This window comes from Haloarcula pelagica (assembly GCF_030127105.1).
Taxonomy (GTDB): Archaea; Halobacteriota; Halobacteria; order Halobacteriales; family Haloarculaceae; genus Haloarcula; species Haloarcula pelagica.
The window spans coordinates 55,715-170,210 of record NZ_CP126161.1 but is presented as its reverse complement, the minus strand read 5'-3'; the positions used below and the strand labels follow the sequence as shown (position 1 = coordinate 170,210).

At 66.2% G+C, this 114,496-nt stretch carries 106 protein-coding genes, 2 tRNA genes and 2 pseudogenes (2 of these 110 cut by a window edge); 57 read left to right on the top strand and 53 right to left on the bottom strand.

All coding sequences use genetic code 11. The features are described from left to right. Together ppc and P1L40_RS00855 are read left to right on the top strand one after the other, a co-directional pair. Positions 1–2,181: the 3' portion of a phosphoenolpyruvate carboxylase gene (gene ppc / locus P1L40_RS00860; RefSeq protein WP_284009415.1), read on the top strand. The gene continues 516 nt to the left of window position 1, outside the view; the window shows 2,181 of its 2,697 coding nt (coding positions 517–2,697); its start codon lies off the left edge, out of view; it ends in the stop codon at positions 2,179–2,181. Positions 2,182–2,283: 102 nt separating this feature from the next. Then, entirely contained in the window at positions 2,284–2,736 is a 453-nt protein-coding gene (locus P1L40_RS00855; RefSeq protein WP_284009414.1) for a universal stress protein, read from the top strand. A 45-nt stretch (positions 2,737–2,781) separates the two neighbouring features. On the opposite strand, the gene P1L40_RS00850 is transcribed toward P1L40_RS00855, so the two are convergent. The 3 genes from P1L40_RS00850 to glpA are packed head-to-tail and all read right to left on the bottom strand — an operon-like array spanning position 2,782 to position 7,143. Continuing rightward, a complete protein-coding gene (locus P1L40_RS00850) occupies positions 2,782–4,152 on the bottom strand; it encodes an anaerobic glycerol-3-phosphate dehydrogenase subunit C (protein ID WP_284009412.1) in 1,371 nt (456 codons plus the stop codon). Further along, entirely contained in the window at positions 4,149–5,423 is a 1,275-nt protein-coding gene (gene glpB / locus P1L40_RS00845; RefSeq protein ID WP_284009410.1) for a glycerol-3-phosphate dehydrogenase subunit GlpB, read from the bottom strand. Before glpB ends, P1L40_RS00850 begins: the two co-directional genes overlap by 4 nt. Then, positions 5,413–7,143 carry an anaerobic glycerol-3-phosphate dehydrogenase subunit GlpA gene (gene glpA / locus P1L40_RS00840; protein ID WP_284009408.1) on the bottom strand — a complete coding sequence of 577 codons (1,731 nt, stop codon included), beginning with the start codon at positions 7,141–7,143 and terminating at the stop codon, positions 5,413–5,415. The genes glpB and glpA overlap by 11 nt, the downstream gene beginning before the upstream one ends. Before the next feature lie 637 nt (positions 7,144–7,780). On the opposite strand from glpA, the gene glpK reads away from it, so the two are divergent. From glpK to P1L40_RS00825, 3 genes are read left to right on the top strand one after another with little or no spacing between them, the layout of a single operon-like run. Further along, positions 7,781–9,313: a glycerol kinase GlpK gene (gene glpK, locus P1L40_RS00835; protein WP_284009407.1), complete on the top strand. Its 1,533-nt coding sequence runs from the start codon at positions 7,781–7,783 to the stop codon at positions 9,311–9,313. Positions 9,314–9,319: 6 nt separating this feature from the next. Further along, complete coding sequence (locus tag P1L40_RS00830; RefSeq protein WP_284009405.1) at positions 9,320–10,447, top strand: DUF7973 family transport facilitator; 1,128 nt, start codon at positions 9,320–9,322, stop codon at positions 10,445–10,447. Positions 10,448–10,499: 52 nt separating this feature from the next. Then, positions 10,500–11,675 carry a Cdc6/Cdc18 family protein gene (locus tag P1L40_RS00825; protein ID WP_284009404.1) on the top strand — a complete coding sequence of 392 codons (1,176 nt, stop codon included), beginning with the start codon at positions 10,500–10,502 and terminating at the stop codon, positions 11,673–11,675. 139 nt (positions 11,676–11,814) lie between these two features. Here P1L40_RS00825 and P1L40_RS00820 read toward each other — a convergent pair whose 3' ends face one another. The 3 genes from P1L40_RS00820 to kdgK1 form a co-directional block, all read right to left on the bottom strand. Continuing rightward, complete coding sequence (locus tag P1L40_RS00820; protein WP_284009403.1) at positions 11,815–12,786, bottom strand: ROK family protein; 972 nt, start codon at positions 12,784–12,786, stop codon at positions 11,815–11,817. A 51-nt stretch (positions 12,787–12,837) separates the two neighbouring features. Next, positions 12,838–14,601, bottom strand: a complete 1,764-nt coding sequence (gene pyk / locus P1L40_RS00815; RefSeq protein ID WP_284009402.1) for a pyruvate kinase — start codon at positions 14,599–14,601, stop codon at positions 12,838–12,840. A 118-nt stretch (positions 14,602–14,719) separates the two neighbouring features. Continuing rightward, positions 14,720–15,676 (bottom strand): bifunctional 2-dehydro-3-deoxygluconokinase/2-dehydro-3-deoxygalactonokinase, encoded by a 957-nt coding sequence (gene kdgK1, locus P1L40_RS00810; protein ID WP_284009400.1) that lies wholly within the window; start codon positions 15,674–15,676, stop codon positions 14,720–14,722. 176 nt (positions 15,677–15,852) lie between these two features. On the opposite strand from kdgK1, the gene P1L40_RS00805 reads away from it, so the two are divergent. Further along, positions 15,853–17,205 (top strand): ABC transporter substrate-binding protein, encoded by a 1,353-nt coding sequence (locus P1L40_RS00805; RefSeq protein WP_284009398.1) that lies wholly within the window; start codon positions 15,853–15,855, stop codon positions 17,203–17,205. 2 nt (positions 17,206–17,207) lie between these two features. Next, positions 17,208–19,127, top strand: coding sequence for a PDC sensor domain-containing protein (locus tag P1L40_RS00800; RefSeq protein ID WP_284009396.1), 1,920 nt, complete (start codon positions 17,208–17,210; stop codon positions 19,125–19,127). A gap of 91 nt (positions 19,128–19,218) precedes the next feature. Here P1L40_RS00800 and P1L40_RS00795 read toward each other — a convergent pair whose 3' ends face one another. The 5 genes from P1L40_RS00795 to phnD are packed head-to-tail and all read right to left on the bottom strand — an operon-like array spanning position 19,219 to position 23,417. After that, complete coding sequence (locus tag P1L40_RS00795; protein ID WP_284009394.1) at positions 19,219–19,968, bottom strand: HAD family hydrolase; 750 nt, start codon at positions 19,966–19,968, stop codon at positions 19,219–19,221. Further along, complete coding sequence (phnE, locus tag P1L40_RS00790) at positions 19,965–20,759, bottom strand: phosphonate ABC transporter, permease protein PhnE (RefSeq protein ID WP_284009393.1); 795 nt, start codon at positions 20,757–20,759, stop codon at positions 19,965–19,967. The genes P1L40_RS00795 and phnE (P1L40_RS00790) overlap by 4 nt, the downstream gene beginning before the upstream one ends. Beyond that, positions 20,759–21,559 (bottom strand): phosphonate ABC transporter, permease protein PhnE, encoded by an 801-nt coding sequence (gene phnE, locus P1L40_RS00785; RefSeq protein ID WP_284009391.1) that lies wholly within the window; start codon positions 21,557–21,559, stop codon positions 20,759–20,761. Before phnE (P1L40_RS00785) ends, phnE (P1L40_RS00790) begins: the two co-directional genes overlap by 1 nt. A 1-nt stretch (position 21,560) precedes the next feature. Beyond that, positions 21,561–22,394, bottom strand: coding sequence for a phosphonate ABC transporter ATP-binding protein (phnC, locus tag P1L40_RS00780; RefSeq protein ID WP_284009389.1), 834 nt, complete (start codon positions 22,392–22,394; stop codon positions 21,561–21,563). Then, a complete protein-coding gene (phnD, locus tag P1L40_RS00775) occupies positions 22,395–23,417 on the bottom strand; it encodes a phosphate/phosphite/phosphonate ABC transporter substrate-binding protein (RefSeq protein WP_419181205.1) in 1,023 nt (340 codons plus the stop codon). 361 nt (positions 23,418–23,778) lie between these two features. Here phnD and P1L40_RS00770 point away from each other — a divergent pair, with 361 nt between their 5' ends. Next, positions 23,779–24,573: a DUF8054 domain-containing protein gene (locus tag P1L40_RS00770; RefSeq protein WP_473092371.1), complete on the top strand. Its 795-nt coding sequence runs from the start codon at positions 23,779–23,781 to the stop codon at positions 24,571–24,573. A 277-nt stretch (positions 24,574–24,850) separates the two neighbouring features. On the opposite strand, the gene P1L40_RS00765 is transcribed toward P1L40_RS00770, so the two are convergent. The 3 genes from P1L40_RS00765 to P1L40_RS00755 all read right to left on the bottom strand — a co-directional run bounded on the left by P1L40_RS00765 (position 24,851) and on the right by P1L40_RS00755 (position 26,631). After that, positions 24,851–24,973 carry a hypothetical protein gene (locus P1L40_RS00765; protein WP_284009384.1) on the bottom strand — a complete coding sequence of 41 codons (123 nt, stop codon included), beginning with the start codon at positions 24,971–24,973 and terminating at the stop codon, positions 24,851–24,853. Positions 24,974–25,121: 148 nt separating this feature from the next. Next, positions 25,122–25,958, bottom strand: coding sequence for a CPBP family glutamic-type intramembrane protease (locus tag P1L40_RS00760; protein WP_284009383.1), 837 nt, complete (start codon positions 25,956–25,958; stop codon positions 25,122–25,124). Beyond that, on the bottom strand, positions 25,945–26,631 hold the full coding sequence (locus tag P1L40_RS00755) for a cupin domain-containing protein (RefSeq protein WP_284009382.1): 687 nt from the start codon (positions 26,629–26,631) through the stop codon (positions 25,945–25,947). Before P1L40_RS00755 ends, P1L40_RS00760 begins: the two co-directional genes overlap by 14 nt. A gap of 163 nt (positions 26,632–26,794) precedes the next feature. Between P1L40_RS00755 and P1L40_RS00750 the strand changes: the two genes are divergently transcribed. The 4 genes from P1L40_RS00750 (at position 26,795) to P1L40_RS00735 (ending at position 30,481) form a co-directional block, all read left to right on the top strand. After that, positions 26,795–27,469: a helix-turn-helix domain-containing protein gene (locus P1L40_RS00750; protein WP_284009381.1), complete on the top strand. Its 675-nt coding sequence runs from the start codon at positions 26,795–26,797 to the stop codon at positions 27,467–27,469. Between the two features lie 506 nt (positions 27,470–27,975). Then, positions 27,976–28,392 carry a DUF5805 domain-containing protein gene (locus P1L40_RS00745; RefSeq protein ID WP_284009380.1) on the top strand — a complete coding sequence of 139 codons (417 nt, stop codon included), beginning with the start codon at positions 27,976–27,978 and terminating at the stop codon, positions 28,390–28,392. Further along, entirely contained in the window at positions 28,389–29,423 is a 1,035-nt protein-coding gene (locus P1L40_RS00740; protein WP_284009379.1) for a tyrosine-type recombinase/integrase, read from the top strand. Before P1L40_RS00745 ends, P1L40_RS00740 begins: the two co-directional genes overlap by 4 nt. A gap of 194 nt (positions 29,424–29,617) precedes the next feature. Then, the gene (locus tag P1L40_RS00735) at positions 29,618–30,481 is read left to right on the top strand and encodes a DUF2250 domain-containing protein (RefSeq protein ID WP_284009378.1); all 864 of its coding nucleotides are present in this window, start codon (positions 29,618–29,620) and stop codon (positions 30,479–30,481) included. Between the two features lies 1 nt (position 30,482). Here P1L40_RS00735 and P1L40_RS00730 read toward each other — a convergent pair whose 3' ends face one another. The 8 genes from P1L40_RS00730 to P1L40_RS00695 form a co-directional block, all read right to left on the bottom strand. After that, positions 30,483–31,733, bottom strand: coding sequence for an AI-2E family transporter (locus tag P1L40_RS00730; protein ID WP_284009377.1), 1,251 nt, complete (start codon positions 31,731–31,733; stop codon positions 30,483–30,485). A 201-nt stretch (positions 31,734–31,934) separates the two neighbouring features. After that, entirely contained in the window at positions 31,935–32,792 is an 858-nt protein-coding gene (locus P1L40_RS00725; RefSeq protein ID WP_284009376.1) for a DUF58 domain-containing protein, read from the bottom strand. Then, positions 32,789–33,742 carry an AAA family ATPase gene (locus P1L40_RS00720; protein ID WP_284009375.1) on the bottom strand — a complete coding sequence of 318 codons (954 nt, stop codon included), beginning with the start codon at positions 33,740–33,742 and terminating at the stop codon, positions 32,789–32,791. Before P1L40_RS00720 ends, P1L40_RS00725 begins: the two co-directional genes overlap by 4 nt. Continuing rightward, positions 33,735–34,583 carry a DUF7502 family protein gene (locus tag P1L40_RS00715; RefSeq protein WP_284009374.1) on the bottom strand — a complete coding sequence of 283 codons (849 nt, stop codon included), beginning with the start codon at positions 34,581–34,583 and terminating at the stop codon, positions 33,735–33,737. Before P1L40_RS00715 ends, P1L40_RS00720 begins: the two co-directional genes overlap by 8 nt. Then, entirely contained in the window at positions 34,573–35,208 is a 636-nt protein-coding gene (locus P1L40_RS00710; RefSeq protein WP_284009373.1) for a hypothetical protein, read from the bottom strand. The genes P1L40_RS00715 and P1L40_RS00710 overlap by 11 nt, the downstream gene beginning before the upstream one ends. Beyond that, entirely contained in the window at positions 35,205–37,556 is a 2,352-nt protein-coding gene (locus P1L40_RS00705; protein ID WP_284009372.1) for a VWA domain-containing protein, read from the bottom strand. Before P1L40_RS00705 ends, P1L40_RS00710 begins: the two co-directional genes overlap by 4 nt. Then, entirely contained in the window at positions 37,556–39,355 is a 1,800-nt protein-coding gene (locus tag P1L40_RS00700) for a DUF7408 domain-containing protein (RefSeq protein ID WP_284009371.1), read from the bottom strand. Before P1L40_RS00700 ends, P1L40_RS00705 begins: the two co-directional genes overlap by 1 nt. Positions 39,356–39,449: 94 nt before the next feature. After that, the gene (locus tag P1L40_RS00695; RefSeq protein ID WP_284009370.1) at positions 39,450–39,776 is read right to left on the bottom strand and encodes a ribbon-helix-helix protein; all 327 of its coding nucleotides are present in this window, start codon (positions 39,774–39,776) and stop codon (positions 39,450–39,452) included. Positions 39,777–39,910: 134 nt separating this feature from the next. Between P1L40_RS00695 and P1L40_RS00690 the strand changes: the two genes are divergently transcribed. The 11 genes from P1L40_RS00690 (at position 39,911) to P1L40_RS00640 (ending at position 52,806) form a co-directional block, all read left to right on the top strand. Then, entirely contained in the window at positions 39,911–41,791 is a 1,881-nt protein-coding gene (locus P1L40_RS00690) for a HAMP domain-containing sensor histidine kinase (RefSeq protein WP_284009369.1), read from the top strand. Between the two features lie 39 nt (positions 41,792–41,830). After that, positions 41,831–42,754, top strand: a complete 924-nt coding sequence (locus P1L40_RS00685) for an HhH-GPD family protein (protein WP_284009368.1) — start codon at positions 41,831–41,833, stop codon at positions 42,752–42,754. 301 nt (positions 42,755–43,055) lie between these two features. Then, positions 43,056–44,159 carry a hypothetical protein gene (locus tag P1L40_RS00680; protein WP_284009367.1) on the top strand — a complete coding sequence of 368 codons (1,104 nt, stop codon included), beginning with the start codon at positions 43,056–43,058 and terminating at the stop codon, positions 44,157–44,159. A gap of 169 nt (positions 44,160–44,328) precedes the next feature. Then, positions 44,329–44,907: an NADPH-dependent FMN reductase gene (locus tag P1L40_RS00675; protein WP_284009366.1), complete on the top strand. Its 579-nt coding sequence runs from the start codon at positions 44,329–44,331 to the stop codon at positions 44,905–44,907. Positions 44,908–44,959: 52 nt separating this feature from the next. Further along, positions 44,960–45,577 (top strand): YIP1 family protein, encoded by a 618-nt coding sequence (locus P1L40_RS00670; protein ID WP_284009365.1) that lies wholly within the window; start codon positions 44,960–44,962, stop codon positions 45,575–45,577. A 39-nt stretch (positions 45,578–45,616) separates the two neighbouring features. Next, positions 45,617–45,880 carry a hypothetical protein gene (locus tag P1L40_RS00665; RefSeq protein ID WP_284009364.1) on the top strand — a complete coding sequence of 88 codons (264 nt, stop codon included), beginning with the start codon at positions 45,617–45,619 and terminating at the stop codon, positions 45,878–45,880. Between the two features lie 65 nt (positions 45,881–45,945). Beyond that, entirely contained in the window at positions 45,946–48,156 is a 2,211-nt protein-coding gene (locus tag P1L40_RS00660) for an OB-fold nucleic acid binding domain-containing protein (RefSeq protein ID WP_284009363.1), read from the top strand. A 36-nt stretch (positions 48,157–48,192) separates the two neighbouring features. Then, positions 48,193–48,681, top strand: a complete 489-nt coding sequence (locus P1L40_RS00655) for a cupin domain-containing protein (RefSeq protein ID WP_284009362.1) — start codon at positions 48,193–48,195, stop codon at positions 48,679–48,681. A 159-nt stretch (positions 48,682–48,840) separates the two neighbouring features. Further along, positions 48,841–49,785 (top strand): COG1361 family protein, encoded by a 945-nt coding sequence (locus P1L40_RS00650; protein WP_284009360.1) that lies wholly within the window; start codon positions 48,841–48,843, stop codon positions 49,783–49,785. 102 nt (positions 49,786–49,887) lie between these two features. Further along, the gene (locus P1L40_RS00645) at positions 49,888–51,078 is read left to right on the top strand and encodes a carboxypeptidase regulatory-like domain-containing protein (RefSeq protein WP_284009358.1); all 1,191 of its coding nucleotides are present in this window, start codon (positions 49,888–49,890) and stop codon (positions 51,076–51,078) included. Positions 51,079–51,141: 63 nt separating this feature from the next. Beyond that, the gene (locus tag P1L40_RS00640) at positions 51,142–52,806 is read left to right on the top strand and encodes a tRNA uridine(34) 5-carboxymethylaminomethyl modification radical SAM/GNAT enzyme Elp3 (protein WP_284009357.1); all 1,665 of its coding nucleotides are present in this window, start codon (positions 51,142–51,144) and stop codon (positions 52,804–52,806) included. Positions 52,807–52,809: 3 nt separating this feature from the next. Here the strand turns inward: P1L40_RS00640 and P1L40_RS00635 are convergent, their stop codons facing one another. Together P1L40_RS00635 and P1L40_RS00630 are read right to left on the bottom strand one after the other, a co-directional pair. Continuing rightward, complete coding sequence (locus tag P1L40_RS00635) at positions 52,810–53,172, bottom strand: hypothetical protein (RefSeq protein WP_284009356.1); 363 nt, start codon at positions 53,170–53,172, stop codon at positions 52,810–52,812. Positions 53,173–53,226: 54 nt separating this feature from the next. Then, positions 53,227–53,619: a spore germination protein GerW family protein gene (locus P1L40_RS00630; protein ID WP_284009354.1), complete on the bottom strand. Its 393-nt coding sequence runs from the start codon at positions 53,617–53,619 to the stop codon at positions 53,227–53,229. Between the two features lie 123 nt (positions 53,620–53,742). Here P1L40_RS00630 and P1L40_RS00625 point away from each other — a divergent pair, with 123 nt between their 5' ends. Next, positions 53,743–54,453, top strand: a complete 711-nt coding sequence (locus tag P1L40_RS00625) for an MBL fold metallo-hydrolase (RefSeq protein ID WP_284009352.1) — start codon at positions 53,743–53,745, stop codon at positions 54,451–54,453. A 46-nt stretch (positions 54,454–54,499) separates the two neighbouring features. After that, complete coding sequence (locus tag P1L40_RS00620; RefSeq protein ID WP_284009350.1) at positions 54,500–55,534, top strand: NAD(P)/FAD-dependent oxidoreductase; 1,035 nt, start codon at positions 54,500–54,502, stop codon at positions 55,532–55,534. A 43-nt stretch (positions 55,535–55,577) separates the two neighbouring features. Here P1L40_RS00620 and P1L40_RS00615 read toward each other — a convergent pair whose 3' ends face one another. Further along, the gene (locus P1L40_RS00615) at positions 55,578–56,579 is read right to left on the bottom strand and encodes a hypothetical protein (protein ID WP_284009349.1); all 1,002 of its coding nucleotides are present in this window, start codon (positions 56,577–56,579) and stop codon (positions 55,578–55,580) included. A gap of 85 nt (positions 56,580–56,664) precedes the next feature. On the opposite strand from P1L40_RS00615, the gene rqcH reads away from it, so the two are divergent. The 5 genes from rqcH to P1L40_RS00590 all read left to right on the top strand — a co-directional run bounded on the left by rqcH (position 56,665) and on the right by P1L40_RS00590 (position 62,856). Further along, positions 56,665–58,776: a ribosome rescue protein RqcH gene (gene rqcH / locus P1L40_RS00610; RefSeq protein WP_284009348.1), complete on the top strand. Its 2,112-nt coding sequence runs from the start codon at positions 56,665–56,667 to the stop codon at positions 58,774–58,776. A gap of 153 nt (positions 58,777–58,929) precedes the next feature. After that, entirely contained in the window at positions 58,930–59,631 is a 702-nt protein-coding gene (locus P1L40_RS00605; protein ID WP_284009346.1) for a DUF4013 domain-containing protein, read from the top strand. A 134-nt stretch (positions 59,632–59,765) separates the two neighbouring features. Then, positions 59,766–60,491 (top strand): DUF4013 domain-containing protein, encoded by a 726-nt coding sequence (locus P1L40_RS00600; protein WP_284009345.1) that lies wholly within the window; start codon positions 59,766–59,768, stop codon positions 60,489–60,491. Between the two features lie 39 nt (positions 60,492–60,530). Then, positions 60,531–61,598 (top strand): mRNA surveillance protein pelota, encoded by a 1,068-nt coding sequence (locus P1L40_RS00595; protein WP_284009343.1) that lies wholly within the window; start codon positions 60,531–60,533, stop codon positions 61,596–61,598. A gap of 100 nt (positions 61,599–61,698) precedes the next feature. Further along, complete coding sequence (locus P1L40_RS00590) at positions 61,699–62,856, top strand: sensor histidine kinase (RefSeq protein ID WP_284009342.1); 1,158 nt, start codon at positions 61,699–61,701, stop codon at positions 62,854–62,856. Here the strand turns inward: P1L40_RS00590 and P1L40_RS00585 are convergent. Then, positions 62,853–63,611, bottom strand: a complete 759-nt coding sequence (locus P1L40_RS00585) for an MBL fold metallo-hydrolase (RefSeq protein ID WP_284009341.1) — start codon at positions 63,609–63,611, stop codon at positions 62,853–62,855. The genes P1L40_RS00590 and P1L40_RS00585 overlap by 4 nt on opposite strands. A gap of 296 nt (positions 63,612–63,907) precedes the next feature. Continuing rightward, positions 63,908–64,786, bottom strand: coding sequence for a helix-turn-helix domain-containing protein (locus P1L40_RS00580; RefSeq protein ID WP_284009339.1), 879 nt, complete (start codon positions 64,784–64,786; stop codon positions 63,908–63,910). A 235-nt stretch (positions 64,787–65,021) separates the two neighbouring features. On the opposite strand from P1L40_RS00580, the gene P1L40_RS00575 reads away from it, so the two are divergent. Next, positions 65,022–65,222, top strand: a complete 201-nt coding sequence (locus P1L40_RS00575; RefSeq protein ID WP_284009337.1) for a hypothetical protein — start codon at positions 65,022–65,024, stop codon at positions 65,220–65,222. 43 nt (positions 65,223–65,265) lie between these two features. Next, entirely contained in the window at positions 65,266–68,016 is a 2,751-nt protein-coding gene (locus P1L40_RS00570) for an ATP-dependent helicase (protein ID WP_284009335.1), read from the top strand. 35 nt (positions 68,017–68,051) lie between these two features. Here the strand turns inward: P1L40_RS00570 and P1L40_RS00565 are convergent, their stop codons facing one another. After that, positions 68,052–69,134 (bottom strand): hypothetical protein, encoded by a 1,083-nt coding sequence (locus P1L40_RS00565; RefSeq protein WP_284009333.1) that lies wholly within the window; start codon positions 69,132–69,134, stop codon positions 68,052–68,054. Positions 69,135–69,283: 149 nt separating this feature from the next. Between P1L40_RS00565 and P1L40_RS00560 the strand changes: the two genes are divergently transcribed. Both P1L40_RS00560 and P1L40_RS00555 read left to right on the top strand, forming a co-directional pair. Beyond that, a complete protein-coding gene (locus P1L40_RS00560; protein ID WP_284009331.1) occupies positions 69,284–69,745 on the top strand; it encodes a PH domain-containing protein in 462 nt (153 codons plus the stop codon). Further along, positions 69,742–71,385 carry a PH domain-containing protein gene (locus P1L40_RS00555; protein WP_284009329.1) on the top strand — a complete coding sequence of 548 codons (1,644 nt, stop codon included), beginning with the start codon at positions 69,742–69,744 and terminating at the stop codon, positions 71,383–71,385. Before P1L40_RS00560 ends, P1L40_RS00555 begins: the two co-directional genes overlap by 4 nt. Here the strand turns inward: P1L40_RS00555 and P1L40_RS00550 are convergent. Together P1L40_RS00550 and coxB are read right to left on the bottom strand one after the other, a co-directional pair. Then, positions 71,371–72,591: a lactate racemase domain-containing protein gene (locus P1L40_RS00550; protein ID WP_419181204.1), complete on the bottom strand. Its 1,221-nt coding sequence runs from the start codon at positions 72,589–72,591 to the stop codon at positions 71,371–71,373. The genes P1L40_RS00555 and P1L40_RS00550 overlap by 15 nt on opposite strands. Before the next feature lie 48 nt (positions 72,592–72,639). Then, positions 72,640–73,362: a cytochrome c oxidase subunit II gene (coxB, locus tag P1L40_RS00545; protein WP_284009326.1), complete on the bottom strand. Its 723-nt coding sequence runs from the start codon at positions 73,360–73,362 to the stop codon at positions 72,640–72,642. 170 nt (positions 73,363–73,532) lie between these two features. On the opposite strand from coxB, the gene P1L40_RS00540 reads away from it, so the two are divergent. Together P1L40_RS00540 and P1L40_RS00535 are read left to right on the top strand one after the other, a co-directional pair. Continuing rightward, the gene (locus P1L40_RS00540) at positions 73,533–75,806 is read left to right on the top strand and encodes a DUF6789 family protein (RefSeq protein ID WP_284009325.1); all 2,274 of its coding nucleotides are present in this window, start codon (positions 73,533–73,535) and stop codon (positions 75,804–75,806) included. A 3-nt stretch (positions 75,807–75,809) separates the two neighbouring features. Continuing rightward, the gene (locus tag P1L40_RS00535; RefSeq protein WP_284009324.1) at positions 75,810–76,328 is read left to right on the top strand and encodes a DUF7979 domain-containing protein; all 519 of its coding nucleotides are present in this window, start codon (positions 75,810–75,812) and stop codon (positions 76,326–76,328) included. 2 nt (positions 76,329–76,330) lie between these two features. Here P1L40_RS00535 and P1L40_RS00530 read toward each other — a convergent pair whose 3' ends face one another. The 9 genes and pseudogenes from P1L40_RS00530 to P1L40_RS00495 all read right to left on the bottom strand — a co-directional run bounded on the left by P1L40_RS00530 (position 76,331) and on the right by P1L40_RS00495 (position 88,171). Then, positions 76,331–77,155 carry a cytochrome c oxidase subunit 3 gene (locus P1L40_RS00530; protein WP_284009321.1) on the bottom strand — a complete coding sequence of 275 codons (825 nt, stop codon included), beginning with the start codon at positions 77,153–77,155 and terminating at the stop codon, positions 76,331–76,333. Positions 77,156–77,216: 61 nt separating this feature from the next. Next, complete coding sequence (locus P1L40_RS00525; protein ID WP_284009320.1) at positions 77,217–78,887, bottom strand: Ig-like domain-containing protein; 1,671 nt, start codon at positions 78,885–78,887, stop codon at positions 77,217–77,219. Beyond that, positions 78,833–79,249, bottom strand: coding sequence for a hypothetical protein (locus tag P1L40_RS23465; protein ID WP_419181203.1), 417 nt, complete (start codon positions 79,247–79,249; stop codon positions 78,833–78,835). Before P1L40_RS23465 ends, P1L40_RS00525 begins: the two co-directional genes overlap by 55 nt. Before the next feature lie 88 nt (positions 79,250–79,337). After that, positions 79,338–80,795 (bottom strand): type II secretion system F family protein, encoded by a 1,458-nt coding sequence (locus P1L40_RS00520; RefSeq protein ID WP_284011093.1) that lies wholly within the window; start codon positions 80,793–80,795, stop codon positions 79,338–79,340. Next, positions 80,729–81,298, bottom strand: a complete 570-nt coding sequence (locus P1L40_RS00515; RefSeq protein ID WP_284009319.1) for a hypothetical protein — start codon at positions 81,296–81,298, stop codon at positions 80,729–80,731. The genes P1L40_RS00520 and P1L40_RS00515 overlap by 67 nt, the downstream gene beginning before the upstream one ends. Positions 81,299–81,300: 2 nt before the next feature. Then, on the bottom strand, positions 81,301–83,058 hold the full coding sequence (locus tag P1L40_RS00510) for a type II/IV secretion system ATPase subunit (RefSeq protein WP_284009317.1): 1,758 nt from the start codon (positions 83,056–83,058) through the stop codon (positions 81,301–81,303). Between the two features lie 91 nt (positions 83,059–83,149). Further along, a pseudogene (locus P1L40_RS00505) lies at positions 83,150–85,893 on the bottom strand (AAA domain-containing protein). Then, the gene (locus tag P1L40_RS00500) at positions 85,814–87,640 is read right to left on the bottom strand and encodes a methyl-accepting chemotaxis protein (RefSeq protein ID WP_284009316.1); all 1,827 of its coding nucleotides are present in this window, start codon (positions 87,638–87,640) and stop codon (positions 85,814–85,816) included. Before P1L40_RS00500 ends, P1L40_RS00505 begins: the two are co-directional and overlap by 80 nt. A gap of 153 nt (positions 87,641–87,793) precedes the next feature. Next, on the bottom strand, positions 87,794–88,171 hold the full coding sequence (locus tag P1L40_RS00495) for a DUF2237 family protein (RefSeq protein ID WP_284009243.1): 378 nt from the start codon (positions 88,169–88,171) through the stop codon (positions 87,794–87,796). A 106-nt stretch (positions 88,172–88,277) separates the two neighbouring features. Between P1L40_RS00495 and P1L40_RS00490 the strand changes: the two genes are divergently transcribed. Beyond that, positions 88,278–88,823, top strand: a complete 546-nt coding sequence (locus tag P1L40_RS00490; RefSeq protein WP_284009241.1) for a hypothetical protein — start codon at positions 88,278–88,280, stop codon at positions 88,821–88,823. Between the two features lie 25 nt (positions 88,824–88,848). After that, entirely contained in the window at positions 88,849–89,196 is a 348-nt protein-coding gene (locus P1L40_RS00485; RefSeq protein ID WP_284009315.1) for a hypothetical protein, read from the top strand. Here P1L40_RS00485 and P1L40_RS00480 read toward each other — a convergent pair whose 3' ends face one another. The 4 genes from P1L40_RS00480 to P1L40_RS00465 all read right to left on the bottom strand — a co-directional run bounded on the left by P1L40_RS00480 (position 89,197) and on the right by P1L40_RS00465 (position 93,276). Continuing rightward, a complete protein-coding gene (locus P1L40_RS00480; protein WP_284009313.1) occupies positions 89,197–91,233 on the bottom strand; it encodes a beta-propeller domain-containing protein in 2,037 nt (678 codons plus the stop codon). A gap of 98 nt (positions 91,234–91,331) precedes the next feature. Then, complete coding sequence (locus P1L40_RS00475; protein ID WP_284009311.1) at positions 91,332–91,973, bottom strand: DUF3267 domain-containing protein; 642 nt, start codon at positions 91,971–91,973, stop codon at positions 91,332–91,334. Positions 91,974–92,042: 69 nt separating this feature from the next. Beyond that, on the bottom strand, positions 92,043–92,993 hold the full coding sequence (locus P1L40_RS00470) for a zinc-dependent metalloprotease (protein ID WP_284009310.1): 951 nt from the start codon (positions 92,991–92,993) through the stop codon (positions 92,043–92,045). A gap of 46 nt (positions 92,994–93,039) precedes the next feature. Continuing rightward, positions 93,040–93,276 (bottom strand): hypothetical protein, encoded by a 237-nt coding sequence (locus tag P1L40_RS00465; RefSeq protein ID WP_284009234.1) that lies wholly within the window; start codon positions 93,274–93,276, stop codon positions 93,040–93,042. Between the two features lie 76 nt (positions 93,277–93,352). On the opposite strand from P1L40_RS00465, the gene P1L40_RS00460 reads away from it, so the two are divergent. The 5 genes from P1L40_RS00460 to P1L40_RS00440 all read left to right on the top strand — a co-directional run bounded on the left by P1L40_RS00460 (position 93,353) and on the right by P1L40_RS00440 (position 96,960). After that, a complete protein-coding gene (locus P1L40_RS00460) occupies positions 93,353–94,414 on the top strand; it encodes a M20/M25/M40 family metallo-hydrolase (RefSeq protein WP_284009232.1) in 1,062 nt (353 codons plus the stop codon). Between the two features lie 50 nt (positions 94,415–94,464). After that, positions 94,465–94,647, top strand: coding sequence for an LSM domain-containing protein (locus P1L40_RS00455; RefSeq protein ID WP_276221253.1), 183 nt, complete (start codon positions 94,465–94,467; stop codon positions 94,645–94,647). Then, positions 94,644–94,817: a 50S ribosomal protein L37e gene (locus P1L40_RS00450; RefSeq protein ID WP_284009229.1), complete on the top strand. Its 174-nt coding sequence runs from the start codon at positions 94,644–94,646 to the stop codon at positions 94,815–94,817. The genes P1L40_RS00455 and P1L40_RS00450 overlap by 4 nt, the downstream gene beginning before the upstream one ends. A gap of 12 nt (positions 94,818–94,829) precedes the next feature. Continuing rightward, positions 94,830–96,272, top strand: a complete 1,443-nt coding sequence (purF, locus tag P1L40_RS00445; RefSeq protein ID WP_284009309.1) for an amidophosphoribosyltransferase — start codon at positions 94,830–94,832, stop codon at positions 96,270–96,272. 121 nt (positions 96,273–96,393) lie between these two features. Then, positions 96,394–96,960 (top strand): GNAT family N-acetyltransferase, encoded by a 567-nt coding sequence (locus tag P1L40_RS00440; protein WP_284009225.1) that lies wholly within the window; start codon positions 96,394–96,396, stop codon positions 96,958–96,960. Here P1L40_RS00440 and P1L40_RS00435 read toward each other — a convergent pair whose 3' ends face one another. From P1L40_RS00435 to P1L40_RS00415, 5 genes are all read right to left on the bottom strand, one after another. Further along, the gene (locus P1L40_RS00435) at positions 96,961–97,521 is read right to left on the bottom strand and encodes a DUF420 domain-containing protein (RefSeq protein ID WP_284009223.1); all 561 of its coding nucleotides are present in this window, start codon (positions 97,519–97,521) and stop codon (positions 96,961–96,963) included. A 149-nt stretch (positions 97,522–97,670) separates the two neighbouring features. Further along, a complete protein-coding gene (locus tag P1L40_RS00430; RefSeq protein ID WP_284009308.1) occupies positions 97,671–99,938 on the bottom strand; it encodes a CDC48 family AAA ATPase in 2,268 nt (755 codons plus the stop codon). Next, entirely contained in the window at positions 99,938–100,183 is a 246-nt protein-coding gene (locus tag P1L40_RS00425) for a DUF7127 family protein (RefSeq protein ID WP_284009221.1), read from the bottom strand. The genes P1L40_RS00430 and P1L40_RS00425 overlap by 1 nt, the downstream gene beginning before the upstream one ends. A 168-nt stretch (positions 100,184–100,351) precedes the next feature. After that, entirely contained in the window at positions 100,352–101,038 is a 687-nt protein-coding gene (locus P1L40_RS00420; RefSeq protein ID WP_284009306.1) for a protein sorting system archaetidylserine synthase, read from the bottom strand. A 46-nt stretch (positions 101,039–101,084) separates the two neighbouring features. After that, a complete protein-coding gene (locus tag P1L40_RS00415; RefSeq protein WP_336402177.1) occupies positions 101,085–101,489 on the bottom strand; it encodes a hypothetical protein in 405 nt (134 codons plus the stop codon). Positions 101,490–102,009: 520 nt separating this feature from the next. Here P1L40_RS00415 and P1L40_RS00410 point away from each other — a divergent pair. Next, positions 102,010–102,468, top strand: coding sequence for a DUF7504 family protein (locus tag P1L40_RS00410; protein ID WP_284009304.1), 459 nt, complete (start codon positions 102,010–102,012; stop codon positions 102,466–102,468). Between the two features lie 9 nt (positions 102,469–102,477). On the opposite strand, the gene P1L40_RS00405 is transcribed toward P1L40_RS00410, so the two are convergent. Next, positions 102,478–102,912, bottom strand: a complete 435-nt coding sequence (locus tag P1L40_RS00405; protein ID WP_284009216.1) for an SRPBCC family protein — start codon at positions 102,910–102,912, stop codon at positions 102,478–102,480. A gap of 88 nt (positions 102,913–103,000) precedes the next feature. Between P1L40_RS00405 and P1L40_RS00400 the strand changes: the two genes are divergently transcribed. Beyond that, the gene (locus P1L40_RS00400; RefSeq protein ID WP_284009214.1) at positions 103,001–103,432 is read left to right on the top strand and encodes a DCC1-like thiol-disulfide oxidoreductase family protein; all 432 of its coding nucleotides are present in this window, start codon (positions 103,001–103,003) and stop codon (positions 103,430–103,432) included. Between the two features lie 88 nt (positions 103,433–103,520). Continuing rightward, positions 103,521–103,826, top strand: coding sequence for a PRC-barrel domain-containing protein (locus P1L40_RS00395; protein WP_284009213.1), 306 nt, complete (start codon positions 103,521–103,523; stop codon positions 103,824–103,826). Here the strand turns inward: P1L40_RS00395 and P1L40_RS00390 are convergent. After that, positions 103,823–105,289, bottom strand: a complete 1,467-nt coding sequence (locus P1L40_RS00390; protein ID WP_284009303.1) for a DHH family phosphoesterase — start codon at positions 105,287–105,289, stop codon at positions 103,823–103,825. The genes P1L40_RS00395 and P1L40_RS00390 overlap by 4 nt on opposite strands. Before the next feature lie 144 nt (positions 105,290–105,433). Between P1L40_RS00390 and P1L40_RS00385 the strand changes: the two genes are divergently transcribed. Further along, positions 105,434–105,507 (top strand) — tRNA-Lys (locus P1L40_RS00385). A 330-nt stretch (positions 105,508–105,837) separates the two neighbouring features. Continuing rightward, positions 105,838–106,080: a hypothetical protein gene (locus P1L40_RS00380; protein WP_284009209.1), complete on the top strand. Its 243-nt coding sequence runs from the start codon at positions 105,838–105,840 to the stop codon at positions 106,078–106,080. A gap of 1 nt (position 106,081) precedes the next feature. Here the strand turns inward: P1L40_RS00380 and P1L40_RS00375 are convergent, their stop codons facing one another. Next, positions 106,082–106,519: a GNAT family N-acetyltransferase gene (locus P1L40_RS00375; RefSeq protein ID WP_284009208.1), complete on the bottom strand. Its 438-nt coding sequence runs from the start codon at positions 106,517–106,519 to the stop codon at positions 106,082–106,084. 86 nt (positions 106,520–106,605) lie between these two features. Here P1L40_RS00375 and P1L40_RS00370 point away from each other — a divergent pair, with 86 nt between their 5' ends. Further along, the gene (locus tag P1L40_RS00370; RefSeq protein WP_284009207.1) at positions 106,606–106,731 is read left to right on the top strand and encodes a hypothetical protein; all 126 of its coding nucleotides are present in this window, start codon (positions 106,606–106,608) and stop codon (positions 106,729–106,731) included. A gap of 52 nt (positions 106,732–106,783) precedes the next feature. Here the strand turns inward: P1L40_RS00370 and guaB are convergent, their stop codons facing one another. After that, positions 106,784–108,268 (bottom strand): IMP dehydrogenase, encoded by a 1,485-nt coding sequence (guaB, locus tag P1L40_RS00365; protein WP_284009301.1) that lies wholly within the window; start codon positions 108,266–108,268, stop codon positions 106,784–106,786. A 363-nt stretch (positions 108,269–108,631) separates the two neighbouring features. On the opposite strand from guaB, the gene P1L40_RS00360 reads away from it, so the two are divergent. From P1L40_RS00360 to P1L40_RS00345, 4 genes are all read left to right on the top strand, one after another. Further along, entirely contained in the window at positions 108,632–109,519 is an 888-nt protein-coding gene (locus tag P1L40_RS00360; RefSeq protein WP_284009299.1) for a DUF5794 domain-containing protein, read from the top strand. A 39-nt stretch (positions 109,520–109,558) separates the two neighbouring features. Then, the gene (locus P1L40_RS00355) at positions 109,559–109,786 is read left to right on the top strand and encodes a DUF5795 family protein (RefSeq protein ID WP_284009297.1); all 228 of its coding nucleotides are present in this window, start codon (positions 109,559–109,561) and stop codon (positions 109,784–109,786) included. Positions 109,787–109,840: 54 nt separating this feature from the next. Beyond that, positions 109,841–110,021, top strand: a tRNA-Trp gene (locus P1L40_RS00350). Positions 110,022–110,620: 599 nt separating this feature from the next. Continuing rightward, positions 110,621–112,258 carry a DUF8148 domain-containing protein gene (locus P1L40_RS00345; protein WP_284009296.1) on the top strand — a complete coding sequence of 546 codons (1,638 nt, stop codon included), beginning with the start codon at positions 110,621–110,623 and terminating at the stop codon, positions 112,256–112,258. A gap of 89 nt (positions 112,259–112,347) precedes the next feature. Here P1L40_RS00345 and P1L40_RS00340 read toward each other — a convergent pair whose 3' ends face one another. Next, positions 112,348–112,911: a hypothetical protein gene (locus P1L40_RS00340; protein ID WP_284009295.1), complete on the bottom strand. Its 564-nt coding sequence runs from the start codon at positions 112,909–112,911 to the stop codon at positions 112,348–112,350. 294 nt (positions 112,912–113,205) lie between these two features. Between P1L40_RS00340 and P1L40_RS00335 the strand changes: the two genes are divergently transcribed. The 4 genes and pseudogenes from P1L40_RS00335 to P1L40_RS00315 form a co-directional block, all read left to right on the top strand. Continuing rightward, positions 113,206–113,469: a hypothetical protein gene (locus P1L40_RS00335; protein ID WP_284009293.1), complete on the top strand. Its 264-nt coding sequence runs from the start codon at positions 113,206–113,208 to the stop codon at positions 113,467–113,469. 2 nt (positions 113,470–113,471) lie between these two features. Beyond that, positions 113,472–113,863: pseudogene (locus P1L40_RS00330) on the top strand (DUF8023 family protein). Positions 113,864–113,874: 11 nt separating this feature from the next. Further along, positions 113,875–114,174 carry a hypothetical protein gene (locus P1L40_RS00320; RefSeq protein ID WP_284009288.1) on the top strand — a complete coding sequence of 100 codons (300 nt, stop codon included), beginning with the start codon at positions 113,875–113,877 and terminating at the stop codon, positions 114,172–114,174. Beyond that, positions 114,171–114,496, top strand: partial view of an Env/VP5 family phage fusion protein gene (locus P1L40_RS00315; protein ID WP_284009286.1) — the beginning only. Its footprint extends 1,537 nt past the window's final position; 326 of the gene's 1,863 nt are visible here — the first part of the coding sequence; the start codon lies at positions 114,171–114,173; its stop codon lies beyond the right edge, outside the window. The genes P1L40_RS00320 and P1L40_RS00315 overlap by 4 nt, the downstream gene beginning before the upstream one ends.

The following is a 114,496-nucleotide window of genomic DNA, read 5'->3' as shown; positions in this document are numbered from 1 at the left end:
GAGGATGTCGTCCGACGGGACGTTCGCTCGGAAGTCACGAGCCTCTGGCAGACCCCCCAGGTCCGTGACCGCCGCCCGGAGGTCACCGACGAGGCGCTGAACATCCAGTGGTACCTCGAAAACGTCCTCTTCGATGTCATCGACGAGGTGTACGACGAACTGGAACACGCGATCGACGAGGAGTACGACGAGGAGATCGATGTCCCGAAGCTCTACGAGTTCCGCTCGTGGGCCGGCTCCGATCGGGACGGGAACCCCTTCGTCACGCCCGAGGTCACCGAGGAGACCCTGGAGCGCCAGCGCGAGACGGTGCTGCCGCTGTACCGTGATCGGCTGAAGGCGCTCTCCGGTGTCCTGAGCCAGGACGCCTCCAACATCACGACCGACAGCCGCTTCGACGAGCGCCTGACCGAACACAAGGAGCGCCTCCCCGGCGTCGCCGCCGAGGCCGAGGAGCGCTACCCGGACGAGCCCTACCGCCAGAAACTCAAGCTGATGCGCGAGTCGGTGCTACGCGTCGACGACGTGCGCCAGGGCGGCTACGACAGCCCGGAAGACCTGCTGAAGGACCTCCACACGATCGCCGCCAGCCTCCGTGACAACGACGCGGCGGTCATCGCCGAGTCCCACGTCGACCCCCTCATCCGGAAGGTCGACACGTTCGGGTTCACTCTGGCGAGCCTGGACCTCCGCGACCACCGCAAGATGCACACCGACGCCATCGCGGAGGCGGTCGACCGCCAGGGCATCGACTACGAGTCGATGTCCGAGGACGAGCGCGTCGAGTTCCTGACCGAGGCGATCCTCCAGGACGGCCCGGTCGTCGACATGGAGGACACCGACGGGCTCTCAGAGGACTCGATCCGCGTCCTCCGGCGGTTCCGCAAGACCGCCGACTGGCAAAACGAGTTCGGCGTCGACGCCATCGACACCTACGCGATCAGCTGGTGTGAGGAGCCCAGCCACGTGCTGGAAGTCCTCTTCCTGGCCGACCAGGTCGGGATCGTCGACCTCCCCGGCTACTGTGGGCTCGACATCGTCCCGCTGCTGGAATCGGAGTACGCCCTCTCGGGCGCCCGGCGGATCATGGGGACGCTGTTCGAGAACGAGGCCTACTCGCAGGCGCTTGAGGCCCGCAACACCGTTCAGGAGATCCTGCTCGGGTATTCGGACTCCAACAAGGAGAACGGCTACCTCGCGGCGAACTGGTCGCTGTACAACAACCAGCGGCGCCTGGCCAACATCACCGACGACTTCGACGTGGAGATGCGCCTGTTCCACGGCCGCGGCGGGTCGATTTCCCGCGGTGGAGGCCCGATGAACGACGCCATGCTGGCGCTGCCAAACGAGACGGTGACCGGCCAGATCAAGTTCACCGAACAGGGCGAGGCCATCGCCGAGAAGTACGCCAACCACGACATCGCGGAGCGGAACCTCGAACAGATGCTCAACGCCCAGATCCGGGCGCGCCACAACGCGATGGAAGAGCCGGTCGAGGAAGTCCCCGAAACGTGGGTCGAGGCAATGGAGACCGCCTCCGACGCCGCCCGCGACGAGTACCAGTCGCTGCTTGAGACCGACGGCTTCGTCGACTACTTCGAGCAGGCGACCCCGATCACGGTCATCGAGAACCTCAACATGGGCTCGCGCCCGGCCTCGCGCAGCGAGGACCGCAGCGTCGAGGACCTGCGTGCGATTCCGTGGGTGTTCTCCTGGACGCAGGCCCGCTGTATCATCCCCGGCTGGTACTCCATCGCCACCGGGCTGAACGCCTACCTCGACGACGGCGGCGACATCGAGACGCTCCAGGAGATGTACCAAGAGTGGCCCTTCTTCAAGACGAAACTCGACAACGCTTCCCTGGCGCTCGCTCGCACCGAGATGGGTATCGCCGAGGAGTACGCCGACCTCGCAGACGACGACCTCCGCGAGCGCATCTTCCCGCGGATCAGAGAGGAGTACGAGGAGACCGTCGATCTGGTCACGCAGATCACCCAGCGCGAGGGACTGCTCTCGCGTGAGTGGCTCGAAGAGAACCTCGAACGGCGTAATCCGTACGTCGACCCGCTGAACCTGCTGCAGGTCCGACTGCTGGCTCAGTCCCACCTCACCGAGGAGGAAAAGCGGACGCTGCGCCTGACCGTCCAGGGGATCGCCGCCGGCATGAAAAACACCGGATAACCCGGCTCACTGCCCATCCGCCGCGGCGAACCCGATCGCCTGAGTTACTACACCTGTGGTACCTACCGAAGGATTTACGCCCGCCCCGACTGCATGGCCCCTATGGCACTCGAGACGATCCTGCTTGCCGTCGGCCCGAACGACAAAGACCGAATCGAAGAACTTGCCAGCGCCGTCACGGACATCGCCGGTCCCGCCGGTGCCGAGGTCATCGTCGCCCACGTCTTCACGGACGACGAGTACGAGAACGTCGTCGACCGACTCGAGTTCGAGTCCGTCGGCGAGGCCGACCCGGACCAGGTAGCCGACCGCCACACCACGGTCAGGGAACTGCTCAAGCGACTCGACGAGGCAGACATCGAGACATCCGTCCGCGGCGCCGTCGGTAACCACGGCGAACAGATCGTCGATCTCGCCGAGGATGTCAGTGCGGACCTCGTCGTCGTCGGTGGCCGGAAGCGCTCGCCGACGGGCAAGGCCGTCTTCGGGTCGACCGCTCAGGAAGTCATGCTGAGCGCTCCCTGTCCGGTCACGTTCGTCCGCGGCGAAGACTAAGCGCGGCGACGCTTCCAGTAGCCGGGGGCTCACCCGGCGGCTCGCTCACTCGACCAGGGCCGCCTCTAGCAGTTCCAGCGGGTGACGGATGTCGTAGCCCGTTCCGTGTTCCATCTGCATCGCACACGTCGGACACTCCGTCATCCCGGTGTCGCCGCTGGCGTCGTCCATGTGGTCGAACATCTCGTCGCCGATCTTCATCGACTTCTCGTACTTCTCGGCCTTCCAGCCGTAGGTCCCGGAGATGCCAGAACAGGACTCGCCCACGTCTTCGATGCCGACGCCCTCCAGATCGCGGAACAGTTCGACGGACTGACGTTCGAGCCCCTGGTTGCGCGCGTGACACGGCGCGTGGTAGGCGAACTCCCGTGCGAGATCGCCCTCCACGTCGGCCGCCCGGAGATCGCCTTTCAGGTCCTCGTGGATACGCAGGTACTCGACGGACTCGAAGGTGTTCGCGGCCACCTCGTCGATGCCGTCGATGTCGAACAGCTCGGGGTACTCCTGGCGCAGGGCCATCGAACAGGACGTACAGGACGCGATGGCGTCGTAGCCCTGTTCGATCAGATCGGCCATCGAGGAGACGTTGACCTCGGCGCCCCGGCGGGCGTCGTCTAGCATGCCGTTGGCGAACATCGGCGTCCCGGAACAGCGCTGTTCGGGGACGACGACCTCGTAGCCGTACTCCTCGAACACCCGGACCATCGCCTTGCCGACTTCGGGCGTGTTGTAGTTGGAGTAACAGCCGTGGAAGTACGCGACCTTCTTGTCGGCGTCGCGGTCCTGCCCGCGGCGTTCGCGGGCCTGTTGGGCGTTCTCTTTCGAGGCGGCCGCGCCGCCGCGACTCGACCACCACTCGCGGAAGGTCTGCTTCGCGAACGCGGGGAACTCGCGCTCGCTGGTGACACCGAGGGTCTTCTCCATGACCCAGCGGGCCGGCCCGAAGTTCATCGCGAAGTTCGCCAGCCGCGGGACCTTGCTGGCGATTGTCGCAGAGGTACGGTAGTTCGCCAGAATCCGATTGCGGACGTACTCGACGGAGAGCTTGTCCATCTGCTCGCTGACGTACTCCCCGCGTGCGGTGTTGTGCATCTGTGAGAGGGGGACGCCGGACGGGCAGGCGTTGTCACATCGCATGCAGTTCGAGCAGTCCGTGATCGAGTCGTCGATCGTGTAGTCGTCCTCGTTCTGTTTCAGGCGCCACTGCTCTGGCCCCTGGAACTTCGGGCCGGGGAACTCGTCGTCGACCTCCGCGACCGGGCAGTTCGTGTCACAGGTCGAGCACTTGTAACACGAGTCCGCGCCGGGGCGCAGGTCGAAGTCGTCACTGTCGGGGAAGACATCGACCGGTTCGAAGTCCTCGCCCGTGTTCGGTGCTGTCGGGTCGAACTCTGTTGGGGATTCGGCGTCGCTCATCGTGCCTCCTGTGCGGCGTTCGTGCCAGCCGCGTGGCCCGTCGCGATCGACACCCCGCTGCCGGACTTCTCGGCCGCGAAGTCGTAGCCGCCCAGGATACCCCCGGCGGCGCGCAGGTTGTCGAACTCGACGCTGTCGGTCGCTGTCAGTGGGCGCAACTGCTCGTCTGTCGGCAGGCCGAAGCGGGCGAACGGGTGGTCCCCGAACACGTCCAGATCGAACCAGTCGTAGCGGTCCTCGGCGTGGGGGACGTGGCAGTCGAAGATCGGTTCGTAGACGCCCTCACGGTCTGACTCGACGCCTTTCCCGACCAGCCCACCCGTCGCGAGGACGTACTGGTCGCCGCTGACCGGGATCCTCGCACCGTTTTTCTCGATGTACACTTCCTCGATGTGGCCGTCCTCGGCGGCGTAGTCGACGACGGGATTACCCGTCTCGAAGTTCCCGCCGGCCTCGTCTACCGCCTCGAAGAGCGCGTCTTCGAGGCGGAGACCGGGAAGCGACGGTGGCCCCATCGGGACCTCGAAGACATCGACGCTCAGCGCGTCACCGAGCGCGGCGCGCACCGCGTCCGGGTGGTCGTCGCCGAGGATCGCCGGCAGACCGACCCGCGCCTCGCCGTCGAGGTGTGGCTCGATCGCGTCCGCGAGCGCGTCCCGAGCGCCGACCATCCGGCCGCCGACCGCGACTTCGCCGTTCGTGTCCAACAGTTTGGCGTAGCGGGTTACCTTCGCGTCGGCCCGGAGGTCGCCGGGGAACTCGATGCTGACGCCGCGGGCCTCGAACGGGACACCGGCGGCTTCGAGGTGGGCAGCGACGTGGGGCGCGTCGAAGTCGACCATCGACCCCAGTCCGACCAGCAACACGTCGCGGTCGTCGCTGGCCAGGCCGGCGGCGGCGCCACGGGGATAGCGGGCAGTGGGTTTGACCGTCCCGCCGTGGGTCGGGAGGAGGGCGTTGGTGTCCGTGTGGTCACCTCGGTAGTCGGTCACGTCGTCGAACATCGCCATGGCCTCGCGGACGCCGTCGACGCCGACCGTCCGGTAGGGGTGGCTAGACGGGAGTTCCGGGATCGCCTCGTAGGGGTCGGTCAACGGCCCGTCTCCGTCGTGGGTATACCCGAGGATGTCGACCAGCCCCGAGGCGTTCCGGAGGGTACTCTGCTTGTACGACAGGAGTCGCACGTCGGCGCCCTCGCGGGCGGCCGCGAGCGCGCTGGAGAGGCCGGCGAGGCCGCCGCCGATGACGAGTACCTCGGACTCAATCGCCATCCGTGCGCCCTCCGTCGGCGGCCACGTCGGTCCCGGTCGCGCCACCGGGCTGTGTGGCCCCCGTGTCGAAGGCGGCGAAGTCGACCGGCTCGCCGTCGGCCGGGTCCCTGTCCCGGTTCTGTGTCGTCGCGTGCAGGGCGTAGTTCAACATCGCTTGGGAGAGCTGTTGGCCCCACAGCGCGTGGCGCTGGCCCTTCCAGCGCTCCTGGAGCAGTTCGTCCCAGGCCTGGCGGGCGACGCTCTCGTCGTATTCCCCGTGGAGTTCGCTCGCCATCCGGTGGGTACAGAAGCCGCCCTGGCAGTTGCCCATCGATGCACGGGTACGGATGCGGACGGCGTTGAGGTCCGACCCGGACTGGGAGATGGCGTCCTGGATCTCCGCGCGGGTGACGCCCTCGCACTCACACACCGTCGGGTTCGGCCCGTCGGTCTTCAGCACCTCGTCGGCCCGCGAGCCCAGCCGTTCGACGCTGCGCCGGCCGATCGGCGAGCGCAGGCCGAACTCGTCCATGTAGTCCCGCAGGACGGTGAAGTCGTCGCTGCCCGGCAGCGGTACGTCCGCGGTCCGGCAGTCCGCGTCGATGCCGAACTGGTTGCAGACGTGGTCGGAGATCTGTTCGCCCATCATTCGGTAGGTGGTGAACTTCCCGCCGACGATGCTGGTCATCCCGTCCAGATCGTCCCGCTCCTCGTGGTCCAGCAGGAAGAAGTCCCGGGTGATGTCGGTCGGGTCGTCGCTGCCCACGTCCGGCGGTTCGTACAGCGGCCGGACGCCCCAGAACGACCGGATCGTCCGGGCGTCGGCGAGCATCGGGACCAGTTCCGAGAGCGTCTCGATCATCAGGTCCACTTCCCACTGCTCTTCGGGGTAGTCCTCGGGGTCTTCGACCTCCTCGTCGGTCGTCCCCAGGATGCAGGTGGTCTCGTGGGGGACGATGATGTCGGCGTCGCCCTTGGGCCGACAGCGGTTGATGACGGTGTCGACCTGGCGGGAGTTCATGATGGTCATGACGCCCTTCGAGGGGCGAACCTCGATGTCGACGCCGGCCATGTCGCCGATGCGGCCCGCCCACGCGCCCGTCGCGTTGACGATGTAGTCCGCGCGGATCTCCTCGGTGCCGCCCTCGGTGCCGTGGACGCGCTTGCCGGGGCCGGCGCTGTGGTCGACCTCGACGCCGACGACTTCGTCGTTCTCGACGACGAGGTTCGTCACCTTCGAGTGTGTCTCGATGCGCGCGCCATGTTCCTGGGCGCTGGCCGCGTTGGCGACGACCAGCCGGAACGGGTCGATCGCGCCGTCCGGGACCGAGATCGCCTTGTCGATGTCCTTCGCGAGGTGTGGCTCGATCTTGCGGGCCTCCTCGCGGGAGACGACCTCCGCCGGAATGCCACACTCCTCACACCCCGAGAGCTTCTTCTCGAAGTACTCCTCGGTGTCTTCGGGGCGCTTGACGAACAGGCCGCCGGTCATCTCGACGCAGTGTGACGCGATATCACGGAGGACGCGGTTCTCCTCGATACATTCGGTCGCGCTCGCCTGGTCGGAGACGGCGTACCGGCCGCCGCTGTGGAGCAATCCGTGCATCCGGCCGGTCGTCCCGTGTGTGAGGTTCCCCTGTTCGAGGAGCGTGACATCCAACCCGCGCATCGCGAGGTCGCGGGTGATGCCCGCTCCGGTGGAACCGCCGCCGATGACGACGATGTGTGGTGCTGAAGCCATCTATCTTACCGAGGCTTTGGAGCCCATCTACTTTATTTTACCGTCGAACGCGCTTCCCTGGTAAATTTTATGAGTAATCATGAACGTATACGGTTTGTCCTGTCTGAGCGTCACGTTCGGGGCCGAAAAGACGACTGGAAGTGAACAGTCGTAAACGCACGTGTGAACGCCAGTGCGGTAGAAACTGTCCATTACCGATACGGAACGGTCGTGCTGAGAGCGTCGTGACGTGATCTCTACGGAGACTCCGGTGTCTGTCGACGGCGCCGTCCAACCGCGGGCGTCGTGTCGAGGCTGGGAGCGAACGACCGGCGTTTTCGCGCTCGATCGGCGGCGAACACCGTGTTTTTTGTCGCGGACGCGCGAGTAGACTGCCGCTAGATGTGCCACAGCGACCGGGGTGGGAGTCTCCGTGGGTGGCGGCTCGGCGCCGATGCCGGTGTCGGTCACACCGGTGAGCGTCCCACGCACCGCCGCTACCCCGGGTCTGCCGGATGCAACTGGCAACTGTCCGAAGAGACATTTCGTTTTTTATTGAGGCACGGCCAATGGGAGTAATCTTTATAATGATTCACTATATTGTTTACTAACAGCGCGGCATGGTTCATAAACAATGCCGCCAACGGAGTACACACCAATGGCAGACACATACGTCGGCTCGATCGACCAGGGGACGACAGGCACCCGCTTCATGGTATTCGACCACAGCGGACAGGTCGTCGCCAACGCGTACGAGAAACACGAACAGATCTACCCGGAGCCCGGGTGGGTGGAACACGACCCGATAGAGATCTGGGAGAACACCCAGCAGGTCGTCACCGACGGGCTCGAAGAAGCAGGACTGGACGCCAGTCAACTGGAGGCACTGGGGATCACGAACCAGCGCGAGACCACGATCGTGTGGGACAAAGAGACCGGCAAGCCCGTCCACAACGCGCTCGTCTGGCAGGACCGCCGGACGACCGACCGCGTCGAGGAGATCCAGGAAGCGGGGAAAGTCGAGGAGATCCGTGAGAAGACCGGCCTGGAGTGTGACGCGTACTTCTCGGCCACCAAGACCGAGTGGATCCTCGACAACGCCGAGCCGCTGAAGATGCAGGCCTCACGGGGTGCGGACCTCCGGGACCGCGCGGAGGACGGCGAACTCCTCATGGGGACCATCGACACCTGGCTCATCTACAACCTCACCGGGAACCACATCACCGATGTCTCGAACGCCTCCCGGACGATGCTGTACAACATCCGGGACCTCGAATGGGACGACGACCTCCTGGCGGAGTTCGGCGTCCCCGAATCGATGGTGCCAGAAGTGCGGCCGTCCTCGGACGAGGACTACTACGGTCACACCGATCCCGACGGCTTCCTGGGGGAGGAAGTTCCCGTCGCTGGGGCGCTGGGTGACCAGCAGGCGGCCCTGTTCGGCCAGACCTGCTTCGACGAGGGTGACGCGAAGAACACGTACGGCACCGGTTCGTTCTACCTGATGAACACCGGCGAGGAGGCAGTTGCCTCCGACCACGGCCTCCTGACGACGATCGGCTTCCAGATGTCGGGCGAGCCTGTCCAGTACGCACTGGAAGGCTCGATCTTCATTACGGGCGCCGCTATCGAGTGGCTCGAAGACGTGGACCTGATCAACAACGCCGCACAGACGGCGGAACTGGCCCGTTCGGTCGAGTCGACCGACGGCGTCTACATGGTCCCAGCGTTCACCGGGCTTGGCGCGCCCCACTGGGACGGCCGCGCACGCGGGACCATCGTCGGGATGACCCGCGGGACCCGGAAAGCACACATCGTCCGGGCGACCCTGGAGTCCATCGCCTACCAGACCCGCGACGTGGCCGAAGCCATGGAAGCGGACTCGGGCATCGAGACGACCTCGCTGCGTGTCGACGGCGGTGCGGTCAAGAACAACTTCCTCTGTCAGCTCCAGTCCGACATCATCCAGACGGACATCGCGCGGCCGGAAGTCGACGAGACGACCGCGCTGGGCAGCGCCTACGCGGCCGGCCTCGCCGTCGGCTACTGGGACACCGTCGACGAACTGCGGGACAACTGGCAGGTCGACCGCGAGTTCAGCCCCGAGAAGGGGAGCGAGGAAGTCGACAAGCTCTACAGCCGCTGGGATGACGCCGTCGAGCGCTCGCTCGACTGGGCCCGGGAGGAGTGATCACGGATGTACGACATGCTACTCCAGATCCCGGTGATCGGGATGAGCGTGCCGGACTTCCTCATCCTGGTGATCGCGGCCTTCGCTGGCGGCGCCTTCGGTGCCGCGCTCGGCGCACTGCCCGCGTTCTGTTTCACGGGCTTCATGGTCATCGGCGGAGAGGCGGTGAACATCGCCGGCTTCGAGAACGCCCCCGAGGGGCTCGGCATCACGTCGGCGCTCACGGGGACCATCGGTTTCGGTGCCGTCTTCGGCCCTCACGTGGCCTTCGCCGGCGGTGCGGCAGCCGCCGCGTACGCGGCCAAACAGGACGGCGTCATGCCGGAACCGGGCGACGGTGACTACCACCCGGCCAAGGACATCGCCTACGCGCTGGGTACCCGCCCCGACGTGCTCGCTGTCGGCGGGATCTTCGGCATCGTCGGCGCCGTCGGGACGGCTATCTCCGGCGGCCTCGCACTGCCGTGGGACCCCATCGCGATCATGGTCGTCGTCTCCGCGGCGCTGCACCGCCTGGTCTTTGGTTACCCGCTGATCGGTGGCGGTGACCGGAACCTGCTCGACATGACGCCCTTCGAGAAGGGTGAGAAACGTGTCGCCGCCGACGGGGGCGAGGCGATGACCGACGGTGGCAAAGCGATGACCGACGGCGGCATGGCCGAAGCCAAGCGCCTCGCGGTCGAACCGTGGCTGCCCCACCAGTACAAGTGGGCCAACGTCGCGATGATCGGCCTCGTCACCGGGATCCTCGGTGGGTTCATCGCGGTCGAGACCGGCAGCGCGTTCCTCGGGTTCGGGATCTCGGCCGCCACGCTGACCTTCCTCAACCTTGGCGTCGAGAAGATCCCCGTCACCCACCACATGACGCTGCCCGCCAGCACGGCGGCGCTCGCGATCTTCGGTGGCGTGCCGACCGGGATGAACGCCGTCATCGCCGTCGTCGTCGCCGGCGTCTTCGGCGTCTACGGCGCACTCGCTGGGGAAGTCGTCCAGCGGATCTTCTACGCACACTCCGACACCCACTTCGACCCGCCTGCCGCGGCAATCGTCATCGCCACGCTGACGATCGCTATCCTGGCGATCCTCGGTGTCTTCGGCGGCAGCTCGTGGGTCCCGGCACTGGGACTGGCGTGAGTGCGTAAGCTGTAATCTCTCTGTGGGCCTACCGCCCACTACTCGCTAAACGATGGATATCGAAGCGCGAATCAAACGACGCCAACGCCGCGACGGAGAGCACCGGCTCGTTCTGGACTACGAGGCGCTCTCACCGGTGTATCACACCGACGAACCGACCGACCGCGGCCCGGTCTTCGAGCGGTTACTGGATCATCTCGATCCCGTCTTCGACGGGAAGCTCCCACCCAACGCCTACGTGTACGGCCCCGCTGGCGCAGGGAAGTCCGCTGTCGTCACGGCGCTGTTTGGGCACCTCAAACAGCTCCCGACGGACGCCAAAGCCGTCATCCACACGACGACACGCGCACAGACGCCCACGTCACCCGCATTCGTCTACGTCGACACGCGGACGACGACCAGCGAGTTCGCGTTCTACCACGCGATCCTGGACAGTCTCATCGAGGAGTCGGTCCCGGAACACGGGATCGGAACCGAGACGCTCCAGTCCCGACTCCACGAGACGCTCTCGGGGCGCCACTCGGGGGTGGTGGTCGGTGTCGACCACATCGACGACCCGAGTGGGACCGACCCCGACGACCTCGTCGATCTGTTCGCGGGGCTCCCGAGCAAAGCCAGTTGGCTGGCGATCGGTGAACTCGACCCAGCACAGACCGAGATCACCGAGTACACCGCCAGATCGATCCGTGTCGACCGGTATCGCCGACAGATGCTCGTCGACGTGTTGATGACGCGGGCCTCCGACGGCCTCGCACAGCAGGCCCTCGACCACCGTCTGGCCCGGACGATCGCGGACTGGGCCGACGGGAACGCACACGACGCCCTCGCGGCCCTGTTGATCGCTGCCGTCCACGCCGACGGCGGCGGGAGCGACCGGATCGCCGAGACGGACGTGACTGCCGCGATCGAAGAGATCCCCGACCCCTGTGTGTCGCTCGGCCGCGTCCTCTCGTTGCCGGCCAACAGACAGGCGGTACTCCGGGAACTCGTCGACCTCGGCCCGGCCGAGACGGCGTCGGTGACCAAGACCACCGAAGCGATCGCCGAACAGGCGACCGTCGACCTCTCGCAGGGGACCGTCAAGCGATTCCTCTACGAACTCGCCGAGACCGGGATCGTCGAACGCGTCCAGTCGACGAAAGACACGGGACAGGGGCGACCACCGAGCAGGGTGGAACCGCGGTTTCCGCCGACAGCGTTCCGCCGGCTGTACGACCTGTCTCAGTAGTGGTCGCCCTCTCACCGTCTCCACCTGACGCCGAGTCGAATCGCCCGGTCCGAAAGGTGCGATCACCGGAGACCAGGCGCTCGACAGACACACCCGAAACAGCGCGACAAAGGCGGTTTTGCCCGCGGAACCGACGGCGCTACGCCGTGTGGTTCGGATCGCCGGTCCCGGCGGTGAGCGCGGACGCGAGCGCTCCCCGGACGCCGACCTCGTCGCCCAGTGTCGTCAACTGGATGTCGGGGATGTTCGCCATGACCATGTCGTCGAGGCGGTCGCGGATCGGGTCCAGGACCAGTTCCGGGTTGTTGAGCGCGACGGCTCCGCCGACGTAGACGACGATCGGCGCGTACGAGTGAACGATGTTGGCGACGCCGATCGTGTTCCAGTGGTTGACCTGGTCGAGGACGTGGGCGGCGAACTCGTCCTCGCCGGCGTACTCGAACACGTCCGCGGCGGTAAAGCCCTCTTGATCGATCGGGAGTGCCGTCTCGACCGGGTCCTCACGGTGGAGTCGGGTCGCGTACCGCGGGATGTTCTCGCCCGAGCAGTATGCCTCCCAGTGGCCGTCGTGTCCACAGCCACAGGTCATGAAGCCGGTGGGGTCGATCGTCAGGTGGCCGACCTCGCCGGCGTTGCCGTCCCAGCCCGAGAGGATGTTGCCGTCGACGGCGACGCCCGCACCGATCCCCGAGGAGATCGTGAGATACACCATGTCGTCGGGGTTGCGGTCGGAGTAGTAGCGTTCGCCGATGACGCCCGCGATGGCGTCGTTGTGGAGATACACCCGGTCGCTCCCGATGAGGTTCTCGACCGGGCCGGTCAGGGGGATCCGGTCGATGGTGTCGGGGAGGTTCGCGGGATTGGTGACAACACCTTCGGCCAGGTCCATCGGGCCGAAGGAACCGATACCGGCCGCGACGATGTCGGTGGGGACGATGCCGGCAGCATCAGAGGCCTCGCGCAGCGCTTCGAGCACCGCCTCCGTGACGGCGATGCCGCTCGGACCGCGCGGGGTCTTGAGCTTGTGTGACGCGATCTTCGATCCGGTCTCGTCGCCGATCAACGCCCGGATGTGTGTCGCACCGAGGTCGACCCCAGCGTATGCGCCCATGCTGGTGGGAACGTCGCCCTTCCGATACTTAACTACACAGATTCTACGCGCTCAGGACCGCCGGTCCGCGATGTCCTCACGGTCGACGGGCTGTTCGTAGACGACCCCCCGCTCGGCGTCGAGCGTGACCGTCGAGCCGTCCTCGACGCTGTCGGGGAGGGTCGCGTCCGCGATCATCGGGATGTCGAGTTCGCGTGCGACGATTGCCGCGTAACTCGTCATCCCCGGGTTCCCGTCGACGATCCCGCCGATCCGTTCCGTCTCGCCGACGAACTCGCCCTCGAAGTCGTTCGGGACACAGACGATCGCGCCGTCTGGCATGTGTTCGATGTTCCCGTCGTCGGTCCGGTAGACTCGCCCGGTCGTGACGCCGTCGACGACGGACCGGCCGCTCGCGACGGTCTCGGCGGCGACGTGGACCTTCAGCATGTTGGCCGTGTTGAGCCCCTCTAGCTCCGTCATCATCCCTGAGAGGACGACGACGGTGTCCCCGCCCTCGGCGGCGTTCGTGTCCAGCGCCGCCTGGGCCGCACTCTGGATGATCGCGTCCGCGCCCTCGGTCGTGTACTCCGTGAGGACTGGCGTGATCCCCCACGAGAGCGCGAGCCTGCGTTTGACACGCTCGTTGGGGGTCGACGCGACGATCGGGATCGACGGCCGATACTTCGCCGATTTCAGGGCCGTGTATCCGGATTCGGAGGCGGCGACGACCGCCGACGCACCGATGTCCCGGGCGAGGAAGCGCGCCGAGCGCGCCAGTGCGTCGGTCCGCGTCTCGCCGGCCGCCGGGACACGCTGTTCCCGGGACTCGGCGTACTCCTCGCTCGCTTCGACATCACAGACGATGCGGTCCATCGTTTCGACGACGCGCCTCGGGTGGTCGCCGATGGCCGTCTCGCCCGAGAGCATCACTGCGTCGGTGCCGTCCAGTACGGCGTTTGCCACGTCGGAGGCCTCCGCACGGGTCGGCCGCCGCGAGTGGATCATCGAGTCGAGCATCTCCGTCGCGGTGATGACCGGGACGCCCGCCTGGTGGCACTTCCGGATGATCCGTTTCTGGATGATCGGGACATCTTCGAGGGGGCATTCGACGCCGAGGTCGCCCCGGGCGACCATCACGCCGTAGGCGGCGTCGATGATCGAATCGAGGTTCTCGACTGCGCCGGCCCGCTCGATCTTGGCGATGATCGGGATGTCGACGCCACGGTCCTCCAGCGCACGGTTGATCTCGTAGATGTCCTCGCCGGTGCGCACGAACGACGCGGCCACGAAGTCGGGTTCCTTCTCCGCGGCCACGTCCAGTTCCCGCTCGTCGTTCTCCGTGATCGTCGGCAGGCCCAGCTCGACACCCGGGACGTTGACCCCTTTCCGGGCACCGAGCTTGCCGCCGCTCTCGACGGAGGCGGTGACAGTGTCGCCCTCGATGCGCTCGACGGTCGTCTCGATGCGACCGTCGTCGAGCAACACCCTGTCGCCGGGTTCGACGGCCGTGATCGACTTCGAGAGCCCGACACGCTGGGGTGTCGCGTCGTCGTCGACGACGAACTCGACGGTCGATCCCGTTGTCAACTCGATCGGCTCGCTGATCGGTGCGGTCCGGACCTCCGGGCCCGGCATGTCGAGCATCGCCGCGATCGGCGTGTCGACGCGACTGTCGGCCGCACGGATCCGGTCGATCATCTCCCGACGGTGCTCCGCGGAGCCGTGGCTGGCGTTCAGGCGGGCGACTGACATCCCCGCTCGTGCGAGCGAGGCGATCTGGTCGGTCGACTCGCTCGCCGGTCCCAGCGTACAGACGATCTTCGCACTACGCATCAGCGTGAGCCTCCGTCTCAGCTACAGCACGCAGACATCGGACGGTCATAGCGGAGGTTACCGCGGCCGGGGATAAGAAGGTTGTCGGATGCGCGAAACTCACCGACGGGGCCGACGATCACCGGCTGATCTCCGCGGTCTCGCCCTGGATGAGCTCCCGGATCTCGCCGGGGGAGACGACCGCGATGTCGCCGGGGACGGACCGCTTCAACGCGGCGGTCGCGGCCCCCCACTCCAGGCCGTCCGCGACCGACCCGTTCGTGAGGTACTGCGAGAGGAAGCCACCGACGAAGGAGTCCCCGGAGCCGACCGGGTGCGCGTCGCTCGCCTCGAAGGGGTCCTGGGCGAACTGTTCGTCGGCGGTGGCGGCGACGACGCCCTCCGCGCCCCGGGTGACGACAGTCACGTCGAAGTCGTAGTCGTCGGTCAGCGACGCGGCGACTTCGGTGGCGTCTCCCGCCCGTTCGAGCACCTGTTCGGCGTCGCGATGGGCGACGACCAACACGTCTATGTCGGGGAACAACTCGGTGACGACGGCCTTGGCCTCGCTCGGACTCCAGAGCTTCGAACGGTAGTTCATGTCGAAACACGTCGTCGTCCCGGCGTCGTTCGCCCGCGAGAGCAGGTCCGCGGTGGTCGCTTCGAGCGTCTCAGAGAGGGCCGGAGTGATCCCGGACGTGTGGACGGCGCCGGCGTCTTCGACGAGTCCCTCGGGGACTTCCTCCGTTCGGAGTGTCGTCACACTCGCGTCCGCACGGTCGTAGATGACCTCGTTGCCCCGCGGGACATCGCCCTGTTCCAGATAGTAGGTCCCCTGGCGCCCGTCTTCGTCGTCCCAGCAGACCTCGATCGCGACATCGTGGCGGCGAAGCTCTCCGGTGACGCGGCGTCCGACCGGCGAGTCCGGAAGCTTCGAGAGCCACGCCGCGTCGAGACCGAGCCGTTGTGCCGCGACAGCGACGTTCGATTCCGCGCCCGCGACGTGGACATCGTACTGGTCTGCCGTCTCCAGTCGCTCCTGGTCGGGGGGCGATAGCCTGAGCATCGTCTCGCCGAACGTTACGAGATCTGTCATACCGCACAGTGGAACTGGGGTGGGTATAAATCCCGGAGAAACACTGAGACGGCCACCCGCCGTCAGATACCGCCCGGTAGGCCCCGGTTACCGCCGGGTAGTCACTGTTTACGTTCGTCCACTGATCGCCCGATACGCTCCAAAAGCTTTTGTACTCGAATATATCACACAAACCTATGGGACGTAGGTCAGTGCGCCGTGAGTCCGGTGTCTCACGTCGGTCGATTCTCAGAACCGCGGGGGCAGCCGGTGTCGTTGGTCTGGCCGGTTGTGGCGGTGGTGGTAACGGCACCCCAACCGGCGAGCAGATCGGTAACTACCCCGTAACCGGCGACACCGTCACGTTCGGATTCAACGTCGCACAGTCCGGGCCGTTCTCGACCGCGGGGGAGGAGGAACTCCGCGGCCACGAACTCGCCGTCAAACACATCAACAACGGCGGTGGCTGGGTCGGACAGAGTATCTTCAGCAGTCTCAGCGGTGACGGACTCCTGGGAAAGACCGTCGACTTCGTCGTCGGTGACACCGAGAGCGATCCCGAATCCGCCCGCCTCTCGGCGGAGTCGATGGTCAACAACCAGGACGTGATCATGCTCTCTGGGGGGTCGACGAGCGATACGGCCCTGGAACACCAACGGGTCGCCGGTGACGCCGAAGTCGTCTACATGGCGACGATGTCACAGATCGACAGCCTCACCGGCCAGAACTGCAACCGGTTCACGTTCCGGGAGATGTTCAACTCCACGATGACGACGCGGGCGCTGACGCCGGTCCTCCTCGACGAGTACGGCGAGGACACGGAGTTCTTCCAGATCTACTCCCAGGACGACTGGGGGAACGCACAGCGGCAACTGTTCGCCGAGACGCTCAGGGAGGCGGGCTGGCGGTTCACCGGGAGTCTGGTCGCACAGGTGGGGACGCGTGATTTCTCCCAGTACGTCCCGGACATCGAGAACGCCTCGGAGGACGTACTGATCCTCAACCTCCGCGGTCTGGACGCGGCGAACGCCCTCCGGACCTTCCGTGAGGCGTTCCCCGACGAGAACATCGTCGTCCCGCTGTACACCCGCGCCGTCGCACAGACCGCCGGCGGAGCTATCGAGAACGTGCTCGGGACGGCGGCCTGGGACCCGTCGATCGATACGCCGCTGTCGAACACGTTCCGGTCAGCGTTCGCCGAGGAGTACCAGGGCGGCACCGCGTCGTCGAGTTCGTCGGTCCCGTCGGGGCCGGCCCACGTCGCCTACACACAGACGCTGTTGTACGCGAGCGCGGTCGCCCGGGCTGGCACGTTCAACCCGAACCGAGTCATCAGTACGCTTGAGGGGGCTCAGTACGGTGCCGGTGTCGGCGCACAGACGATGCGGGAGTGTGATCACCAGTCGATCCGGCCGGTTCCGATCGTCCGTGGACGGCCCGAGAGCCAGCAGGACTTCGGCCGGTACTTCGATCTGGTCAAGACGACACGCGACGTGGAGTATTCGTGTCAGGAAGAGCCGGCGAGCAATTGCTCGCTGGGAGGTAGTTAACAATGAGTTCGCAGGAACAACCACAGTCAGGCGGCACAGCTTCTGAAGACGGACCGAGTGCAGGGCTCCTCGGGACGGTCGTCCCGGATTTCATCCGGAAGAATTTCGCGCTCAAGTTCAGCATCGTTCTCGTCGTCATGGCGCTCTCTGTCGGCGCCGTCGGCATCTTCGCGACCCAGGAGATCCAGAACTACACCCAGACGCAGGTGACAGACGAGTACGAGGGGCTCGCAGCACAGGAGAGCGACATCATCCAGCGCTGGGTCGAGCGCAACGAACTGTCGGCGCAGTTCATCTCCTCGAGTAACGTCTGGACCTCCGACGACACGGCGGAACTGGAGACGGAACTCCAGAATCAGCGGGCGGGACTCTCCGCCGATGTCGAACACATCCACGTCCTCGAACGGAGCCCAGCCGGAACGACGATCATCGCGAGCACCGCCCTCAGCGCCGGGACGAGCGTCCAGGACGCGGGCCGTGCCTGGACCGACGAGACCACGTTCAGCCGGGCCGGCGAGGTGCAGATGTCGAGCGTCTACCAGTCCCAAGACGGCCCGGTCGTCGGGTTCATGAGCCAGGTCGACGCCTCGCAGAACCGGTTTATCGTCATCGAGTACTCGACCGACAGGATCGCCGGCTCGTTGCAGGGTGCCGACCGGGCCGACGGCGGATTCACGCAGGTCGTCAACGCGTCGAACGTCGTCATGATCGACGAGCTCAGCGGGTCCGAGACCGGCAGCGGGCAGGCGACACTCACGACCTACGGGAACAGCGAACAGGTCCTCCAGCCGATCCAGGCGGCCGAATCACTGCGTGGGTCGACGCAGTCGGCCGGCGTCATCCGGTCGATGGCCGGGAACAGTAACGTCATCTCCGAGCAGTACACGGTCGGCTTCGCGCCGATCGAGGGGACCGACTGGATCGTCCTCGTCCACGCCCCGTACTCGGCGGTCTTCGGTTTCGTCGAGAACGTCCGTCTCTACGGGTTCATCGGGACCGGACTCATGGTGCTGGTCATCGGTGGTGTCGGCGCCGCGCTCGGGTACAACACCGCCACCTCCATCGACCGCCTGACTCGCAAGACCGAGGAGATGCGCCAGGGCAACCTGGATGTCGATATCGCAACCAGCCGGATCGACAACATCGGCGAACTGTACAACGGCTTCGCGGAGATGCGTGACGCCCTGCAACAACAGATCGCCGAGGCCGAGAGCGCCCGCAAGGAGGCGGAAGTCTCCCGAGCCGAGGCCATGGAGATGAACAACTACCTCCAGGAGAAAGCCGAGGAGTTCTCCGACGTGATGGAGGCCGCAGCCGGTGGCAACCTCACGAAGCGCATGGAGACCGACGGCGAGAACGAGTCCATGGACCGCATCGCGAGCGAGTTCAACGGCATGATCAACGAACTCGAGAAGACCGTCGGCCAGCTCAACAGCTTCGCCGGGGAAGTCGCGGAGTCCGGTGACGTTGTGCTGACCAGTTCCGAGTCCGTGCGTGAAGCCTCCGAGCAGGTGGCCGAGTCGATCCAGAAGGTCTCCGACGACGCCTACGACCAGAAAGAACGGCTCCGGGACCTCTCGGAGGACCTAGACGAACTGGTCACCTCGCTCGAACAGCTCCAGGCGTCGAATCCGGATGTCGACATCCAGGACTCGCTCGATCAGTTCCGCACCGTCGCGACGACGCTCCAGGACGCCGCCGACACCAGTCAGGAGATGATGGCGGAATCCGAAACCGTCGCGGGCGCGGCCGAGGAACAGGCCGCCGAACTCAACGAGGTCTCCTCGCGGGCCGAACAGCTGAAACGCTACGCCCAGCCGCTCGGGGACATCCTCGGTCGCTTCGAGACGGAAGCCGAACACGAGTTCGTCTTCTCCGGTGGCCCGTCGCAGGGACTCGCCGAGAACGACGACAACAACTGAGACCGCTGGGCCGACGAGCGCGGTTTCGCCGTCGGCCGGCCCGATCGACCACGACCGCGGCGAGCCGATCCGTGCCGCGGTCGTGAGCGGGTCACCGATCTCTGGCGGGCGGGTCCCAGTCGTCGAGGAGTTTGTCGACGAGGTCGGTGAGTGAATCGGCCTCGATGGCCGGCGAAACCGGGAGCTCGGCACCCTCGTTGTGTGGTCGGGTGACGAACGCTGCGTCGAGCCCGGCACGGGTCGCCGCGAGCACGTCCGTCCCGCGGTCGCCGACGTAGATGCCGCCGCTGCCGTCGAGGGCGTCCATCGCGTCGAGCAGATAGTGGGGGTCGGGCTTGCGCCGGTAGAACCCGGTGACGCCGGTCGCCCGACCGCGGACGTGGTCGAACACGTCGATCCCGTAACGGTCGACGACGAACCGAACCACATCGTCGTAGTTGTTGCTGACGACACCGAGAGGGTATTGGTCCGCGAGATCGGTCAGGACCTCCACGTCGTCGTACGGCGTGCGACTCCCCGCGTCGAGGCTGTCGATCGCACGCTGTGTGCTGTAGCGCTCTCGACGTTCGTAGAGCGCGACGGGATCGACGCCGAGTCGCCGACAGCCCAGCGCGAAGTCGGTGTCGTACTCGTGGCCCGACAGCAGCGCGCGGATGTCCGGGTCGACATCGAGCCCGCGCTCGGCGAGGGCGTCGTCGAGCGCCCGTTCGTGGACGGCGTCGTCGGTCCCGCGGCCTTCGAGGAAGACACCGTCCATGTCGAACAACACTACGGGCCGGTCAGTCTTCGCGGCGCCGTTCTCTCCGGCCTCGGTGGCCGGGCGCTGATCGGACGGATTCACCGGACCAGCCCCCGAGTGTACGCCGACAGGCTCTCGGTGACGACGACGACACCGAGGATGACGAGCAGCACCATCGCCACGGACTGCCAGGCGAAGGCGTTGACCGCCCGGAACAGCTGGACGCCGATCCCGCCAGCACCCACGAAGCCAAGCACCGTCGAGTCCCGGATGTTGATGTCCCACCGGTAGATCGAGAGGCCGACGAGCGCGGGTTTGACCTGCGGGAGCACGCCGTACAGGAGTATCTGTGTGGGGGAGGCCCCGGACGCTCGGATGGCCTCGACCTGGCCGAAGTCGATCTCCTCGATCTCTTCGCCCAGCAGTTTCCCCAGAAAGCCCACCGACCGGAAGGCGATGGCGACGGCGCCAGCCAGCGGACCCGACCCGAAGACAACGACGAAAAACAGCGCCCAGATGATGGTGTTGACGGACCGGCTCACCGTCACGATCAGCTTCCCGAGCCAGAACGTCGCGGCGTTGGGCGTCGTGTTCTCGGCGGCGATCAGTGCCACGGGCAGCGACAACACGAGCGCACCGACGGTCCCCAGTGCGGCGATGTGGATCGTCTCGATCAGCGGCCCGACGATCTCGGTCGTGTAGGCCACGTCCGGTGGATACATCCGGGTGAGGAGGTCGCCGATCTCCCGGGGGATCGTCTCCGGTCTGGTGACGCTGATATCCATGAACTCCCAGGAGCCGAGCACGACCACCGCCGCGACGAGGACGGCGACGAACCGGCCGAGCCGACGGCGGCGGTCGAACCGCTCCCAGCGGTAGTCGTCGGTCGCCATCACTGGTACCTCCGTCGGACGACCGCGCTGACGCCTTCCGCGACCAAGACGACCGCGACGATCGCCAGCAGGATGGCTGTGACGTACTGGTAGTCGTAGCGGTTGAAGGCGGTCAACAGGACCGACCCGATCCCGCCCGCGCCGACGATGCCGATGATCGTCGAGGTGCGGATGTTGATGTCCCACCGGTACACCGAGAGGCCGGCGAACCGTGGGATGATCTGTGGGACGACGCCGTACAGCAGCGTCTGGATCGGCGACGCACCGGCGGCTCGAACCGCGTCGACCGAGCCCATGTCGATGTCTTCGAGGTCCTCGGCGAGCAGTTTCGAGAAGAAGCCGACCGTCTTGAACGTGATCGTGATGATCCCCGCCAGCGGGCCAAAGCCGATTGCCTTGACGGCGATGATCGCGATGATGATCGCGTTGAACGCCCGCGAGATCGAGATGAATCCCCGGTTGAGTGCGTAGAGCGGCTTCGGCGAGAGGTTCTCGGCAGCCATGAACGCGATAGGGATGCTCAGTACGATCCCGGTGACCGTCGAGACCATCGCCATCGCGACGCTTTCGAGCATCTTCTCGAAGATGCGAGTCGCCTGCCGAGGGGTCGCCGTCGGTGGGAAGAAATCACCCAACAACGAGGTCAGGCTCCCCAATCCCTGTGCGATGCGGGCGGGGTCGGCACCGACACCCCACCCGGACCACAGGAAGAACCCGACGATCCCGGCGTAGACGGCCCATTTGATCTCCCGACGCCGGAAGACGGTCGGGCGCTCCCAGGTCCGTTCGCCGGTCGCCACGTCAGGTCTCCCCCGCGAGCGGACGGTCGGTGTCCGTGGGGCTCTCGCGGTTTTGGGCCGCACCGTCGACCCCCTCGGAGTCGGTGTTGTCGGGGACTTCGGCGCCGCGGTAGACACGGTCGAGTCCCTGGTCGTCGAGTTCGTCGGGGGTCCCTTCGAAGACGAGTTCCCCGCCGTGGAGGCCGACGATGCGGTCGGCGTGCTCCATCGCCAGGTCGACCTCGTGAATGTTGATCAACACGGGAACATCCTGTTCGGCGGCGATGTCGGTCAACAGCCGCATCACCGTCTCGGAGGTCTCCGGGTCGAGGCTGGACGTGGGCTCGTCGACCAGTAGGATCTTCGGTTGCTGGATCACGGCCCGTGCGATCCCGACCCGCTGGCGCTGGCCGCCGGAGAGTTCGTCGACGCGTTTGTTCTCCATGTCGCCCAGACCGACCCGTTCGAGGATCTCGTAGGCACGCTCGATGTCGTCGGCCGGGAACGACCGGCGGAACGCGTCCCAGGCCGAGACGTACCCCAGCCGGCCGGTGAGGACGTTCTCCATGACGGTCAGGCGCTCGACGAGGTTGTACTCCTGGAAGATCATCCCGATGTCCCGCCGGGCCGACCGTAACGCGTCGTCGTCGAGTCCGGTCAACGACTTCCCGTCGAGACTGACCGTGCCGCCGCTGGGCTCGGTCAGCCGGTTGATACACCGGATGAACGTGCTCTTACCGGCCCCGCTCGGGCCGATCATGGCGACGGTTTCGCTACCCCTGACGGACGCGGTGACGCCTTTGAGTGCCTCGTCGCCGGTCGGGTAGGTCTTCTGCAGGTCGGTGACTTCCAACATCTATGAGCCGAGTGCGCTCTCGGTGTACTCGACGCCGTTGTACCGCTGGATGATCATGATGTCTTTGAACACCGTGCTGTAGTCGATCGGAACGAACTGGTCGTAGCCGGTCCGCTCCTGGTAATCGGTCCCCGCGAAGTCGGATTCGAGATACGCCCGCTCGATGCCGCGCTGGATCTCGGGCTTGAGGTTGTACCGGTACGCAACGGGGCCGTTCGGGAACGGGGCCGACGCCCAGACGACTTTGAAGTCGTCGAAGCTCAGGTCGCTCTGGGCCTCGACGGTGTCGACGAAACAGGTCGAACAGATCGGCCCGGCGTCGTAGTCACCGGCCGCGATGCCCCGCGTCGTGTTCCCGTGACCACCCGAGAAGTTCACCGTGTAGTCCTCCTCGGCGGTCACGTCGAAGTACTGGTCGAACAGCGCCGAGGGGGCCTGGTGCCCGGAGTTCGACGCCGGCTCGGAGTGGCCCACCTTCACGCCGTCGCGCGAGAAGTCGGTGACGCTCTGGATGTCGTCGGCGTCGGCGCGCGTGGTCGCGAACAGTCGGTACCCGAACAGTTCGTCGGGCGTGAGCCCCGCCGCGAACGGCACTGCCCCGGCGAGATTGACGGCGAACGCCGTCGTCCCGGTCGAGAAGTTGGCGATATGAGCCCGCTCGGATCGCATCGCCTCGACGGACGCCGCGTAGCTGTTGACCTTGCTGAACTCGACCGGTTTGCCCGTTTCCTCCTCGATACGGTCGAAGACGGCCTGGAAGTCCTCCTCGAACCGGCCCTGAACGTCCTCGCTCGGGCTCTCGGTGAACACCAGCGTGTCCGGGTCGAGCTGTTCGCTCTCGCTGTCGGGAGTCTCCTGAACCGGACTCCCGTGAGGGACCTCCTCGACTTCCCGGTTTCGCATGTTCTCCAGGTCGACCGTCGACCCGCGCTGGTAGTCCGCGTCCACCAGCGCCGAAGACAGGTAGTTGTTCTCCTCCCAGGCCGGGCTCGCCGGATCGAAACTACTCGATTCGGCCAGCATCGAATCGCCCGACGACCCGCCGGACCCACCGGACCCACCGGACCCACCGGAACCGCTCGACCCCTCTGACGCGCCGCCGCCGGAACAGCCGGCCAGTCCAGCCGTCAGGGCGGCCGCCGATCCTTTCAAAAATACACGTCGCCGCGTGGTGTCTTTGTCAGACATCATTGGAACCCGAGGAGTATCGCTACATGAACCTATCGTAATTTTTATATATACGTGGATGTACCTGCGCGTTCGGATCGGTAACGGCAGTACCGCTACAGGGATATCAACGGTTCTCACTCCCGATCAGTTCTCTCTGTAGGACTATTTATACACATTCCGATAGGAACTTTCCTTCGCGACCCTGTCACCGGATATGCGCCTCGTTTCCTGTGTCGACTGGGCCCGGAATCCCGTCTACACCGGGCCGAATCGTTGCTGGCCGTGTACCACCGTCAACGTCGTACTCGTCGCCGTCTGCGCCATCACCGTGGCGACGGTTGCACCAGTCGCTGGGGGCATGGTAGCTGGCCTCGGTATCGCCGCCGTCTGGCTTTGGGGGTACGCCGTACCGGGGACACCGACCTTGACCCGTCGGTATCTCCCCACGCGGGTCCTGGCCCGGTTCGGGAAAGTTCCCGGAGCGACGCCCGCGCCGACGGGCGACCCGACCGAACAGTTGTCCGCGCTGGGCGTACTCCGAGACGACGAGCCCCGACTGACGCCTGCGTTCCGTGAGACGTGGACCGACACGGCTGCCGCTCTCGTGGAGAGCGATCGAGCGATGCGACAGGCTGCCGGTGAAGCCCTCGCCGTTCCGCCGGGTGACGTGAGCGTCGACGCGAACGGGGGTGTCGAACTCACCGTCGCCGGCGACTGGGTCGGTCAGTGGCCGTCGGAGACGGCGCTGGTCGCCGACCTGGCGACCGAACTGACGCTGTCCGACACTGGGTGGTCGAGTATCGACCGGACCGTACGGGCAGACCTTGCAGCGCGTATCCGGGGGTTGGCCGAGCGCTGTCCCGTCTGTGAGGGTCCGACCCGCGTCTCCGAAGACACTGTCGAGTCCTGTTGTGGCTCGGCGGACGTGATCGCGGTCACCTGTCCGGACTGCACGGCCCGACTCGTGGAGTTCGATCCCGCGCCTGCCGCGTTCGCTCCCGGCAAGTAGCCCGACTCGACAGAACCGGTCGGGAGTGAGGTGTTCTGCCGGTGACAGAGCCTGGGTACGGACGCGTCCATTACGAGCGCAGTCCTCACGAACTTTCTCCTGGGCGTGTGGTCTGCGGTTCGAGTAGCGTTACTCGTTTCCGCCGAACTCGTGTGGTCGTCGCTCGCCAATTTCGTATAGCGCTATATGATTTACGCGTACCGGTGGCGACACGACTACCGGCACATATATTGACAATTATAAACCATATCTAAGTGAGGAGGACAATCCTAGACGGTCACGACTCGAACGTGTAGCTCATGAGGAATTTGAGCAGGAGGATCGATCCCAGGATGCTGACCAGCATCACGACGAGAACGATAGCGATCATGAGTAGCCGGACGGCTCCCGGATCAGCCATCCGGATCACCGGGTCGTTGTTCGCCTGCCGCCGGACGTTTCGTTGACATACGAGTGTGTTCGCCACGAACTACCTAATGGATTCCGTCATCTCGCGACAGGGATCGGATATCCCGGGGGAATCACCAGTGGACTGGCCACCCCGAGCCTCAGGACGTTCCATCCCGCTGAACCCAACTGATCGCTGGCCAGTCTCGCTCGGTAACGGCTCCGGAGAGAGCGACCACCGAGACGATGGCGGTGTATTCGACGAGGCCGACGACGAGGTGGAGTTCGGACGGGAGACTCACGGTCACCAGAAACGGTGGCTGGTTCATCGTCGCGTGGAACAGCGCGACCAGCCAGAGGTTTCCCGTCATCGCGTAGACGAGCCCGTAGGCGAGTCCCATGAGCGCCAGCCCGAACAGCCGGACGGCCAGCGCGGTACCGACGCCGTGTCCCGACGCGAGCCACCTCGGGAGATGAAAGAGAGCGAATAGGACCGCCACAACCACGACGGCAGCGGCGACCGTTCGTCGGGTTTCCGAACCCGCCAGTGCGACGATCTTCTGCTGGAGGTACGCCCGGAAGAACAGCTCCTCCGGAATCGCGGTAAACAGGATCGAACTGACCAGCGCGGCGAGATACGCGAGCGGGTGACCAGCGGCGCTCGGCCACGTCGCCTCGAACCCGGGAACACCACTCAGCGCGAGGCCGTACGCGACCAGGTTGTACGCCCCCCAGAACGCCAGGAGAACCGTCGTCACGGGGACGAGCGTTCGGGCGGCCGGGAGGACCGAGCGCGCCGAGCCGCCCTCGATACCGAACGCACCGATCGCGAGAACGACGAGGAGAGCGCCCCAGGCCATCCCCACAACCGGTGACGGTGAGCCGCCCCGGGTTACGAACAGTAGTCCGGAGAGGACGGCTATCACGGCGAGGTACGCGGCGGCGGGGACTGTCGTCCCGCCCGAGAACGTCGGTCGATCCGTGTCAGTACGCCACATCCGCCGAGTCCTCCCACGCTGGCTGCTCGACGTGTCGATTCCAGAACGAAGCGTCGAGGTACGCCTCGTCGATACCGGTGGTCCCCGATAGCCGGGCGAGCCGCCCGACGGTCGCCCAGAGGAGCCGCTGGACCGAGACCGGGACCGCCGTCATCGTGGTCTCGGTAGACAGATCCGCAGCGATCAGGAGCGACTGCACCGGCCCTGGCCCAGCGAAGGTCCCGTCTCCGTCGGTGCCACGCTCGTGGGCCAGTCCCCACGCTGTGTAGAGCCCTTTCACCGTCCGCATCGACGGGAGTTCGGCCTCGAACGCGACAGGTCCGGCAGTATCGTTGCGGAATGTGTGCGCCACTCCAGCGTCGACGGTGAGCGATTCTCCGGGGTCGAGGCGGACCGGGTCGCCGTCGCGGACGACGGTGAGTCGCCCATCGAGCGCCGTGAACGTCTCTGTCTTCGGGTGATAGTGTGCGGGTGGCGCGGGGGAGTCCGACGACACCCACTGGACCAGAACTGGGCGATCAGTCTCCCCCGACTCCGGCCGCTCCAGCAGCGTCGCCCACGTCTCACTCACCGGGTCGGACACGAGGGGGTGAGACGACTGCCGCAGGCGAGCACTCGCAGCACTCTCGGGGTCCAGTTCGAGTGACGGCCCGTCGACGGGGGCACCATCCACGAGCGGACGACCGGTCAGTACAGTTCTCTCGTCGCTACGCTGTCCCTGCGTCCCGGACTGCGTCTCCGATTCCATCGCTGTCCTGTGTTACGGTCGGTCGTGGGATGGGGATTCTGTGAGGTATGCATGTGGGGTTTTTCACGCTTCGTTCGATAGGCAGACTGTGAAGCACCTCCAGGTCACCGTTCAGGTCGACGACGACCACGCACCGGAATTTTTCGAGCTACTGGCCGACTCGCCGGCCGTCACCGAAGCCCGTCTGGTCGACTGGAGTATGACGGCTGGGGACCAGTCGACGCTCCTGTACACCATCGATGGTGACCCGACGACGTTCGCCGAGCGAGCGACCGACACCGAGGGGATCGACTCGGTCGAACTGTCCGAGACGACGCAGGGGCGGACCTACGTGTTGGTCGTCATGCGGCCGAGGGAGACGCCGCTGTTCGCCGCTATCCAGCGCGCGAGCACACAGCCGGGACTCATCGTCCGCAAACCGATCGTCTACCGGGACGGGACCATGTCCGCCCGCGTGGTCGGCGACGCTTCGCCACTCCAGCGAGCCCTGGATGCGGCCCCCGACGGTGTCGAGGTACGGATCGACGAAATCGGTCGGCTACAATGGCACGCCGACGATCCGGTGGTCGGACTGAGCGACAGGCAACGTGAGGCAGTCACAGTTGCCCTCGAACTCGGGTACTACAACCAGCCTCGCGGAGCGACTCACGAGGACGTAGCTGCCGAACTCGGTTGTGCACCGCCGACAGCGAGCGATCATCTCCAGAAGGCCGAGGCGAATATCGTCCGCGCGGTGATGGACGAGTTCGGGATCGACGCGTAAGTTCTCCGTGCCGGACCGTCCTTTCGCCGGTGAGAGACGAGGACGGCAGTCCTCGACAGCCCGAACGTATAGCGATATGAGATATACGAGTCGTGTACTGTTCAGAACAACGGTCCTGCGAACGAATCACACACTGTGGCCCCGCCCGTACACCGAGGCAATCGAACGAGACGAACGGCGAATACTTCCACTGCTGCCAGTCACGCCTCGTGTGAATCTTCCCGAGATGGAGTTTTTCGCGCCTTTCGAGAAGCCACCGGGGCCGAACAGACCGGGAAGGACCGGGTTACGAAACATGAACTCGCACGGGGGCTTGCCCTGTTGTACCAGAACGCCGACAGAAACCCGTATATTTGTGAACGTGACCTATAGGCCCGACACGACTCCGTTGAACTGTGAGTCTGACACCACGCGAGCGACGAAATTCAGGACGAGATTCCCAAATAAGTGTCTTTATCGGTGTGTCTGGGGATACTTTGATGTGGGTCGCGGCGGATGCGTTTCACATGGCAGACGAAGGTGGCGGCGAGCGAGCAGCTGTGCGAACGTACGTCCCGGAGTACCAGAAACAGCACTGGCAGGACCACGCTGACGAACTCGGGATGAGTCAGAGCGAGTTCGTCCGGACGATGGTCCAGGCGGGCCGCACGGGGTTCGAGCCTGCCGACCATGCAGCGTCGGACAACGACTCGACGGCCCCTCGCGAGCAGCCCGGTTCTCCCGACGCTACCCCTGGGGTCAAGGGGGTGAAAAACCGGCTGCAGGAGGTTCTCGACGACGGTGACTTCCACGACTGGGACGACCTGCTCACGGAGCTGACAGACAGTATCGAGGACCAACTCGAAGACGCGCTCCAGGAGCTTCAGGCCGAGGGCGTCGTGACCTACAGCGGCCGCCACGGCGGCTACGTGATCGACGAATGAGCTCCGACCACACCGGGTCGGCCGCCGTCGACGGGAGCGACGATCCGATCGGGTACTTTCTCGAAGACATCACGTTCCACGGGAAGAGCACGCGGACGCGTGCGTTCTACGAACGGGTGCTTCGGGACTTCGAGGCGTCTCTCGACGACGTATCGATCGTCGATGCGTCACACAGGGATTGCCTGGCATACGTCCACGGGCTTCGGACGGATCTCAGCGAGAGCACCGTGGCGACGTACGCCTCGTACCTCCACCGATTCTTCGACTACATGACGCAGGTCGGTGTGTTCGACGCGAACCCGATGGCGCTGGTCATGGAGGAGATGGACGAATCGATCAACACGGACCCGACACGACGGGAAATCGAGGTCCCGTCGATGCGCTCGTTCGTCGCGGACATAGGTCATCCGCTCGACCGCGTTGTCGTCGTGACGTTACTCAAGACCGGTATGCGTGCCGGCGAGCTATGTAATCTGGATCTCCGGGATCTACACCTCGACTCACCGGGACCGCGCCCAGCCGTTCCGGTCAGGGCAGCCCTCGAAGGGCGGCCGGACTCGCTGTACGTCGCGTCAGCGCCGGCCCGGGGGTCGGTGAGCAACGGGGAAGAGCGGACCGCGTCGAACAAGCGAAAACGCGATACGACGATCCCGATCGACGGCGAACTCGCCTCCGTGTTACGCCACTGGCTCGCGATCCGCCCGGACACGCGTTCGGATGCGGACCCACTGTTCGTCTCGACAGCGGACAGCTGGGGGAAGCGACTTACTCCCGACATGGTCCACCACATCGTCGAGACACACGCACGGGAGCGGGGCTGGTACGAATCCGGCGGCGGTGCCGAAGTGAACGTGACACCACACTACTTCCGACACTTCTTCACGACACACCTCCGTGACCGGACCGGCGACAGAGGGATCGTGAAGTATCTCCGCGGCGACGTGGCTCAGGATGTCATCGACACCTACACACACGAGTGGGGGTCGCGTGTCCGTGATGTCTATCGAGAACACATCTATTCGGTCGTTTGATATTTTTCTGCCACTCGCCGTGACCGATGTCGAACTGATAAACTATATCTCGCTATACCTATTCGATGGCTGCGTCCGGCCAGATCGGCGACGTTCTCGCCCTCGGTTCACCCCGGGTGCTCGGGCTCCCGTTCGCGCAGTGCCCGCACGTCTGGGCGAAGGGTTGAAACCGGAGACAGCGGTATCGACCGACGATGGTCTCACGGGCCGAGATCGAACGCCTCCGGACGGAAGCAGACACGATCATGACCCGTATCCAGCGGGTGAGCGAGGCTCTCGAACAGGCTCGTCACGAGTCGGGCGACCACTGGACGGACGGCGAACTTACACTCACCCTGGAGACGCCCCAGGGGGAGGCGATCGAGGTGGCGCTGGACTTAGATGCCGACGCCGCCGAGAACGCACAGACCCGATACGAACGGGCGAAAGACCTGGAAGCCGATTTCGAGCGCCAACAGTCCGTCGTGGGACAGCTCGCGCCGATGCCGGCCGACCCGGTCGCGTATCTCGTCTGTTACCACCTCGATACTGTCGAGGGTAACTACCCCCGGTCGATGGCCGGTCACCTCGACGCCGAGCGAAAACAGGTCGAGTCGCTCTGTGCGGAACTGGAGACGGCCGGACTGCTCGAACGTATCGAATCGGGAACGGTCAAGCAACGGCGCGTGAAAGCCAAGAAGGCCGACGAAGTGCGCCAACACCACACGTACTACAGACTCTCACGGGAGGGCGACCACCTCCTTCGGTTCCTCGGCGAGCGCGAGGGGAAACGAAACGTCTTGCGACACCTCCCGGACGGCCGGACGATCGCGCGGCGACTCGCCCGCGGCGGGCCGGACTATCCCCGGATGACCGCCGAAGAACTGGAACTGGAGTTCGAATACGTCCGCCACCTCTACCGGGCGTTACACCGGGTCGGCCTCGTCACCGTCTACGAGGGGAGCACGATCAAGGGGACCGAGCGAAAGCTCAAACCGAAAGCCGAGACCCACCGGAAACACACCTACTACGTCACGACCGACACGGCCGAGGAACTCCTGCGGGACCTCGAGGAGTGACTCACTCGGGAGTCGGATCGCCTGCGGTGGTGTCGTCCGTCTCGGGGGCAGGCTGGATCTCCGTCGATTCGGGTTCCTCGACCGACTCGTCGTGCTCGAAATCCATCGCCGGGTCGACGGCGTAGGGCTTGACCGTCGAGCCGTTGACCAGTTCTGGGAGCACGAACCGGGCGAAGTGGACCACCAGAACCAGGAACATCGGTGCCAGGAAGATCCCGTACCATCCGAACAGGAACGGCCCGAAGATGTACGCGAACATCAGCGTGCCCGTGTGCAACGCAGGCTGTGGGGTACCGACCGATTCGGCCGCACTGGACCCGAACGGTCCGAACGAGACCGAACCACCACTGGAGACGTAGGGCCGGACGAGCAGGTCGGGGATGGTGTCGACGACGAGGAAAGCGGTCGCGAAGAACAGGATCACGAACCACCACTCCTGTCCGTTGAACGCCGTCTGTGCGGCGAGATAGCCACTGATCGGGATGTAGACGATCTTCATGCCGATGATCGGGATGAGGCTCGCAGCGCCCGCCAGCAGTCCGGTCAACGCCGGGTACGGCACGCCCAGTCCAGTCGGTGCGACGATGTCGACGAGGCTGAACGTGATCGCACCGATCGCCCCCGTGACGATCGCGTTCAGGATGTTCCCGTAGAACACCCGATGGAAACTCCGGTCGACCTCGTGGAAGTAGCGGTCGAGGACGCCGTGGTGGTCGATCAGGTTCTTTCCCCACTCGGCCAGTCGGGGGCCGTCCCGGAGCATGTAGAACGCGAACGCGAACATGACGAAGGCGTGGACGAGGCCGGTCCCGACCAACCCCAGAAAGTCAAGGAGCTGCGTGAGCGTCGAGACGACGGCGTCCGTCCCCCCGGCGCCGCTGAGCAGCGACTGTGGGTTCTGGACCACGGTCGAGACATCGACGTAGGGATCGAGAACGTTCTCGTAGGGACCCAGATCCACGTTTCTGCTGAACCGCTGGAACTCCTGCAGCGAGATCGCGATGGTGTAGTACAGCAGTATCAACACCGGGAGGGCAAGCAGGAACAACGAGAGCATCGCCGCCACCGTCCGCTGGCGGACGTGTCTGTACACCCGTCGGAACAGCGGCCGTGTCGCGTAGTAGAGGAACACCCCGAACACGAACGTCCCGATAAACGAGTAGACGACGAAGAGGAGGGCGGCCGTCAACACCACGCCGAAACCGATCCAGAAGGCGCGTGGCCAGTCAACGTCCACGTCGTACGAGGCCATACTGCGGGTTCCACACCGGCGACCAAAAAGCTGTCCCGGCAATAATCAGTCGACGGGGAGGGAGTTGCCTCGATCGGGCGCTACGTGTGGAGTCCGGTATCGAAAGCGGGGACGCTGGCGCACTATGCCACAACCAGCTGCCCCCAATGCCTAGGTGTCGACATCTCGTAATGAGTTTTGTGTTCGACACAGATACTGTCCTCAGACGACCCAGGTGCGGGCGAAGGCGTCGAAGAAGTCCTCGTCGGTGGTCACTTCGACGTGTTTGGCCCGCCGGTGGCGGGCGGCCTCGGAGATCGACTCGATATGCGAGTCCAGCCGTTCCTGGTAGGACCGGCGCTGTCGGGCTCCGAAGTAGGTCCGGATCGTCTGTGGCCGTTCCATCCCCTTGAAGATCGTCTCCCCCGACGTGGGTGGGTCCCGCTCCTCGGGAGAGTGGACGTGTGCGAGTACGAGGTAGTTGTCCGCCAGCGCGTCCAGTCCCTCCGCGACCGCGTCTACGTCCGCCAGAAAGTCACTAGCCACCAGCACGAGCGACCGGGAGTTGATCGTCCCGGCGTACTCCGACAGCGCCGACGCGAACGCCGTCTCGCCGGCCGGCTCGGTCGCGTTCAGCCGATCGATCAGTCCCAGTACCGCACCCTGGTTCGAGGCCCCGGTGTCGAGGCGCTCGAACGTCTCGCCCAGCAGGGAAAAGCGGAAGTCGTTGTGTTCGCCGGCGGCCAGCGAACAGAAGCCCAGTCCCAGTTTCGCCGCGTACTCGAACTTGTTCGACTCGTCCTCGCCGGCGGCCATCGACTCGCTCGCGTCCAGGAGGACGTGAACCGTCAGGTTACGCTCGGACTCGAACTGCTTGACGTACAGTTCGCCGGTCCGACCGTAGAGCTTCCAGTCGACCAGCCGGGTGTCGTCGCCGGGGACGTAGTTCCGGTAGTCGCTGAAGGTCAGCCCCTCGCCAAGCACCGTCGAGCGTTGTTCGCCGCGCTGTCTGGCGTTCGCCAGCCGGTCGATCGACCCCCCGAAGCGGTCGAGTTCGTCGAGGAAGGCCGGTGATATCATAGCAGGTCGGCGACGACATCGTCGGGGGTGATGCCGTCCCGTTCGGCGGTGAAGTCGACGATGATGCGATGGCGTAACACCGGTCGAGCCATCGCCTCGATGTCGCCCTCGACGACGTGTGAGCGGCCTTCCAGGAACGCCCGGGCTTTCGCCGCCAGGACGATCCCCATGCTCGCCCGCGGGCTGGCACCGTATTCGAGGCGCTCGTCGTGGCGAGTCGCTCGGACCAGTTCGACCGCCCGCTCTGTGATGTCGTCGGCGATCGGCATCTGGCGGACGAGCCGCTGTGCCCGGGTGAAGTCGCCGTCGTCGAGCACCCGATCGACGGGGATCGTCTCCGTCGGACCCCGCGTGTACCGGTTGACGATGTCCAGTTCCTCGCCCCGATCGGGGTAGTCGAGCAGGATCTTCAGGAGGAAGCGGTCCCGCTGGGCCTCGGGCAGCGGGTAGGTCCCCTCCTGCTCGATGGGGTTCTGGGTCGCCAGGACGAAGAACGGCTTCGGCAGTTCGTAGGTGTCGCCGCCGGCAGTCACCTGGCCTTCCTGCATCGCTTCGAGCAGCGCCGCCTGGGTTTTCGGGGTCGCCCGGTTGATCTCGTCGGCCAGGACGACGTTGGCGAAGATCGGTCCCGGGTCGAACCGGAACTGCGTCCCCTCGCTGGTCTCGTTGATGACATCCGTCCCGGTGATGTCGGACGGCATCAGATCCGGGGTGTTCTGGACCCGCGAGAAATCGAGCGCGGTCGCGTCCGCGACCGTTCGGATCAGGAGCGTCTTCCCCAGCCCGGGTGTCGACTCCAGCAGCGCGTTGCCGTCACAGAGCAGACAGGCGAGTAGCTGCTCGATGACCGGCTTCTGGCCGACGATCCGCTTCCCGACCTCCTGGCGGAGCGTCTGCAGGGACTGCTGGATCTCCTGTACCTCTGTCTCGTCGATGTCGATGTTACTCATCTGTTTCGTTCCTCGTGACGCGTAGCGTGTACTCGCGGATGAGGTCCGCGTCCTCGACCTCCCCCGGGTCGTCGAACCCGCTCCGCTGGGTCTCGATCCCGTCGTCGCCGGCGGTCAGCCCCTGGCGGTCGTAGCTCGCCGGGCTCCGGTCGCCGTCCCCGCCGGGACCGCCGGAGACGTTCGAGTCCAGCGGGTCGCTCCCCTCGGGGACATCCTGGGGGTCGCCCAGCACGTCGTCGCCGGACTGGAGCCCCTCCTGGCCCGGGGTCTGTGGGTTCGGCGACCCGCCGCCGCCCGGACTCTGGCCGGCCCCGCCGTCGCCGGGGGTGTTCTGTGCCGGCAGCGGGTCGACGGTGAGTCCGGCGACGGCCACCTGGAGGGTCAGCAGGCTCACGACCAGCACGACGACGAGTCTGGCGGCGAGCCAGCGCGCCCGGAGGAGCTGTTGGCTCGACGCCTCGCCGAGGCGGTCGACCAGGTCGCCGTACAACAGCCGGGCCATCGTGCCGTCACCGTCCGACGAGAGCACGTCCCTGGCCGTCCGGACGGCGGCCTCCAGGTTCGGGTTCGCCGCCTCGAACCGCTCCAGCGAGAACCGTCTGACGTTGACGATTGTGCTGGTAGCCAGCACGACGACCCCGGTCGTGACGCTGGCGGCTGTCGAGGTGGCGACCGGACCGATCGTCTCGGGGAGCGCGTCGACCACCAGTACCGAGAGCGCGAGGTTGACCACGAGTAGGGCGACCACCGCGTCGGCGACGGCGGTCACGAGCGTCGCCTTGTACCGCTCCCGGTGGACCGCGGTCAGCGCCGCCTCGACATCGTCTCTGTCAGTTGCCATTGTTCTGTTGGGCTTGGTCGAGTTGGTCTTCCAGGTCCTCGATTCGTGCTTCGAGGACTTGGTTCTCCTGCCGGAGGTCGGCGATGTCGTTTTCCAGCGTCTGGATATCGTCTTCCAGGCGGACGTTCTCCTCCCGGAGGGTCTCCTGTTCCTCCCGAAGTTCGTCGTTGCTGTCGTTGAGATCCTCGTTGATCCGTTCGAGCCGGTTCCGTTCTTCCTGAAGTTCCTCGTTGCGGTCCTGTGCGCGATCGAGGCTCGATTCGAGGTTCCGAACCCGCAACTGGAGCTGTTGTGCCCTGTCCTGGGACTCACGTAGCTCCCGTCTGGTCTGTGTCAGGTTCCGTTCGGTCCGGTTGAGTTGTGTCGTCAGCGATTGTAAGTCCCGCTGGCGGGTCGCCAGACTCTCGTTGATCCGCTGGATCCGTTGCTGGAGCGTCGTGACGTTCGAGCGAGTCGCCGCCAGTTCCGCCCGCAGCTCCTGGTTCTGTGCCCGGAGCCGGTCGTTTTGCTCCGTTACCTCCGTGACCGATTCCTGGTAGTACAGCGTCGTACCCCCGACGCTCGCCGTCGCCAGGATCGTGACGACGACCAGCCCGAGGTTCAGTGTGCGTCCGATGTAGCTCATGGGGATGTGCCTCCGCTCCACGCGTAGATTTCGTCGAGTCGCCGGGCCGAGACTTCCAGGAGGAACAGGACGAGCGCGGCCGCCAGCGGGAGCCACGACCAGTCCGTCTGGACGGTCCGGGGTCGGGTCGCCTGCTCGCGGGCGAACGTCGCGATCTCGGCGGCCGAACTGGGGGAAAACACCCGGCCGCCGGTCGTCTCGGCCGCCGTCCGAAGCTCCGGCGACGGGCCGAACCCGGCGTACTCGATCGGGTAGTTCACCGCGTACTCGGCGCCCAGGACCGACTGGTAGCCCCGTTCGGTCGGGACGAGCGTCCCCTGATACCGGCTCTCGCCGGCTGCAGTGAACGTGACGTTGGCCGCGGTCGGCTTGTCCTGGCCGCGGTACTGGACGGTCGTGGTGCTCCCGACGCGGGTGTCGGGCACGTCCGTCACGCCGGTCGCCAGCCGCTGGGGGTCGCCGATCGCCCAGTTGACCGACTTCGTCGTCGCCAGCGAGTCCGGCCGGCTGAGCAGCCCGCCGAGGGTCCCGTCGGAGCTGTAGGCCGTGATCGAGACGACCCGGCCCAGGCCGTAGTTCCAGGCCGAGACCGCGGGCCGTCCGTCGCCGCTCGCGACCAGGAAGTCACCGCGGTCTTTGACCGTGACCTCGTGGGCCTGGCCCGGCGACGCGGTGAACTCCACGCCGTCGGTGATGAAGTGGCTCCCGTCGACGACGGTGAGCCCCGAACCGCGGAACCGCCGGTCGGGGCCCCCGTAGCGCAGCCGCAGCCGGCTGGTCTGGTCGGCCTGGAGGTAGGTCCCGTCGCTGGCGTCGGCGATCTGGCGCAGCAGACTCTCGTTGCGCTGGCTGCCGACGCCGATCGCGACCACCTCGGTCCCCTGGTTCCCCAGCTCCGTCGCGGCGGCGACGGCCCCGCCGCGCTTGTCCCGGCCGTCGCTCAGGAGGATGACCGTCCCGCCGCCGTCGCCGAGCATCTCGCTCCCGCCGTCGAGTCCGGACGCGATCCGCGTGCTTCCGGTCGTCTGGAGCCGTCGAATGCGGTCTTCGAGGTACGGCCTGTTGCCCCCGAGGGGCCGTGGCTCCGCGATCGAGTACGCCCGGGTGTTGAACGCGACGACGCCGACCTGGTTCTCGTCGCCTAGTTGGTCCAGCACGTCCAGCGCGAGCCGTTGCTGGAGGGCGAGTCCCTCCTTCGCGCTCGCGGAGATGTCGACGACGATGACGATCGAGGATCGGCTGCCGGGGTCGCCCTGCCGGACCGGGACGAGGTCGCCGACGACGGCCTCGCTGTACCCGCCGTGTTCGTAGGCGTTCGGGCCGCCGACGACGACCAGGCCGGTCCCGTCGACGACGGCTTGCTGGAGCGCGGTCTGGTTGCCCAGGTCCGGCGCGGCCACGTCCTGTGTGACCACCGCGTAGTACGACGAGAGGTCGTCCGGAACCGACTCCGCTCGCTCGACGGTGTACAGCGAGGAGAGATACGACGAGAGCGGATACGAGCCACGCGAGACGTAGAGGATCCGGGGCTGTTCGACCACGCGGACCGACTTCCGGAACACGCCGTTTCGCTCGTAGCGGTCCTCGCCGTCCAGTGTGGCGGTGATCCGGTGGCTCCCGGTGTCGTTGAACGTCCGGCTGAACTCGAAGCTCGCGGCGTCGCTGACGGTCCGGGACTCGACTTCGGTTCCGTCGACGGAGACCGTAAGCGTCGCCTCGCTGTCGTTGAGCGCAACGCCGTCGACGGCGACGAGATACGTGTTCTCGACGCCGGCACTGACCTTCGACGGGCCGTTGACTGTCACGAACCGCTCGGTCTCGGTGACCTCGGGCTGGATCGCGCTGACGGTCGCGTTGACCTGGGTGGCGAGTTCGGCCGCGGCGTCCAGTGACTGTCCCTCTGTCACCCGCCCGTCCGAGACGACGACGACGGTTCCGTTGGGCGAGAGCGACGACGCGACGGCGTCACCGACGGGTGAACCGGTCGTATCACCGACGCTCCTGGTCGTCACGGAGACGCCGCGCTGCTCGATCGCCGTCGCCAACCGCCCGGTCGGGTCGTCGCCGACACCCATGCTCGCCGACCGGTCGGCAAGCAGCGTCACGTGTGGGTCGCCAGTCGTCGTCTCCGTCGCGACGGTGTAAGGGCCGGCGGCACCGACGACCAGCAGTATCACCACGAGCGCGCGACTGGCGAACAGGAGGCCCCGTTTACGCCGGGAGATCGATCCGAGGCCGGGACGGAGCACCAGCGCTCCGACGACGAGGAGGCCGACGACGACCCCGATCAGGACCAGCGGACGCTCGAAGCCGACGGTCGTCCCCTCGACGACGAACTCGACGGCCATCAGAGATCACCCCGGTGGCGCAGGAAGGCCAGTTCGGCGAGTACGAGGAGCGCGGCGAGCGTCACGACGAGGGGCGTGAGATCGACCGACTGCCGCTGTGTCGTCGTCGTCCCGCTGGCGTTCTCGTTCGCGATGTCCTCGATCGACGGTGCGGTGACGTTCGACTCGGCCTGTGTGAGCAACGCCGCGCTGTAGCGCTGGCCCCCCGCGGCGTAGTAGCCTTGCCTGTCCAGCAGGGCGCTGCCGGTGACCTCGCTCCCGTCCGGCCGCGTGATCGTCGCGTTCGCGCCCACGGTCAGTCGCTGGCCGGTCTGGCGGTTCAGCGTCGCCGCCTGGGGCCGATCGGCGAGGAAGAAGACGGCCCGCTTCCAGAACACCGGATACCGGTAACCGCTGGTGAACTCCGTCTCGTTGGGCAGGTAGCCGTAGTACAGCACCCGGCCGGCGCCGCGGTTCCCGGCCGCAAGCAGCGGCGACCCGTCGTCGTACTCCACGAGCGCACGCGCGTTGGTCGTGTTACCGCGGACGTACCGATCCGGCGCGGCGAAGTCGAAGCCGGCGGTCAGCGGGTCACGGGTGATCGACCCCAGTTGTGGCTCCTCGCCGACACCCCGTGGCTCGATCGCGAGCAAGTCCCCGTAGCCGACCTCGCCGACATCAGGCTGAGCGAGGACCGCGACGCCACCGCCGTTGGCAGCCGTGCTCCGTGCGGACTCGATCGTGCTGTCGAGCACCGCATCCGCGCGGACGTTCCCGAAGACGAACACGTCGTACGTGTCGGTGATCGTCGTCGGCGGCCGCTTGACCGTCAGGGAGACGGCGTTGTTGACTTCGAGGGCCGTCACGAGGTACCGGTTGGGATCGTTGGTCAGCAAGACGACATCGACGGTAGGGTTCGACGGCGCCGCGACCGGGACGGTGTCGTCGGTCGGGAAGTCGTCGTCCCCGGAGAGTTCGGCCGTCGCCCCCTCTGTCGGAAGCGGGAACGAGACCGAGGCGGCGTCGCCCGGGGCCGGACTGACCGACGCCGACTGCCCGGCGAAGGTGACCGTCCGGTCGGCGCCCGCCGTCCCGAAGTTCGAGACGGTCAGCGTGACGCGCTGTTCGGTGACATCCCGGGCGACAAAGCCGACGTTCGCGCCGCCACCGCCGTCGAACTGCCGGAGTTCGACCGTCGCACCTCGGGCGCGAGTCGCCCGGACCGCCGACCGCCAGCTGCTCTCGTCGACGAAGTCACTCAAGACGACGACGCGGCTCTCGGGTCCCGCGATGGACGCCGCTCGCGAGATCGCGCTGCGGAGGTCGCCCGGGCCGTCGGTCACCGACAGCGTCCCGAGCGCCTCGTCGGCCCGTTGGGCCGGAGCGTCCTCGACGACGGTCGCCGTCTCCGCACCCGTGACGATCAGCGTCGTCTCTGTTCCCAGCGCGTCGCCGGCGGCGGCTTTCGCCGCCCCGAACCGTGTCCCGCTCCCGCTCTCGGTCGCCATGCTCGCGCTGGCGTCGAGGACGACGACCGTCGAGGCGGCCGACCGCTCCTGCGTGATCGAGGCCGTCGGTGACGCGAGCGAGAGCGCGAGCGCGAGGATCACGAGCAGTTGTAACAGGAACAGGAGGTTCCGGGTGAGACGTTCGAGGACCGGCGTTGCGCCGCCGTCGCCCTCGTCGTCGGCGAGAAACTGCAGTGTCGGCAGCTGTAACTCTCGCGGGTCCGGCTCGATGAGATAGAGGACGATCAGCGGGACCAGTGCGAGGAGGGCGAGGAGACCGGTCGGCGTCTGGAGCACATCGGCGAGTTGCATCGTCTCGGAGGGGCGGCGTAGTCACCTGTCTTTTCGGGGGCGGGTATATAAAGGCGGGGTTTACTTCAGTCGGTTTTTGAGGGGCAATCCGACCCTAGAACTGGTAGCGGCGGTCGTCGTTGTCCTGCTGCTGGGGGAACTGGTTGCCCGTCATCTGGTCGTAGGTCATCCCCGAGAGGAACTCGTCGTACGTGCAGTCGTATGCCGATCGGAGGTGGAAATCGAGCGTCCCGCGGTCGACGATCGACTGGAAGTAGGTGTGGATCGCGGTCCGGACCAGTTCGTCGGTATCCGCCGGATCGAGCGCAGCAAACAGCATCGAGAGTTCGTGGCGTGTCTGGCGGTCGAGGTCGACGGTGAGTTGCTCGCCCTGCTCGCTGTGTGCCGCTTCGATATCGTCCTGAAGCTCTTCGAGCGTCATACTCGACGGTTCGCGGCGACGGGCAAACACCTTGTGTCTCGCTGGCTCGCACAACTGTGTGTCTCGTTGATGCATCGCAACATTATTCGTGGTAGGCTGAAATTACCCGCTGTATTACTCCGGGATCGGGAGAGATGGCAGGGCCAGAGGACAGCCAGGATCGGGAGCACCCCTCGAGAGCTTCCGCTGTCGTCAACCGACTCGTCCCGGCGGCGGTCAGGCGGAGCTACGCCGCCAAGTTCGCCATCTCGCTGACGGTCGTCATCCTGCTCATCGCCCTGGTCGGGACGGCCAGTTTCGTCCAGGTCCGCTCGATCTCACAGGAGACGGCGACCGAGAACCTCCAGTCGACCGCACAGCTCCGCGCCGAGGCAGTCGACGAGTGGCGCTCGAACATGCGGACCCAGGCACGCGCGTTCTCGGCCTCGGCGGTGTATGCGAACGGGACCACCGAACAGATCGACGACTACGTCGAGGGGGTCGCCGCGCAGGCACCCGGAGGGGGGACCGAACTCCACTACGTCGACACCGCCGGCACCACCGACGTGATAACCGCGAGTACCGTCGACCGGATCGAGGGGCAGTCGACGGCCGCGGTCCATCCCACGCTCGCCGACCCGGTCCGTCGGGCACAGGTCGCGGCCGATCCCGACGCGGTCGTCCGGTCGAGTACGTCCTACGAGACGGACGCGGGGTCCGCGATGGCGTTCGTCAGTCCGGTCCCCGGCGGCGAGGGGGTCGTCGTGGTCGTCAGTGTCTTCGCACAGGACCTGCGGACGTTCGACGATCGCGGCGGGACGTTCGCCACGACCGTGGTCAACGAGTCGGGCGCCCCCATCCTCTCGATGGACGCGACGGGACGGGCGGGAACCGACGTGGGACCGGGGTTCACCGAGACGGCGTCGGTCCCGACGACCGCACAGACGGACCGGCGGGTGTACGCCTACGCCGCGGTCGACGGGGTGAACTGGACCGCGGTGACCGCCGCCGACAAGCAGGAACTGTTCCGCGCCAGCAGGACGATCAGACGGAGTATCGGCGTGCTCATTCTCACCAGCGTCGTCTCGCTGGGTGCTGTCGCGGTCGTCCTCGGTCGGCAGACGGTGACGCCGCTCGTCGAACTCCGGCGGCGGATCGAGCGGATGGAAGCGGGGACCTTCGATGTCGACCTCTCGACGGACCGCCGAGACGAGATCGGCCAGCTCTACACGGCCTTTGGCAACATGCGGGACGCGCTCCGGGACCAGATTCGGGAGGCCCGCGAGGCCCGCGAGGCGGCCGAACAGTCCCGTCAGGAGATGGAACGCCAGAACGATCGCCTGGACCAGTTCGCCTCGACGCTGAGTCACGACCTTCGGAATCCGCTGGCGGTCGCTCGCGGTCACGTCGAACTGCTCTCCGCGCGACTCGCCGGGTTCGACGCTGACTCCGACGACCCCGAGGAACTGCTCGAACACACCGCGGCGATCGAGGACGCCCACGACCGGATCGATTCGATCATCCAGGACGTGCTCACGCTGACCCGCGAGGGAGAGAGCGTCGAGGAGACGGCGCCGGTCGATCTCGAAGCGGTCGCCCGCGAGGCGTGGGCGAACATCGACAGCAAGGACGCGACGCTCTCGGTCTCTGGCACGCGGACCTTCGAAGCCGACCGGACACGGCTCCTGCGGGCCTTCGAGAACCTCTTCCGGAACGCGATCGACCACGTCGGTCCCGAGGCGTCGGTCGAAGTTCGGGCGACGGCAGGGGGCTTCACCGTCGTCGACGACGGCCCCGGCATCCCTACGGAGGCGGTCGACGACCTCTTCGAGTACGGCCGGACGACCAGCGAGGGGGGCACCGGTATCGGCCTCTCGACCGTCAAGACCATCGCCGAGGCCCACGGCTGGCGCCTCTACGTCGATACGACCTACGAGGACGGCGCGATGTTCGTCTTCGACGACGTGCTCGCCGCGGACGACCCGGACTGGTACGACAGCGAGTTCGAGTGGGTCGAACTCTCGGCCGACGACTGACCGCCACACACAAGCCCCGACGCCCGTTAGGCGGGGGCGATGACCGAGCAGTCCGAGGCGGCTACACAACTCCCGGCCGATGTCGACGCCGTCCAGCAGGCCCTCGTCGAGTGGTACGAGGACGACCACCGGTCGTTCCCGTGGCGCGAGACCGAGGACCCCTACGAGATCCTCGTCTCCGAGGTGATGAGCCAGCAGACCCAGTTGAACCGCGTCGTCGACGCCTGGCGGGACTTCCTCGACCGGTGGCCGACCGCCGCCGACCTGGCGGGTGCCGACCGCGCGGACGTGGTGGCGTTCTGGACCGACCACTCGCTGGGGTACAACAACCGCGCGAAGTACCTCCACGAGGCCGCCCGTCAGATCACCGACGAGCGCGGCGGCGAGTGGCCCCGCGACCCCGAGGGACTCTCGGAACTGATGGGCGTCGGCCCCTACACCGCCAACGCAGTCGCCTCGTTCGCGTTCGACAACGGCGACGCCGTCGTCGACACGAACGTCAAGCGCGTGCTGTACCGCGCGTTCGACGTGCCGGACGACGACGACACCTTCGAGCGGGTCGCGTCGGAACTCATGCCGGCCGGAAGCTCGCGGGTCTGGAACAACGCGATCATGGAACTGGGCGGAGTGGCCTGTGGGAAGACCCCCGACTGCGACGGCGCGGCCTGTCCCTGGCGCGAGTGGTGTCACGCCTACCGGACCGGCGACTTCACCGCGCCGGACGTGCCAGAACAGCCCAGTTTCGAGGGGAGCCGTCGGCAGTTCCGGGGACGGATCGTCCGACTTCTCGGCGACAACGAGGAGATGACTCTGGATACGCTCGGGCACCGGATACGTGTGGACTACACTCCCGACGGCGACCACGGACGGGAGTGGCTTCGTGGACTCCTGTCGGATCTGGCCGACGACGGTCTCGTCAGCGTCGACGAACGGGACGGGAACCCGGTCGCTCGACTCCGATAGCCCGATCCGAGGTCGCCAGACGACACTGACCGATGGAGTCCGAAACTGGTCTTTAATTTGTATTATCAATTTTTACGAAGGATTTATAAATTGATAGTCAAAGGCGGGGCTGTACATGTCGAAACAGCTGTCTGTAGAGCTGTGTGTCATGATCGTGGTGGTAGGGGCCGTCGCGCCGATTGCACTGATTGGTGGGGGAACAGTAGTCGCCGCTCAAGAGGACACCAACGACACGTTGGACAGCGCTGAACGTATCACAGAGGGGAACACGTCGGGCGTGATCAGTCCCGGTGACCAAGACGTGTACAGGATCAGCGCTAACGAGACCGACGTGCTCGATATCCGCGTCTTCCAGCCCGAGTTCGTCACCGTCCGCCTGTACGGGCCGAACAGAACACAGATCGCCAGCGAGTCCAACGGACTCGACGGGCGGACGCCGAGACTCGTCAAGAAACTGCCCGACACTGGCACGTACTACGTCGAAGTCATCAGGGACAGTTCCTCCTCGCAACAGCAGTTCAGCTACACGCTCCAGGTCAACCGTGTGACGCCTGTCGAGAACGATCAGTTCGGTCCCAACGGCGGGTTCGAGGCGGCCGCCGCCGTCTCGAACGGGTCCTACGACGGGACGCTCTGGGACAGCGAGTCGGACTACTTCGCCGTCGACGCCAACGAGACCGACGCGCTGGATCTCAGCGTCTCCCAGCCCTCGTTCGTGACGGTCCGTCTCTACCGCCCGAACCGGAGCCAGATCGCCAGTTCGTCCACCAGCCTGCAGGGGCGGACGACGAGGTTGGTCGAGAAACTGCCCGAGAACGGGACCTACTACGTCGAGATAACCCGGCGGTCGTCGTCGAACCAGCAGGTGTTCAACTACACGCTATCGGTCAACCGGGTCACGCCGGACAAGAACGACCAGTTCGCGCCCAACGGCGGGTTCGACTCCGCGGCGACGATATCGGCACAGTCCAACAACGGCACGATCTGGGGCGGTGAGTCGGACTACTTCAAAGTCGGACTGAACGCGAGCGAGACGATATCGATCGCGCTGACGCCGGACAACGGGTTCGTGACCGTCCGAATGTTCGATCCTGACCGGAATCAGATCGGCAACGACGATCCCTTCCTCCGTGGCGGGACTGCGACCCTGACACGGACCGCCTCCGAGCGCGGGACGTACTACGTCGTCGTCGACGGGAGTGGGCGGAGCCAGGTCGGCTACGAACTGGAGAGCAACCGGACGGGGACGCTCCCACAGCAACCGACGAGCATCGTCGACCGCTTCGATACGAACAACACGCCGGGCATTCAGGTGCCCGAGGTACTGAACGCGATCGTGGAGTTCAATCGCGGCCAGATCTCGCAGGGAGATATCCTTCGAATAATCGTCGCGCTGAACAGTTGACCACGGCCTCGCTGGTTCCCGCTGGGCAACGCCGGACTCGGCAGCCGTCGAGTGGTCCGGCGGCACCTATCGTGTTCCGGAGGGCGTCGTGAACCTCGTCGACGTGACCGAGCAGTACCGCGAGCAGCGCAGTCGCTACCACTTTACCCCTCGCGGGCGGAGACCGGGTATGTCTCGACCACACGTCGTCGGGGTCGTCGGGAGTCTCCGCGACGAGAGCTACACTCGCGTCGGTATCGAGCGCGCCCTCGATACCGCCGACGAGGCCGGCGCGACGACGGAACTGCTCGACCTCCGGGCGTACGACCTGCCGGTGTTCGACGCGGACCACCGCGAGGCCGGCGACGCCGTCGCGCTGACCGACGCGATCTACGACGCCGACTCGATCCTGCTGGGGACGCCGGTGTATCACGGCTCGTATTCGGCGCCGCTGAAGAACGCACTGGACTACTGCGGGTTCGACGAGTTCGAACACAAGACCGTCGGCCTGCTCGCGGTCGCCGGCGGGGGCTTCCCGATCACCGCGCTGGAACACCTCCGGTCGGTCTGCCGGTCGCTGAACTGCTGGGTCATCCCTCACCAGGCGGCGATCCCGCGGGCCAGAAACAGTATCGAGGAGGGCCGGATCGTCGACGAGGGCATCCTCGAGCGGGTCGATACGCTCGGCGAGGAGGCGGTCAGATACGCCAACATCGAGCCAGATCCGCCCTGTTTCGAGAGCACGGAGAACGTCGGCGCCGACGACTGAGCGGACGGCCGCAGACGGAACGGTCAAATCACCCGCAGCCTAACTCTCGTCCGTGACCCAGTGGGTAGAGAACCCGACGGGCGGTCGCGAACGGGGACCGATCGCCCTCGTGCGCGCGTGGGGAGAAGTGCTCCTCAGGCCCCGGCGGTTCTTCCGGACCGGCGTCGCGCCGGGCGACCAGGCTCCGGGGCTCGTCTTCGCCGCGATGGTCGTCATGGCCGAGGAGTTGAGCCGCGTCGCCGTCGCCAGACTGGCCGCGAGGAGGGTCGTCTCGACTGGCCCCTTCACGTATCCGGCCGTGACCGACTTCTCGCCGGCGATCGCGCTGCTCGCGTTGCTGGCGATCGGAATGTTCGTCATGCCGGCGACGGTCCACCTGACAGCCGCCGTCCAGACGCTGTTTCTCGTCGTCGGCGCGCCCGACAGGGGCGGGATCAGCGAGACCGTCCAGGTAATGTGTTACGCCATGGCGCCCTGCCTGCTCGCCGGGCTCCCCATCCCCGAGCTCAGAGTCCTCGTCGCGGTCTGGGGCGCCGTGCTGTACGTCGTCGGCCTCTCGGTCGTCCACGAGCTCTCGCTCCCGCGGGCGGCCGTCCTCGGCGCGCTCCCTGCGGTGATCGTCTTCGGCTACGGCTTCCGGGGTGTGCTCGCTGCCGGCACCCTCCTGTGATGGGTCGCCTTTAGGTGGCCGGTGGTCCCAGCAACACGTGTGCTCACACTAGACATCGACGACTTCATGCTCGAACTGAAAGACGGCGCGTTCAAGAACGTCGGGCCGTCGAACAAACAGGCCACGGTCAAGCTGTACGACGTAGCAGGCGTCGACGTGCGGGAATACGGCGACAAGCGCGTAAAACTCGCCTTCGAGGACGAGCAGGGGAGCGAGGTCGAGGTCGCGCTCTTCCCCGAGCAGGTCGAGGCACTCACGGCGGGGCTCGATTCGCTTCGGGAAGAGAGTGATCTTATCGACTGATAGACACCTACATCGGCGCGCGGAATCCGACAACAGTTTTAGGCCCGAACCGTTTTCACCGAGCAATGGGTTCGTGTATCATCTGTGGCACCTCCGTCGAGGGTCACATCTGTGACCTCCACGAGGAGGATGCATTGTTCGAATTCCGAGGGAACCGACCCGATCAACTGACAGTCGGCCGCTACTACCGCGGCGAGGTCGACGGGTTCGCCGAGTTCGGCGTCTTCGTCGACATCGGCGACAGCGTGACCGGCCTGCTCCACCGGAGCGAACTGGACCGCCGGCTCGATTCGCTGGACTGGGAGCCGGGCGACGAGGTGTACGTCCAGGTCACCAACGTCCGGGACAACGGCAACGTCGACCTCGGCTGGTCGATCCGCCAGGCCGAACGGGAGTTCCGCGGCCACCTCGTCGACGACCCGGACATCGGCCACGCAGTGCTGGCCGACGAGGCCGACGACAGCGAGGAGGCATCGGCAGAGGGAAATGAGGACGACGGCGAGTCGACCGCACAGGCGGCCGCCGGGACCGACGGCGGCGCCACACAGGTCGAGGCCACCGCGGGCGACGTGAGCCCCGCCGGGGACGCCGACCGTGTCGAAGGCGCCGGCGGGAGTGTCGGCCAGACGACCGACGACGAGGCATCAGAACCGGACGACGACGTGGTAGATGCCGACGTGGCAGACACCGACGCGGAAACAGACGACGAGAGTGCCGACGACGAGACTGCCGAGACCGACGAGGTGGCGGACGACGACGGGTCCGCAGTCGAGTACGAGGACGCCGCCGTCGGCGACCTCTCCGACCGTGTCGGCGACGATGTCCGCCTCGAAGGGACGATCGTCGGGATCCGCCAGACCTCCGGACCGACCGTCTTCGAACTCCAGGACGCGACCGGCACGGTCGACTGTGCCGCCTTCGTCGAGGCCGGCGTCCGTGCCTACCCCGAAGTCGAGGAGGGCGACGTTGCCCGGCTGACGGGGGATGTCCGGGAGCGACGCGGCGAACTCCAGGTCGAGACCGAGACGCTGACCGTCCTCGAAGGCGAGGAACGCGACGCGGTCGAACAGCGACTCGCAGACGCGCTGGACGACGAGGCCCGGCCGGACGCCGTCGAATCCCTGGCCGAAGACGCGACGATCGCGGCGCTCTCTGGCGAACTCGTCGAGGCCGCGACCCAGATCCGCAAGGCAGTCCTGACCGACCGGCCGGTCATCGTCCGCCACGCCAACACGGCCGACGGCTACCTGGCCGGCAGCGCGCTCGAACGCGCGACGCTGCCCCTGGTCGGTGACCAGCACCGCCGCGACGACGCTCAGTACCACTACTTCGACCGCCGGCCCCTGGAAGGCGGCGTCTACGACATGGACGACGCCACCAAGGACACGACGACGATGCTCGACAACCGCGAACGCCACGGCGAAGCGCTTCCCCTGTTCGTCTTCGTCGCCGCCGGTGGCACGCGAGAGAGCCTCGACGGGTTCGATCTGCTGGATGTCTACGGCGCACCGAGCATCGTCATCGACGATGTCGATGTCGACGACGACGTGGTCGAGGCCGTCGACGCCGTCGTCTCCCCGTCCGTGGTCGACGCGCCCGAGACGACTGCCACCGCACTGGCGGCTAACGTCGCGGCCCACGTCAACGACGACGTTCGAGACGACCTGTTGCACCTCCCCGCGGTGAGCTTCTGGGAGGGCGCGCCGACTTCGTACCTCGACGCCGCGACCGGCGCCGGCTACGACGCCGAGGCCGTCACGCAACTGCGTGAGGCCGTCGCGCTCGAAGCACACTACCAGTCCTACGAGGACAAGCGCGAACTGATCACCGACCTCGTGTTCGGCGACGACGAGGACGACGTCGGCGGTCTGGCCGGCCACATCGCAGAGCAGTTCCGCGAGAAGGTCGACGAGGAGGTCTCGACCGCGCGGGTCAACCTCGAACACCGGGATCTCGACGGGACCGACATCGCCGTGCTGGACACCGACGCCTACGTCCACCAGTACGAGTTCCCGCCGGAGACGCTCCTGCTCGACGAACTCCACCGCGAGATGAGCGAGGACACCGACGCCGTCGTCGGCATCGCCACCGACACGCTGTACGTACGGACCAGTGCCGACGTGGACATCCACGAGCTGTCGGCCGAGGTCGCCGAGTGGGTCCCCGAAGGCGGCGTCGCCACCCGGAGCGTCCGCGAGGGGTCGATCCGGTTCCTGGCCGGCGCCCGAGACGCAGTGCTCGACGCGACGCTCGACCGACTGAGCGACCGGCTGTAGACCAGCGCTTTTCCCCCCGGCCGTCCTTCATCGGGTATGAGCGACGGCCCCGTCAACGCCGCCGACCTGGAGTGGACCGACTACGATCACGGCGACCGACAGTTCAAACGCAAGCAGTTGGGTGCCGCCGCCGGCGGCGAGGACCTCGGGACGAGTCTCTACGAGATCCCCGCCGGGAAGCGCACCTGGCCCCCACACAGCCACTACGGCAACGAGGAAGCGATGTTCGTCCTCGACGGGAGCGGGACGCTGTTTCTGGGTGTCGACGGCGACGAACACCCGCTCGAACCGGGCGACTACGTCGCGCTCCCGACCGGGGACGAACACACCCACGAAGTCGAGGCCGGATCGGAGGGCCTTCGCTTGCTCGTCGTCTCCGAGATGAACGATCCAGACATCACGTACATGCCCGGTAGAGGCGCCGTCCACCTCTTTGCCGGCGCACCGCCGGGCGGTGACGCCGACGAGCGCGACCGCTCGACGCTGCTCGACCTGGACGCCACGGTCGACTACTGGCCGGAATAACCGTATCCGGACAGTCTCGGTCCCGACGAGCGGCAGCCGTCGGGCGGTTCAAGTCAGTATTTGAGCCAGCGGTATCCTTATCATTCCCACTCATGTACCACCTTGGTAGAGGTACCCTACTGAATGACATTCGACCGTTCCCCCGCTTGGACGATCGCGATGAGCGCGCTCATAGCCCTCTCGATGGTCGCCGTCGCGTCTCCCGTCACTGCCGCGCCACAGGCAGTCATCGACGCGTCGGCCGATACCACAACAGTCGCTCCCGGCGAGACGTTCAACGTGACCTACGAACTCTCGAACACCGGCAGCGACGACGCTACTGCCGGCCGAATCGACCTCTCGACACCGACCGGTATCAACGCCACGAGCGTCTCCGGTGACGGGTTGCCCGGTCTCGACGGCGACCCACCGGCAGTGTTTTACGGACTCTCCGGTCGGATCACACCGGGAGAGACCCGAACAACGACGGTGACGTATACAGTTACGTCCGCAGCCCCGGACGGCGAGGTTCCGCTCGACGCCGACGGGTTCCTCAGAGGGACCTCGAGCAACGCGACGGCGACGACCAGCACGAGGATCACAGTCGACAAGCCGTCCGGGCTCGAACTGTCGGGCTCCCCGTCGACCGTGAACACGCAGCCTGGAGAGCGGTTCAACGTCACGTACCAGTACACGAACAATCAGTCGACCACGGGACTGGCCGGGAGCATCGAGCTCAACACCTCGGACAACATCACGCCCGTCGCCGTGTCGGGTGACGGGTTCGACGGCCTCAACGGCCAGCCACCGAGCGTCCTCTACGGCGCGTCTGGACCGATCCCCGGCGGCGCGACGCTGACCACGACCGTCACCTACGAAGTCGACGCCAACTCACCCACCAGCACGAGACGGATCATCAGCACCGCCACCATCCGGAACGCGTCCGGCTCCGACCAGCTCTCGACGAGGGTCAACATCGGTGCGTCGTCCATCGTCGACCAGTACGACACGAACGGCCAGCCCGGCATCCAGACACCGGAAGTCCTCCAGGCGATCGTCGATCTCAACAGCGGGAAGCTCACGACGCCTGAAGTCCTCCAGATCATCGTCGCGTTCAACTCCTGATCACGACCGGCCTGCCGGTTCGGTTTCCGGTTCCCGGCCGTCGGCGGTTAATTCGACGTTTTTAATTGTCGGATGTTACTACGTTACGATCGTGGTCCCTCCATGAACTGGAATCTCCCCGAACAGTCCCACCAGCGGGCCCTGTTGTTGGTCGCGCTCGCTGTCCTCTGTGTCGTCGGTGCTGCCGGAGCCGCCACCGGGCAGGTCGACGCCGGATCGGATCGCTCTGCGAACACGACTGCGACAGCGACCGGGGACATCTCCGGGCTCGTAACCGATAGCGCGAACACACGGATTCCGAACGCGTCCGTGACGCTCTACCGGGAGGGCGTGAGTTCCCCCGTCGCGACGACGACAGCGGACAGCCAGGGCTCGTTCCGGTTTTCCGGCGTTCGGGCCGGCGACTACCGCGTCGAAGCGTCGGTCGACGGAACGACAGGAAACAAGACCGTCACTGTCGTCGCAGGCAAACTCGCCACGGCGAACATCGCGATCACGACCGGCGGACGAACGACGCCCGGCAACGTCACCGGTCTGGTGAAAGACCTCGGCGACGACGGACTCGCCGGGGCGACGGTGACTCTGTATCCGGCCGGTGAGAGCAGCGCCATCGCGACGACGACGACCGACAGCCGAGGGGCGTACACGTTCGGGGGTGTCCCCGCGGGCGAGTACCGTATCGAGGCGAGCACGAACAACGCTCTGGGAAGCAGAACCACGACCGTCGTCGACGGAAAGACGACAACGGCGAACGTCGTCGTCGTCAGCCAGGGAGAACCCGATGTCCGTGTCCTGGCCGAGTCACAGAACGTCAGCGTCCAGCCCGGCGAGTCGTTCACGGTGACCTACCGGTACACGAACGACCGCGCGACGGCGTCTGCCGGCCGGATCGACCTCACGACGCCGACCAACATCACCGCCACGGCCGTCTCGGGTGCTGGCTCGGGGAACCTCGACACTCAGCAGCCGTCCGTCCGGTACAGTTCAGCCAGGCCGGTCGGAAGCGGCAAGACCGTCCGGTCGACGGTCACGTACGAGGTCGCCGCCGACCACCCGTCGCCGACCGACCGGACGATCAACGTCCAGGCGTACGTCCGGAACTCCTCCGATGTCGGGATCGCGGCCACGACCGTCGAGGTCGAGAGCGCGAGCCTCGTCGACCAGTACGACACGAACGGGACCCCGGGGATTCAGAGCCCCGAGTTACTCCGGGCGATCGTCGATTTCAACAGCGGAAACATCACCCAGCCCGACATCCTGCGGATTCTCGTCGCGTTCAACGCCGGATCGTAACGGCGGGGACTCCGTCCCGAGCGACACGCTTATTCGGGCAAAGCGACGAGAACTGACAACACCGTGAGTACCGAGAGCGAGGACCCCCGCGAGACGGAAGCCTTCCAGCAGGTGTGTGCGGAGCTGGTCGACCGCATCCTCGCCGGCGAGGTCGAGCGCGACGATGTCGAGTCCGCGAAGATCGATGTCTGCCGCGAGTACTCGGCGCCGAAGGTCCCACAGAACTCGGAGCTCCTCGACTACGCGCCACAGGAACATCGGGAAGTACTGGAGGAGGTCCTCCAGCGAAAGCCCGTCCGGACCGCCTCGGGCGTCTCGCCCATCGCGATCATGACTTCCCCGCACCGGTGTCCACACGGGAAGTGTCTCTACTGCCCGGGCGGTCCGGACTCGGAGTTCTCTTCGGCGCAGTCCTACACCGGCCACGAACCGGCCGCGGCGCGCGGCGAGCAGAACGACTACGACCCCTACGGCCAGGTGACGCTGCGCCTGAACCAGTTGCGAGAGATCGGTCACCCCGTCGACAAGGCCGAACTCATCATCATGGGCGGGACGATGACCGCCCGCAGCCACGACTACCAGGAGTGGTTCGTCAAGCGCGCTCTGGAGGCGATGAACGACTTCGACCCCGAGGCCGACCCAGCCCCCAAGGAGGGCGAGAGCTTCGCCCAGGACCCCGCGGAGTACGAGTTCTCGTATCTGGAGGACGTGATCGCCGAGAACGAGACCGCCGATGTCCGCAACGTCGCGACGACCTTCGAGACGAAACCCGACTGGTGTGACCCCGAACAGATCGATCGGATGCTCGGGCTGGGCGGGACGAAAGTCGAGGTGGGCGTCCAGACGACCTTCGAGCGGATCAACCGGGAGATGCACCGCGGCCACGGCGTCCAGGCGTCGATCGACGCCAACCGCCGTCTGCGGGACTCGGCGTTCAAGGTCGGCTTCCACATGATGCCCGGCCAGCCAGGGATGTCCAAGGAGATGTGCCTGGAGGACTTCCGGCGGATCTTCGAGGACTCCCAGTGGCGGCCGGACTACCTCAAGATCTACCCGACCCTGGTCGTCCCGGGGACGGTCACTTACGACTGGTGGCAGAAGAACGACTTCGACCCCCTGGACAACCAGGAGGCCGCGGAACTGGTCGCGGAGATCAAGGACATGATCCCCCGCTACACCCGCCTCCAGCGCGTTCAGCGAGACATCCCGGCGGACTTCATCGAGGGCGGTGTCTGGAAGTCCAACCTCCGGCAACTGGCCTGGAAGGAGATGGACAAGCACGGCTGGACCTGTGACTGCATCCGCTGTCGCGAGGCCGGCCACAAGGAGGAGACCGCCGAGAACGTCGAACTGGACGTGTTGACCTACGAAGCCTGTGGCGGGACGGAGCAGTTCATCTCCTTCGAGGACTTCGACCGGGACGTGCTGGTCGGCTTCTGCCGGCTCCGGTTCCCGAACGATCCCGTCCGCCGAGAACTGGACGACGCCGCGCTGGTCCGGGAACTCCACGTCTACGGCAACGCCGTCGGCGTCGGCCAGACGGGTGGCGAGGACGACCACCAGCACAAGGGGTACGGGAAGCGACTCCTCCGGAAAGCCGAAGAGCTGGCCCGGGACGCGGGCTACTCGAAACTCGCCGTCATCTCCGGGATCGGCGTCCGCGAGTACTACCGGAACAAACTGGACTACCAGCAGGACGGCCCCTACGTCTCGAAGCGGCTCCACTGAGGCTCAGACGACGCCGTACTTCTCGGCCAGGCCCACCACACCGAAAGCGACGGCGCTCAGCCCGCCGGCGACGACGAGTATCGCGTACCCGAACCCGGCGACGCCCGTCGGCACGGCCGTCAGGCCCGCGAGGATCGCCACGCCGACCGCCATATCACCCAGGCCACTACAGTCGTGGAGGTCGAGCCGCCCGCCGACTGTCTGTCCGGTCGCGGCGAGACAGAACAGCAGGCCAGCGAGACCCAGCGAGCCGGAAAACAGCGCCGGTCCCGGCCCCGCGCGGAGCGCCGACGGACCGAAGACGGCTGCCAGGACGGCGACACCGCCGAGACACAGCGCGCCAGCGAGGACGTTCAGCCGGCTCACGGGCGCGCTTGTCGCCGGGCCGGCAAGTCGGTTACGCAGGGGGCGGCCGGCGGATCAACGGCGTCCGAGCAAGAGGCCGGCCACGAGCCCGACACCGAGCGCCAGCGCGGCCCGCTTCCAGTCGCCGACCCGGACGAATCGGGTCCCGTCGGGGGTGACTTCGAGGGCACCGACCGGTGTCACGCTCATCCCGCCGCCACCGCCACCGCCCTGCCCGGTCTCGCCGTCGAACTCGCCCTCGTCCTCGGCCCCGCCGCTGCCGAACCCGCTGCCGAACCCGTAGGCGACACGTGCGACGGGCACGATCGTCTTCCCCTCGGTGGTGATCGGATCGCCGAAGACGCGCTGAACGCTCGCGCTCTCGCTCAGTTCGTCGATCCCGCTCCGGACGGTGTGCAGGAGGTTCTGGTTCGGTTCGTCTGTCTCGACCGTCGGGTCTGTGCTCATTTCGGACACGCTCCATCAGCGTGTCACCGTTGGTGTGGCACGGACATAATCGTATTGGATATCTAACCATTCTCGGGTTCAGGTGATCCGCAGCGTTTTCTGTTTCCATCGCTAGGACAGTATATGGTCCGTCGACTCCGTGACGGGGTGTGGCTGCTGGAACTGGGGCTCGTCCCCCCGCTCGCGTCGAACGCGTATCTCGTCGACGAGCGACGGCTCGACGGCCCGGGCGACGCCCTCACGCTCGTCGATACGGGACTGTGGTGGAACGAGCCCACCATCGTGGACGAACTCGGCGGCCTCGGCGTCGGACCGGCCGACCTCGACCGTGTGTTGCTGACCCACTACGACCTCGACCACGTGGGCGGGTTGAACCGCCTGGTCCCGGAGTTCGACGGCCCGGTCGGGGTCGGGAGCGACGACCTCGCGCTGCTGGCCGGGCGGACGGACCCCGAGCTGTTCCACCACAAAGGGCTGTTCCATCGGGCGAGCCGGCGCCTGTTCTCGCTCCCTGATCTCGACATCGAGGGAGTGGACGACGGGCAGACGGTCGGGGGGTTCACCGTCTACCACACGCCCGGCCACAACCCCGGACACGTCGTCTACCACCACGACGCGACCTCGACGATGTTTCTCGGTGACCTCGTCTGGGGCGAGGACGGCGGGCTGACGACGCCGTTCTGGGGCGACTCCTACGACATGGCGCAGTTGCGCGAGAGCGTCGGCGACCTCGCCCGCACGGTCCCGGAGTTCGACGTGGCGGCGATGGGACACGGCACGCCCGTGACGACCGACGGCGGCGGCGCACTCAGGCGGTTGGCGGCGTCGGTCTGATCGACGGTGCCGTAGTTATTTACTCGCGCCGTCCTTTCGTTCCGATATGACGGCGACGCTGGCTGTGGTCGGTGCCGGTGCGGCCGGCGCAGCGGCCACCTACACACTCCGTGACACCCCTGTCGAGGTCACTGTCTTCGAGAAGAGCCGCGGCGTCTGTGGGCGCGCGGCCACGCGGCGAAACGAGGACTGTACCTACGAGTACGGTGCCAACTACCTGAAAGCCGACGACGACCGGGTCACCGAACTGGTCACCGAACGGCTTCCGACGGAGGGGCTGATCGACGTGCAGGACCCGATCTACGCCTTCGAGCGGGACGGCGACATCACCGAGGGACGGGACGCCGACGAGCACAAGTGGACGTACGAGGCGGGAATCACGCAACTGGCGAAACGCCTGTTCGGAGCCACCGACGCGACGGTCCACAACGGCGTCCGCGTCGAGACGCTGCGACGACTCGATCACGGGTGGCAGATCGTCGACGCCGAGGGGACCGACCACGGCGAGTTCGACGCCGTCTTGCTGACGCCGCCGGCGCCACAGACGGCCGACATCCTGGGGCAGGCCGCCTGGGAGCACGACGACCGCCGGACACTCAGGCAGGCTATCGCGTCGGTCCCCTATCGGACGGTCGTCGCCGGCGTGCTCCACTACCCCTTCGAACTGGACCGGCCGTGGTACGCCGTAGTCAACACCGACAAGGACCACGACATCGGCTGGGTCGCCCGCGAGGAGTGCAAAGCCGGCCACGTGCCCGACGGTGAGTCGCTCCTGCTGGTCCAGATGAACGAGCCGTGGTCGGTCGCGAACTACGACGAGCGCCCCGAACAGATGCTCGCCGAGATGGCCGAGCGGACCGCCCACTTACTCGACGACGAGCGCCTGACCGACCCGGACTGGACGGACTATCAGCACTGGCGGTACTCCCAGGCCGAGGAACAGGTCGACACCGCAGCGCTGTCGGACGCCGCCACGCACGATCTGTACTTCGCCGGCGACTGGGTCGCGGCCGAGGCCCGACTCCACACGGCGATCCGAAGCGGGCTGGAGACGGGCGAGGTGATCGCGGCCGACTTCTAAACCGGACCGCTGGTCCGTCTCCCGGCCCCCGTCGCGGGATGGCTCACCCCTCGTCCGGATCGGGTTCGACCCAGAACACGGTTCCCCGGTAAGAGAACAGTCGCTCCGACAGCACGGGGTAGGCCGGGTGTCGGCGCGTCCGCAGCGTGACTCGGTTCGTGCTCGGCGAGTACGCCGCGAGCATGTTGCGTAACGGGGGGTTGAGGACGGCTTCCTCGGCCGGCAGCGTCGGCGCGTCCTCCCAGTCGAGCGCGGGTTGGAGGCCGTACGTGACGGCCTCGCCGAGTCCCGGGTCGGCTTCGAGGACGACGGCCGGTCCACCGGGGTCGGTCCGCTCCACGTCGGCCGTCGGGGTGAGTTCCAGCGCCGGCCCGTCGAGGCGGAACCGAGCGCCCACGGCTGTCGGTCGCTCCCGGACCACCTCGCCGAGCCAGCCGGCCACGACGAAGGCGTACAGGCCGCCGCCCAGTCCCGCGAGCGGGAGCCGGGTCACGTCGCCGTCGAGTTCCACGCCCCGGTCCCGCCGGGGGTCGAGCCGTCGGGTCGCCCCGTTGTCGACCGCGAGGCTCCAGGTCCGCCGGTCGGCGGCCCCCGTCGCGGCGCTGTCGGTTCCCGACCTGATTCGGAGCGGCCGGACGACGTGCCACTCCCCGTCGACGAACTTCTGGAGCGACCAGGGCGGGGAGAGCCCGGAGAGTGGTTCCGGTCCACTGTTGCGGAACTGGAACCGCAACGTCGCGGTCGGGAGCCCCGCCCGCCGATCGTACGCGACGAGCGCGAGCGGGTCGTCAGGCGCCGTCGCACAGACCCGGTTCCCGACGACCGCTCCGCCCGGGAACCGGGGGCAGGGAAGCGCGGACAGACCGGGGAGCACGTCCGCGCCCGCCTCAATCGTGGGGACCGGTGCCGGCGTCAGGTCGGTCCCGCCCGAGCGCTCGGTCTCCCCCACGGTTCCCGGACAGCCAGCCACCCCGCTGCCGACGGCGGCCGAGAGCGCACCGAGGAACCGCCGGCGGCCGACTGTCGGCGACGAGGACTCGTCCATACACTCGGGTCGGAGCGAAGCAGCTAATCGGTTTCGAGCGTCGGAGTCCCGACAGTCATTTGCGTGGCCGCCGACAGCCACGGACATGGACACGAAACGCGAGATGACCAGCGTCGACCTCGCGGCGCTGTCGGGCGAACTCGCCGACTACACCGGCGCGAAACTCGACAAGGCCTACCTCTACACCGACGACGACCTGGTCAGACTGAAACTGCGTGACTTCGACCGCGGACGGGTGGAGTTCGTCATCGAACTCGGCGACGTGATGCGCGCCCACGTCGCCGCCCCAGAACACGTCCCGGACGCCCCCGGCCGGCCGCCCGACTTCGCGATGATGTTGCGAAACCGCCTGTCGGGAGCCGATCTGGTCCGCGTCGAGCAGTTCGAGTTCGACCGCATCCTCGAACTGGAGTTCGACCGCGAGGACGGCTCCACGACGCTGGTCGCGGAGCTGTTCGGCGACGGGAACGTCGTCGTGCTGGACGAACACGGCGACGTGGTCGACTGTCTGGAGACGGTCCGGCTGAAGTCCCGGACCGTCGCACCGGGCGCACCCTACGAGTTCCCGTCGGCGCGGTTCAACCCCCTGACGGTCGACTACGACCAGTTCGTCGCCCGCATCGAGTCCTCGGACGCGGACCTCGTGCGGACGCTGGCGACCCAGCTCAACTTCGGTGGGCTCTACGGCGAGGAGCTGTGTACGCGGGCGGACATCGACTACAACGTCCCTGTCGAGGACCTCTCCGACGAACAGTTCGAGCGCCTCTACGAGATCATCGACGACCTGGCGACCCGGCTCCGGGAAGGCGACCTCGATCCGCGGGTCTACTACGAGGGAGAGGGTGACGATCGAAAGCGGGTCGACGCCACGCCGATCCCGCTCGCCGAGTACGAAGACCTGTACAGCGAGTCCTTCGAGAGCTTCAACGCGGCGCTCGACGACTACTTCTTCAACTTCCAGCGCGAGGACGAGGTCGAGGGCGGCGAGACCCAGCGGCCCGACTTCGAGGCGGAGATCAACAAGTACGAGCACATCATCAGACAGCAACAGGAGGCGATCGAGGACTTCGAGGCCGAGGCCGAGGCCGAACGCGAGAAGGCCGAACTGCTGTACGCCCGGTACGATCTGATCGACGACGTGATCTCGACGGTCCAGGCGGCCCGAGCCGACGACGTAGGCTGGGACGAGATCGAGTCGACGTTCGCCGAGGGCGCCGAGCGGGGGATCGCGGCCGCGGAGTCGGTCGTCGGCGTCGACGGGAGCGAGGGGACGGTCACGCTGGAAGTCGACGGTACCCGGGTCACCGTCGACGCCTCGATGGGCGTCGAGAAGAACGCCGATCGGCTCTACACCGAGGCCAAACGCATCGAGGACAAGAAGGAGGGCGCGCTCGCGGCCATCGAGGACACCCGCGAGGATCTGGCCGAGGTCAAGGACCGCCGCGACGACTGGGAAGCCGACGACGGAGCGTCGACCGACGACGACGACACCGACGACGAACCGACCGACTGGCTCGCCGAGCCGTCGATCCCCGTCCGCAGCACCGAACAGTGGTACGAGCAGTTCCGCTGGTTCCACACCTCCGACGGCTACCTCGTCATCGGCGGCCGGGACGCCGACGACAACGAGGAGCTGGTCAAGAAGTACATCGAACGAGGTGACAAATTCTTCCACGCACAGGCACACGGCGGGCCGGTGACGGTCCTGAAGGCCACCGGGCCGAGCGAGCCGGCGAAGGAGGTCGAGTTCCCCCAGTCCTCGCTCGATCAGGCCGCGCAGTTCGCCGTCTCCTACTCCTCGGTCTGGAAGGACGGCAAGTACGCGGGCGACGTGTACATGGTCGATCCCGACCAGGTGTCGAAGACGCCCGAAAGCGGCGAGTACCTCGAGAAAGGCGGCTTCGCCGTCCGCGGGGACCGCACCTACTTCGAGGACACCGAAGTCGGTGTCGCCGTCGGGATCACCTGCGAGGACGAGACCCGCGTGATCGGCGGGCCGCCGGCTGCCATCGCGCCACAGGCGGCGACGAGCATCACCGTCGAACCGGGCCAGTACGCCCAGAACGACATCGCAAAGCGCCTCTACCGGGAGTTCAACGCCCGCTTTACCGACGAGACGTTCGTCAGGAAGATCGCCAGTCCGGACCGGATTCAGGAGTTTCTCCCGCCCGGTGGGAGTCGAATGGTCGAGGACTGAGCGCCGAGATTCCGGTTTCGGGCCGCCCGTGCGAGCGAATAGCACGTCTCACGCACGTTGATATACTTGTTGGTCGTAGTATAGGTAGAGATTCCGTCGACGCTCGATGTGGGTCGCACCCGGCAGCGCCACGGACATCCACAGGAGACACCAATGTTCACAGAAGCACTCAACTATCCGCGTGAGAGCGACGACGTACTGAAGACGGTCCTGATCGGCGGCCTGCTGCTGTTCTTCAGCTTCCTGCTGGTTCCGCTGTTCGTCGTCGTCGGCTACGTCCTCAGAGTCCTCCGGTCGGTCATGGACGGCGACGAGGAACTGCCCGTGTTCGACGAGTGGGGCGAACTCGCCATCGACGGCCTGAAGGCGTCGATCATCGGGTTCGTCTACTCGCTCGTCCCAACGCTGATCGCCATCGTCGCGGTGTTCGGCGGCATCCTGTCGCTGGGCCTTGGCAACGGCAGCGCGGGGAGCGGCCTCGTCGCCTCCCTGATCGCCCTGGTGGCGACGCTGGCCATCGTCGTCGTCTCGCTCGCCATCGCTTACGTCCTGCCGGCGGCCCTCGTGGCCTACGCCCGTACGGACAGCATGAGCGCGGCGTTCTCGCTCGGTGAGATCCGCCGCATGGCCTTCAGCCGAACCTACGCGACCGGCTGGGCGGTCGCCTTCGGGATCAGCTTCCTGGGCGGCATCGTCGTCGGCGCGCTGAACGCCATCGTCATCGGCGTCGTGCTGGCCCCCTTCGTGACCTTCTACGCGAACGTCGCGGGGACCCACGCGATCGCAACCGCGGTCCGCGAGATGCCGGTCGTCGAGGAATCGCCCGACGCGCCCGCCGGCCAGCCGATGGCCTGATCCGGCCCGGTAAGCCGGCCGTAGTTCCGAGTTGTGACCGTATTCTTACCGCTGTTCGTGCCGACCGTCGAGCCGTCACTGTCGATCCGAGGGTGACCGGCCGGTCGCCCCGCCCGACACAGTGGCTGATTCCCATGTTCGAAGACGCACTCCGGTACCCCTGGGCGGGCGAGCACCGACTCGAAACGATCCTCGTCGGCGGTGTCCTGACACTGCTTGGCGTCCTGTTCGTCCCGATCCTGGTCGTGTACGGCTACCTCGTTCGCGTCGTCCGTGCGGTCAGTGCCGGCGACGACGCGGTTCCGCCGGCGTTCGACGACTGGGGCGAGCTGCTCGTCGATGGCGTGGTCGCGTTCGTCGTCTCGTTCGTCTACGCACTGGTGCCGGCGACGTTCGTCACGGTCGCGGTGTTGACGTTCGTGATTCCCGTCACCGTCGTCGGAGGCACCGAAGTCACACAGCTCCCTCGGACCGTGGCCGCCGGCGGGGTGCTCCTCGCGATCCTCGTCGCGGTGCTCGCGGTCGTCGTGCTTCTGGGGGCACTGTACCTGCTCCCCGCGGCGCTGGCCGCCTACGCAGTCACCGGCCGGATCGCGTCGGCGTTCTCGCCGTCGACGCTCCGGGCAATCGGCGGCGACGGGAGCTACGCCATCGCGCTGATCGTGGCGCTCGTGATCGGCTTTCTCGCACAGGTGATCGGGGGACTCGCCGCTGCCACGGTGATCGGCGTCCTGCTCGTCCCGTTCATCACCTTCTACGGCAACGTGGCGGCCGCCTACGCCATCGGGATCGGCGTCCGTGACACGCCGCTGGTCCGACAACACCGCGAGGACAGCCCCAGCGGCCAGCCCGCGGTCTGAATAGCAGGGCACTTGTGTCCCTGTTGCGGAGTTTCACCCATGCAGATCAAAAGCCGGCAGGCCACCGGCGAGGGTCGCGAACGCGTCGAGGTGGTCCCCGAGACGCTCGACGACCTCTGGCACCTCTCGCACGTCGTCGAACCAGGGGACCACGTCTCCGGCGACACGACACGGCGGATCCAGCGCAACGACGACAACCTCCGGGACAAAGGCGGCGAGCGCGAGCACATGTGGCTGAAGATCGAGGTCACCGATGTCGAGTTCGCCAAGTTTGCGAACAGACTGCGGATCGGGGGCGAGATCGTCGACTGCTCGCGCGAGGATCAACTGGGCTTTCACCACACGCTCAACGTCGAGGAACACACCGAACTGGAGATCGAGAAGCGCTGGAAACCGGACCAGAACGACCGGCTGGAGGAGGCCGTCGAGTCGACGGACAACCCCGACGTGGCGATCGCGACCGTCGAAGAGGGCGAAGCACACGTCCACACGGTCGCCCAGTACGGCACCGAGGAACGCGCGTCGATCACCTCGACGACGGGCAAGGGCGACTACGCCCGCCCCAGGACGGAACTGTTCGCGGAACTGGCCGACGTACTCAAACGCCAGGACGTGGACGCCTACATCCTCGCCGGCCCGGGCTTTACCAAGCAGGACACGCTGGACTACTTCGCCGAGGAGATCCCCGAGATCGCCGAACAGATCACCGTCGTCGATACCGCGAGCGTCGGCGACCGCGGCGTCCACGAGGTGCTCAAACGGGGTGCCGTCGAGGACGTACAGCAACAGACACGGATCGCCGAGGAAGCGGAAATGATCGACGAACTGATGGCACGGATCGGCCAGGGTAGCGAGGCCGCGTACGGTCCCGAGGAGGTCGCGAAGGCGGCCGACTACGGGGCCATCGAGACGCTGCTCGTCCTCGACGAGCGGCTCAGAGCCGAACGCGCCGGCGAGGGGGAGTGGGAGATCGACATCGACCACCTCATCGAGACGACCGAACAGAAAGGCGGCGCGGTGACGGTGTTCTCCGCCGAGTTCGCGCCGGGACAACAGCTCTCGAACCTCGGCGGGGTCGCCGCGCTGTTGCGCTATCGGCTGGAGTGAGTGTCCGCCGTCCGGCGCTATCGATTCGGATAATCGCCCGAAACCGTTTTTTATACCGCTGCCCACGTTCAGACAATACCAGGTCGCCGGAGTCAGTAGGATGTCATTCGAGGAGCAACCAGATTTCGCACGGCAGGTGGCCGACCTGAACAAGTACGGCCAGGCACTCAACCGCTGTGAGAGCGTCGAGGAGGTCGTCTCGCTGACGCTCGAAGCGATGTCGCTGCTGTTCGATCTCTCCTATTCGACGTTCGTCGAAGCCCATGAGGGCGAACTCCGGGTCGTCCACAGCACGAATCCCCATCTCACGCCGGGTGACCAGCCCAGCGAGACCGCCCAGCGTGCCCTGGAATCGGGGGAGACGATCGTCGAAACCGGCGTCGCCGCCGGCGTGACGGACAGTTCGGAGGTGAGCGCCACGCTCGCAGTCCCGGCCCAGATGGCCGACGAGGTCTCGGCCGTCCTGGTCGCCCGGTCGACCTCGAAGAACTCCTTCGGCGACGAACACAGCCGTCCCCTGGAGATTCTTGCTTCCCACGCCGCCACAGCGATCAGTAACATCCGGTCGCGCGAGCGACTCGAACGGGCCCGTCAGGACCTCGAAACCCGCAAGGAGATGATCGAGTTGTACGATCGGCTGTTGCGCCACGATCTGGGCAACGACCTCCAGATCATCGCCGGGTTCGCCGAGGCCGTCGAGACTCAGGTCGAGGGCCAGACCGCCGAGTACGCGGGCAAGATCCAGCGGGCGGCTCGGAACTCGGCGGATCTGATCGCGCGGGTCGGCGACCTCGTCTCGACGCTCGAACAGCAAGACGAACCCGAGCCCCGCGACCTCGACGCCATCCTCTCGGAGACTGTCTCACAGGTTGGGGATAGCCACGAGTCGCTCTCCGTCGAGTTCGACTCCGGAGAGTTCGGGTATCGCGTCTACGGCGGTGAACTGCTCGACTCCGTGTTCACGAACCTGCTCTCGAACGCGGCGGTCCACAACGAGGGCGACGTGACTGTCGAGCTATCGGCGACGACGCCGACACCCGACGAGGTCGTCGTCCGCGTGGCCGACGACGGGCGGGGCGTCGACCCCGAGATCCGCGAAGAGATCTTCGAGATGGGGGCCAAAGGCCCGGAGAGCAACGGAAGCGGGTTCGGGCTCGGGTTCGTCCGGGCGCTGACGGAGTCGTACGGCGGCACCGTCGATGTCGTCGACAGCGAGTCCGGCGGGGCAGCGTTTCGCGTGACCCTCCAGCGCGTCTAGTCCTCGACACGGACCGTCAGCCCGTCCTCGGCGAAGGTGACCTGCCCGTCGTAGTGGTCCGCGAGCGACGCCAGCATCTCCTCGTGTCGCCCCTCCGTGTGTGGATAGAGGTGTGTCAGGTAGACCCGCCCCAGCTCGGCCTCCGCGGCGGCCAGTGCCTCCCCCAACGTGGTCGGGGTCGGATGGTTCGACACGTCAACGTCGTCGGGGAACGAACAGTCGTGAACGAGGACCGCCGCGCCGTCGGCGAACTCGATCAGTTCCGGGAACGCTTCGGTGTCGCCGCTCAGGACGACGCTCGGACCGCCGTCCGCGGGCTGGAGCCGGTAGGCGAAACACTGCATCGAGTGACGCACTGCCATCGACTCGATCGTGAAGCCGGCGAGATCGAACGTCCCGGTCGTCCGATCGCGCAGCGTCAGATCGAGCCGTCCCTGCATGTACTCGTGGACTGCGAGGGTCTCCTCGACGAGGTCGCTGGTACCGGGCGGACCGACGACGGTCAGGTCCGTCTCGCCGGCGAGCCAGCGCGCCTTCAGCAGGACGGCCAGGTCGCTCACGTGATCCAGATGGTGGTGGGTCAACACCACCGTGTCGACACCCTCGTAGCCGACATCCGTGCGAGCCAGCGCGTTCAGGACGCCGCTCCCACAGTCGACGAGCAGCGTCTCGTCGCCGTGCCGGAGCAGGTAGCCCGACTGTGCGCGTGTCCCCGTCGGCATGGCGCTCCCGGTTCCGAGAAACGTGAGTCGCATACCGGAACGGGACGCCGCAGGCTGAAAGGGGTTACTTCGAGCGCGGCGCCGAGGGCCGGGCGGCAAAAATGTGGTCAGGGGGGGTCAGGGGGGTGGGGGAGGGGGTGTGGAGGGCGGGGCGGGCGGCGTGTGGGCCAATTCAGGGCCGCGTCAGCGGAGGGGGGGTGGCGGCGAGCCGTCGTCGGGGACCGGCGGGACAGGGCAGGCCCGGGACCGGATCGCCCGTCGACGGTGCATGTGAGTGTATAGGTGCGATGGTTATAACCCCGGCCTATGCTCAAAACCGCGTTTTACCGTCAGACGCTCTCGCCGTAGGCCCACGCGGCAGTGACGACGAGCAACACGAGCAACCCGCCGAGGAAGAACGCCAGACCCGGCGAGAGCGAGAGCCCGGGTCCGCCGCCAGAGGCTGCCGTCTGTGCCACCTCCGTCGCGGCGTCGAGCTGGTAGCCGGCCGGCGTTCCCGTCGCTTCTGGGGTCGCTGTCTCGGTCGCCTCGGCGATGCTGATGCCGCCCCCGCCGTCGCCGCCGGCGGTCGTCTGTGGGTCCGCCGTCGCGGCGGGCGAGGGCTCTTCTTGATTGACCGTGACGTTCCCACCGAGATCGGCCGAGTCTTTGCTCTGGTCGGTCGTCGCGATCTGCTCACCACCGTCGGCTGCGGACTGGCCGTCGCCGTCCCCCCCGGCCTGGGGGGCGGCGTCCTCGCCCCCGCTCCCGGTCGTTCCGATTGGGAGCGGGAAGTTCCCCAGAAGCAGTTCGATGACGAAGCTCACAGCCGTGAGCAGTCCCACGACGGGGACGAGCCGTTTGACGAGCGAGCGCAGCGAGCGTTTCCGTTCTCGCGTGCCGACGAACAGGACGAGCGGATCGTCCGGGGGCTCGTACACCTTCATCTCCTGGCCCTTCTCGGAGTAGCGGGTCCCCGCGACGGTGATCAACTCCTCCTCTTCGAGCTTCTCCAGGTGGTAGGAGACCTTCTGGATCGACATTCCCAACCGGTCCGCCAGCTCCGACGGCGTGCCGGGCTCGTCGTACACCGTGTTGAGGATCTCGCGTGCCGTGTCCGAGGAGAGCGCGTCGAGGACGGCTGAGACATCTTCGTCGACACCGACGATCTCCAGTTCCCCTTCCTGGGACGTACTGGCGTCGGGGCCTCTGGAGGGCAACAGCGACATAGTCGGTGTACCACGTTCCAGCGTAATGAATCTCGTGATGACTCTAATCCCGATTTCACCGTTCGCTCGGAGAGTGAAACCCCGTCCGAACCGTTCGCAGTGTCCTGGTTTCGGGCTGTCCCGGTCGGGCGTGCTTCGTTACGCCGACTCCGCTTGAGTCCGTCCGCGTCCCCGTGGTCGGTCGGCACACTGTCAGGAAACGAACGCTTATCAGCAGCGCGACACCATTCGAGGTATGTCCACGATCCGCTGTCCGGACTGTGACGTGCAACTGGAGCCGGTCGATTTCAGGATGGGCGACGCCTGGAACCCCCACGTCAAGACCGACGAGGAGCGCGACGACCTCCTCGGCGCGCTCGGGGTCAGCGAGTCGCGGGATGTCGAGTCGTTCCTGTGTCCCGAGTGCGCCCTCCTTCGGTTCTACGCCCCGGAGTGAGGTCGCCGGAACCCACTTCACCGCTCGGTCCTACCCTCGAGTAATGGGAGGACGCGAGCGACTGGCAGCGGTCGATCCGTCGTTCGATCCGGAGGCGGTCACCGTCGACGACGCGGACGTGCTCGAACTGCTCGATCCCGTCGTTCAGGAGTGGTGGGTCGAACAGTTCGGCGAGTTCGTCCCCGGCAACGAGGGCTTCTTTACGCCGCCACAGAAGGAGGCGATCCCGCTGATCCACCGCGGGGAGAACGCCCTGATCTGTGCGCCGACAGGGTCGGGAAAGACGCTGGCGTCGTTCACCGGGATCATCAACGAACTGTTCGAGACGGCCCGGGCCGACGAACTCGACAACTCGGTCTACTGTCTGTACGTCTCGCCGCTGAAATCGTTAGCCAACGACATCCACCGGAACCTGGGAGTCCCACTCTCGGAGATCACCGAGAAACTCGACGAGCGCGGCGAGGACGTGGACCTGCGACACGCGATCAGACACGGCGACACCAGCGACAGCGAGCGCCAGGCGATGCTGGAGACGACGCCCCACATCCTCAACACGACGCCCGAGACACTTGCCATCTTGCTCAACTCCCCGAAGTTCAAGGAGAAGCTCCGCACCGTCGAGTACGTCATCGTCGACGAGATCCACAGCCTCGCCGAGAACAAACGGGGCACGCACCTCTCGGTATCGCTCGAACGGCTGGCGGCGATGGCCGACTCGTCGCCGACCCGGATCGGCTGCTCGGCGACCGTCGAACCGCTCGACACCGTCGCACAGTTCCTGGTCGGCGGCGAGTACGACCCGGAGACGGGCGCCTACGACCCCCGAGACTACGAGATCGTCGACACCCGCTTCGCAAGGGACTTCGACGTGGAACTCTCCTCGCCCGCCGACGACCTCATCAACACGCCCCAGGAGATCGTCACCGAGCGGTTCTACGGGGAACTCCACGAACTGATCCAGGACCACACCAACACGCTCGTGTTCACGAACACCCGCTCGGGCGCCGAGCGAGTCCTCCAGCGGTTACGCGAGCGATTCGACGCCTACGACGAGGGCAACTCCGGCTGCCACCACGGCTCGCTCTCGAAGGAGAAACGCCAGGAGATCGAGAGCGCGCTGAAAGACGGCGCCCTGGACGTGGTGACGACCTCGACGAGCCTCGAACTGGGGATCGACATGCCCCATCTCGATCTGGTCGTCCAGGTCGGCTCGCCCAAATCTGTCGCCGCACTGCTCCAGCGGATCGGCCGCGCCGGCCACCAGCTCGGCGAGACCGTCGAGGGCCGGGTGGTCGCGCTAGACCGGGACGAACTAATCGAGTGTGCGGTGATGCTCAAGAAAGCCCACGAGGGGTTCGTCGACCGCGTGTTCGTCCCCGAGAACGCCCAGGACGTGGCGACACAGCAGGTCTACGGCATGGCGATCAACCAGATCCGCCCCGAGCGGGCGGTCCGGTCGATCCTCCAGCGGGCCTACCCCTACCGGAACTACACCGACGAGCAGTGGGAACAGCTCTTGCGGTACCTGACCGCGGACTACGACGGCATGGAGGACAAGAACGTCTACGCGAAGGTCTGGCGCGACACCAACGACCCGCCCGACGGGGAGTACCACTACGACGAGTACGACGTGGGCGAGCGACTGATCGGCAAGCGCGGCCGGATGGCGCGGGTCATCTACATGACCAACATCGGCACCATCCCGGACTCGTTTACGTGTGACGTGTTCACGCGGTCGGGCGACAACTGGGTCGGCCAACTCGACGAGGAGTACCTCGACACGCTGGAGAAAGGCGACGTGTTCGTGCTGGGCGGGGACAACTACGAGTACCGCTACCGCCGGGGATCGAAAGTGTACGTCGATCCGACCGCCGCCCGGCCGACGGTGCCGTCGTGGTTCTCCGAACGGCTCCCGCTGTCGTACGACCTGGGCCGTGAGATACTGGCATTTCAGCGTGACCTGTTGAGCAAACTCGAACGCGGCGGGCTGCCCGAGGTACGCAACTGGCTCCGGGAGTACCCCCTCGACGAGAACAGCGTCCGCGCGCTGGCCCGGATGTTCCGCGAGCAGGTCGCCTACGCCGGGGCCGAGAGCGTCTCGACCGACGAGCGCCTGGTCGTCGAGGAGGAACTCGACAAGGGGGAGTACGAGCGGCGCTACTACGTCCACTCGAACTACGGCCGGCGGTTCAACGACGGCTTCTCGCGCCTGCTGGCCCACCACGTCGCCCAGGCGGCCAACGCGAACGTCCAGGTCGCCGTCGCCGACAACGGCTTTACGCTCTCGATGCCGCTCAACAGGAAAGTCGACATCGAGGCGCTGATCGAGGGGATCGACCCGACGGCGGTTCGGGAGGACCTCCGGGCCAGCCTCGACGGCACCGACCTCCTCCAGCGGTACTTCCGGATCAACGCCACCCGCTCGCTGATGATCCTCAAACGCTACAAGGGCTACGAGAAGTCCGCCAGCGAACAGCAGGTCTCGGCGGAGATGCTGCTGAGTTTCGCCCGGGATATCGGCGAGTTCGCCGTCGTCGAGGAGACCTACCGGGAGATTCTAGAGGACAAGCTCAACGTCGACGGGATCGAGGCGATCCTGACCGACATCGACCGGGGCGCGATCGACGTGGTCTCGACGCGGGTCGAATCGCCGAGCCCGCGTGCCTTCGGGCTGGCGACGCTGATGGCGAGCGACGTGGTGCTCGCCGAGGACGAGTCGGCCGTCCTCCAGGAGTTCCACCAGCGGGTCCTCGACGAGATCGAGGGCGACGAAGCCGTCGCGACCGACGACTGATCGGGACCTCGGAACCGTTCTCCGGGGTCGCGGCGCTACTGCTCGCCGACGATCGGACAGTTGACCATCGCCGCACCGGCGTTCAGGACCGTCGCCGAACCGGCACTCTCGAGGTCCGAGACGCTACTGAACTCCGCGTTGTCGTAGATGTTCACCAACCACAGCGGGGAGTAGCTGTCGTCGCCGGGGACCGTCGCCGTGACGTTGTGCGTCTGGTCGCTCCCGTCCTCGGTCATGAACCCGGACGCCGGACCGCCGCCGTCTTCGCCGGGATTCGTCTCGAACGTGACGTAGATCGGGGACTGCGGGACGGTGCCGTCGGTCGTCGACAGCGTCGCCTCTTCGAACAGGAAATACGACACGACCTCGCCGTCGTACCACCCTTCGACGAGCGACGTGGGGCTCTCGTCGGCGGGGTGGCGCATCGACGCTGTCGACCCCTCGGGGACGATGGGGCAGTTCTTGATCGTGTCTGTCGGCGTGATGTCGTAGCCGGCGTCCCGGAGGCCCTCGACGCTGGTCACCGTGTTCGCCTCGTAGTCGTCGGGGACAGTCACCATGTGGACCCGCCAGAAGTCGTTGTACCCGTCGTCACCGGGGATCACGTCGACGATATTTAGCTGCTCCGCGACTGGGTCGCCGTTCTCGTGGAACAGCGCGTAGATCGGCGCCGACTCGGTCGGCTGCACGTCGAAGTCGTAGTACTCGATGCTGTCCCCGTCGGGGCCATATCCCCGGACGAGAAACAGCGAATCGAAGTCGATCGCCTCGTCCGGACCGGGGAGGTCGCCGTTCTGGCTCCGGCGGTGGAGCGTGCCCGCGCTGTCGCTGAACCGGTCGACAGTGGCTCGTGGCGCGTCCGCGGGATCGGTCGGGCTCGCCCCACCGTCCATCGAGTCGCCGCCGTCGTCCATCGAGTCGCCGCCGTCGTCCATCGAATCGCCACCGTCGTTCATCGAGTCGCCGCCGTCGTCCATCGAGTCGCCACCGTCGTCCATCGAGTCGCCACCGTCGCTCATCGAATCGCCACCGTCGCTATTCCCGGTACACCCCGCGATCGGAAGCGTAACACCTGCAGCAGCGATCGTGGTCAGGAACGTCCGTCGGGTTCGTGTCATACACGCTATCCGGCGTCCGGTGTGTACAAGGGGATTTTTCGAACTCTCGGTGGAGTCGGCCCACAATCCGGCCCGCGGGTGGGCCAGAACAGTTCCAATTTCGTCCCATAGCCAAACCGTTAATCCGCGGCCGCCCCCTCGCATCGGATATGGAGTCGCTTCACCCGCGGGTGAGACTGCTGTGGGTCCTCTCGACGGTCGCCCGATTGTCGGTACTCGGGGTCGTTGCGTTCCTGATCGACCGGTTCGCGTTCTCGCTGCCACAGAGTGGTATCGTCGGTGTGCTGGTCGGACTCGTGATCCTGGGTATCGTTCACGCCGTCCTGGCCCACCGAATCTGGCGGTTCGACCTGCAGGACGACGCGCTGTTCCTGGTTCGGGGGGTCCTGACCCGGACCGACACGACAGTCCCCTACGTCCGGGTCCAGCACGTCGACACGACCCGCGGCCCGATCGAACGAAGCGTCGGACTGGCGAGTGTCGTCGTCTACACCGCCGGCTCTCGCGGTGCCGACATCACTATCCCCGGTCTGCGACCCGACAGGGCGACCGAACTGCGCGAACGGCTCCGGGACCTCGCTATCGAGAGCGAGGCGACCGACGCGGTATGAGACGGCTCCACCCCACGAGCGGCGTCGTCAGCGTCGCGCAGGCGATGTTCCAGGGGGCGTTTCTGGGGTTTTTCGTCGGGACCGCCCTCGCCGGAATGGGATCGTTCCCGCTGCTCTCGCTCCCCGTGCTCTCGCTGGGCGGTGCGGCGCTGTTCGGGGCCTACGCGGGCGCTCGCTACCTGCGCTATCGCTACGAGATCGACGGCGGGACACTCGCCGTCGAGTCCGGCGTCTTCGCCCGCCAGTCCCGCGAGATCCCGCTCGGGCGCATCCAGAACGTCGACGTTCGGCAGGGCGTCCTCAACCGAGTGCTCGGCCTCGCCGTCGTCGAGTTCGAGACGGCGGGGGGGAGCACGACGGAGGCGACACTCGACGCCGTCGACCTGTCGGAGGCCGAGCGACTGCGCCGACTCGTCCAGCGACACGATCGGGCGGCCGAACCGGATCGCCCGGGACAGGACCGGTCGGGAGCGGACTCGGCCGCGGAGACCGGAGCAGTGTCGTCGGTCGACTCCTCAACGGAGCTGTTCGCCTTTGGCCCCAGGGAACTGCTGACCTACGCGCTCGTCTCGGTCCGGCCCGCAGCACCGATCTTGACGCTCGTGGGACTGCCCCTCGGCCAGGACCTCGTCGTCGCGGTGTTGCGGTTCAACGTCCAGCTCGTCGGCGCCGGCGACAGCGTCGGACTCCCGGTCCTCCGGGGGCTGACGGTCCCTCGCCTCGTCGTCCTGGCTGGGCTGACGCTCCTCCAGTTCCTGCTGGTCGCGCTGGTCGTCAGCGCCGCCCTCACGCTGCTGGAGTACTACGGGTTCAGACTGGTCCGGGACGGTGACGACCTCCAGTACGAGCGTGGCCTGTTGCGACGCTACAGCGGGACGATCCCGCTGGCGAAGGTCCAGACGGTCACCGTCCGAGAGAACGTCCTCATGCGGCGGTTCGGTTACGCGACGCTGGTGGTCGAGACCGCCGGCTACGCCGCAAGTTCGCAAGGGTCGACACAGGGTGTCGCGGTCCCGATGGCGCCGCGGGAGACCGTCTACGACCTCGCGCGTGACATCGAGCCCTTTGGCGACCTGGCGTTCGAGCGCCCGCCGACCCGGGCGCGTCGGCGCTACGCCGTCCGGTTCGGCCTCGTCGCGGGCGTCCTCACGGCGATCGGCTACGGTGTCGACCGGTTCTTGCTCCAGTCGGGCGCGTGGTGGGCATTGGTCGGCCTGTTCGCCCTGGCCGTGCCGGCGGCCCACCTCCGGTGGCGTCACCGCGGCTACGCACTCGACGACGACGCCGTCGCGACGCGAACCGGTTTCTGGCGCCGGACGACCCGCGTGGTCCCGTACTACCGGATCCAGACGGTCTTCGTCGGTCGGTCGCCGTTCCAGCGCTGGCGGCGGCTGGCGACGCTGAGCGCCGACACGGCCAGCACTGCGAGCGTCCTCGGCGGTGACGCCCGAGCGTACGACCTCGACGAGGCGACGGCCACGGAGTTGCGCGAGACACTCAGAGAACGGCTGTACGAAGACCTGATAGAGCAACGCCGGCAGCGAAGCCGGGCGGCCACCCGGGGCGGGCAGGCCGATCCGGAACCGCCAGACGAGCCGCCGACGGAGGGGACACCTCCCGACGACTCACTCGACGAGTAGCGTATCGAGCGCGTTCGGGACGACGAGCACGTCACTCCCCGGTTCGACTGCGTCCGCCACGCTGGCGACGGCGTGCATCAGACAGTCCTCGACGACTTCTGGGTGGTCGCTGTCGGTCACGTAGAGGTCGTACTCCGTGAGGACCCGCGCGACGACGAAGGCCCGCTGTGCGCCGGGGTCGTATCCGTCGGCCATCTCGGCGTACAGCGCGTCGGCGCTGTCGGCCCCGGAGAGCCACTCGTAGAAGCGCCGTTCGCCGGTGCCGTCGCCGGCGCCCTCCGGCAGTCGAGCCGGGACGACGATGCGACCGCCGGGAGCCAGTGGGTCGGCGTCACCGAGCGCGACGTAGGTCGCCGCCCGGGTGGCCTGGTAGAGGTTCGCGTCCTTCGGGGCACCGACGCCGGCGACGACGGCGTCGTAGGTCCCCTCGACCGTGACTGACAGGGCCTCGCGGGCGCTCTCCGCCAGCGACTCGACGACGCGTCGCGGGTCGCCGGCGGCCGCGTCGAGTATCCCGGCGGGACCGTGGGTGACGTTCAGACAGAAATCCAGCCCCACCCGGTCGCCGGCCCGATCCAGGAACGACCTGAACGGGTTGTCCCCAACCCGACCGAGCCGGACTCCGTCGTCAGCCAGGAGGTCGGGACCGTGGGTGTACCCGATCTGTGACTCGCCGCCGGCGCCGATCACGGCGGTCTTCGCACCGCCGGAGAACCCCGCGTACTGATGGGGTTCGACCATCCCGGTCGCCAGGACCCGGTCGGCCGCGGCGACCGTCTCGTTGAGTTCGATGTCCACGCCGTCGACCTGCCCGACCGACACTGTCGCGTCGGGGTCGTGGTTCACGGCCAGGTCGGCGTGGTCGCCGAGGGCCGCGGCCAGTTCCCGGTCCGTCATCGGCCGGTGGAGACCGAGGCCGACGACGACGGTGACCTGTTCCCGGGCCACACCGGCCGATTCCAGGCGGGCGAGCAGCGCGTCGAGCAGTACGTCGTCTGGCGTCGCCCGCGTCACGTCGGTGACGACGACCGCCACCGTGTCGTCCGGGTCGACGACGTGGGTCAGGGGCCGGCCGTGGGGGTTCGCGAGCGCCGCCTCGGCTGCGGTCACCGGGTCGACCGGGTCGCCGCCCGGTGGCTCACAGACCGTCACGTCACAGTCGGGCACCGACACGTCGACCGTGCCGTCGCCGAGCGGAAGCGTCACTGTCACTATCGGAGGTAGGTCGACGGGGGCCGAATACGTGTCGGACGGTCAGGCCGTCGCCGCCGCGGTCGATTCGTTGTCCAGGAACGCCCGATATTCGCTTTCGTTGACCACGACGACGGTGGCGTGCATCCGCGAGTGGCCCGACCCACAGAGTTCGGCACAGTAGAGGCGGTGACGCCCCGTCGCGGTCGCGTTCGTCAGCGCGACCGACTCCTGTTCCGGGTAGATGTCCTGCTTGACGCCCATATCGGGGACGTATAGCGAGTGGATCACGTCCGTCGAGGTCATCTGCAACCTGACGGTCTGATTCGCGGGGAGGACGAGGCGTTCCTGTGTCGTGACGTTGGCCTCGGGGTAGTGGAACTCCCAGCCCCACTGGTAGGCGAGCACCTCCACTTCCACGTCGGGGTTGGCCGCCACCGAGTCGGTCGGTCCCGCCGCTGCCGGCGTGATGTAGGGGTTCGACATGACGAAGAAGGCCGAGACGCCGACGAAGACGAGGATGGCTCCGGTGGCGGCCGTCCAGGTGATCTCCAGTGCCGGGTCGTCGATCGTCGGCCGCGGCGAGTCGTTGTTCCGGAACCGATAGACGGCGTAGACGAGCGTCAACTCGACGAACAGGGTCAGCGGGAGCGCGACGTACAACAACTGCTCGTTCAGGTCGTCGATGGCGGCTCGGTTGAGCGACTGTGCGGCGGCGGGAGTCGAGAACAGCGCGGCTCCAGCCGCCAGGAGACAGAGCCAGCCCAACACACGGCTGCGACGCATTACCACAGCGTTCTGTCGGCGGTGACATATAGGTTGGGCAGCGACACCGCGGGCGGACCACCGGAAGCCCCGTGCCGTCGCGTAGTTTTATGTGAGTCGCCCTGTCAGACTGTGGTAATGCCTGTCTCGGCCGTACCGGTGCTGATCGCCGCTGCCCGCTCTCGACACCGATGAACCGAGCGATCGTCGAGGGATCGGCACTCGCCGTTCTCGCGCTCACTGTCGCAGTCGTCTGGTTTCGCGCCCGCCACGCCGCCCGTCCGGAGAGTGACGGCGGCTACACGACCCGCGAGGAGATCGAGTTCGAGATCGGGCGCCTCCAGTCGGAAGTGTACCGGTGGCTGACGACGACGAACCACCGTGACATCGGCCTGCTGTATATCGCCTTCGGGACCATCGCCGGCCTGTGGGGCGGCGTCGACGCGATGATGCTCCGGACCGAGTTGCTGACTCCCCCAGCTGACATCTGGACGCCGGAGACCTACAACGCGCTCTTTACGACCCACGGCCTGACGATGCTCATCTTCTTCGTCCTGCCGGTCTTCTTCGGCGTCGGGAACTACGTCCTCCCCCTGCTCATCGGCGCCGACGACATGGCCTTCCCCCGGGTCAACGCCATCGGCTTCTGGCTGTTGCCGCCCGCCCTCCTGCTCGCGCGGATGGGGCTGCTCGTCCAAGTCGGCGGACAGGTCCTGAGCCTCTTTCTCCCCGACGAGAGCATCCAGTTCTTCCTCACGATCCGCGAGGTCAGCATCGGCTGGACGCTGTACGCGCCGCTGTCGGTCCAGCAACCGAACCCACAGATCGACCTGCTGTTGCTCGGGCTCCATCTCAGCGGCATCGCCACGACCGTCGGCGCGATCAACTTCATCGTCACCGTCGTCTACGAACGGGGCGACGATGTCACCTGGGCGAACCTGGACATCTTCTCCTGGAACATGCTGGTCACAAGCGGCATCGCGCTGTTTGCCTTCCCGCTTTTGGGCAGCGCGCTAGTGATGCTCCTGCTCGACCGGAACCTGGCGACGACCTTCTTCGCGACGGAGGGCGGGGGCGCGATCCTCTGGCAACACCTGTTCTGGTTCTGGGGCCACCCCGAGGTGTACATCCTCTTCCTGCCGGCCACCGGGCTGATGAGCACGATCCTCCCGAAGTTCGTCGGGCGCAAACTGTTTGGCTACCAGTTCATCGTCTACTCGACGCTGGGGCTGGCGGTCCTCTCTTTCGGCGTCTGGGCCCACCACATGTTCACCACGAGTGTCGACCCCCGCGTGAAGGCGTCGTTCATGGCCATCTCCATCGCCATCGCCGTCCCGAGCGCGATCAAGGTGTTCAACTGGATCACGACGATGTGGGACGGCGACATACAGCTCTCGGCGCCCTTTATTCTCTGTGCCGGTAGCATCGGGACGTTCATCGTCGGGGGCGTCACCGGCGTCTTCCTCGCGGTCATCCCCATCGACATCCTCTATCACGGCACCTACTACGTCGTCGGCCACTTCCACCTCATCGTCGTCGGTATCATCCCCTTCATGATGATCGCGGCGAGCTACTACTGGTACCCGCTGATCACCGGCCGCTGGTACGACACGCGGCTCGCGAAGTTCCAGTCCGTCCTGCTCATCTTCGGATCGGTGGTCACGTTCATGACGCTGCTGATCATCGGCGGCGTGGGCCTGCCGCGCCGGCAGGCGATCTACCCGCCGGAGTACCAGCTCGCCCAGCAGATCGCGACCGTCGGGGCCTACGTCATCGGCCTGAGCGCGCTGCTGTGGCTGTACAACATGCTCGTCTCGTACTGGCGCGGCGCCGTCGTCCAGACGACCGATCCCTGGAAACTGAAAGCGACCAACCAGTTCACGAAGGAGTGGCAGTGGTTCGAGGAGCGGATGGTCGAGAAGTACGATCTGGAGCCGGCGACGCCCGACTCGACCCGTCGCTCGTACGCACCGGAACTGGAACCGATGGGGCTGCTGGGCGGCGTCGGCAGCGTCGCGGAGAACGTCTATCGCAACGCGTCCGCCGCGGCGGCCGGCGGATTCGTCGGGACGGTCCTGATGGCGGGCGGGCTCGGAACCGCGATCGTCGTCGACGTGCTCGACCCGGTGTCGTTCGGCGAGATCGCCGAGCCAGTCGGGTTACCGGCCGATCCGCTGTTCGGCGCTGCGCTGTTCCTCGTCGGTGGGACCGTCACCTGGCCGCTCCTGTTCCTGGCGTTCCAGGAGTACCTCCCCGGACGATACCTCTTCGAGACGGGGACGGTGTTCGCGACGCTGATCTCGACAGGGTTCGCGATCGCCTTCTACACCGGCCAGCAGGGGCTGGTGCTGCTTGGCTATCTCGGGTTCGTCCTGGTCGCCCACTGGGCCTACGGGCTCGGTCTCGCGGTCACCTTCCAGTTCCTGCAGTCACGCCGGCGCAAACGACGCCGGGCGGAGGAGTGATCGATGAGCGAGTCGGCCGACGACGGGTCGGTGCTTTTCACCTACGTCGCCCCGTTCCTGGGCGTGTTGCTGGTCGCCGTCGGGATCGGCGGGGCCGTCCCGGGCGGCTACGCGATCGCACAGGAGCAGATCGGCGGCTGCGGCGAGCCGTCGATCGCCGTCGAGGGACCCGAAGAGACGAGCCAGCGCTTCGCCACGAGCCAGCCACAGCTCGCTCGCTTCCAGTTCGCGGAGCTCTCTCCGGCCGAACGGGCGGCGTTTCGGGAGGGGCTGGCCGACGCCCGCGGTGAGGCACACGTCGAGGGGTCGTTCCCGAACGGGCCGGCGTTCCGGAACGGGAGCCTCGTCACCTACGAAGGTGAACGACACTACGTCACTGTCGTCTCCGAGAACCCCTGTTTCCAGGCCGCACCCTTGCAGTTCCCGCTCGGACTGTTCGCGATCGGACTGGGCGTCGTCGGTATCCTGACGCCGCCGCTGTACCGGAAACTCGTCGCGCTCGAACGGTCGGTCGAGGCCTGATCTCAGAGCGCGGCGCCGACGTAAACAAGGAGGACGAGGAAGATCCAGACGGCGTCGACGAAGTGCCAGTACAGAGAGACGGTCCCCACCGCGGTGTCACGCTCGGCCGAGTAGTGGCCCCGAAGCGCCCGTCCGAACGTGATCCCGAGCAACACCACGCCCAGCGCGACGTGGAGGCCGTGCAGCCCGGTCAGCCCGAAGAAGGCGCTGGCGAAGACGCCGCTGGTCAGGGTGAACCCCTCGCCGACGACGAACTCGTAGTACTCGACCACCTGGCCGCCCAGGAAGACGATCCCGAGCCCGAGCGTGACGCCCAACAGCCCGAGGAACCGGCGGCGATCGCCCCGTTCCAGCGCGTGATGGGCGTAGTGGATCGTGACGCTACTGGCGAGCAGGAGGGCGGTGTTGATGACGACCAGCGACCCGAGCAGTTCCGGAAGATGCTCGGGGGGCCACGCGCCGACGCGGATGAACGCGTAGTAGACGAACCCCGCCGAGAACGTCGCCACGTCGGAGACCAGAAACATGACCATCCCGCCGGTGTAGATTCCCCCCTCGGTGCCTCGTTCGGTCCGGTAATCCGCGATGAACGCCTCGTTGGCCCAGCCGGCGAGCCCGGCCACGAGGCCGACCGCACCGACGGCAGCGAGGACGGTCGGGAGTATCGTCGGCAGCAAGTCCCGGCCGACGAAGAAGAACCCGGCACCGAAGTAGAGGGCGGCCGCCCCGACGGCGGCGACGAGCGGCCACCGACTCCGATGCTCGTGCTCGCCGTGCTCGTCGCCGCTCTCAGCGTGCTCGGCCGCTACGTCCGTCGACCCGGCCATACTCCGAGCATACGGTCGGCGGGGCATAAACCCACACGCCAGCGGCGGCCGTGCCGGCCGATCAGTCGCTCTCGACGCGGCCGCTCGTGGGACTACCATCGACCGAAGCGTCCGCGGGTTCGTAGTCGATTGTGTCGTCGCTGTCTACGATCCTCGCCCCGCCGACGAACAGCGTCGCGCGCCCCGTGCCCAGGTCGACTTCGATGTCGGCACCGCGACCGGCACTGACCGTCGCACCATCGAGGGAGATATCGCCGTCGGACCGCAACACGATGTCCCGGTTGGTGTCTATCGTCGCCCCGGTGGCGATCAGTCGGCCGGACCCGCCCTCGCCCGCCGTGAGTTCGATGTTCCCGCCACGCGCGAGTACCGTCGTCCCGGCGATGTCGACTGTCCGCTCGGCGGTCAGTTTCACGTCGCCACCCCTGGTGTCGATCTCGGCTCGGATGACCATGCTCCGGGTTCTCAGCTCGCCGCCGCGGAGGTTCAAGCTGCCCACGTCGGCCGGGACGACGAGGTTCACGCGGTCGTCGTCGAGGCCGCTCTCCAACTGGGATCGCGTATAGGTCGTCTCCCCGCTGTCGTACCGGCCGTTCTCGTTCTCGTCGTCGTAGGCCAGCGCGCCCGGCGGGTCGGTACTGCCGGCCGTGACGACGACCGTGTACGACTCGACAGGCCCCCAGTTCCCGTTGGCGTCCCGAGCGCGAACAGAGAGGTTGTGCGTCCCCGTGTCCCAGCCGGTCGTGTCGACTGGGGCGGTGACGGTTTCGTCGACGCTGTCGTACTCCCCGTCGGCCGGCGCAAACGCGAACCCGCTGCCGGGGCCGCCGCCGGGCGTGGCCCTGTCGGACCACCACTCGACCGCGTAGATGTCGACCCCGCCGCGCTGGAAGTCCGTGGCCGTCGCCGTCAGGTTCGTGGTCTCACCCCGTGGGATCGACTGCCCACTGGCGGTCGTGGCCGACGTGTCGATGCCGGTCACGAGCGGCCCTTCGCCGTCCACACTCCCGGTGGTCGTCGCGCCGCCGGCCACGTCGACACGGACCGTCGCGGTCTCAAGCGCCCCGGGACTCGTCCCCAAAGTCCCGTCGATCCGTGCCGTTCCCGGCGTCGACGCGGTGTAGCGGAAGGTGGCGTGTCCCTGCCGGTCCGTCACCGGATCGACCGGCGAGACGCTCCCGTTGGTTCCGACGGTCGCGTTCACCCGGACACCGCTGACAGGGTTGTTGAACCGGTCCCTGACCTCGAAGACGACCCGCTGTGAGCGGCCACTCGACAGGGTCGCCAGCCCGCTCTCGTCGGCAGTGATGTAGTGAGCCGGGGCCTGAGTCGACTGCTCGCCGATGTCGACTCTCGCCATCCGCAGATCGTACGTCTGGTTGCGTTCGAGTGTGATCGTGACCGTATCGTACGGCGACCCCGATGTGACCGTGACGTTGTCGTGGACGTGGCCCCCGTTCCGGACGAACTCGTCGCGAAGGAGTTCGTTCCACGCCTCTCTGTCGAGTCGAGTCGGCAGTCGGAGCCGGACCGGTCCGTCGCCCTCGACACTGGTCACCTGCTCGGGCGCGCTGACCGGCGTCAGTTCGATGTCCGTTGCGGTCGTCGCGCTCCGCGACAGCGAGCCGTTCAGCATCACGAGCGTGATTCGCCGTCCGGCGACCACTCGTTCCGATGTCAGCGGACGAGCCCGCTCCCCGTAGCGGTCGTAGAGGACACTGTTCTCCAGCACCGTCGTCGGCGCGTTGTCGTACTCGTTGTACTGCGGCCGGTAGACGAGGTGGCGCGTCTCGAACCGCTGTGTCCCACCGGCCCAGTAGTCGCCCGTCTCGCCGCTGGCCGTGAGGTTCTCCAGTTCGACGGCTCCCGGGGTCGTCGTGTTGAGCCGACCCGCCGGATCGGCGGGGTTGAGCAGGAAGGGGCGTCTCGGGTACCGGAGCCGAGCGTGACCGACTCGGAGGTCACCCGCCCGGTCGCGGCCGCCGTGGTCACGTCGTCGCGCAACAGTTCGAGTTCGCTGCGGACCTGCTGGCTGTGAGCGAACTCCTCACCCTGGTTCCAGGCGGGAACGGCGCTCACCTGGAGGACGCTCATCAGGAGGATCAACAGGCCGAACATCAGGACGAATCCGATGACGGCCGACTGGCCGCGACCGTCGTCGCACAGCGAGTGCCCGTTCACGTCAGACCACCCCGAACGCGACGACCGTCACGATCATCAGTCCGAGACTGTACTTGAGACCCGCCAGGACTCGCCCGCTCGATAGCTTTCCGGCCACGAGCCCGATAAACAGAGCCTGCACCAGCGACGAGTGGATGAAGGCGAGTTTGAACCCTGCCGTGTCGATCGACTGGAGACTCACCGGCAGTTCCGCGTCCGTAGTCGCCTGCTGGCCCACCGCGACCGCCTGCTCGAAGTAGAACTCGTTGATCAACAGGAGGATGGCCAGATAGACGAAAAAGGAGACGAGCGCGGCGACGACGTACGAGGATAGCTCCCGGGTCCGCGCCCGTTCGAGTTCGCGCTGCATCCGAGCGTCCTCGGCGGCGACCGACAGTGTCTCGTCGAGGTTCCCGCTGGCTTCGTCGGCCTCGACGATGAGCCGTAGCGTCCGCGTGACGATCCTGGTCCGGGACCGGCGAGCGAGACGTAACAGCGCCCCACGGAGGTCGTCGAACCACTCCGTCTCATCGTTCACCCGGCGCATCTCCGCCGAGAGGGCCGTGTCGGCCCGCTCGCTCGCCAGACGGAGTGCCTCCGAGGGCCGCAACCCCATCCGGTTGGCACTGGCCCACGACGAGAGGACGTTCGGGAACCGGCGCCGGATCGTATCGAGGCGTCGCTGCCGGAGTTCCTGGAACGCTGCCAGCGGGACGAGCGCGACGAACAGCGGCACGACGATCAGCAGAACCGTCGTTCGCAGCGGCGTGTCGAATAGCGCCGACAGGCCGACCGAGGCGAGGTCACCGGCGACGAGGGCACCGACCACCGCGGCGGCGAGCGGGACCGACAACGTGAGGACGTGAGGCGGCCGGTCGAGGAACAGCCGCCACGGATGGGTGAGCGTGTCGAGCAACTGCGCCCGACGTTTCCGCTTCGCGTAGGCCTTCGCGGCCTGGTCGTCCGGAACGGTCGGCGGCTCCAGGATCGGCTCGGTGGCCGCGAGCGTGCGCTGCCGGAACGGCGCGCCCAACTGGTCGAGGACGAGGATCGCCAGCGTCGACCCCAGCGGGATACCGACGTAGACGATGGCGTTTACCTCCCGCAGCGTCGACGTACCGGTGATTCCGATGACCATCAGCAGGATGAGGACGAACAGCGGGCCGGCGATCAACAGTGTGACGTACACCTCCGCGAACAGTTCGACCCGTTCCAGATACTCCGCCTGCACCGAGCGCGCGTCCTGTATAGCGTCCTCGCGCTGATCCGCGAGGAACGAGTCGACCGATCCCCCGGACTCGACGATACTCAGCAAGTCGCTGAAGAAGTCACTGAGCAGGGGCGACGGCGTCACCTCGCTGGCCTCCCGGAGCGCCTGGAGGAAGTCCCTGCCGAGGTAGTCCATCTGGTTCGTCACGAGCGCGGCCTCCCGGGCGACCTCGCCGTAGGTCTCCTCGTCCTCGGCGAGTCGGCGGAGGATCTCGACGATGTCAGCCCGCCCCGGGAGAGCGCGTACATGTAGGTCACGCCGGAGGGGTAGACGAGCGCGAGCCGCCGCGCCCTGGCCGTCGCTCGCTGACTGGGCAGGTAGTACCGGACGTACCAGGTCCCGACGGCAAGCAGCGTCCCCGACACCACCGGAAGGACGAGACTGACCACGAGCGTCCGGTTGTCGCTGACGAACCGCCCCAGTGCTCCGGTCCCCGAGACCCCGGACAGCGTCGACAGCACGCCGGTCGTGGCCGCCCACCAGCTGATCGCCAGCCCGATCCCGGCCCCGAGAACACCCGTGATGATCGCCAGAACCGCCGACCTGGCGAGATACGCCTCGACGGTCACCGGCATCCGAGCCGCGTTGAGCTGCTCCCGGAGCCCGAGGTGCCGGTCCGTCCGCGTCGCGAAAAAGCGCCTGAGCGGCTCGTAGAGCCAGGCCGTCTTTCGGACGAGCCACCGCTGGGTCTCGGACTGTTCCGTGGTCGCCATCGTCAGATCAGTTGCTCCAGGCGGCCCCGGTCCAGCAGTTCGATCACGTCCTCGGGGTTCCGGTCGTACTCCCAGACGATCGCCTGGAAGGACTCGTAGTCGGCGATGTCCCGCTCGACCATGTATCGCAGCAGTCGCTCCCGTCGCGAGAGTTCCAACTGGAGGCGCTGTTCGTCCCAGCCGTTCCGGTACATGATCTCCCGGAGCTTCTTGGACCGCTGTGCCCCCTCGAAGCCGTCGGTCGCGGGGTTCCACTCGTAGATGTCACGGACGCCCGTCGACCCCTCGTCGCCCCGTTCGAGTTCCGAGATGCCGACGTTGCGCCGCACACGGCGGTCCCCGACGAACAGTTGCTGCTGGATCGCCGCGATATCCAGCTCCCGCACCATCTGTTCGGGGACCGACAGCGGTGGGTTCTGCAAGCGTGAGAGGACAGTCTCCGTCGAATCGGCGTGCATGGTGGTGTAGGCGGCGTGGCCGGTCGCCATCGCCTGGAAGAAAGCGAGCGCCACCTGTCGTTCGGTCCGGATCTCGCCGACAAGCAGGTACTCCGGGCGCTGGCGCAAGGCGGCCTGGAGCAGTTTGTACATCCCGATGTCGCCGCTACCGGAGGCCTGGCCCTCCCGGGTGACGCTCTGGATCCAGTTCTCGTGGGGGAGCGTGATCTCGCGGGTGTCCTCGATCGAGATGACCTTGTTCTTCTCGGGGATGAACATCGAGATGGCGTTCAGCGAGGTCGTCTTCCCGGAGGCCGTCCCGCCGGCGAACAAAAGCGAGAGGTTGTTCTGGATCGCCATCCAGAAGTACGTCATCGTCTCGACCGAGAAGGTCCCGAACTGGATCAGATCGATCGGCGTCAGCGGCACGTCCGAGAACTGCCGGATCGTGAAGTTCGACCCCCGGGAGCTGACCTCCGTCCCCAGGGTCAACTGGATGCGCGAGCCGTTGGGGAGGCTGGCGTCGACCATCGGGTCGGCCACGGAGATGTGTTTGTCCGACCGCTGGGCCAGTCGGACCACGAGCGAGTTCAGCCGGTCGGCCGAGAACGAGACGTTCGTCCGCATATCGCGGTACTCCCGGTGGTAGACGTACACCGGCACGTCCGTCCCGTCACACGAGATGTCTTCGAGGTTCCGGTCGGCCAGCAGGGGGGTGATCCGGTCGTAGCCCAGCAGGTCCCGCTCGATGTAGTACCGGATCTTGTGCAGTGAGCCGGGTTTTGCCTCCCGTGCGTACCGGCTCAACAGCGTATCCAGCTCCCCCGTCAGCCGTTCCTTCCGGTCGCTCTCGTCGGGGCGGACGTGCATCAACACGTCACGGAGGTCGACCATGATATCCTCGCGAACGTACCGCTCGAACTCCGAGAGCGTCGGTTCGACGACGTGATACCCGATGTCGCCGCCGTCGTCGAGGATCGCGACGTAGGCGAAGGGTTCGTCCACCCAGTACCGGTCGATCTCCTCGACCCCTTCACGATAGTCGAAATCGAAGAACTCCGATTCCAGGAACGAGAGCGACGGGGCGGGGGCGAAATCGCCGTCGTACGCCTCGAAGTAGGCCGTCAGGTCCTCGACGACCGTGCGTTGCGGGTCTGGCGGCGGCTCCGTGACCGGATCGAACTGCTCGACCGCCTCGTCAGGCTGGTCACGGCCCGCGTCCGGCGAGTCGTCGTCCGGCGGGAGTACGTCGGCCTCGTCGTCGATGCGGGTGGCCCAATCGGCGGTGTCCGACGGGTTTCGGTCGGGCTCCGGACCGTCCATTGAGTATCTCATGTGAATCCCGGCAGTAAAAACCACTTGTGTACCAGGTCCGTTCGGCGTCGATACACCCCGGGCGTGGTGCGGCCCGCTCTCACCCGCTAGCCCACTCGACCATCCGTCCGTACACCGCGTCGGTGGCGAGCGCGTCCCGGTCGCCGACCAGCACGAGGGCTTTCTTCGCCCGGGTGAGCGCGACGTTGATGCGGCGGTAGTCCTCGAACAGCGGCCCCTCCAGACTGCCCGTCGCGACGAAGGAGACGACGATGACCTCTTTGCTGGAGCCCTGGAACCGGTCGACGGTGTCGACAGCCACCTCCGGGAGCCGCCGGTTCAGTTCCGCGACCTGTGCGCGGAAGGGGCGATGACCCCGATATCGCCGGCGTCGACGCCGGCCTCGCGGTAGGCCCGGACCACGTCGGCGACGGCGTCTGCCTCCGTTGGGTTCGTGTTCCCGGTGCGAGCGCCGTCGGGGTCGACGAACGAGACGCGGTCGCGGAGGTTCGCGGGGAGTGTCTCGGTCGACACGCCGTCGAGGTCGTCGATCCGCTGGGCCGCCACCGCACCGCTTGCGGGTCGTAACGCCCCGTCATAGAACTCCCGAGAGGCAAAGGCCTGGATGTGCTGTGCCATCCGGTACTGCTTGTCGAGCATGACGCCGGCCTCGGGGTGGGCGTCGATGAGGCGCTCGAACAGCGACCGCGTGAGCGTCTCGTCCTCGGACTGGACGACCGGCGGGAGCTGCTGGTGGTCGCCCACGAGGACGAACCGATCGCCGAGCGTCGTCGCCGCCAGCGTGCCGGGCTCGGTCAACTGGCCGGCCTCGTCGACGACGACGGTGTCGAACGACTGGCTCGCTATCGCCGTCGAGCCACAGGTCGCCGTCGTCGCGGCGACGACCTGTGCGGTCTGGAGTTCGCTTGCACACTCCCCGGGATCGCCCGACTGTTCGAGCCGATATTTCTGCATGTCCTCGCGGACGCCGCTCTCGGTGCCGACGCGGACGATGTCGGTGTAGCCCTGCTCCTCCAGCGCTTCGATCGCGTTGTCGACGGCACGGTTCGTAAACGCCGACAGCAGGACTCGGTCACCGCGGTCGATCAGCGCCCGGACCATCCGGGCGAGCGTGTAGGTCTTGCCGGTTCCGGGCGGGCCGTGGACGAGCGCGAAGTCCTCGGCGCCGAGGGCGCGGCTGACGGCGGCGTCCTGCGCCGCGTTGTTGTCGATGAACGTCTCCGCTGGCTCGTCGAACTCGGGGGCGCGACGGCCGAAGAGCACGTCCTTCTGTTCGGGCGACTGGGTCAACAGGGCGTCGTGGAGCGCGTTCTGGAGCCGGTCGGTCGTCAGTTCCGACGGGTAGACATCCAGCCGGCGCACAGAGAGGGGTTCGTCGGCGGTGACGACGATCTCGCGGCCGCCGTCGACGCCATCGGTGTCGTCACCGCCGATGCGCTCGACGCGGGCCAGTTCCGCGTCACCAGTGATCGGGTGGCCGTCGCTGGCGAGCACGAGGTCGCCCTCGCGGATCTTCGAGACGGCGCCGGTCCCGCGGGCGCGCAGTTCCCAGCGCCCGCCGTCGAGTTCGCGCCGACCCAGCGGTTCCAGGTCGACCAGCGCCCGGTCGTCGTCGGCCCGTTCCTCGGGCGTCTGCTCCCAGAGTTTGGCGTACTCGCGGTGGACAGCCCGGCGTTCGGCCTCGATGGCCTCGTAGAACCGTTCGAAGTACTCCCGTTCCTCCTCCGGGATCGCCACGCCCACCTGGCCCGCCTTCGATTCCTGGTCGAGGCGGCCGGAGACGGCCATACAGGTGTCCTGTTCGAAACAGTACTCGCACTTCGCGTTGCCCTCGTAGCCCGTCGGGACGCCGGCGTCGTGTTCCATCGCCGCGATCTCGTTGCGGGTGCGGACCACGTACTGGAGCAGTCCGGTGCCGATCGAGAACTCTTTCGCCGGCGAGAGGTCGCCGCTCTCTTCGTTCCGGTCGACGGCGGCGTTTTTCGTGTACAGCAGGGTCCCGGTATCGGGCGCGGCCGCCAGCGGGCTGGTCGCACCGCCGTCGGCCATCACGTCGCTCGCGGCAAGCGTACTGGCGGCCCGCTCGCCCAGCATCAGGGCGTAGGCGGTCGCCTGGATCTTGTCCTGGAAGCGCGGCTCCCGCTTGGTGTTCTTGCCGGTCTTCAACTCGACGGGCATCCCCCGACGGACGGCGTCGGCCCGCCCTTTCATCCCGTAGCGTTCGGAGATGAGCGTCATCTCCGAGCGCCACTCGTCGCGTTCGGTCAGGGTGCCCTGGTTCAGCCACCCCTCGATGGCCGCCGCGTGGTCGCGCACGTCGCCGGCGACTTCCGCGGCCTCGCGACCCAGCAGGCCGATATCGAGTCCGGCCGCTTCGACCTGCTCCTCGATCGCCGCCTCCAGGTCCCGGCCGCGGAGCAGGTCGCCGAACACCTCGTGGACGACGGTCCCCTTGACGAGCGGGTAGGCCAGTTCGGCCCCGTCGAGTTTCCGCAGGTAGTACATCCGGGGGCACTGGACCCACGCCCGGATGTCGGTCACGTCGACCAGGAAGTCGGGTTCGACGACGACGCTGGCGTCGCCGCCGACCGAGTACTGTGTCTCGCCCTGGTACTGGCGCTCGTCGGCGTCGTAGACCGCGAGCTCCATCCCGGCGTCGAGATACTCGGCGGTCTCGGTCCACTTGCCCCACAGGGTCACCGTGGTCGGCTCGCCGGCTCCCTGTTCCGGGCGAACGGTCACCTCACAGAGATCGCTCTCGCCGTACTGAGTGCTGACGGTTTTCGGCTCGGCCACCTCGACGACGACGCCGCGAAGTTGCACGAGTCGTGTCACGGGGAGCCACGGAAAAACGCTGTCGGTGGGGATCAGCGGCCGCCGTCCGCGACGGCCGTCGGGCGATCCTCGACGGTCGGCGTCGCGTCGTCCGCTGCTCGAACGTCGACAGCAGCGCCATCAGGTCGTCGGTCCGGCCGGCGACACCCTCGATGTCGTTGCTGACCTCGGTGATCGTCGCGGTCTGTTCCTCGGTCGCCGCGGCGGCGCTCTCGGCCTCCTGGCTGGTCCGGTCGCTGACCTCGCCGACCTCCTCGACCATCGTGACGACCTCCTGGGTCGTCTCGGCCTGCTCGGCGGTCGCGTCGGAGATCTCCTGCATGGCTTCGTCGACCTCGCCCACCACGTCGACGATGTCCTCGAAGTCCCGCAGGGCCGATTCGATCGTGCTCGTCGAGTCGGTCACCTGGTCGTGCATCTCCCGAACGTCGCCGGCAGTGTGCTGGGCGGCGTCCTGGACCTCCTCGATGAGCCCGGAGATGTCGTCGGCGGAGTCGCGGGTCTCCTCGGCCAGGGCTTTGACCTCGTCGGCGACGACGGCGAAGCCGGCGCCCGACTCGTCGGCGCGGGCGGCCTCGATCGAGGCGTTCAGCGCGAGCATGTTCGTCTCCTCGGCGACTTCGGAGATGACCCCGATGATGTCGTCGACCTCCGCGACGTGGTCGACCAGTCCCTCGACGGACTCGGCGATGTGGTCGATCCGCTCCTCCAGGCGATCGAGTTCCTCGATGGCGTCGGCGACCTCGTCGCGGCCCTGCTGGCCGCGTTCGGCAGCGGTCCGGGCGGTACTGGCCGCGTCGTCCGCGGTCGCGGCGATCTCCTCGACGGTGGCCGAGAGGGTGTTCATCTCGCTCGCCACATCGTCGTGGAGGTCGGTCTGCGTGCTCGCGCCCGACGAGATCTCCTGTACCGACCGGGCGATCTCGTCGCTCGCCCGGTCGACCTCGGCCATGCTCTCGCTGACTCGGCTGCTGGCCTCCGAGACCGACCCGGCGAAGGTCGTGACCTCTCCGAGCGTCTCGGAGAGCGTCCCGACGAGTTCGTTGTAGTTCCGGACGACCGCGTCGACGGCCTCGTCGTCGTTCCCCTCGACATCGAGGTCGATCGTCGCCGTGAGGTCGCCGTCTTTGGCCTGCTCGGCGGCCGCGCCGAAAGCCTCGACGAGTTCCTGGAGCCGCTCGGAACGGGTCTCCAGTTGTGCGGTCATCTCCTGGAGTTCGGTCGTGTAGGCTTCGAGGTTGTCGGCCATCCGGTCCAGCGACTCACCGAAGGTCCCGGGCACCTCCGTCTCCAGGATCTCGTCGTCGAACGCCTGGCGCGAGAGGGCGTCGGCCTGCCGGGAGACGACATCGAGGTGGCCCTGCATCGCACCGAACGAGTCGACGAGGCTGCCGACCTCGTCGTCCTGGTCGTGTTCGGGAACCGCCACGTCAACCTCGCCGCTGGCGATCCGGTCCGCACGGTCGGCCAGCGTCGTGATCGGGTCGACCAGGTCCTCGCGGGTGATGAAGACCGTGTTGGTGAAGGCGACGGCGGCCCCCGCGAGCAACACCCCCACGAGGACGACTTGGAGGAGGCCGTCGACCGCCAGCGCGACGACGGCCGTCCCGACGGAGACACCGAACTGGATCGCCACAGCCGCCAGTACTTTCCGTTCGATCGAGTCGGCGACACCGACGAGATCGAGCGACCGTCGTATCTGTCGTTTGTACCACGCGATCGGGCTGTCGATCATGTTACGTGTATCTCCCCCGGAGACGGTCTTTAACGTTCTCCGCGCTTCTCAAATTCTGATAATATGAGCGGAAAGCCACCGGAGCGCGGCGCTCCGGACTGGATCGACGGGATTCGGGAACGCAGCAATTGAAACGACACCGCGTTCGAGGGGTCAGTCTCCGTTCTCGCCGTGGGCGTACGCCCGCAGGGTCTCCAGGGGAACGTCCTCCAGCACCGCCTCGCTCGTCGCGTCGAGGACGACCGGGGGCGCGTGGCCCGCCTCCTCGGCCTCGGTCCATCGCGGGACACAGACACACCAGCGGTCGCCCGGGTCCAGTCCCGGAAAGTTCAGCTCCGGTCTGGGCGTGACCAGGTCGTTGCCCTGTGCCTTGCTGTACTGGAGGAACGACTCGGTCATCACCGCACAGATCTCGTGTCGCCCCGGGTCGCGCTGGAGGGGGTAGCAGTAGCCGTCCCGCATGAACCCCGTCAGGGGGTCCATCGAGCAGTCGTCGAGGTCGCCCCCGAGCACGTTCGCCTCACTCTCCATACCGGCGGTGGCGGCGCCGGCCTGGAAAAGGGTTCGGTGCCGGCGCGTCAGCTTCTCTCACGGACCGATGCCTTCATTCGGTGCCGGACCGAACATCGAATCGACAATGCGCGTTCGTGACTGGCAGGATATCCTCGACGACGTTACGGAGAGCAGTGCCGACCCGGGCGGCTGGCGAGCCGTCGGGGGCGACCGCGCGAACGGAATCGGCGAGGACATCTACTTCGGCCACCCCGATGCGGGCGTCTACCAGATGAAGACCTACGCGAAGAACCCCTTCGAGGTCCAGGGGGTCGGTTCGCAGGTCGCCCGGCGGATCGACGACGACATCGATCCGCTCTTTCCCGAGGAGGGGAGCGGCCTGTTCGGCGTCCAGCAGGGTGTCGACGACGAAGACGAGGCCGAGGAGAAAGCACAGAAGCTAGAGACGGTCCTCGAAACGCACGCCGACGCCCCGACGACACCGAAAGCGATGCTCGAAGACATCATGGACGCCGTCGACTCGCCCGCCTACGGCCCGATGGAGTTCGAACAGCACGACCGCCCCGAACGGATGGACGACCTCACCGACACCTTCGAGGAGGCCGAAGAGCTTCTCGACAAGGAGTTCGAGGACGTTATCGACGAGGATGTCGAGCGGGGGTTCTACTGATGGGTGCTGGGGTGGGTGAGCGCTGATGGTCGGCCCCTCCATCTCCGACGACGACCGGAAGGTCTTCGTCAAACGGCTGAAGATCGGGTTCGCGCTGCTTGTCGGCCTGTCGATGGGGCTGGTGACGCTGTACAGCGGTGCCCCGCTCTCGCTCGTGGCCGGTGCGACCGTCGGCGCCACCGCGGTGGGTGGCGTCCTCGCCTGGTTCACGATCCCCGACAGCATCGGCGGCATCGCTTACGAGGAACGGAACGATCCGGTCCAGCGCGGTCGGACGCCGGGCGAGGCGCTGCGCGAGCAACAGCGCACCGAGGACGAGCACCCGCGCGCAGCCGACGGTAACGGCCAGTCACCGGGCCGAAATCGGAAGTAGTCAGTTCTCCAGCGCGAGCGTCGTCTCCCGGTCCCAGGTTCGTTCGTCCACCACGACGACTTCCTCGCCGCTGAACACGTAGAGGTAGTCCTCGACGTATCGAGTGCGCGTGACGGTCCCATCGGTCCGAACCGTCGCCGTCTCGGACAGCGAGCCGTCGGTGTAGTTCACGACAATGGCGTCCTCACCGGTCGGGAGGACGAAGACGCCGTGTTTGCGGTCGATAGTGAAGGCGTGGTGGCTCCGTGAGATCGCCGACCAGTGGCGGGTGTGTCGGACCCGCTGATCGTCGATCGACGGGTCCGACGGGTCGGAGACATCGAACAGGACGGTCTTGACCGCCCCGTCTTCCTTCCCGATCCCGAGGACGTGGTCGTCGTCGATCGGGTGGAGGTACGACGAGAAGCCGGGGAGTTTCAGTTCGCCGGTCACCTCGGGTTCGTCCGGGTCCGAGAGGTCGACGACGTGGAAGGGGTCGATCCGGCGGAACGTGACGACGTAGGCCGTCTCGTCGACGTACCGGACGGAGTAGACGCGCTCGGTGACGCCCATGTCGGTCACCGCACCGCGTTCGTCCAGGGTTCGGCTGTCGAGGACGTAGAGGTCGTTCGCGCTGTCGGCGCTCCCGACCGCGGGGATCGTCGTCGTGATCCGCAGCGTCCCCTCGTGATGGTCCATCGAGAACTGGTTCAGCGGTCTGCCCGGGACCGTACCGGTCGCTTCGACGGAGAGGGCCGTCCCGTCGACCGCGAGACGGACGATCCCGGTCGTGGTCGCGTTGCGCTGTCTGGCGGCACGGTAGTCGGCGAACTCCCGGGTAAACGCCTCGCGGAGTCGCTTACGTTCCTCCGTGGGCAGCGTCGCGAGCCACTGCTCGAACACTCGGTCGATCTCCCGGTTCGTCGCCCGGGCGGAGATATCGTAGGACTGGATCTCCGCGATCCGCTCCTCGACGTGCGCGGGCGTCTCGTCGAACTCGGTCCGGAGGAACGCGCCCAGTTGCCGGGCGTGGCTCGTCGAATCGGTGTACGTCACGTACAGCGCGTCCGGGGACATGTGGACGACCGTGTTCCGGCTGGTCCCGACGAAGGTGACCGAGTCCTCGACCGTCCCGCCAGCGGCGTCGATCGACAGCGCCGTGTAGGTCGCGTCGACCGGGATCTGTGTACCGGGCCGGTAGACATCACCACAGGGGATCGTGTGGTCGCCACCGAGAGGGGTGATCGGACACGGCGTGTCGAGGCTCACGCCGGACCGCGTGACGAGATAGACGGTGCCGTTCTGCATCCGGGCGGTCACGGCGGTGTGGTTCAGCGGGTGCTCCCAGGCCTGCTCGGGGGATTCGGGGTCGCTCACGTCGTAGCCGGTGATCGTGCGGTGGCCGACGACGACCAGCGTGTCGCCGGTCTGGAGGAGTTTCCCGGAGTCGTCGATCTCGCCGATGGCCGACGGCGCCGCCGGCTCGGTCACGTCGACGACGTGCGTGTCGTGGTCGGACGCCGCCGGCGGCGACACGTCCGCCGGGCGACCGCGGGGCCGGAAGACGGGGACGTGTCCCCGTGGCCGGGACGGTGCGTAGTAGAAGTTCCGGCCGTCGGTCTTGAGCCGGTCCGGTTCGTCGATGCCGGCGATCTGGACGTTCGTCGTGCCGACGCGCGACGGTGCCTCGGCCGTGGTCGTGCTCCCGCCGCCGTCACCGGCTGCGAAGTTCGCCGCCTGGGGGTGTCTGTGGTCAGTTCGAGTGTGTTGTCGAACACCAGTCGTGAGCGGGGCTGGCGCTGTTCGGTCCGGAGCAGTCCCTGGCTGACGTAGCCGTCGAACGCGGCCTCGGAACCGAACTGGGCGACGGCACCGGTCGCGCCAGTTTCGGAACCGTCGGCAGGTGTCGGGGCTGCTGGCCCGGTCGCGTTCTGACTGGACGGGGCGTCGCCTCCCGGGGGTACCACGGCGAAGCCGGTGCCGGCCGCGACGAGCGACACGACGAGCAGCGCGACGAACAGGGCGGCGGTGTACTGCGTTCGCATACCGGTCGTTCACCGGACAGTGCTGATAAGATACCGTTCGTTCAAACCGGGTTTTAATCGATCGGCGAGGTGCCGACGAACCGACAGAGCGGCGACGGCGACCGGTCCGTGTCAGGCTTCGGGATAGAGGACGTAGGAGTGACGGATGTCGCTGTCGTACAACAGCGTGCCCCTCGGCATCCGGAGCAGTCGCGCCAGGAGGTAGATGTCACCGGCGGCCCCCAGCGTGTTGAAAAGCACCGCGACGAACGCGAACACCGCCACCACCGGGATCGGCACGAAAAACAGTGGAACCAGGAGCGCGTCGAGCACGATCAGCGGCGCGATCCCGACGAGGATCGTGTCGTTCCGGGCCTGGAACTGGTGGAACGCGGCGGCGTAGAACGCGCCCAGTTGCGGGGCCGCGCCGTAGGAGACGCGGTAGCCCTGGAGTCGGAACACGAGCCCGTGGACGAGTTCGTGGAGGACGGTGACGACCACGACGGCGGCGACGAACACGCCGCCGATAGCGATCGGGATGGTCGCTTCGAAGCCCGCGTCGTCCGTGACCGTGACACCGAAGAAGTCGGCCAGTGCGGCGCCCCCCTGGCCGTCCCACAGGAGCGTCCCGAACACGAACAGCGCTGGACCGACCAATAGCAGGATCAGCGCCAACATAATCGGCAGCGAGTAGTGAAACTCCTCCGGGTCGCCGTAGCCGTCGGGCGCGGCCGGCCTCAGCGTCGCGGACGGTTCGTACTGGCTCGTGGGCACGCTCTATCCTACCGATAGGAACGGTATAGCACTAGGTGTAGACACACCTCCATCGGCGGCCGGTAGCTCTCAGGGGTCGATCCGGTCGATCCACAACTGCGGGTCCTCGATCTCGGCGTCGGTCGGGAGGTTGTCCGGTGACTCCCAGACACGTCCCGCCGCCGCGACGCCGCGTGCGTCGGCCACGGTGTCGAAGAAGGCCTTCCCGCGTTCGTACTGCTGGCGTTTCATCCGCATGCCCAGCAGCTCTCTGACCAGTTCGGCGATGGGGCCTCGACCCTGCCGCCTGGCGTCGATCTTCGCTCGCAGGTCGTCGTACTCGTCGTCGAAGGCCCGATCCATCAGGAGTTCCGCGTACCCCTCGACGGCGGTCATCGTCGTGTCGAGTTCGCCCAGCGACTCGCGGTCGAGGCTGCCGCCCGAGAGATTCTGGACGGCCTCTTCCATCGCGTCTTCCATGTGCTGGGAGAGCCACGGCGCGGCGCCGAACTCGGCGGCGTGGGTGACCTCGTGGAAGGCGATCCAGCGGCGGAACCGGTCGCCGTCGACGTTCAGTTGGTCCGCGACCCGGCGGATGTTCGGCCGGACGAAGTACAGCGCGTGCTCGTCGCCGTCGGCCAGCAACAGCGGGTCGTACTGGCCGAGGACGTTGTTGGCCAGGAAGGAGAGGGCAAAAGCCATCGACCCGGTGTTGACGATCCGGGCGATACCGGGGATGTGGTCGGCCTGCTGTTCGATCGGTGCCATCACCCGCTTGAACGTCTCGACGTTGGCGTCGATCCAGTGGTGGCGGTGCTGGATCTCGACGGTCTCCGGGAGGTCGAAGTCGATCTCGCCGACCGCCCGGACCCGGTCGCGTGCGTCCCGCACGTCGGTCGCGTAGCCGGTCCGCTCGGCGTCGGAGACGGTCAGATCGCCCGGCTCGGTCGACTCCTTGGCGGCTTCTGCGACGGCGGCCCAGTCGATCGGACCGTCGCCGGACGCCCCGGCGACGGCACGGACGCTATGATACAGGCCCATACCCGCAAGACGGGGGCGACCGGGATAGGCCTTCTCCCCGGTGGCGTCACTCCTCGGCTTCGACCGACGGCAGTTCGTCGCTACCGCCCAGCAGTTTCTTCGCGGCGACGGCGAGGCCGACGAGGACCGCCAGGCCCACGAGCGCAGCCAGCGGATTCGCGCCCGAGTCGTCCGTCTCGGTCGCCGTCGACTCTTCGTCGGTCTCGCTCTGTCCGCTCCCCGGTGCGTTCGCCGTGAACTCCGACCCGTCGAGGTGGAGTTCGAAGAACGTGATCTTCGTCATACACGAGGAGCTACACGGGCGTGGTTTATCTCTCTTTTCCGGATGATTCATACCGGCGACAGCGCAACGGGTGGCCATGGACGACGACCGACGCGCGTTCCTCGAATCGCTGCTGTCGACGCCGGGCCCCTCGGGCTACGAGACCGACAGTCAGCGGGTCTGGATCGACTACGTCAGTGAGTTCGCGGACGACGTGACCGTCGACGACTACGGCAACGCCGTCGCGACCGTCGAGGGCGGCGAACCCTCGGTGGCCCTGGCCGGCCACGGCGACGAGATCGGGTTCATGGTCCGGGACTTCACCGACGACGGCTTCCTCCGCCTCTCGCGGATCGGCGGGTCGGACAAGACGGTCTCGCGGGGCCAACACGTCACGATCCACAGCGCCGACGGCCCGGTGTCGGGCGTCGTCGGTCAGACGGCGATCCACCTCCGGGAGCAAAACGGGAACGGCGAAGTCCCGGAGATCGCCGAGCAACACGTCGACGTGGGCGCGACTGACGGCGACGAAGCCGAGGAACTGGTCGACCGCGGGGACCCGGTGACGTTCACCCAGACGATCGGTGAACTGGCCAACGGCCGCCTCTCGGCCCGCGGGATGGACAACCGGGTCGGCATCTGGGCCGCCGCAGAAGGGTTGCGGCGAGCGGCCGAGCGCGGCACCGACGTGACGGTCCACGCCGTCTCGACGGTCCAAGAGGAGGTCGGCCTCCAGGGCGCGAAGATGGTCGGGTTCGAGCTGGCACCGGACGCGGTCCTCGCGGCAGATGTCACGCACGCGACCGACTCCCCGGACACGCCGAGCGACCGCTCGACGGGCGTCGACCTGGGGGCGGGACCCGCGGTCTCTCGGGGCAGCGCGAACCACCCCGTCCTCGTCGAGGCGCTCAGAGAGACCGGCGCGGCCGACGACCTCGACATCCAGTTGCAGGCGACCGGCCTCCGAACGGGGACCGACGCCGACGCCTTCTACACCGCCCGCGGGGGTATCCCCTCGGTCAACGTCGGCATCCCGAACCGCTACATGCACACGCCCGTCGAAGTGATCGATCCCGACGACCTCGACGCGGCCGCCGACCTCATGGCTGGCTTCGCCGTTCGTGCCGACGAGTACGCTCCCTTCAGTGTCGAGGTGTAGCGGGGCGCGCAAACGGTACGTTTAAGCGCCCGTCACTATCCTTCCCGAACATGAGTGGTCGACCGTTGGACGTGCTCGAAGCGTCGCTCGGTGAGGAAGTTACCGTACAACTCAAGGGCGGCGAGATCTTCACCGGAGAGCTCTCGGGCTACGATCAGCACATGAACCTCGTGATCGAAGACGAAGACACAACGATTATACGCGGGGATAACGTCGTCTCGATTAACCCATGACTGGCAAGGGAACCCCCTCTCAAGGCAAGAAAAACACCACGACACACACGAAGTGTCGCCGGTGTGGCGAGAAGTCGTATCACGTAAAGAAGAAGGTCTGTTCGTCGTGTGGCTTCGGCAAGTCGGCGAAGCGACGAGACTACGAGTGGCAGTCGAAAGCTGGCGAATAAGGCCCACAATCCATGCACGAGAAGTGCGGCGTTGTCGGCATCTCGCTTCGGGATCGAAACGCCGCCCGTCCCCTCTACTACTCCCTCTATGCCCTCCAGCATCGCGGCCAGGAATCGGCCGGCATCGTCACCCACGACGGCTTCCAGCAACACAGCCACGTCGAGATGGGTCTCGTCGGCGACGCCTTCGGCCCCGGTGACCTCGAATCACTGAACGGCTCGAACGGGATCGGCCACGTCAGGTACCCGACGGCGGGCAGCGTCAACGCCTGCTGTGCACAGCCGTTCTCGGTGTCGTTCAAGTCGGGGTCGCTGGGCCTCTCGCACAACGGCAACCTCGTCAACGCCGACGAGATCGGCGACGAACTGGCCGATCTGGGCCACGCGTTCACCTCCGACGGCGACACCGAAGTCATCGCCCACGACCTCGCACGGAACCTCCTTGAAGAGGACCTGGTGCGCGCGGTCAAGCGGACGATGGAGCGCATCCACGGCTCGTACTCGCTGACGATCATGCACGACGAGACGGTGCTGGGCGTGCGCGATCCGGAAGGGAACCGTCCGCTGTGTATCGGTGAACTGGAGGACGGCTACGTCCTCACCTCCGAGTCGGCCGCCATCGACACGCTGGACGGCGAACTCGTCCGGGACGTTCGCCCGGGCGAACTGGTCGTCCTCCACCCTGACGGCACGGGGTACGACACCTACCAGCTCATCGAGCGCGAGAACACGGCCCACTGCTTCTTCGAGCACGTCTACTTCGCCCGCCCGGACTCGACCATCGACGAGAGCCTGGTCTACGAAGTCCGGCGGGAACTGGGGCGGAAACTCTGGGAGGAGTCGGGCGTCGAGTCCGACGTGGTCCTCCCGGTCCCCGACTCCGGGCGAGCGTTCGCCTCTGGCTACGCCGAGGCCGCGCAAGACGACGGCTCCGACATCGAGTTCGCCGAGGGCCTGATGAAGAACCGCTACGTCGGGCGGACGTTCATCATGCCCACCCAGGACGAGCGCGAGCGGGCCGTCCGGCTGAAACTGAACCCGATCAAGTCGACGATCGAGGGCAAGAAAGTGACCATCATCGACGACTCGATCGTCCGCGGGACCACCTCGACACAGCTCATCGGCCTCCTGCGGGACGCCGGCGCTGAGGAGGTCCACGTCCGGATCGGTGCGCCGCCAATCGTCGCGCCCTGTTACATGGGCATCGACATGGCCTCCCGCGACGAACTCATCGCCGGCGACCAGTCCGTCGAGGAGATCCGCGACGAGATCGAGTCCGATTCGCTGTCCTATCTCTCCATCGACGCCATCGCCGAGACGCTGGAGACGAGCCAGACGGACCTCTGTCTCGGCTGTGTCACCGGGGAATACCCCTACGACATCGAGGGCGAGGAGACGGATCGGGATGTCGTCCGACCGGATATCGGTGGGTCGGCGGCACCTGCCGACGACTAGCGAGGGGCGCGAACATCGTGAGCAGCCCTCGAACGCGAGCGGGGAAAAACTGACCCGCGGGCCCTGAGCCGCCCCGGACCGAGCCAAACCGTTTAGCGGCTGCCACTACACCGCCCACTGTATGCCGAGCCCTGCCTTCATCGAAACCGAGCGGACAGCCCTCCGGCCGCCCGAACGTGAGGACCTCGACTGGATGCAGTCAGTGTTCTGTGACGAGCGGGTGTGGGGGTGGGGAACGTACCCACAGCCGATGACGGGCGAGCAGATGGAGACGTTCTACGAGGACACACTCGCCGACGGGGAGTCGGTCCACCTCCTGATCTGTGTCGACGCGGACACCGACGACCCCGGGCAGGTCCAGCAGCGGACGGACCGGGTCGGCCTGGTCGCCATGACAGACCACGAACCAGAGCAGGGGACGGCCGAACTCGCGTACTGGCTGGACCCGGACGCCTGGAATCAGGGGTTCGCGACGGAGGCGGCCAGCCGCCTGGTCGCGTACGGCTTCGACCAGCGTGGGCTTCGGAAGTGGGCGGCCCGCGTGGTCGGGGGCAACGACCGATCGGTGGCGGTTCTCGAACGACTGGGCTTCACCCGAGAGGGGCAACACCGGAGGGACTGGCGGTTGGACGGCGAGTGGCGCGACACACACTGGTTCGGCCTGCTCCGGGCGGAGTGGGAGTCGTAGTCACCAGAACACGTACAGCATCGCGTAGACGACGATCCCCAGGGAAAACGAGATCAGCCACAGCGTCGCGGCCGCCTTCCCCGCACGCGGGTGGTTCGTCTCGCGTAGTTGCCCGACGGGGTAGCTGGCGGCCAGCAGGAGGACGTAGTAGACAAGCGGGATCGCGAGGATCGCGAGCAGGATGTGTATTCCCAGCACCGGGAAGTAGACGTACGTCTCGACGGCCGCGGGGCCGGTGAAGTCGGTCGGCCCCTCCAAGACGACGCGATAGAGGTACAGCGTGAGGAAGGCCCCGAACAGCCCGAACGTCGTCAGCATCAGTTGCCGGTGTCGGTCGATGTCGCCGCGACGAATCGCACGGATTCCGGCGACGATCGTGACGATCGCGAGCGCACTGATGGCCGCGTTGACGTGGGGGATCGCCGCGACGACTGTCTCCGGGGCACGCGGTAGGAGTCGCTGGGGGATCACACCCCCGACCGCGCCGAACACGAGCGCGAGCGAGACCGCAGTCAGCAGCCCCGTTAGCTTCCCGACGTGGTTCCGTGCCGTGGCCTGCATGGACGGGTCTCGGGAGTGTGGGGGCAAGGGCGTTGCGCTCCAGGGCCGTCGCTATCGAACGGTTCCGGACACGCGGAAGCAGTGGAAAACAGTGCAGTACGAAAACAGCGCAGTAGAAGAATTGAAATAGAGCCGGTCGAGGGAGGGACCTACTGGAAGGTCCGGCCGACCTTGTCCTCTTCCATGTCGGGGGCCGCGGTGTCGAAGCGCTTCTCGATCTCGGCGTAGCGTTCCTTGGTCTCTTCGGTGACGCTCGGGCCGACCTCGTCGAGGGCTGCCTCGAAGTGTTCGGCCGTGACCTTCACGTTCCCGACGGAGTCGCCGATGTCCTCGGGGTCGACGCTGTGGATGAACTCCCTGGTCGCGGCCATCGACGCCTCGCGGGCGACGGCCTCGATGTCGGCACCGACGTAGCCCTCGGTCCGCCGGGCCAGGCGGTCCAGATCCACGTCGTCGGCCAGAGGCTTGTCTCGGGTGTGGACCTCGAAGATCGCGCGCCGCGCGTCTTCGTCGGGCACCGGGACGTGGACGTGGCGGTCCAGCCGTCCGGGCCGCAGCAGGGCGTCGTCGATGAGATCCGGTCGGTTCGTGGTCGCGACGACGACCACGTCCTCCATCTCCTCGATCCCGTCGAGTTCGGTCAGTAACTGGCTGACGACGCGCTCGCCGACGCCGGAGTCGGTCTGACCGCTCCCGCGCTCGGTCGCGATCGAGTCGATCTCGTCGAAGAACACCACCGTCGGGGCGTTCTCGCGGGCCTTGCTGAACACTTCACGGACGCCCTTCTCGGACTCGCCGACGAACTTGTTCAGCAGTTCCGGCCCCTTCACCGAGATGAAGTTCGACTGGGCCTCGTTGGCGACGGCCTTGGCCAGCAGCGTCTTCCCGGTGCCGGGCGGCCCGTACAGGAGGACGCCTTTCGCCGCTTCCAGGTCCATCGACCGGAACACGTCGGGGTACTCCAGGGGCCACTGGATCGTCTCGCGGAGGCGCTCTTTCGTGTCCTCCAGGCCACCGACGGACTCCCAGGTGGTGTCGGGCACCTCGACGAAGACCTCCCGGAGCGCGGAGGGTTCGATCCCCTTCATCGCCTCCTTGAAGTCTTTCTCGGTGATCTCTAAGTGTTCGAGCACCTCGGCGTCGATCTCGTCGGATTCGAGGTCGAGTTCCGGCCGGATGCGACGCAGGGCGTTCATCGCGCCCTCCTTGGTCAGGGACGCGAGGTCGGCACCGACGAAGCCGTGGGTGTTCTCGGCGTAGCCGGCCAGATCGATCTCCTCGGAGAGGGGCATCCCGCGGGTGTGGACCTGCAGGATCTCCTTGCGGCCCTCCTTGTCCGGGACGCCGATCTCGATCTCGCGGTCGAAGCGGCCACCGCGGCGCAGTGCGGGGTCGATAGCGTCGACGCGGTTGGTCGCACCGATGACGATGACCTGCCCGCGCTCTTCGAGCCCGTCCATCAGGCTGAGCAGTTGGGCGACGACGCGGCGTTCCACGTCGCCCTGCGTCTCGCCGCGTTTGGGCGCGATGGAGTCGATCTCGTCGATGAAGACGATCGCCGGCGAGTTCTCCTCGGCCTCCTCGAAGACCTCACGGAGCTGTTCCTCGCTCTCGCCGTAGTACTTCGACATGATCTCCGGGCCGGAGATGGTCGTGAAGTACGCGTCGATCTCGTTGGCGACGGCTTTCGCCATCAGGGTCTTCCCGGTGCCCGGCGGGCCGTGCAGGAGGACGCCCTTCGGCGGCTCGATGCCGAGCTGCTGGAACAGTTCGGGGTGGCGCATCGGCAGTTCGATCATCTCCCGGACCTGTTCGAGTTCGTCGTCGAGGCCACCGATGTCCTCGTAGGTCACGTCCGGGGTCTCGCGACCGGCCTCGCCCTCGGCGCCGCGGATCTGCTCGGCGGGCTTCTCGCTGACCTGGATCTCGGTGGAGTCGGTGACGACGACCGTCCCCGCGGGTTCGGTCTCGGCGATCTTCAGCGGGATCTTCTGGCCGGACATCGAGGAGAGCGGCCCGAGACCGAAGCTCACGGGGACCGTCTGGCCCTGCGTGACGGCCTGCCCGCTGAGGTTGTTCCGGATCATCGGGGCGACGTTGCCACGGACCCGGAGGTTCTGAGGCAGCGCCACGGTGACGCTGGTTGCGGGCTGTACGTCGGCCTTCTCGACGGTCACGCCGTCGTCGATCCCGACGCCGGCCTCCTGACGAAGCTGGCCGTCGATCCGGACGATCCCGTTACCTTCGTCCTCGGGGTAGCCTGGCCACACTCGCGCGACCGCGCGGTTGTTCTGCTGTCCGCTGAGGACGATGTAGTCGCCGTTCTCTAGCTCCATCTCGGCCATCGCGGCTCGGTCGATCGCCGCGAGTCCGCGGCCCGCGTCCTTCTGTTTCAGGGGTTTGACGGTGAGTTTCATCAGTTGTCCTCCTCGCTGGGTGACAGTTCGATAGTGAGGATGCCGTGGTTGATAAACGCTCGTGCGTCCTCGTCGGGCACCTCCAACTCACGTTGCTCGTCACCGGCAACGACGATGACAGTGCCGTCGACCACGTCGACCGAAGCGTCGCCGACAGCACCCACGTCCGCCGCGAGCACGACACTGTCGTCGTACTCGAACCGGCGGAGGGGCGTCTCGTCGAATAGCTGCTGTTCTGTATTCATCCTAACCAAAGGTAAGTTTGATAACTATATAAATCTTTCGCCAGTTCTTCCCCCCACGTGCGGCGATTCGAAAACAAGCGATTGATTGCGGTTCACACTACGCTTGCGACCAGTATGAGTGTGGTGGCAGCGGAGAGGCAAGCAGGAACCGGCGGGCCCGACTCGGCGTCAATCTGCCCAGTAGTACCGCGGGCCGGCGAGGAAAAACAGGAGGGCGATCACCAACACCGCTCGTGGCCCGAAGCGATAGAGCGCGTCGGGAACGAGCACGGCCATCGCGAGCACCACGCCGACCGGCGTGACGTGTCTCGGGCCGGGTTTGGGGTAGTCGAAGGGCGCGATCATGGCGACCGAGAAGACGAGCATCGCGCCGGCCAAGACGACCGGCTGTCGGACCCCGCCGAGGTACGCCGTCGAGAGAACGATCGCACCGAGCGAGTTGGGCATCCCCGGCCGCCCGTCCGCGCTGTCGATGTACGTCTCGTAGAAGGCCGTCCTGACGATGGAGAACACCACGTACGCGGATGCGACGAGCGTGATCGCGAGACCCACCGCGATCCCGGTTTCGGTAATGTCCCCGAAGTATCGGGTGAGGAGGACGTAGACGAAGAGGCTCGGCGTGGCACCGAACGAGACAACGTCGGTGATCGAGTCGAGCAGCGGGCCGACCGCCGACCCCTGGCTTCCCCTGGCGACGATCCCGTCGAGCGCATCCGTGATCACCGAGAGCAAGAGCAGTCGTGCTGCGAGATGGAGGTCGGTGAACGCGACGGCGCCGGCGACGAATCCGACGACGGCGTTGACGAGCGTCACCGTGTCGGCGGCACTGAGTCGTCGAGATACCTCAAAGCCCATAGATGCGTACTCGCCCAGGACCCACATGAAGGGTCCGAAACCGCAGTCACTCCTCGGGGAGGTCGTGTCCGACGAGGAACCGGGAGGCGGTCGCGAGCGTCCCTACGACGAGGAGGTACAGTTGCCAGCCCCCGCGTGCGACCGGGAAGATCCGGTCGACGGGACCGTCCGCCGTCCCCGACGGGTCCGGATCGACCGCAGTGTCCATCTGGATCTCGCTGCTGTTCCCCATCGCGTTGGGCGTCGGCAGCCCGCCGCCACCGGAACCGCCGCTTCCCCCACCGGACCCCCCGCTCGTGCCCGTCTCGACGAAGGTCTGGACGATCCCCCGCTGGGTAGACAGTTCGAGCCGTCCCCTGAACTGATAGAACTGGTCGTGGATCGGCCAGAGGAGGTTCGCGCCACCGCTGACAGCGTCGAACAGGACGTGTCCGACCGCGTAGACGAACACACAGAACCACGCCACTCTGACCCCGTAGGCCCCAGCGGGCTCGGATCAGCGATTCTTCCCGGACGTGTAGGTCGATCACGAGGAGAGCGGCCAGCATCGCGGGGATGACGAGGTTCGTCAGTGCCGCCCGGTGACCGACCTCCGAGAACAGTGCGATGAACGAGTCGATATCGGGGAACGTGACCACGGCCAGCGCGAGCAACAACGAGCGCCTGTCGAACGCCGCGCCCAGCAGTGTCGCGGCCAGGAGCCCGACGAACGCGTAGTGAACCACCAACGACGGCATGCGTGACCATTACACACGGACACGATGAGCCTTGCGGTGGCGAAAGAGATATAACCCGACACATGGAGGTTGCTCCCAAGGACAGTTCAATGCCATCGATGGGTGGGGATAACCGGGTGGGAACCGGACGACGTGAGGGGAACGGACGGTGAGCAGTAACGACGACATCCACGCTGCATCGGGAGGGGTTTACGGCTCGATCGCGGCACGCAAGCACTGGTCTCCGTGTCGACCATGCAGTCGCCGATCAGTGAACTCCCGCCCGTCGCGTACGACAACCTCTTGGTGGTCTCGGCGTCGGCACCCAGCGAGATCGCAGAGACGCTTTCGACCGCCGGTGCGGAGCTTTCCGCTGTCGCCCAGGTTCCGATCTCCGGCTCCGAGACCGACTACGACGGTGCGATGTGGGTCTGTGATCCGCTCGTTCCCGACGACCTGACCGGGCTGAGTATGCGGCTGTCACGGGCGTTCGAGGCCCTCGACGACGGGCTGGGGTGGGTCGTGTTCGACAGCCTCAACGTGTTCCTGCTGTACGCCGACGAAGCGCGCGTCGCCCGGTTCCTCGATCACACGACGACACAGGCCCGGGAACACGGGCTGTGTGGCGTGTACGGGCTGGTCCGTGACGCGGTCGACGACTCGACGTACGCCCGACTGCGGCGGTGTACCGACACCGAGCTCGACCTCCGCTGACGCCTGGCGCTACGTGTCGGCGACGGCGATCGCGTGCCGCCTGAGTCCGACGTTCATCTGTTCGAATCCGCGGCGGAGCCGTCTCGCCAGCCGATCGACCACTCGGGCGGTGAGGGGACCGCTGATCTCTTCGTACTGCGTAAACCGCGTTCCGGTCCCGCCATCGAGCGGTTCCAGCAGGAACGCGTGCTCGGCGGTGACACCCAGTAGTCCGGAGCGCCAGCGCAGTTCGCGTCCGGGGTCGACCGCCAGAATCTCCGGACTGAACGACACTGTCGGGAGGCCGGGGACCGAGAGCCGTGCGTCGACCGTCGCTCCCGGAGCGAGTTCCCCCTCGATCCGCAACAGCGTGTTCCATCGGGGATACGCCTCGACATCGGTCAGGACGTTCCAGACAGTCTCCGGTGGGACTGGGATGTCGACCGAGGCCGAGAGCTCCCGCATCGGACATCCGTACGGCCCCGACGAGGAAAAGCGCGTGGGTACCCGCGCGAGAGACGGACCTATGCCGGTCGAGTCCCTACGGCCGGCTATGGCATCGTTCGCTTCCGTGCTGATCTACGACGGCGAATGCCCGTACTGTTCCGTGGCCGCGCGCGCCCTGGAAGAACTCGACGACGTGGGGGCGATCTCGTGGTACGACGAGCCGGCACAGCGCTTTCTCGACGCCCAGTTCGGGGCGACGCCGTTCGCGATGGTCCTGGTCGACACCGACGAGGGCACGGTGTACGCCGACCGGGCCGCCGCGGAGGAACTGGCTGACCGAGCCGGGATGCCCGGAATCGTCGGGTCGCTGGTCCGGGACAACTACGAGACCATCGCCCGCGTGGTCGGACTGGCGAGCGGTCGCGGGCGCGACCCCGACGACTACCACGACACGTACGACCTCACGGACGCGGCCGCCGGGGCCTATTCCGCTCTGGCGGACGCTGCTGTCCACCGCGATATCACTGCCACCGGGTGACTCCCGTCGTTCAGGCGTCCGACGGCCGTCTGCCACGCTCCCGGCGCCGCAAAGAACATTTAAGGGGTGGCCGGACAAGTCCCTGCGTATGGACCCGGAGACTGTACCACAGGAGATCACGACGCTCGTCGGGCGGGAAGTCTACTCGAAAAACGGTGTGTTCGTCGGCGAAGTCGAGGACATCCGTCTCGATCTGGACCGCCAGTCGGTGACGGGCCTGGCACTCCACCAGCTCAACACCGAACTGTTCGGCGAACAGGCCCGAAGTTCCCGCGGTGTCATCATCCCGTACCGCTGGGTTCAGGCGGTCGGCGACGTGGTCATCGTCAACGATGTCGTCGAGCGGCTTCAGGCGGCCGACTCCGACAGCGACAGTGAAGAAGTCGCAGCCTAGTTCCCGTTCCCGCCTTCGCTGCTCGAACTGTCGACACCCATCGCCTCGAACAGCTTCCGTTTGACTGCCTCTTCTGTCAGTTCCAGCAGCGTGTCCCGGTTGTCGTCGTTGGTCTCCAGCCCGGTGAAGATCCCGAGCGGGATCTCGACGCTGGCGTCGGTGGAGTGACCCGCTGTCTCACCCATCCCGCCGAAGGCGTCCGAGAGCACCTTCCCGATGTTCATGCGGATGTCCTTGGAGCGTGCGGCCAAGTAGATCGTGTCGTCGGCGATGGCAAACACCGCTGTCGTCGTGATCCCTTCGAGGTTCAGGAGGTGCTGGGCCGCCTGCGCGAGCGCGTCACGGTCCCGGATGAACCCGGCATTCGAGACGAGGTGGCTCCCCTGGACCTCCCGGTTCCGGATCGCCTCGGCCAGGACATCGAGCGTCTCCGGTGACATCGACGGCGACTCGACCTGTTCGAGCGTGTCGTGGTCGGCGAACGGGTAGAGATACGCCGCGGCGGTCAGATCGGCAGGCGTCGTGTCCCGCTTGAAATCCAGCGTCTCGGCTCGAATCCCGTAGAGCAGCGCCGTCGCGACGGTCTGATCCAGCGTGAGGTCCAGTTCCTGGATGTACTTGGTGAGGATCGTCGAGGTCGCGGAGACGTTCGGTCGGATGTCCGAGAACGCGGCGTCGTGTTCGTACTCGTGTTCGTGTTCGTAGTGGTCGATCACGATGTCGACCGACTCGACGATGGGCTCGCCGCCCTTCGCGACATCGACCAGCGCGAGCGTGTCGTAGTCGTCGAGGTCGACCGAGTCCTGTGACTCCAGATCGATGCCCAGCAGGTTGACGAACGCGCGGTTCTCCTGGTGACCGATCTCGCCCTCGTAGATGATATCCGCATCGATGTCACGACTCGCGGCGATGGCCCGAAGCGCCGCCGCGGAGGCGATCGAGTCCGGGTCCGGCGAGCGGTGGATGAGGATCGCCATCCGCTCTTCGGTCCCGTCGATGACATCGCCAAGCTGTGTCGCCTTGTACTCCAGTTCGCCGGTTTCGAGCGCCCGAAGCGCCGAGTCCGCGATGACCGCCGACGGGTTGATGACTACGTCGGCACCCAGTTCCGTCAGCTCGTCGGCCGAGACCGGATCGTCGGCCCGCGCGACGATGAACTGGTCGCCGTCGGCGGCTCGGATGTTCTCGACCGCCTTTGCGTTCGCGGTGACATCCGGCGACATGATGAGGACGACATCCCGGTCGCTGACCATCCCGACGACATCTTCCTCGACGATATCTGCCTGCTGTGCGTTGAGATCCTGGTCGCGCAGCGCCTCCACGCGACCGTCGTCGGCATCGAGGATGAGCACGTCTTTGCCCTCGTTGACGAGTTCTTCGGCCACTGCATGCCCCACGCTCCCACACCCCAAGATAGCGTACGTGGACATGGAGGCCATCGTGATGCCGCTGGCTGCACTCATAAGTGTCTGTATCGCTTGGCGGCCAGCCCCTTTAATCACGTCCATTCGTCCCCTCGGAGGGCCCACAGTACCGTGGGAACGCCAGACACGAGCCCCGCGAATGAAAACCTATTTGAGCAGGCCGCCCACAGAATCAGTTGTACTGGGCCGGTAGCTCAGTCTGGCAGAGCGACGGCCTCTTAAGCCGTCGGTCGAGGGTTCAAATCCCTTCCGGCCCGTTGTATTCTGACGACGAACGGACGTGAGGAGTCGAATCTACGTCGAGGAAGGGACTTGAACCCGGAGAGTCGCAGCGTCCGAACGGAGTGAGGGCGACCGTCTCCACACGGTTCAAATCCCTTCCGGCCCGCTTTTGCTGCGAACCGATCGTGAGCAGCTATCGCTGTGAGAAGGGATTCGAAGCAGCGATGCGTGTGCAGTGAAACGAGCACGTCCGACAGTGGTTCCCTTCCAGCCAGGTCCGGTGAACGGTATGCGGGCGCCCCGTGTGGCCTGGTCTCCCGTCCCGCACCCGAAGAGATTTACAACTCACGGGAGGTTGTGTACGTATGGCCCTCCCTCTGTTGCAGATGCCGGGCGGTACAGAGATCATCGTACTGTTGCTGTTCCTGGTCATCTCCATCGTCGGGCTGGCGATCCTCATCGGCGCGACGTACTGGGTGTATCGGGACGCACAGAGCCGCGGAAACGACAACGCGGCGCTCTGGGCGGTGCTGACGGCGCTCGGGTTCTTCGTCGGTCTGATCCCGGGCGTCGGCGTCGTCGTGGTGTACTTGCTCGTCCGTGAGTAGCTCAGGTCAGGTCCTTTCGCATCTCGACGTGTGGGATGCCCGCCTCCTCGAACTCGTCGCCGACGGACTCGTAGCCCAACTCGGCGTAGAACCCCTCGACACGGCGCTGGCCGTGGAGGACGGCTTCGGTAGCGCCGTCCTCGCTGGCGGCCGATTCGGCCGCCTCCATGATCCGTGCTCCCAGTCCGGTCCCGCGGTGGGAGGCGAGGACCGCGACACGCTCGATCTTGACCGTCTCGTCGTCGACGAGTCGGTACCGGGCCGTTGCGACTGGTTCGTCCTGATCGGCGAGCACGAGATGTGTCGCCTCGCCGTCCTTGTCGTCCATCTCTTCGGCTTCGGAGACGCCCTGTTCCTCGATGAAGACCGTCCGTCGGACGGTTCTGGCGCTGTCGCCCAGTGCCTCGTCGTCGCCGACGTGGAGGGTGTAGGAGGTCACAGGGGCCTGTTCGGCGCTGGGGCTGGAGTATCTTCCGACCGACGCCACAACGATTTTCGGCGTACGGGTGCTACGTCGCTGGTGTCATGTCCGACTTCGACCACTACGACTGTCCGAACTGTGGGGAATCGTTCGCCGCGCACCCGAGCGCCCGGGCGGCAGACACCGGCTACTGTAGTCCGGCCTGTCAGACGGCTGGCGAAGGGTACTGAAAAGCGGTCGAAGCAGTCTCGACGCGGTTTCTGAACGTCTCGACAGCGCCGATCAGCTGTCGGGACTGTAGTTCGGTGCCTCGTCCGTGATCATCACGTCGTGCGGGTGGCTCTCCTGCTGGCCGGCCGCCGAGACACGGACGAACTCGGCCCGTGTCTTGAACTCCGGAATCGTCTCTGCGCCGACGTAGCCCATCCCGGACTGCATCCCGCCGACGAGCTGGTGGAGTTCGGATTCGAGCGAGCCCTTGTAGGGGGTCGCCGCCTCGACGCCTTCGGGGACGTAGTCCTCGTCTTCTTCGTCCTCCTTGAGGTAGCGTTCGCCGCCGCCCTCGTTCATCGCGCCGACGCTGCCCATCCCGCGGTACTGCTTGTACTTCTTGCCGTTCATCGTGATGACGCGGCCCGGTGCCTCGTCCGTCCCGGCGAAGTACGATCCGAGCATGACCGCGTCGGCACCGGCGGCGATGGCCTTGATCGCGTCCCCGGAGTACCGGATGCCACCGTCGGCGATGACCGGCACGTCGTGCTGGCTGGCCACGTCAGCGACCTGTGCGACGGCGGTGATCTGGGGCATCCCGGCGCCGGTGACCACGCGGGTCGTACAGATCGAGCCCGGCCCGATGCCCACCTTGACGCCGTCGGCGAAGTCGACGACCGCCTCGGCCGCCTCGCGGGTGCCGATGTTGCCGACGACCACGTCGGCCCCGACTTCGGCCTTGATCTCGCGGGCGCTGTCGATGACGTTGGCGTTGTGCGCGTGAGCGCAGTCGATGAAGAGGATATCCGCGCCAGCGTCGTCTGCTGCCTGTGCACGGTCCAGCTCGAACGGGCCGACGGCGGCGCCGACCCGGAGGTGGCCGTCCTCGTCGCGTGCGGCCTCGTCGTACTCGCGGCGCTGGAGGACGCCTTTCATCGTCACGAGGCCGGTCAGCCGGTTCGCCTCGTCGACGATCGGGACCCGTTCGATCTTGTGGTCGTACATCAGTTCCAGCGCGTCCCGCGGCGAGACATCTTCCGGGGCTGTGACGACCTCGCCGGTCATCGCTTCGGTCACGGCGTCGGACTCGCCGACTTCGAGGTACGGCCGGATGTCCGTCCCGGAGATGATCCCCAGGACCTCACCGGTCTCGTCGTCGACGACGGGCGCGCCGGAGACGCCCTCCCGATCCATCATCTCGTCGACCTCCCGGACGGTCTGCTCCGGGCTGGCCGTCACGACATCGCGGATGATCAGTTCGTCGGCCCGCTTGACCCGCTCGATCTCGTCGGCCATCTCCTCGGCGTCCATGTTCCGGTGGAGGACGCCCAGACCGCCCTGCCGGGCCATGGCGATCGCCATGTCGCTCTCGGTGACCGTATCCATCGCAGCCGTCAGAACTGGAACGTTCAGTTCGACCGAGCGGGAGACACTGGTCGCGGTGTCGGCCTCGTCGGGTTCGACGCGAGACTCTTTGGGTCGCAACAGTACGTCGTCGAATGTGAGAGCCTCCGGAACGCGGAGTTTCTCGGAGAAGGGCTCGGAATCGTTCGCCATGTAAACCGTCCACCACGGCCGGGCAAAAACGTTGCGAGACAGCCCCGCCTCTGTGGACAACTGGCATGCGGTTTACACCCGCTCATCTGTGACATCTGTCCACGATACCCGGGTTATCTTGTGCTTCACGACCTGTGTGGCCGCTTCTCACACAACGTTTATACTCTGACGAAAGATAATGTTACATATGCGAGCTACCGAATCCTTCGGCGCCAACACGGTCCGGCAATCGAGTTCGACCGCAGCTGGCAACACATTCTTTACAGGGTTCGGTAGCCGGAAACAGCTCTGGTCCGCCACTCAGTGCGCGTCCAGTGCGGTAACCTCCCGACGGGTACCGGGTGAACCCGGGCGTTAGCCAGGATGAGTAGCTCCAGACACCCAGTCGCACTCCGCGTCGAGCAGCGGGTCGGCCGTGGCGGCCGCCTGCTCGGAACGGTCATGGCGCTACCGCTCATCGACGGCATCTTCCCGGTGCTCGTCCTGGCCGGTGCGCTCACCACCTGGACGGGGATGCTCGAAGTCGGCCTGCTGGTCTTCGGAGGGTCCGCGACTGTCGCGGTCGTCCTCGCCGAGATGGACGGCGGTCCACGCGAGCAGGCCACGACTGTCCTCCTGATCGGCAGTCTGCTCATCCCGCTTGCCGTGATCGAGGCCGCGCTCGCGCCGACCATCGACAGCCTCGTCCGGACGGGCGTCCTCGAACGGTTCGCCGGCATCGTCATCATGGCGATCGCCGCGCAGACGGCCAGTTCGCGGGTCAGCGAACTCCTCCCGCGCCCGGCGATCATCGTCGTACTCGGCCTGCTGGCCGGGTTCGACCCTGCCGGCGCGACGCTCGTGACGGCAGTCGACCCCTGGATGCTGGCCCGGGCCGCCGGGACCGCCGGCATCGGCGTCGGCTTCGCGCTGGCAGTCGCCGTCTCCAGCCCGTGGCTGCGCAACGCGGTCGACATCGACCGGTTCCGCTTCGGGAGCGCCGTCGCGCTGGGCGTCCTCTCGCTGTCGGTCCTGGGTATCCTTCCGACGACCGCACCCGTAGCGCTGGGCGTCCTCGCGGTCACCGCGCTGCTGTCGTTCGACCCCGGCAACGCCCGCGAGCGACACACCGACTACCACCCCGACGACGTGGACCTGACCGCCGCCTTCTCCGACGGCGGCGCGTCCCAGGGTGTCGCCGCCGACCAGCAAACCGACGACGGCGCCGCGGTCGACTACGAACCGGACACCGAACGGGCCCCCTGGCTCTGAGTGGGAAGGTTTAGGCGCGTCCCGGCCCGTCGAACGAACATGGCCGACAACCGCGTGATCCAGGGCCGGATGCAGACCCCCGAGAGCCTCGCCGAACTCATCGAAGGCGACAGCGTGATGGACGCAGAACCGATCGAAGACGCTGATATGGACTGCCCGGAGTGTGGCGAGAACGTCGTCACGGTCGGCTACATGCCCTCCGCGCTGGCGTTCGTCACCGGCTACAAGTGCCAGGAGTGTGACTGGTCCGACACCGAGCGGGACTGATCGCCGCCCGACAACCGAAACCCCTTTACTGCAACTCGGCATACGCCGGAGTGCGGGGTCGTGGCCTAGTCCGGGAAGGCGGCTGACTCCAGAGGCCACGTGCCTGGGACGAAACTCCAAGGGCTGATATACTGAGCGGCCGGCTGATCACCGGTTCGCGACGATGACCCTCTGGAGTTCCGAGGCACAGGACGGAGATATCAGCCGATCGGGGGTTCAAATCCCTCCGACCCCATCTCGATCTTCAAGTTTTCTAAAGGTAGCAGACATGTAGCGGCTGTTTTCTCGTTTCTCAAAACGCCCGATTTTCATAGTCAGAAATCTGGTAGGTCGGGGTGGTCTGCGTGACCCAGTGGTCCGCCTACACTCACTACCACTGTGACGGCTGCGGCGACCCCTGCATCAACGGGACCGACTCACACTTCGCCGATCTCCATGTCTGTCGTACCTGCTTCGAGGACGTTCCTGAAACTGTCCGAAACTCCGCCACAAGCGAGCGAGCGGAGGGAGCGACCCCCTCACATGGGGGTCCGACCGACCGAGAGAGCGCACGCCCCCGAGCGGAGCGACGGGGGCAATCCCAACGCGAAAGCCCGGCCGAAGGCCCGGAACGTGGGTCCGGTGCCGAGCGGTCGCGGTCGAACACTGCTCCGTCGACTCTTGACAGCTCTCAATGAGCGCGGTCGAAGAGCCCGGTCACCTCAGTGGCCTCGACCTTGCCGATAGATGTAACACTCCCGTCCTGGCCGACCTCTTGGAAGAGCGCGACTTGCAGGATACGGCCAGCTGATCGACGGGACACTCACAGAACGCGATCACGATCGCGTTCGGATAGTGAAGTTCATAGCAGCCCATCCAGAGGGGTCGCCACTCTCGCACGTCGTTTCGTACGCAGTGAAGGGCGTCTCGCCCGACGCCTGTGAGCGCGTCGACGGCTCAGATCCCGACTACCAGTTTGCATACCGCTTCGTCGACGACCTCGTAGCCCCTGAAGACCCCTACGTGCGGAAATCACGGTCTTCGGGCGTTCTGATGGTCACGCCCACACTGCGCCTTCTTGACTTGATTACAGAAGGCATTACTCAAACAACCGGGCAATCCGAAGCCCAGTCGTACGACCGCCAATTTCTGCGCAACTACCTCAGCAAGGTCGATTCCGTGGACGACGACCTCCAGGAACTCCTCGTAGACGGTTTTACATCCTACCTGAACCGGATCAAAGACTACCGGCTGCTCTTCGACGTTCACTTCGTCGACCGCTGCGGCGGCGAGACGACCAAGCGGATGACGAAGGACTACAAGACCCGGTTCAACGACCAGGGTCGTATCTCCAAACAGTTCGCCCGCTTCAACGATGCTCTCGAATACGGCTACGACAACGCTGACAACGCTGTGCTGGTGACGCTGACCACCGACCCGAAGCGCCAGGATTCCCTCCTCGACGGGATCGACTCGATCAACGAGAACTTCAACCGCCTGTTGTCTTACTTCGATTCAGATCCGTCGACGAAATCTGATACTCGTGATCCCGACGTACTCGGCTGGCGTCCCGGCCTCGACAACAAAGTGACCGGACGACCGCGTGACCGACCGGACTACATCAAGGCCCTGGAGTTCACCGAGAAGGGCTATCCACACCTGCACGTCCTGTTCTTCGACGTACCCACCCGCGGCGACGACGGAATGCCCTGGCTCTGCGACAAGACGGAGCTGGCCTCGAAGTGGGCCGACTACGGACAGGGTGAGATCGTCGACGCGTACCCGCTGACCTATCGCGACAATCTCGACGACCTGGAACCAGAGTTCCAGAGTGACGAAGGATTTGTCGACTGGTACCGCTTCGGCGACCACGATCACGGCGAACAGTGGGTTCGCAACCGGACACGCTCGCACGAGCTGATCGAGTTCGGCGACGACGGCCACGACAAGGAGTCGACAGCTGGCGCGTACCTCGGGAAGTACCTCAGCGCGACCTTCGGCTCGCTTCTTGACGCTACCGAGTCCTTCGTCGCAGACGATGACGAACGCGAGTCGTTCGCCGACAAGGCTGCCACGTGGAAACTCGCTCTGTACTGGGTGACGAACCGGCGATTCTGGTCCTGTTCCCAGTCGATCACCGAAGGGATCGACCCCAACGATCACCTCCAGGATCCCGACGTTCGTGAGGCCGTTCGATGGTGTACGCTCGACTCTGTTCGAGCTGCATCGGAACGCCAGATTCGCGATGACCTCGCTCGACGCCGGTGGGACGATCTCGACGATCTTGAAGCCGCCACTGAACGAGCGATTACAGACGTTGAACAGCCACAGCTACGTGCAACGATGCCAGAGGAACCAGTGTTCCGCTGTGTCGTAGACTATATCGGCGCGTACGCATCGTGGGACATTCCAGGTGGGGAAACTGCGTCTTCCGAATTCGAACAAGTAGAAGACGCTTTCGCCGATAACGACTCTCTTCTCTCTGTTGAATAGGGACTACCAGTCTCATTACCGACGTAAGATTTTAAATATTCTAATAGTCAAATAGCTTCATACAAGACTGGAAAAATATCGAGTTAGAGTCAGTTACTATTTTCTTCGGTTTCCTTCGCGACTTTTTGTTCTCCTATTTCCTCTTCAACCGCCTCCTCAACCAAGTTGAAGAACTTATTAAGTTCTCTGTCAACATCGTTCGGCCGGGTTGAGGAAATCACAATATTCTGTTTTCCAAACCCAGAAGGAGATATTTGTCCATTGAATTCTTTCTCGTCGTCTAACCGACTGATGGCTCTTTCCAGATTTAGAGCGCCAAGCCCTGGCATCTCTTCAGGTATCTTACTCCACTTGAGAGTAAGTTTGATCGCAGTACTCCCATCGCTTCCATAAATGAGGCGTTTAATACGGTAGCGACGACTCCGATCAGGTACGTAGCATCTGACATAATCTATTGAGATTATCAGGTGCAGGTGGCTACCGTTGGAGAAGAACGGAATCGTTATTTGATCCTCTTCTCCGTCGCTTAGATGCTCGTTTCGGATTATTTTTTGCTGTGCATAGATGTCTCTGGATTCACTACTCCGCCAAATTAAAAAGGAGAATAATGCACCAACGATGGAGAAGAAGAGTATGAGAAAATTTAGATTCATCTTATTGGTGTGTGATAATTGTCTTCTCTGTTAAAATTTTCCGTGAGTGGATTACTGGCACTTCTCCACTCCTTTGCTTGTAACTATTAAATCGTCTCTCGAAATATCCTGGTATAAATAAGTTCACCAGATCGGTTCTGGTCTACCTTTTATCTAGTATATCTAGTACGTTCAGGTGCGCATGGCTACCGAAAAGGCCGAACCCCTGAAGGGTTCACCAAGGCAGACGCACCGAACCAGAACAACAGCGACGACTACGACACCGAGTGGATTGACCGCCCGGAGGTCGGCGACATGGTGCAGGGCACGCTGCTCGCCCGGAACCTCGATCGCGGAGAGTACGACACTGACGTGCTGGAGATCAAGCTCACCCAGCCGGTCGGCGAGTTCAAGACTGGCGACCTCGTGGCGATGTGGGCCACCGCAGGGATCGAGGACGCGCTCGACGCGAACGAGGTCTCCCGTGGTGACGAGATCGCCGTCACCGCCGACAGCACCTTCACGGCCGACAACGGAGATGAGCGCCGTCGGTACTCGCTCTACGTCAGTGAGGACTGAAGATGAGCTACTACAACTCGTCGTTCCTCTCGGACTACGCGAACATCCGAACGATCCCGGCCACGCTCTCGGTGGCGTTCATCATGGCGTCGCTGTACCAGTTCGGCGGCATCAGCACGATCGACCTCGTGTGGTTCGGCTACACGCTCTCGACCTCGCACTCGCTGATGGTGTCGCTCGGCGCGTTCGCGATCGCCTTCGCCAGCTCGAAACCAAGCGATTCGAGTACTACCAGGACTGGGAGAAGGTCGCGATCGCTGCCGGTCCCGCCGTGATCGTCCTGTACGAGTTCCTTCCCGCGTTCGCTGATCTGCTCGCACAGCTCGGCGACCCGCTGGGAATGCAAATCGCCTTCCTCGCGACCATCATCTCGTGGTCGGTCGCAGTCCAGTGAGGAACTAAGACATGACCCGTATTTTCCGCGTGCTGACTGCGCTCCTGGTAGTTGCATCGACCCTAACCGCTGCTGTCGGCCCTGCGGCCGCTGTCCCTTCGAACGCCGGCAAGAACACCTGGACCGGCGTGTCCCCCTCGGGCGACCACGAAGACATCGAGATCAACCTCGCCGGACCCACAGCCAATGGAGAGATCACCGAAGCCCGCATCGTTGTCGAGAACGACACGACGGAACTCGGTAACTGGACCGTCGACGACAACAGTAACACCTGGACCGTCGATCTCGAAGGTCACTCCCCGTCGACGTGACCGTCACCGCCGACAACATCTCTCAGGTCACCGTCGGAACAGCTGAAACTGACAACTATCGTCCGGTCGAAGATTACGCCAAATCCGGCTCTGGTATCCTTCACAACCCCGGAAACACCGGAGCGTCTACGCCGTCCGACTCTGATCCATCGCACACCTGGACCAACGAGCCATACGCTCCGGTCGTCGACATCAGCAACTACACCGGCACGTTCGATATCCGGTGGACGGCCAACGGGCAGACCCTTTACGCCGCTTCGCTTTCCGGCGCACAGATCGACAGCGGCCGCGTCGCCATCATCAACGCCCACGCCTACGAGGA

Coding starts and splice junctions, on each gene's coding strand:
- coxB (WP_284009326.1), bottom strand. CDS start 73,362: ATGCGTCGCAGCCGTGTGTTGGGCTGGCTCTGTCTCCTGGCGGCTGGA.
- P1L40_RS00430 (WP_284009308.1), bottom strand. CDS start 99,938: ATGAAACTCACCGTCAAACCCCTGAAACAGAAGGACGCGGGCCGCGGA.
- P1L40_RS00830 (WP_284009405.1), top strand. CDS start 9,320: ATGTACGACATGCTACTCCAGATCCCGGTGATCGGGATGAGCGTGCCG.
- P1L40_RS00700 (WP_284009371.1), bottom strand. CDS start 39,355: ATGCAACTCGCCGATGTGCTCCAGACGCCGACCGGTCTCCTCGCCCTC.
- P1L40_RS00715 (WP_284009374.1), bottom strand. CDS start 34,583: ATGGCAACTGACAGAGACGATGTCGAGGCGGCGCTGACCGCGGTCCAC.
- P1L40_RS00765 (WP_284009384.1), bottom strand. CDS start 24,973: ATGGCTGATCCGGGAGCCGTCCGGCTACTCATGATCGCTATCGTTCTC.
- P1L40_RS00800 (WP_284009396.1), top strand. CDS start 17,208: ATGAGTTCGCAGGAACAACCACAGTCAGGCGGCACAGCTTCTGAAGAC.
- P1L40_RS00510 (WP_284009317.1), bottom strand. CDS start 83,058: ATGGACGGTCCGGAGCCCGACCGAAACCCGTCGGACACCGCCGATTGG.
- P1L40_RS00720 (WP_284009375.1), bottom strand. CDS start 33,742: ATGAGTAACATCGACATCGACGAGACAGAGGTACAGGAGATCCAGCAG.
- P1L40_RS00625 (WP_284009352.1), top strand. CDS start 53,743: ATGGTCCGTCGACTCCGTGACGGGGTGTGGCTGCTGGAACTGGGGCTC.
- P1L40_RS00690 (WP_284009369.1), top strand. CDS start 39,911: ATGGCAGGGCCAGAGGACAGCCAGGATCGGGAGCACCCCTCGAGAGCT.
- P1L40_RS00600 (WP_284009345.1), top strand. CDS start 59,766: ATGTTCGAAGACGCACTCCGGTACCCCTGGGCGGGCGAGCACCGACTC.
- P1L40_RS00455 (WP_276221253.1), top strand. CDS start 94,465: ATGAGTGGTCGACCGTTGGACGTGCTCGAAGCGTCGCTCGGTGAGGAA.
- P1L40_RS00490 (WP_284009241.1), top strand. CDS start 88,278: ATGCGCGTTCGTGACTGGCAGGATATCCTCGACGACGTTACGGAGAGC.
- P1L40_RS00405 (WP_284009216.1), bottom strand. CDS start 102,912: ATGCGGGAGCTCTCGGCCTCGGTCGACATCCCAGTCCCACCGGAGACT.
- P1L40_RS00460 (WP_284009232.1), top strand. CDS start 93,353: ATGGACGACGACCGACGCGCGTTCCTCGAATCGCTGCTGTCGACGCCG.
- P1L40_RS00695 (WP_284009370.1), bottom strand. CDS start 39,776: ATGACGCTCGAAGAGCTTCAGGACGATATCGAAGCGGCACACAGCGAG.
- P1L40_RS00425 (WP_284009221.1), bottom strand. CDS start 100,183: ATGAATACAGAACAGCAGCTATTCGACGAGACGCCCCTCCGCCGGTTC.
- P1L40_RS00590 (WP_284009342.1), top strand. CDS start 61,699: ATGTCATTCGAGGAGCAACCAGATTTCGCACGGCAGGTGGCCGACCTG.
- glpK (WP_284009407.1), top strand. CDS start 7,781: ATGGCAGACACATACGTCGGCTCGATCGACCAGGGGACGACAGGCACC.
- P1L40_RS00500 (WP_284009316.1), bottom strand. CDS start 87,640: ATGATCGACAGCCCGATCGCGTGGTACAAACGACAGATACGACGGTCG.
- P1L40_RS00410 (WP_284009304.1), top strand. CDS start 102,010: ATGCAGTCGCCGATCAGTGAACTCCCGCCCGTCGCGTACGACAACCTC.
- P1L40_RS00320 (WP_284009288.1), top strand. CDS start 113,875: ATGACCCGTATTTTCCGCGTGCTGACTGCGCTCCTGGTAGTTGCATCG.
- P1L40_RS00620 (WP_284009350.1), top strand. CDS start 54,500: ATGACGGCGACGCTGGCTGTGGTCGGTGCCGGTGCGGCCGGCGCAGCG.
- P1L40_RS00660 (WP_284009363.1), top strand. CDS start 45,946: ATGGGTTCGTGTATCATCTGTGGCACCTCCGTCGAGGGTCACATCTGT.
- purF (WP_284009309.1), top strand. CDS start 94,830: ATGCACGAGAAGTGCGGCGTTGTCGGCATCTCGCTTCGGGATCGAAAC.
- P1L40_RS00485 (WP_284009315.1), top strand. CDS start 88,849: ATGGTCGGCCCCTCCATCTCCGACGACGACCGGAAGGTCTTCGTCAAA.
- P1L40_RS00740 (WP_284009379.1), top strand. CDS start 28,389: ATGAGCTCCGACCACACCGGGTCGGCCGCCGTCGACGGGAGCGACGAT.
- P1L40_RS00335 (WP_284009293.1), top strand. CDS start 113,206: ATGGTGCAGGGCACGCTGCTCGCCCGGAACCTCGATCGCGGAGAGTAC.
- P1L40_RS00605 (WP_284009346.1), top strand. CDS start 58,930: ATGTTCACAGAAGCACTCAACTATCCGCGTGAGAGCGACGACGTACTG.
- P1L40_RS00565 (WP_284009333.1), bottom strand. CDS start 69,134: ATGACACGAACCCGACGGACGTTCCTGACCACGATCGCTGCTGCAGGT.
- P1L40_RS00540 (WP_284009325.1), top strand. CDS start 73,533: ATGAACCGAGCGATCGTCGAGGGATCGGCACTCGCCGTTCTCGCGCTC.
- P1L40_RS00650 (WP_284009360.1), top strand. CDS start 48,841: ATGAGCGCGCTCATAGCCCTCTCGATGGTCGCCGTCGCGTCTCCCGTC.
- P1L40_RS00615 (WP_284009349.1), bottom strand. CDS start 56,579: ATGGACGAGTCCTCGTCGCCGACAGTCGGCCGCCGGCGGTTCCTCGGT.
- P1L40_RS00420 (WP_284009306.1), bottom strand. CDS start 101,038: ATGGGCTTTGAGGTATCTCGACGACTCAGTGCCGCCGACACGGTGACG.
- pyk (WP_284009402.1), bottom strand. CDS start 14,601: ATGCGTAGTGCGAAGATCGTCTGTACGCTGGGACCGGCGAGCGAGTCG.
- P1L40_RS00515 (WP_284009319.1), bottom strand. CDS start 81,298: ATGGCGACCACGGAACAGTCCGAGACCCAGCGGTGGCTCGTCCGAAAG.
- P1L40_RS00760 (WP_284009383.1), bottom strand. CDS start 25,958: ATGTGGCGTACTGACACGGATCGACCGACGTTCTCGGGCGGGACGACA.
- P1L40_RS00530 (WP_284009321.1), bottom strand. CDS start 77,155: ATGGCCGGGTCGACGGACGTAGCGGCCGAGCACGCTGAGAGCGGCGAC.
- P1L40_RS00735 (WP_284009378.1), top strand. CDS start 29,618: ATGGTCTCACGGGCCGAGATCGAACGCCTCCGGACGGAAGCAGACACG.
- P1L40_RS00560 (WP_284009331.1), top strand. CDS start 69,284: ATGGAGTCGCTTCACCCGCGGGTGAGACTGCTGTGGGTCCTCTCGACG.
- P1L40_RS00685 (WP_284009368.1), top strand. CDS start 41,831: ATGACCGAGCAGTCCGAGGCGGCTACACAACTCCCGGCCGATGTCGAC.
- P1L40_RS00705 (WP_284009372.1), bottom strand. CDS start 37,556: ATGGCCGTCGAGTTCGTCGTCGAGGGGACGACCGTCGGCTTCGAGCGT.
- P1L40_RS00820 (WP_284009403.1), bottom strand. CDS start 12,786: ATGGGCGCATACGCTGGGGTCGACCTCGGTGCGACACACATCCGGGCG.
- rqcH (WP_284009348.1), top strand. CDS start 56,665: ATGGACACGAAACGCGAGATGACCAGCGTCGACCTCGCGGCGCTGTCG.
- P1L40_RS00370 (WP_284009207.1), top strand. CDS start 106,606: ATGTCCGACTTCGACCACTACGACTGTCCGAACTGTGGGGAATCGTTC.
- P1L40_RS00730 (WP_284009377.1), bottom strand. CDS start 31,733: ATGGCCTCGTACGACGTGGACGTTGACTGGCCACGCGCCTTCTGGATC.
- P1L40_RS00570 (WP_284009335.1), top strand. CDS start 65,266: ATGGGAGGACGCGAGCGACTGGCAGCGGTCGATCCGTCGTTCGATCCG.
- P1L40_RS00440 (WP_284009225.1), top strand. CDS start 96,394: ATGCCGAGCCCTGCCTTCATCGAAACCGAGCGGACAGCCCTCCGGCCG.
- P1L40_RS00855 (WP_284009414.1), top strand. CDS start 2,284: ATGGCACTCGAGACGATCCTGCTTGCCGTCGGCCCGAACGACAAAGAC.
- P1L40_RS00770 (WP_473092371.1), top strand. CDS start 23,779: ATGCGCCTCGTTTCCTGTGTCGACTGGGCCCGGAATCCCGTCTACACC.
- P1L40_RS00630 (WP_284009354.1), bottom strand. CDS start 53,619: ATGAGCACAGACCCGACGGTCGAGACAGACGAACCGAACCAGAACCTC.
- P1L40_RS00535 (WP_284009324.1), top strand. CDS start 75,810: ATGAGCGAGTCGGCCGACGACGGGTCGGTGCTTTTCACCTACGTCGCC.
- P1L40_RS00360 (WP_284009299.1), top strand. CDS start 108,632: ATGAGTAGCTCCAGACACCCAGTCGCACTCCGCGTCGAGCAGCGGGTC.
- P1L40_RS00805 (WP_284009398.1), top strand. CDS start 15,853: ATGGGACGTAGGTCAGTGCGCCGTGAGTCCGGTGTCTCACGTCGGTCG.
- phnE (WP_284009393.1), bottom strand. CDS start 20,759: ATGGCGACCGACGACTACCGCTGGGAGCGGTTCGACCGCCGCCGTCGG.
- P1L40_RS00655 (WP_284009362.1), top strand. CDS start 48,193: ATGAGCGACGGCCCCGTCAACGCCGCCGACCTGGAGTGGACCGACTAC.
- P1L40_RS00555 (WP_284009329.1), top strand. CDS start 69,742: ATGAGACGGCTCCACCCCACGAGCGGCGTCGTCAGCGTCGCGCAGGCG.
- P1L40_RS00400 (WP_284009214.1), top strand. CDS start 103,001: ATGGCATCGTTCGCTTCCGTGCTGATCTACGACGGCGAATGCCCGTAC.
- P1L40_RS00645 (WP_284009358.1), top strand. CDS start 49,888: ATGAACTGGAATCTCCCCGAACAGTCCCACCAGCGGGCCCTGTTGTTG.
- P1L40_RS00725 (WP_284009376.1), bottom strand. CDS start 32,792: ATGATATCACCGGCCTTCCTCGACGAACTCGACCGCTTCGGGGGGTCG.
- P1L40_RS00340 (WP_284009295.1), bottom strand. CDS start 112,911: ATGAATCTAAATTTTCTCATACTCTTCTTCTCCATCGTTGGTGCATTA.
- P1L40_RS00580 (WP_284009339.1), bottom strand. CDS start 64,786: ATGTCGCTGTTGCCCTCCAGAGGCCCCGACGCCAGTACGTCCCAGGAA.
- P1L40_RS00450 (WP_284009229.1), top strand. CDS start 94,644: ATGACTGGCAAGGGAACCCCCTCTCAAGGCAAGAAAAACACCACGACA.
- glpA (WP_284009408.1), bottom strand. CDS start 7,143: ATGGCTTCAGCACCACACATCGTCGTCATCGGCGGCGGTTCCACCGGA.
- P1L40_RS00575 (WP_284009337.1), top strand. CDS start 65,022: ATGTCCACGATCCGCTGTCCGGACTGTGACGTGCAACTGGAGCCGGTC.
- P1L40_RS00465 (WP_284009234.1), bottom strand. CDS start 93,276: ATGACGAAGATCACGTTCTTCGAACTCCACCTCGACGGGTCGGAGTTC.
- phnD (WP_419181205.1), bottom strand. CDS start 23,417: ATGCTGGCCGAATCGAGTAGTTTCGATCCGGCGAGCCCGGCCTGGGAG.
- P1L40_RS00675 (WP_284009366.1), top strand. CDS start 44,329: ATGTCTCGACCACACGTCGTCGGGGTCGTCGGGAGTCTCCGCGACGAG.
- phnC (WP_284009389.1), bottom strand. CDS start 22,394: ATGTTGGAAGTCACCGACCTGCAGAAGACCTACCCGACCGGCGACGAG.
- P1L40_RS00495 (WP_284009243.1), bottom strand. CDS start 88,171: ATGGAGAGTGAGGCGAACGTGCTCGGGGGCGACCTCGACGACTGCTCG.
- P1L40_RS00470 (WP_284009310.1), bottom strand. CDS start 92,993: ATGGGCCTGTATCATAGCGTCCGTGCCGTCGCCGGGGCGTCCGGCGAC.
- P1L40_RS00390 (WP_284009303.1), bottom strand. CDS start 105,289: ATGAGTGCAGCCAGCGGCATCACGATGGCCTCCATGTCCACGTACGCT.
- kdgK1 (WP_284009400.1), bottom strand. CDS start 15,676: ATGACAGATCTCGTAACGTTCGGCGAGACGATGCTCAGGCTATCGCCC.
- P1L40_RS00395 (WP_284009213.1), top strand. CDS start 103,521: ATGGACCCGGAGACTGTACCACAGGAGATCACGACGCTCGTCGGGCGG.
- P1L40_RS00435 (WP_284009223.1), bottom strand. CDS start 97,521: ATGCAGGCCACGGCACGGAACCACGTCGGGAAGCTAACGGGGCTGCTG.
- P1L40_RS00825 (WP_284009404.1), top strand. CDS start 10,500: ATGGATATCGAAGCGCGAATCAAACGACGCCAACGCCGCGACGGAGAG.
- P1L40_RS00355 (WP_284009297.1), top strand. CDS start 109,559: ATGGCCGACAACCGCGTGATCCAGGGCCGGATGCAGACCCCCGAGAGC.
- P1L40_RS00585 (WP_284009341.1), bottom strand. CDS start 63,611: ATGCGACTCACGTTTCTCGGAACCGGGAGCGCCATGCCGACGGGGACA.
- guaB (WP_284009301.1), bottom strand. CDS start 108,268: ATGGCGAACGATTCCGAGCCCTTCTCCGAGAAACTCCGCGTTCCGGAG.
- glpB (WP_284009410.1), bottom strand. CDS start 5,423: ATGGCGATTGAGTCCGAGGTACTCGTCATCGGCGGCGGCCTCGCCGGC.
- P1L40_RS00380 (WP_284009209.1), top strand. CDS start 105,838: ATGGCCCTCCCTCTGTTGCAGATGCCGGGCGGTACAGAGATCATCGTA.
- P1L40_RS23465 (WP_419181203.1), bottom strand. CDS start 79,249: ATGAGCGTCCTCCAGGTGAGCGCCGTTCCCGCCTGGAACCAGGGTGAG.
- P1L40_RS00595 (WP_284009343.1), top strand. CDS start 60,531: ATGCAGATCAAAAGCCGGCAGGCCACCGGCGAGGGTCGCGAACGCGTC.
- P1L40_RS00745 (WP_284009380.1), top strand. CDS start 27,976: ATGGCAGACGAAGGTGGCGGCGAGCGAGCAGCTGTGCGAACGTACGTC.
- P1L40_RS00850 (WP_284009412.1), bottom strand. CDS start 4,152: ATGAGCGACGCCGAATCCCCAACAGAGTTCGACCCGACAGCACCGAAC.
- P1L40_RS00710 (WP_284009373.1), bottom strand. CDS start 35,208: ATGAGCTACATCGGACGCACACTGAACCTCGGGCTGGTCGTCGTCACG.